Origin of the sequence: Allonocardiopsis opalescens, assembly GCF_003002095.1 — a bacterium.
GTDB classification, from domain to species: domain Bacteria; phylum Actinomycetota; class Actinomycetes; order Streptosporangiales; family Streptosporangiaceae; genus Allonocardiopsis; species Allonocardiopsis opalescens.
Genome location: NZ_PVZC01000008.1, coordinates 56,749 through 172,091 on the forward strand (window position 1 = coordinate 56,749; position 115,343 = coordinate 172,091).

Consider the following 115,343-nt stretch of genomic DNA (forward strand, 5'->3'; position numbering starts at 1 on the left):
CGCGGCGCGCTCGGGCATGCGGCCGTGCGCGTATCGGATTGCGGTCCGCCGAAACGGGATGCCCTACTGCGCGCTGGTCATCCGGTACACGTCGTAGACGCCGTCGACCGAGCGGACCGCCTTCAGTACGTGGCCCAGGTGCGCGGGGTCGGCCATCTCGAAGGTGAACTTGCTGATCGCCACCCGGTCGCGGCCGGTGGTGACCGAGGCGGACAGTATGTTGACGTGCTGGTCGGACAGGATGCGGGTGATGTCGGACAGCAGCCGGGTGCGGTCCAGTGCCTCCACCTGGATGGCCACCAGGAACATGGAGTCCTCGGTCGGCGACCAGTCGACCGGCACCATCCGCTCGCGGTCCAGGGTCTTGGCGTTCACGCAGTCGGCGCGGTGCACCGACACGCCGTTGCCCCGGGTGACGAAGCCGACGATGGGGTCGCCCGGCACCGGAGTGCAGCACTTCGACAGCCGCACCCACACCGAGGGGTCGCCCTCGACCACCACACCGGGGTTGCCGCCGGGGCGCTGCCGCCGCGAGCGGGTGGGCAGCGCCGTCTCGGCGATGTCCTCCTCGGCGCTGTCGATGCCGCCGAGGGAGTCCAGCAGCTTCTGCACGACGGTCTGCGCGGTGACGCTGCCCTCGCCGACGGCGGCGTACAGGGCGGTGACGTCTGCGTAGCGCATGTCGCGGGCCAGCGCCATCAGCGCCTCGCCGCTGAGCAGCCGCTGCAGCGGGAGGTCCTGCTTGCGCATGGCGCGCACCAGCGCCTCGCGGCCCTTCTCGGTGTTCTGCTCCCGGCGCTCCTTGCTGAACCACTGCCGGATCTTGTTGCGGGCCCGCGCGCTCTTGACGAAGTCCAGCCAGTCGCGGTTCGGGCCGGCGTCCGGCGACTTGTTGGTGAAGATCTCCACCGTCTCGCCGTTGTCCAGCTCGCTGTCCAGCGGCACCAGCCGGCCGTTGACCCGCGCGCCGACGGTGGTGTTGCCGATGTCGGTGTGCACGGCGTAGGCGAAGTCGATCGGGGTGGCGCCCTGCGGCAGCGCGATCACGTCGCCGCCCGGGGTGAAGACGAAGACCTCGGAGACCGACAGGTCGAAGCGCAGGGACTCCAGGAACTCGCCGGGGTCGGTGGTCTCCTGCTGCCAGTCGATGAGCTGGCGCAGCCAGGCCATGTCGCCGCCGCCCTTGCTCTTCTTGCCGCCGCCGGCCGCGCCCTGGACCTCCTCCTTGTACTTCCAGTGCGCGGCGATGCCGTACTCGGCGCGGCGGTGCATGGCGCGGGTGCGGATCTGCAGCTCGACCGGCTTGCCCTCGGGGCCGATCACGGTGGTGTGCAGGGACTGGTACATGTTGAACTTGGGCATCGCGATGTAGTCCTTGAACCGGCCGGGGACCGGGTTCCACCGCGCGTGGATGGTGCCGAGGGCGGCGTAGCAGTCGCGCACGCTGTCGACCAGGACCCGGATGCCGACCAGGTCGTAGATGTCGTCGAAGCCCACGTTGCGGGCGATCATCTTCTGGTAGATCGAGTAGTAGTGCTTCGGCCGGCCGCGCACGGTCGCCTTGATCTTGGCCTCGCGCAGGTCGCCGGAGACGTTCTCGATGACCTCCTGCAGGTAGAGGTCGCGCCGCGGCGCCCGCTCGGAGACCAGCCGGGCGATCTCGTCGAAGCGCTTGGGGTACATCGTGGCGAACGAGAGGTCTTCCAGCTCCCACTTGATGGTGTTCATGCCCAGGCGGTGCGCGAGCGGGGCGTAGATCTCCAGGGTCTCGCGGGCCTTCTTCTCCCGCTTGGCCTGCGGGAGGTAGCGCAGGGTGCGCATGTTGTGCAGCCGGTCCGCGAGCTTGATCACCAGCACTTTGATGTCGCGCGACATCGCGACGACCATCTTGCGGACGGTCTCGGCCTGGGTGGCCTCGCCGTACTTGACCTTGTCGAGCTTGGTGACGCCGTCGACCAGCCCGGCGATCTCCTCGCCGAAGTCCTCGCTCAGCTGCTCCAGGGTGTACTCGGTGTCCTCGACCGTGTCGTGCAGCAGCGCGGCGGCGAGCGTGGGCTCCTGCATGCCCAGCTCGGCCAGGATGGTGGCGACGGCGAGCGGGTGGGTGATGTAGGGGTCGCCGCTCTTGCGCTTCTGCTCGCGGTGGAAGTGGGCGGCCACGTCGTAGGCGCGCTCGATGAGCCGCACGTCGGCCTTGGGGTGCGTCGCGCGGACGGTCTTGATGAGAGGTTCGAGTACTGGATTCATGGTCACGCCCCGTTGGGCGCCGAGCCGGGCGAGCCGGCGGCGGACACGGATGGTGGAGGGCGGGGCTGCGGGCGGGAGTGCCCTGGGGGCCGCCGCCGGCGGCGGGCCGGGAGGAGCCGCCCGCTCGGCGCCGTCGGCGGGCGGCGGGCCCGGCGGCGGCGCGGATCTGGCGGCCCGCTCCGCACCCGCCTCGCCGTCGGGCGCCGCGGGCGCGGGAGCGCCTTCGGCGGAACCGGGGGCAGGCCGGGCGTCGGAGGCGCTCGGCGCCGGATGCTCCGGCTGCCGCGCGACGGCTCCTGGCAGACCTACCTCGCTCCGCACGGAGGCGATCACCACCCATCTACATCGCAAGATCCAGTTTAGCGCCGTGGCGGCGCGTAGCACCGGAGGTTAACGAACGGCCGGTGGGCGGTGGGGCGGCGCCCCTCTTACTTAACCCGAGCGTGACCGGCCCGAAACGCACCGTCGGCCGCTCAGCCCACCGTGAGCAGAGCGCGGGTCTCGACGCCGCCCAGCGCGTCGAGGCGCTCGCGCCCGTGCAGGAAGGCCAGTTCGAGCAGGACCGACACGCCGACCACGGTGGCGCCGGCCCGGCGCACCAGCTCCACGGCGGCCCGCGCGGTGCCGCCGGTGGCCAGCACGTCGTCCACGATGAGCACGCGCTCGCCCGGCGTGAAGGCGTCGGCGTGCACCTCGATGGTGGCGCTGCCGTACTCCAGGTCGTAGGAGGCGGCGATGACCTGCGACGGGAGCTTGCCCGCCTTGCGCACCGGCACGAAGCCGGCGCCCGCGCGGTCGGCCACCGGCGCGCCGAGGATGAAGCCGCGGGCCTCGATCCCGGCCACCTTGTCGACGGCGCCGGCACCGTACTGGGCGACCACCGCGCCGACCACCTGCCCGAAGGCCCCGGCGTCGGCCAGCAGCGGGGTGATGTCCTTGAACACCACCCCGGGCTGCGGGTAGTCGGGCACGTCGCGGACGCGTGCGGCGATCAGCGCGCCGAGGTCGGCGGCGCGGTCTACGGTCATGCTGCTTCCCGCCCTGTCGTGGCCGCCGCCCCGCCCGGACCGGGGTCCGGGCGGGGCGGCGGGGTGCGCGCTACTTCTTGTCGGAGTCGCGGCCGTCGGGCTCGCCGCCGGAGCCGGTGGTCTCGCCGTCGGCGCGGTCGGTGGTGTCGGTGTCGTCGTCCTCGTCGGCGAAGTCCTCCGGGCTGAGGTGGTCGGCGCTGAGCCCCTCGGGCTCGCTCACCACCTGGGCGATGGACTGCTTGACGAACTCCGCCTCGACGCCGGGGGCGATCTCCAGCACGATGCGGTCGTCGGTGATCGCGGCGACGGTGGCGAACATGCCCGCGGTGGTCATCACCGTGGAGCCCGGCACCAGGCTGTTCTGCATCTTCGCGGTCTCCTGCATCCGCTTGCGCTGCGGGCGGATGAAGACGAAGTAGAAGAACGCGAAGATCGCCGCGATCATCAGGATGTTGATCAGCAAGGCGTTCCCGCCGGCGCCGCCCTGCGGCTGCGCGAGTGCTGTGAGATCGCTGTGGCCCTGCACGTGGGCGTCCCTTCCTAGTGGGTCAGAGAGTATTCGGGTGCCGGTCCCTGCCGCGCCGTACGGTGTCGGGCCGCCGTCCGCGCCGCGCGGACGCGGGACGGGGCGCCTCCGCCGTCTCCGGCGGCGGTGCGGGCCGCAGGGTGTGCACACGGTGTATTCAGCTGTGCCGGACGCCGGTCCTGACCGGGCCGGTCTGGCCCATCAGCCTATTCGCCCAGCGAGGCGCGGCGACCACCCCCGGCACGGGCCGCGGTGCGGACCTCGCCGGTGCGCGGCCGCCCGGCCGGGGCCCGGCCGTCGCGGTGCGGCGGGGGCGCGCACGGGCGGGTGCGAGTGCGGCACCTGCTGCGTCACGGTGTGCCCGGCTCGTCGTCGCCGTCGTCGAGGCGGCCGCCCTGCCCGATGTCGGCCTCGTCGAAGAGGGTGGCGGCGCCCGCGAAGGCGGCGTCCGGTGGCGGAGTGAGACCAAGATGTGACCATGCGGCAGGTGTGGCGACCCGGCCGCGGGGAGTGCGGGCCAGCAGTCCGGCGCGCACCAGGAAGGGCTCGGCCATCACCTCGACCGTCTCCGACTCCTCCCCCACCGCGACCGCGAGGGTGGACAGCCCGACGGGGCCGCCGCCGAAGCGCTTGAGCAGCGCGCCGAGCACGGCCCGGTCCAGCCGGTCCAGGCCCTCGTCGTCCACCTCGTACAGCCGCAGCGCGGCGCGTGCGGTGGCGCGGTCGAGGCGGCCGTCGGCGCGCACCTCGGCGTAGTCGCGGACCCGGCGCAGCAGCCGGTTGGCGATCCGGGGGGTGCCGCGGGAGCGGCGGGCGATCTCCTGCCCGGCATCGGGCTCCAGCACCACGCCGAGTAGACCGGCGGAGCGGTGCAGGATGCGTTCGAGGTCGGCGGGCTCGTAGAAGTCCATGTGCGCGACGAAGCCGAAGCGGTCGCGCAGCGGCGCGGGCAGCATGCCGGCCCGGGTGGTCGCGCCGACCAGGGTGAAGGGGGCGACGTCCAGCGGGATGGCGGTGGCGCCCGGCCCCTTGCCGACCACGACGTCGACCCGGAAGTCCTCCATCGCGACGTAGAGCATCTCCTCGGCCGGGCGGGCCATCCGGTGGATCTCGTCCAGGAACAGCACCTCGCCCTCGCTGAGGGTGGACAGCACGGCGGCGAGGTCGCCGGCGCGCTCGATGGCGGGGCCGCTGGTGATGCGCAGCGGCGCGCCCAGCTCGGCCGAGATGATCATGGCGAGGGTGGTCTTGCCCAGGCCGGGCGGGCCCGACAGCAGTACGTGGTCCGGGGCCCGGCCGCGCCGCAGCGCGCCGTGCAGCACCAGCGACAGCTGCTCGCGCACGCGGGGCTGGCCGATGAAGTCGTCCAGCCGCTTGGGGCGCAGCGCCCCCTCGACCGCGCGGTCGTCGGCGTCGGCGGCGGCCGCCACCAGTTCGCGGTCGGGGGCGCCGTAGGGGCCGGCGTCCAGGGCGTCGTCGGTGCTCACGCGCGGCTCAGCCTGCGCAGCGCGGACTTGAGCAGGACGGCGAGGTCGGGCTCCGGCCCGGCTTCGGGCGCGACGGCGGCGACGGCGGACTCGGCGTCCTTGGCCGACCAGCCGAGGTTGACCAGCGCGGCGCGCAGCTGCGGCCGCCAGTCGCGCTCGGCCGCGCCGGGCTCGGCGCCGGTGCCCGGGCCGTCGGGGTCCTCGCCCAGCGGGACGCCGAGGCGGTCCTTGAGTTCGAGCACCAGGCGCTGGGCGCCCTTGCGGCCGATCCCGGGCACGCGGGTGAGCGCGGTGATGTCGTCGGCGGCGACGGCGCGGCGCAGCGCGTCGGGGGTGTGCACGGCGAGCATGGCCAGCGCCAGCTTGGGGCCGATGCCGCTGGCGGTCTGCAGCAGCTCGAAGACGTCGCGCTCGTCGTCGTCGGCGAAGCCGAAGAGGGTCAGCGACTCCTCCCGCACCACCAGCGAGGTCGGCACGTGGGCGTCCTCGCCGACCCGCAGCCGGGCCAGGGTGGCGGGGGTGCAGTGCAGCGCCATGCCCACACCGCCGACCTCCAGCACGGCGGAGTCCACGCTGCGGGCGGCCACCCGCCCGCTGATGAACGAGATCATCCGGGGCTCCTCACTCGGGGCGGCGCGCAGGGGTGCGCGCGGCGGTCTGGGCGGCTGCGGCGCGAGCGATCCTGGCCATCGCGCCGCCGCGCCAGACATGGCAGATGGCCAGCGCGAGCGCGTCGGCCGCGTCGGCGGGCTTCGGCGCCGCGCTGAGCCGCAGGATGCGGGTGACCATCGCGGTGACCTGTGCCTTGTCGGCCCGCCCGCTGCCGGTGATGGCGGCCTTGACCTCGCTGGGGGTGTGCAGCGCGACGGGCAGCCGCAGCCGCGCCGCGGCGGTGATCGCGATCCCGCTGGCCTGGGCGGTGCCCATCACGGTGCGCAGATTGGCCTGGGCGAACACCCGCTCGACGGCGACCGCGTCGGGCCGGTGCTCGGCCAGCCAGCCCTCGATCCCCTCGGCGATCCCCAGCAGCCGCTCCGGCAGCTCCGCCGCGGCCGGCGTGCGGATCACCCCGACCGCGACCAGCGACAGCGGCGCCCCGGGCGCCCCGTCGACCACCCCGACCCCGCACCGGGTCAGCCCGGGATCGACGCCCAGCACCCGCACGCGCTCACCTCGGTTCGTCAGCCCCGCGAACATCCGTTCGGTCCGAGGTTAGCGACTCCCACCGACGAACACCGCCCGACACCGCCGATCCCGCCGGCGCCGCCGGGCCGCGGCGCCCTGCGGTCGCCGTTCCGGGAACCGGCTTGCCACCGAGGAGGCGGGCGGCGGAGGATCGCGCCATGGTGTCGTCCGCCATTCGCCTGTTCGTCGCGCTGCTCCGGCACAGCGGCGCGTCCCGCACGATCCTGCACGACGTCGCACGCGAGATCTTCCCGTGGATCCGCTTCCTGCCGCCCGCCGACGCCGAGGCCTTCCTCGCCGAGCTGGCCGATGTCCTGCGCGCCGCACAGGACATCGACAACCCCGGTCCCGCCATGCAGTGCGTCGTGGAGTGGCGGCACACCGCAGAGGCCCATGCCGCACCGGATGTCCGCGAGGTCCTGGTCCGCGGCGAGTACGACGACCTCGGCCCCGTCCCACCGCCCGCGGCGGAGCGGTGAGCCCGAAACGGGGCGGTTGCGTGGTTCCGCCGGCGGCCGCGTGTGGTTCTTCGTCGACCCGGACGAGCATGTCGTCTGGGTCGAGTACGCGAGCCCGCGCCGTCCCAGGGCGACCGACTGACGCGGTGCCTCACAGCTCGCGGCTCCAGTTCTGGCCGGTGAGGTCGTGGCCGAAGCTGCGGTGCGGGGCCTGGTCGGTGAGGGTGAAGCCGGCGCGCTGGTAGATGCGGCGGGCGGCGGCCAGGACGTCGTTGGTCCACAGGGTCATCCGGCGGTAGCCGGCGGCGCGGGCGAAGGCGATGCACTCGTCGACCAGGCGGCCGCCGATGCCGAGGCCGCGGGCGGCGGGCTCGACCAGCAGGAGGCGCAGGCGGGCGGTCTCGTCGTCGTCGCGGACGCAGAAGACGCAGCCGACCCTGGCGCCGCCGACCTCGGCGATCCAGACGGCCTCGCGGGCGGGGTCGGGCCCGGCCGCGTAGTCGGCGACGATCTTGGCGACCAGGGCCTCGTAGCTCGCGTCCCAGCCGTACTCCTGGGCGTAGAGGGCGGCATTGCGCGACACGACCCAGCCGAGGTCGCCCGGGCGCGGCGGGCGCAGCACCACGACTGGGGCGGAGCGGCGGTCGCCCAGCAGGCGGCGGACGGTCGACATGGCGTCCAGCAGGCGGTCGCGCTCGTCGTCGGAGAGCGCGGACAGCAGGCCGAGGACGTCGGCCGAGGAGCGGTCGTCCAGCTCCTTCTGCACGGCGCGGCCCTTCTGGGTGAGCTGGACGGTGCGGCGGCGGCCGTCGCCGTCGGAGCGCTCGCGCACGATGAGTCCGGCGGAGGAGAGCCGGACCAGGATCCGGCTCAGGTAGCCGGCGTCCAGGCCCAGGGCGGCGCGCAGCCCGCCGACCTCGACCGGGGATCCGTCCGCGGGGTTGGCCAGCTCCCACAGCACCCGCGACTCCGTCAGCGAGTAGGGCGAGCCGAGCAGGCCCTGGTCGAGCAGGCCGATCACCCGGGTGTAGAAGCGGTTGAAGGCGCGGACCTCCGCGACCGACTCGTCCGACATGACCAGCCTCTCTGCCGAAGTCAGTTATTTCTTTGACTCAGGCAATGATATGGGTACGGCTCCGCCGCGGTCCACCGGTTCACCGGCACCGCTCCCCCGTCCGGACGCACCGCCGCGGCGAGCCGGACCGGACCCGCCCGCACGCCCGCGGCCGGGACGGCGGCGAACGCCCGGGCCGGAAAGCGCCCGGCGGCGCGCCGATCGCGGGGATCGGGGCGCCGCCGGGCGGAGTCCGTGCGGATCAGCGGCTCAGCCGATGCGCTCCAGGATGTCGTCGGAGATGTCGGCGTTGGTGTAGACGTTCTGCACGTCGTCGGAGTCCTCGAGCACGTCGACCAGGCGCATGACCTTCTTGGCGGTCTCCTCGTCCAGCGGGATCTCCACACTGGGCAGGAAGCTGGTCTCGGCCGACTCGTAGTCGATGCCGCTGTCCTGCAGCGCCGTGCGCACCGCGACCAGGTCGCCAGCCTCGGAGACGACCTCGAAGGCCTCGCCGAGGTCGTTGACGTCCTCGGCCCCGGCGTCCAGCACCGCGAGGGTGAGGTCGTCCTCGGTGACGCCGCCCTCCTTGGGCACGATCACGACGCCCTTCCGGTTGAACTGGTACGACACGGAGTTGGGGTCGGCCAGCGAGCCGCCGTTGCGGGTGAGCGCGGTGCGGACCTCGGAGGCGGCCCGGTTGCGGTTGTCGGTCAGGCACTCGATGTAGACGGCCACCCCGCCGGGGGCGTAGCCCTCGTACCAGATGGTCTGCCACTCGGCGCCGCCGGCCTCCTCACCGGCCCCGCGCTTGCGGGCGCGCTCGATGTTGTCGAGCGGCACGGAGTTCTTCCTGGCCTTCTGGACGGCGTCATAGAGGGTGGGGTTGCCGTCGATGTCGCCCCCGCCGGTGCGCGCGGCCACCTCGATGTTCTTGATCAGCTTGGCGAACAACTTGCCGCGCTTGGCGTCGACCACGGCCTTCTTGTGCTTGGTTGTCGCCCACTTTGAATGGCCGCTCATGCCTGTCCTTTCACGATCTTCACAAACAGTTCGTGGATGCGCGTGTCACCGGTCAGCTCCGGGTGGAACGACGTGGCCAGCAGCTGGTCCTGGCGGACGGCGACGATCCGGGCGGGGCCGCCCCCGGCGCCGGCGATCCGGCCCAGCACCCGCGCGCGCCCGCCCACCGACTCCACCCACGGGGCCCGGATGAAGACCGCCGTCAGCGGCTCGCCCGGGACGCCGTCGATCTCCACCGGCGCCTCGAAGGAGTCGATCTGGCGGCCGAAGGCGTTCCGGCGTACCACCATATCGAGACCGCCGATGGTCTCCTGACCGTCGGCGCCGTCGAGGATGCCGTCGGCCAGCATGATCATGCCCGCGCAGGAGCCGTACACGGGCAGGCCGCCGCCGACCCGCTTGCGCAGCGGTTCGAGCAGGTCGAAGGAGCGCGCCAGCCGCCACATGGTGGTGGACTCCCCGCCGGGCACGACCAGCCCGTCGAGGCGGTCCAGCTCCTGCGGGCGGCGGACGGCGACGGCGTGCGCGCCGACCGCCTCCAGCATGCGGACGTGCTCGCGCACGTCGCCCTGGAGGGCGAGTACTCCGATGGTCGGGGCACCGGCGCGGTGTGCGGGGTCCGGAGGGATGGACAAGGGCGGAACCTCACTGCGGCACGTGCGGTCCCGCCGGGCGACGGGGCCGCGCGGCGGGTCCGCGATACGTCGTGTTCTCTCCTTAGCAGCCTAGATGCCCACCGGGGGCGGTCGCGCCGGTCACCTGCGCCCCAGCCGGTAGCGGCGCACCACGCCCAGCGCCGCGAGCGCCAGCAGCGGCAGCGGGAGCACGCCCAGGCCCGGGAGCAGGGCGTTGAGCAGCCGGCGGGGCGAGGCCCACATCGGCAGGGCGCCGACGCCGAACAGGTCCACCACGACGTAGCAGGCGGCCGCGGCCAGCACGGCGAGCAGCAGCCACCCGCGCCGGGGGTCGGGCGGGGCGGACGGCCGGACGGCCGGGCGGCGGCGCTGGGTGACCCAGTCGGGCTGGCGGCGGCTCACGGACACGACGATACGCCGCCCGGCCGCCGAACGCCCGGACCCCCGCCCGCATCCGCTGTGCGCCGCGGCCTCAGCGGGCCGGCACGTCCAGGGCGCGGGTCCACAGCGCTGCCACCGCCGCCAGGCAGGCGGCCGCGCTCCGCCCGGGCGGCGGGTCGACCACGGCGCCGTGGATCTGCGCCTCCACCCCCTGCACCGCCAGCAGCGCGGCCAGTTCGGGGTCGTCACCGCCCCGGCCGAGCCGGCGCAGCTCGGCGGCCAGCCCGGCGGCGGCCCGCCGCTCGATCGCGCGCAGCCGCGCCACCAGCTCCGGCACCCGGGGCGCCTGGTCGAACAGCAGCCGGTGCAGCCGCGGGCGCCCGGTGTGCAGCTCGGCCACCGCGCCGACGAGGCCGGACACCAGCCCGGGCAGGTCCGGCCGCTCCCGCGCGCAGGCGTCGAGGGCCTGGTCGAGCACCTGGACCGCCTCGGCCAGGTGCTCCTCGGCCAGCGCGGTCAGCAGCGCGTCCTTGTTCGGGAAGTACTGGTACAGCGAGCCGATCGACACCCCGGCCCGCTCCGCGACCCGGTTGGTGGTGGTCGCGGTGTAGCCGTGCCGGCCGAAGAGCTGAGCCGCCGCCTCCAGGATCGCGGCCACCGTCTCCTTGGACCGCTGCTGGCGCGGCCGTTTGCGGGGTGTGCTCACGCCGCCTCCAATGCGAGTACCGAAAACTGAGGATAGCTCGCATTATGGAGGGGCGGATGCCGCTTCCGGCACCGGCCTACCCTCCCTCCCCGAACGGAGTCCGCTCCCCCCATGCCGCCCGACCTGCTCGCCTACGCCGCCCGGATCCTGCCCGGACTGCTCCTGATCGCCTGGTGCTTCGCACTGGCCCGCCGCGGCGGCGACCCGCTGCCGAGGATCGCGGTGCTGCTGCTCGGCTTCGTGCTGCTGCGGGACGCGATGACGCCGACCGGCCTGTGGCGGCTGGGCAGCGTCGACGGGGTGCTGGTCTGGCTGCGCTTCACCGAGAACGCGCTCACCCTGGTGCTGCTCGGACTCGGCACGTTGGCGGCGACGGGCGCGCTGCTGCGCTTCGACCCCGAGCTGCGCGCCCTGGTGCGCTGGGGGCGCGCCGACGCCGCGGCCGTCGCGCTCGGGCTCGGCGGCGGGCTGGCCGCGGCCGCCCCCGTCCTGGCGCTGAACCTGCTGTGGCCGGTGCACGAGCGCGGCGGCGCGGTGGCGCTCGGCCTGCTGCCCGTACTGGCCTTCTTCTCGCTCTCCGGCAACCTGGCCGAGGAGGTGCTGTTCCGCGGCTTCCTGCAGGGGCGGATGGAACCGGCGCTCGGCCCGGCCCGCGCGGCGCTAGGCTCGGCCGTGCTCTTCGCCGCCTGCCACGTGTTCCTGGCGTCGACGGTCACCGGCGCGGGCTGGCCGCTGCTGGCCTTCACCCTCTACGAGGGCCTGATCTGCGCCGCCCTGCGGATGCGCCGCGGCGTGCTGCCCGCCGCCCTCGCGCACGGCACGGCGATCTTCCTGCTCGGCGCCGGACTGCCGTAGGGGCCGCGACGGCGGCGGGGGAGGTGCCCGGTGGCACCTCCCCCGCCGCGCGGCCGCCGCGGCTACCAGCCGCGCCCGGCGTAGCGCTCCTGCTCGGGCAGCTGGTCGATGTTGATGCCGACCATGGCCTCGCCGAGGCCGCGCGAAACCTTGGCGATCACGTCGGGGTCGTCGTGGAAGGTGGTGGCCTTGACGATGGCCTCGGCCCGCTTGGCGGGGTCGCCGGACTTGAAGATGCCCGAGCCGACGAACACGCCCTCGGCGCCCAGCTGCATCATCATCGCGGCGTCGGCCGGAGTGGCGATACCGCCCGCGGTGAACAGCACCACCGGCAGCTTGCCCAGCTCGGCGACCTCCTTGACCAGCTCGTACGGCGCCCGCAGCTCCTTGGCCGCGACGAACAGCTCGGCGGCGTCCAGGGTGGTGAGCCGCTTGATGTCGGCCCGGATCTGGCGCATGTGCCGGGTGGCCTCGACCACATTGCCGGTGCCGGCCTCGCCCTTGGACCGGATCATCGCGGCGCCCTCGGCGACGCGGCGCAGCGCCTCGCCCAAGTTGGTGGCGCCGCACACGAAGGGCACCGTGAACGCCCACTTGTCGATGTGGTGCGCCTCGTCGGCCGGGGTCAGCACCTCGGACTCGTCGACGTAGTCGACACCGAGCGCCTGCAGCACCTGGGCCTCGACGAAGTGGCCGATGCGGGCCTTGGCCATGACCGGGATGGACACCGCGTTGACGATGCCGTCGATCATGTCGGGGTCCGACATCCGGGCGACGCCGCCGTCCCTGCGGATGTCGGCCGGCACCCGCTCCAGCGCCATCACGGCCACGGCGCCGGCGTCCTCGGCGATCCTGGCCTGCTCGGGCGTGACGACGTCCATGATCACGCCGCCCTTGAGCTGCTCGGCCATACCGCGCTTCACGCGGCCGGTCCCCACCGCGCCGGACTCGGGGGTGGTCTCGGAGTTGCTGGACGACACGGGCACTACCTCACTGCCGGGAAAGGGACGACCTGGACGGACTCATCACGAGCCCGCCGTTCCAGTCTAATCACCGCCTGATCAACCCGATCCAGCCCGGTACACCCATGCGGCCGAGCCTCATCCGGCCGGGTCGGGCGTGTCGTGCACCCGCCGTTCCCGCAGGTCGGTCAGGTAGCGCGCGGCGGTCACGAAGACATGGTTTCGTGTTCTCACACCCGCTCACGCCGCCATCTTCGGCGGTTCGTCGTCGATCTCGAAGAAGTCGGGGAGTTCGGCGCGGCCGGAGAGACGCAGCAGGCGGACCAGGCGCTTGCGGCGGGCGAGGCGGGTCAGGGCGACGGCGTCGTTGTAGAAGCGGCGGGCGAGGTAGACCTGCTTGGCGGCCATGCGCAGCTCGGTGTACAGCTCGGGGCCGCCGGGGCGGCCGGTCAGCTCCTGGTGGAAGCCGTCCTGCTCGACGACGGCGCGCAGGACACCCGACAGGTGGCTCTCGGCGAGTTCGCGGGCGTCGGGCTCGTCGGCGCGGCGGGCGTCCTGGGCGGCCTCGGCCAGCAGGACGGCCGTGGCCGGGTCGAGCCGGCCCGACGAGGCCAGTTCCAGGACGACGGCGCTGCGCCGGACCAGGGCGGCGTCCAGGGCGGCGCGGGCGGTCTCGACCCTGGTGTGCAGTCGGTCCAGCCGGCCGGCCCGCCAGGAGATGTAGAAGGCGAACAGGCCGAGGACCGAGACGACGATCGCGAGGTCGCCGAGGAGTGCGTGGAAGACCTCCATCGGTCAGCGCCGGTTCAGCCGAGCCCGGGCGGGCTGGCGGGGGCGAGTCTGCCCGGCTCGCTCGGGCGCGCGGCCGGGAGCACGGTCTGGTAGACGGCGGCCACGTCGGCGGCGACGGTGGTCCAGTCGTAGGCCCGCACCGCCGCCCGCGCCCCGGCCGACAGCCGCTCGCGCAGCGCCGGCTCGTCCAGCATCCGCTCGGCGCCGCGCACCAGCGCGTCGGGGTCGCCGACCCGGAACAGCTCGCCGGCCTCGCCGTCGCGCAGCACGCTGCGGAAGGCGGCGATGTCGCTGGCCAGGATGGCGGCGCCGGCCGCCATCGCCTCGGTCAGCACCATGCCGAAGCTCTCCCCGCCCAGGTTCGGCGCGCAGAACACGTCGACGGAGTGGTAGGCGCGCACCTTGTCGGCCTCGCTGACCTTGCCCAGCACGGTGATGCGCTCGCGCAGCCCCTTGTCGACCTTGGCGAGCACGTCGGAGGGGCCGGGGCCGACCAGCAGCAGCCGCAGCCCGGGCCGGCGCCGCGCCAGGGTGCCGAAGGCGCGCAGCAGCACCGGCAGGCCCTTGCGCTGCTCGTCCATCCGGCCCAGGAAGCCGATCACCCCGCCGCGCTCCGCGCCGCCGAGCCGGCCGTCCAGCCGCCCGGGCCAGCCGGGCAGCGGCTCGCTCTGGGCGTACTTGGCCACCGGCACGCCGTTGGGGATCAGCACGGCGTCGCCGCCCAGGTGCTCCACCAGGGTGGTCCTGGCCGCCTCCGACACCGCGATGCGGCCGCTGATCTTCTCCAGCGCGGTCTGCAGGGCGGCGGCCGAGGCCGACATGGCCCGCGAGCGGGGGTTGGCGGTGTGGAAGGTGGCGACCAGCGGCGCGTCAGCGGCCCAGCAGGCCAGCAGCGACAGGCTCGGGGCGGCCGGTTCGTGCACGTGCACGATGTCGAAGGCGCCCTCGCGCAGCCACCGGCGCACCCGTGCGGCGGCCAGGAAGCCGAAGGCGAGCCGGGCCACCGAGCCGTTGTAGGGCACCGGGATGGCCTTGCCGCCGGAGACGGCGTAGGGCGGCAGCGGCGCCTCGTCGTCGGAGGGCGTGATCACCGAGACGTCGTGGCCGAGGCCGATGAGCGCCTCGGCCAGCTCGGCGACGTGCAGCTGCACACCGCCGGGCACCTCCCAGGTGTAGGGGCAGACCAGCCCGACCCGCACGTGACTCTCCTATCTCGGCTAACCCGTCGACCGGTCCGGCCGCGCGGCGCGCCGCGCCCGCCGGGGGTCGAGGTCGGCGCTGAACACGCGCTGCAGCATGTGCCAGTCCTGCGGATGGGCCGCGATGTCGGACTCGAAGGCGCGGGCGAGCGCCTGGGTCATCGCGGTGGTCCGGTGCCGGTCGTCTCCCTCGTCGGGCACCTCGATCTCGTCGTGGATCCTGATTCCCCAGCCCTTCCCGGTGAACCAGAGGCCCACCGGCAGCAGCGCGGCGCCGGTGCGCAGGGCGAGCGTGGCGGGTCCGGCCGGCATCCTGGCCGGCTCGCCGAAGAGGGTGACCTCCACCCCGCTGGAGCTGAGGTCGCGGTCGGCCAGCAGGCAGACGAGGCCGCCCGCCTTGAGCCGGTCGACCAGCACGGGCAGCGGCGGCGGGCCGCCGCGCAGCGCCAGCACCTCCATGCCCAGCGCGGTGCGGAAGGCGACGAAGCGCTCGAAGACCGACTCGGGCCGCAGCCGCTCGGCCACGGTGGTGAGCCGGTACCCGCGGCCGACGATCCAGGCGCCGGCCTGGTCCCAGTTGCCGCTGTGCGGCAGGGCCGCCACCACGCCGCGGCCCGACTCCAGCGCGGCGAACAGGGTGTCGGCGCCGTGGATCTCGGTGCGCTCGGCCAGCCGGCGCGGCCCGATGCTCGGCAACCGGAAGATCTCGTACCAGTACCGCAGGTAGGAGCGCATCCCGGACCGGGAGAGCGCCCGCAGGTCGGCCTCGCTCGGCCCGGGTCCGACGACCCGGCGCAGATTGGCCTCCAGCCGCCGCACCCCGCGCCCCTCGCGCCGCCAGACCGCGTCGGCGATCCAGGTGAACAGCCGGCGCCCCCAGCGCTCGGGCAGCCACCGGATCAGCCCCCAGCCGATCAGGTAGCCGACGGCGATCACGCGTGCCCTCAATCGTGCTCCCCGCAGTGTCGGTACGTCCGCCACGTCCTCATGCCGCCGCGCCGCGCGCCCTCAGGTGCCGCCCACGGTCTCGGCGGCGTGGGTCTGCCGGTAGACGGCCGCGACGCGCTGGACGACCGTGACCACGCTGAGCACGGCCAGCACGCCGAGGCCGCCCCACATCAGGTACGGCACCCCCGCGCCGGTCAGCCCGATGGTGACGAGCAGGATCACCAGCCGCTCGGTGCGCTCGGCGATCCCCACGTCGCAGCGCAGCCCCAGCCCCTCGGCGCGCGCCTTGACGTAGGAGACCAGCAGGCCGGCGACCAGGCACAGCAGGGCCAGGCCGACCAGCGGCGCCCCGCCGTCGACGCGCAGCAGGTACAGGATCAGGCCGCAGAAGATGGCGGCGTCGCTGACGCGGTCGAAGCTGGAGTCCAGGAAGGCTCCCCAGCGGCTCGAACCGCCGGTGGCGCGCGCCACCGCGCCGTCGAGCATGTCGGCCAGCACGAAGACGGTGACGACGACGGTGCCGGCGAACAGCTGCCCGCGCGGGTAGAAGTACAGCGCCGACGCCGCGACCCCCGCGGTGCCGACCATGGTGACCAGGTTCGGAGTGATCCCGAGCCGGGCCATTCCGCGTCCGACGGGGTCCAGGACGCGGGCGAAGACGGGCCGCAGTTGACTGAGCATGGTGACTCCGATCGTACGGCCCAGCGGCCCGCCGCGTACCGTCCTCGCCGTCGCGGGGGCGCGAAGTGACCGAACCGACCGTGGCGGGGGCGCTCGGCCTCCGGTGCCCCGTCGGGACGGGTCCGCGGCCCCTGGCACCGCCGTAACCTGGCCGATCACGGAAGTTCCCGCCCCGGAAACCCGGGCTCGACCCCCTTGTGATATGCGGCTGAGCGCGTCACGGTAGAGCCACCCCTCGGCGCGCGGGGCCGAGGGACGGCCGGGCGCGCGGCCCGGCCGAGCACCCACCCGACCGGGAGGCGATGACCGTGGCCGACAAGTCAGCCAAATCGAGCCCGTCCGGAGCCGCCGGAGGCGTACCGGCGGTCGACCGGCCCACCGACATCCGCAATGTGGTGCTGGTCGGCCATTCCGGCTCAGGCAAGACGACACTGCTGGAGTCCATGCTGCTGGCGGGCGGCGCCATCACCCGGGCCGGCCGGGTGGAGGACGGCACCACCGTGAGCGACCACGACGACGCCGAGGCGCGCCAGTGCCGCTCGGTGAACCTCGCGGTCGCCCCGCTGATGCTGGGCGGTGTCAAGGTCAACCTGCTGGACACCCCCGGGTACGCCGACTACGTCGGCGACCTGCGGGCCGGGCTGCGCGCCGCCGACGCGGCGCTGTTCGTCATCTCGGCCGTCGACGGGATCGACGGCCCCACCAAGATCCTGTGGGAGGAGTGCGCCGCCGTCGGCATGCCGCGCGCGGTGGTGATCAACAAGATCGACCACCAGCGCGCCGACTTCTTCCAGCTGCTGGCCGAGTGCCAGGACGCCTTCGGCGAGGGCGTCATGCCCGTGTACTACCCGGTGGGCGGCGGCGAGGAGCCGCTGCGCGGCCTGGTCGGCCTGCTGTCGGGGCGGCTGTTGGACTACTCCTCGGGCGAGCGGGTGGAGGCCGACCCCGGCGAGGAACTGCTCGACCGCCTCACCGACCTGCGCAACGCGCTGATCGAGGGCGTCATCACCGAGAGCGAGGACGAGGCGCTGATGGAGCGCTACGTCGAGGGCGGCGAGATCGACGCCGCCGCGCTCATCCCCGACCTGCACCAGGCGGTCGCTCGCGGCGGCTTCTACCCGGTGCTGGCGGTCTCGGCCACCCGCGGCGTCGGCGTCGCCGAGCTGCTGGAGGCGCTGCCGCAGGCCTGCCCGGCGCCGACCGAGCGGCCGCTGCCGCCGGTCACCCGCCTGGACGGCGAGCCGGTGGCCGGCCTGGGCTGCGATCCCGACGGGCCGCTGCTGGCCGAGGTGGTGAAGACCACCACCGACCCCTACGTCGGCCGGATCAGCCTGGTGCGGGTCTTCTCCGGCACCCTGCGCCCCGACTCCACCGTGCACGTCAGCGGGCACGGCCCGGCCGAGCGCGGCCGCGGCGAACACGATGTGGACGAGCGGATCGGCGCCCTGTCGGTGCCGCTGGGCAAGCAGATGCGGCCGGTGCCGCGGGTGGTGGCCGGCGATGTGTGCGCGGTCGCCAAGCTCTCGCGCGCCGAGACCGGCGACACCCTGTCCGACCGCGAGGCGCCGCTGCTGATGCCGGCCTGGACCTTCCCCGAGCCGCTGCTGCCGGTGGCGCTGCGCGCCGCGGTCAAGGCCGACGAGGACAAGCTGGCGCAGGCGCTGGCCCGGGTGTCGTCGGAGGACGTGACGCTGCGGCTGGAGGTGAACGCCGAGACCCGCCAGCTGGTGCTGTGGTGCATGGGCGAGGCGCACCTGGAGGTCATCGTGGACCGGCTGGCCGACCGCTACGGCGTGCGGGTGGAGACCAGCGCGGTCCGGGTGCCGCTGCGCGAGACCTTCACCTCGCCGGCGCACGGCATGGGCCGCAACGTCAAGCAGACGGGCGGCCACGGCGAGTACGGGGTGTGCCGGATCGAGGTGGAGCCGCTGCCCTCGGGCGCCGGCCTGGAGTTCGTCGACAAGATCGTCGGAGGCGTGGTGCCGCGCCAGTTCATCCCGTCGGTGGAGAAGGGCGTGCGGGCGCAGATGGAGCAGGGCCTGGAGTCGGGCTACCCCTGCGTGGACATCCGCGTGACGCTCTACGACGGCAAGGCGCATGCGGTGGACTCCTCCGACATGGCCTTCCAGAAGGCGGGCCGGCTCGCGCTCAAGGACGCCGCCGAGCACGCCCAGATGGCCATGCTGGAGCCGGTGGACGAGGTGGAGGTGCTGGTCGCCGACGAGTACGTGGGCGCGGTCATGTCCGACCTGTCGGCCCGCCGGGGCCGGGTGCTGGGCACCGAGAACCTGGCCGGGGGGCGCACCCTGGTGCGGGCGGAGGTGCCGCAGCTGGAGATGGTGCGCTACGCCGTGGAACTGCGCTCGCTCGCCCACGGCACCGGCGCGTTCAGCCGCGGCTACCTGCGCCACGAGCCGCTGCCCGCGCACGTCGCGGCGCGGCTGCCCGCCGCGGGCTGACGGCCGGGGCGGGCGCGCGGGCCTGCGGGCCCGGCGCGCCCGCCGCCGCGGCCGGGCTCACTCCGCCGGACGGACTTCGTCCAGGGTGATCTCGCCGTCCTTGTTGTCGTCGGACGCCACCGCGTCGGGGCGGCCGTCGCCGTTGACGTCGATCTCCACCTCGACGGTGCCGTCCTCGCGGGTGCGGCCCTTGGCGGTGACGGTCTCCTCGACGCCGTCGGCGTCGAGGTCCATCGAGGTGGTGATGCTGCCGTCGGGGTTGCGGCGGTACTCGGGCTCGGGAGTCTGCTCGGCCATGGGATGGGTCCCCTTCCGGGACGTGTCGAACGGTCCGCCGCGCAGCTGCCGCGCGGCGGTGGGGCGCCCGGGGGCGCCCGGCGCACCGCCGGGAGCGGCGGGCGCGGCGTGCCCGGCCGTGTCGCGGCCGGACCCGCACCAGTATGGACCAGCCTCGGCGCACGGCGGGGCGCGGCGAGGGCTCCGGTGGCCGGACCCGGCGTCCAGGGCGCGAGATCTACGTTTTCGTGACATCGTGGTCGGCCGCACGTACCCGGCGGCGCCCGTCCACTGGTCTAGGCTCGCCGCATCCGCGTCCGAGAGGAAAACTGGAGTCCCGCATGTCCCCACCGGCCCCGTCCCCCTCCGCTGACGATACCGGCGCCGCCCCGGCGCCCCCGGAGACCGGAGCCGCGGCCGCGACGGCCGAGCCGCGGGGGCTGAGCCGCACCGGCCGGGCGCTGCGCCTGGTGGCGTGCACGGTCTGCCTCGCACTGCTGACCTTCGGCACCTTCTTCTGGGACGACTTCCACTTCCCGTTCGGGCCGTTCCGGATGTACTCCACCCGCAACGACCCCAACGGCACCATCCAGGTGGCGATCCTGCAGGGCCGCACCGAGAGCCAGGACTGGCACGACCTGCCGTTCCACCCCGACATCACCGGGGTGAACCGGGCCGAGGTGGAGGGGCAGATCCCGCTGTTCGAGGCCGATCCCGACCGGCTGAGCGTGATTGCCGACGCGATGGCCGCCCAGCAGCCGCACCTGGAGCCGCTCACCGGCGTCCGGCTGATCAACCGGTACCACCTGCTCGAGGAGCGGCGGCTCAACGGCCACCGCGACGACCTGATCGCCGTCTGGGAGGCGCCGTGAAGATGCTGAGGGCCGCCGCCGACTGGTGGTTCACCCCGATGCCCGACGCCCGGGTGCGGGTGTTCCGGGTCGTCATCTACCTGTTCGTCGTCTACGACGTGCTCTTCATCCACAACATCGCCGCCAACCACGCGCACACCGGCGAGCTGTACCGGCCGCTGGAGATCGCCGAGCTGCTCTCGCTGCCGCAGCCCACCCCCGTGCTGATCACGGCGGTGCAGTGGACGCTGATCGCGAGCTGCCTGCTGTCGGCGGCCGGGTGGTTCCCGCGGGTGTCGGGGACCATCGCCTTCCTGGCCTACTTCGAGTGGTGCATCATGTCGTTCTCCTACGGCAAGGTGGACCACGACCGCATCGCGCTGCTGGTGGCGCTGGCGGTGCTGCCGACCGTGGGCCGGGCGCTGGCCGCCGACCGCACGCTGTCGGCGGCGGCCGGGTGGGCGCTACGCTGCGTGCAGGTGGCCGTCATCGCCACCTACTTCCTGTCGGCCTTCGCCAAGTTCCGCTTCGGCGGCTTCGACTGGGCCAACGGCGCCACCCTGGTGCGCGCGGTGTTCCGGCGCAGCACGGTCTTCTCCGAGTGGATGCTGGACGTGCCGTGGGTGCTGCACGCCGGCCAGTGGGCCATCCTGCTGATGGAGCTGTCGGCGCCGGTGATCTTCCTGGTGGCGCTGCGCTGGCGGTACGCGATGGTCGGCATGTTCGTCGCCTTCCACATCGCCACCTACATGGTGATCACGATCGTGTTCCTGCCGCACACCATCTGCCTGGTGCTGGCCTTCCTGCCCACCGAGAAACTGGTGTGGTGGGCGCGGGACCGCTTCGCGGCGCTGCGCGGCGGCCGGACCGGCACGGCACCGCCGCCGGGCGGCGCGGCGGCCGGCGCGGCACCGTCCGCGTCCCCGTCGGCACCGGCGGCGGCCGCCCCGGCCGAGGGCGGCTGACCCGCTTCTCGGAGGCGGGCGGCGCGGCTCAGCTCGCGCCGCCCGCCCCGGGCCGCAGGTGGGCGGGCATGGCGCAGGCGGCCGTGCCGCCCGGCAGGCGGTGGCGGTTCACCGCGACCAGCTGGTAGAGCCGCTGCATCAGCGGGCGCAGCGGCGCCGCCCGCAGCAGCGAGCCCAGCGGCCACCAGTACGGGCGGGCGGAGCTGAGCAGCACCGCGCCGACGGCGTCGGAGCCGCCCTCGACCCGGCCGTCCTTTCGCACCCACAGCACCTCGTACTCGGCCCGCTCGGCGGTGGTGCCGAGCGCGGCGAGGTCGGCGAACTGCCAGGCGACGATGTCGGCGTCGGCCTTGACGTACCGCTCCGCGAAGGCCACGCACCGGGTGCAGATGGCGCAGTCGCCGTCGTAGACGAGCACGGGGCGGGTGCGGGCGGCCATGGCGGGCTCCTCGGGCGGTTCGTCGGCGTCGTGTCGGTCGCGGCGGGCGCGCGCTCGGCGCGGCCCCCGGTGGATCCACGCTACCGCCGGCGGCGGTGCGCCGGGACGCCGCCCGCCCGGCACGCCGGGCCGGGCGCCGCCTAGTCCTCGCCGAGTTCCGCGGGCGGCCAGGGGTCGATCCTGCCGACCGGGTCGCCGCAGCCGTTGTAGACGGTGCCGTCAGGGCCGATCCGCTGCTCCTGGGTGCACAGCTCGGGCCGGTCGGGGGCGACGGTGGGCCGCTCGCAGCCCTCGTAGGGGTCGGTGATCTGGCCGGACTCCGGGATGCCGCCGCGCGGGCAGGCGGACGGCCGGGACTCGGGCACCGGGAAGCCGTTCTCGGGCGGGCAGCCGCCGCCGGAGTCCGGGCCGTCGCCGCGGGCGCAGTCCACCGTCTCGGGGCCGAGCCCGCCGGGGCCGCCGAAGAGCTGCTGCAGGCCGGAGCCGACCGACGGGCCCAGCTGGCCGAGCCCGGCGATGAGCGCCGCCGCGATCAGCCCGGCCAGGACGATCAGGCCGCCGTACTGCACCGCCGCGCTGCCCCGGTCGGACGCCGCGCGAAGCCGTGATCCGCCGCCCATGACCTGCTCCGTCCGCCTCGACCGCTCCTGGGCTCCAGGGTGACCGACGGCACAGCGGGTGCCTAGAGCCCAGGGGCCCGGGCCCACGGGCCCACTGGGCCGGGCGGGCGGTTCAGGACGGGGCGGGCCAGTGCTCGGCGAGCAGGGCGCGGGTGTCGCGCAGCAGCTGCGGCAGCACCTTGGTGCGGCCGACGACGGGCATGAAGTTGGTGTCGCCGCCCCAGCGCGGCACGACGTGCTGGTGCAGGTGGGCCGCGATGCCCGCCCCCGCGACGGCGCCGAGGTTCATGCCGACGTTGAAGCCGTGCGCGTCGGAGGCCGAGCGCAGCGCCGCGATGGCCTGCTGGGTCAGCGCGGCGATCTCGGCGGTCTCGGCCGCGTCCAGCTCGGTGTAGTCGGCGACGTGGCGGTACGGGACCGCCATCAGGTGGCCGCTGTTGTAGGGGTACAGGTTGAGCACGGCGTAGGCGGCCGCACCGCGCCGCACGATGAGGCCGTCCTCGTCGCCGAGCAGCGGGATGCGGCAGAACGGGCAGCCGTCGCCCGCGCCGTTGCCGGTGGGCTTGCCCTCCCCCTTGATGTACGCCATCCGGTGCGGGGTCCACATCCGCTGGAACCCGTCGGGCTCCCCCACGCCGTCCTGGGCCTGCCGCTCGGTCATGCCAGCAGCATACGGCCGGGCGCGGCGGGGGCCGGGCCCGCGCCCGGGGCGGGCGGCGCGGCGGTCACGGCTGGTCCAGGCCGAGCAGACCGCGCAGGTGGCGGGTGGGCGGGGAGCCGTGCGCCAGCATCGCGTCGTGGATCTCGCGCTGCGCCGCCGAGGGGCGGGCCGCGCGCAGCTCGGCGGCGATGCCGCGCACCTCGCGGTGGCCGACGTAGTAGGTGGCCAGCTGGGCGCTGGTGAGCAGCGCGCGCCGCCACTTGCCCACCGCCGCCGCCTCCTCCTGGTGACCGCGCTGGATCATCAGCTCCATGGCCTCGGCCTCGGTGAGCTCGAAGCAGTGCACCCGCACGTCCAGGATGGCGTTGATGGTGCTGCGCAGCAGCATCTTCAGCCGCATCAGCCGGAAGGCCAGCGCGGTGCGGCGGTCCTCGCACCAGCCGTGCCGGTCGACCAGTTCCTCGGCGTACACCGCCCAGCCCTCCACGAAGGCGCCGTTGCGCAGCGCGGCCCGCACGGGGGTGGCGCCGCGGTAGCGGGCGGCGTGGCCGAGCTGCACGGCGTGGCCGGGCATGGCCTCGTGCACCATCGTGTCGCGCAGCAGGTGGCCGTTGTACTCGCGGTAGTAGGAGGCGGCGCGCTCGGCCGGCCAGTCGTCGGGCGGCGGGGCGACGGCGACCAGCATCGGCACCCGGCCGCCGCCGGGCGGGGCGGACTCCAGCGGCCCGGGCGGGTCGCAGTAGGCGGTCGCGACGCCCCGGTGCGCCTCGGGCATCGGCCCGACCGCGATCTCCTGCTCGTCGGGGATGGTGACCAGGTCCAGCTCGGTGATCCTGCGGGTGGCGTCCGCCAGCGCCTCCCGGCACAGCGGGAGCACGGTGTCGGCGCCGCTGGGCGCGTCGGCGGCCAGGCCGTCGAGCACCCCGCGCACCTCGTCGGGGGCGAGGCGGCGCCCGGCGTACTCGGCGGCGGCCTCGGTCAGCTCCTCCTCGACGGCGATCAGGTCGCTCTCGGCCCGGGTGAGCAGCGCGTCCGGGGACAGCTCGGAGTCCAGCGTGTACCACAGCTGGGCGGCGTAGTCGCGGGTGCCGAGGCGGGAGTCGCCCGCCGCCTGCTCGACCTGCCCCTCCAGCCAGCGCAGGTGCTCGTCGAGGGCGTCGGCGGCGGTGGCGCGGGCCGCCTCGGTCTCGGCGCGCAGCCGGGGCTCCCGCTCGACCAGCGCGTCCAGCTCGGCGCCGAGCATCGCCAGGGTGCCGCGCACCCGGGTGATCGCGGTCTCCACGTGCACCCGCGGCATGCCGTGCAGGGTGGCACGTGCGGTGGCCAGCGCGCCGGGGACGGCACGGAACCGCTCGGCCAGCGCCACCAGCCGGTCGGCGGGCGGCAGCGCGTCCCGCACGATCAGCCCGTACAGCGCGTCGCCGGGCAGGTGGGCCAGCGGGTCCCACTCGTGCGGCCGCAGCTCGGTGAGCCGCCACAGGTCGGCGGCGACGCGCGAGCGCAGGATGTCCAGGTCGACCCGGTCGGGCGCGCTGAGGACCGCGTCGTCGATCTCGTCCAGCGCGCCGAGCGCGTCGACCAGGACGTGCGCGCGCTCGGCGGTGCCGTCGGGCGAGAAGTCGGCGAGCCGGTCGTCGAAGCGGTGGTCCCCCAGCGAGGTCGCCCAGGCGGGGTCGGCGCGCATCAGCTCGCCGAGCACCTGCCCCGCCACCTGGCGGAACCGGGCCACCATGGCCGCGTGCTCACCGCCGGACGAGGGATCGGCATGGGGCTCCGGGGTGTCGGTCATCGCCGCACGCCCCGCCCGCTCGGCCTGCCGGTCCGGCGGTTCAGACTCATCGCTGCTCCCTCGCTCCCACGGTGGCGCCGCTGCGCCGCGCCGCTCCCCCAAGGCTCCGTACCCTACTCAGCCCACCGCCAATGCGCTCGGCGCGGACGCGCCGGAAGGAGCCGGAACTAGGAGGCGGCCTTCGCCGCGGCGAGGAATTCCCGGTACTCGTCGGCCCATTCCGCGCCCCGCTGCTCGGCGGGCAGCGCATCCAGGCCGTTGGCGAGGTGGTCGGCGGCGGTCGCGTGGTCCCCGAGCTCGTGGTGGACGACTCCGATGTTGAGGCGGAAGAAGGCCGGGGTGTACCAGTAGGCGGGCGGTGGCGGGGTGCCCGCGCCTTCGATCAGCTTCGCGGCGGTGTCCAGCAGGCGGCGGGCTTCGTCGTCGGCGCCGAGGGCGGCGTAGCCTTTGGCGGCTTGCAGCGTGTCGAAGACCTTCAGGGCCGGGTGGGCACCCGGCGTGGCGAGGGCCGCGTGCGACGCGCGCACGACGGCGCGGTGCCGTCCCTGCTTGCGCGCCACGTAGCCCCGGAAGCCGGCCGCCAGCTCCGCGACGGTTCCGTCTCCGACCTCGTCGGCGAGTTTCTCGGCCTGCCTGAACAGGTGCACGGCCGCCGCGTCGCGGCGCAGGGCGGCGTGCAGCCAGCCGGTCCACACGGTCCACTCCGCGACCACCCGGGCCAGCGGATCGCGGTGCGGTCCGCTGGCCTCGCGCATCAGGGCCGCGATGGCGTCCAGCTGCGCGGTCATCGGACCGACCACGGCGGCCGGTCCGACCGCGTCCTCCAGGCGGCGCTGAGCGGCCAGTACGGCGGCCAGCGCCTCAACGGCGGCGCCGTCGAGGCGCACGGGGCGCTCGATCACCGAGGCCAAGCGCTCGGATCGCTCATCATCCGGGCCGGACGGATCGTTGCGGGACTCCCGACTCTCAGGGATACCGGCGGTACGTTCGGGGACCGGATCCACGAACCTCGCGAAGCGCGCCTTGACCTCGTCACTCGATGACGAAAGGGACGAATCCAGAGCCTGCTGATTCACCGGCCGCGGTCGGACGCCCGCTCCGGCCTTTTCCCACTTCGAGACCATGCGCTCGCCGACCCCGAGATGAGCGGCGAAGTCGCGGATACTCATACGTTTCGCTTCTCGCAGCGCACGCACTTCGCGCCCGGACCAGACCTGGACATTCGCTGTCATTTCTGATTCCTGGTGGTCTCGGCTGGCCGACCCGTCCGATCATATTCGCTTGGCGGGAATCTCTTCATGTTCTCGCGACTCGTGGAACGGGGCGGCCGGGATGACCATTCCCATATCGCCTTGCGCGCCTGCCTCGGACTCGGACGGCAGGGTGCGCCCCACGCCGAGATCGCGCTTGTCGGTGGCGCGCGGCCCGGAGGACAGCAGGGTCACGGGGGCACCGACGACCTCGGCCACCGCTTCGGGCCAGTCGGCGGGAGCCGGAGCGATCACCGGTTCGGCGCGCAGCAGCCGCTCGGTGAGGCGGGCCTGGGCGGCGAGGTCGCCGGGCGGGCCCGGCTCCAGTGCCGCGACGAGTTCGCCGTCGATCCGGTAGGCGGTGCACAGGCCCATCCCGGGCGCGCGGGCGGGCGCGTCGAGGTGGGTGAGCGCCACCTCGTCCACGCCACCCGTGGCCGCGGTCGCGTAGGCGTGCGCGACGGCGTCGAAGTGGCCGACGCGGAAGGCGCCCTGCCAGCGGCCGGGACCGTTGTGGGCCTCGGGCAGGGCGGCGGTGAGGGCGGCGTCCTCGGTGACCAGCGGGCCCGGGCCGTGCCGGGTGGTGGTGGTCCGCAGCACGCCCAGCCGCAGCGGCGGGGTGCCGTCGCCCGCCTCGGCCAGCAGTTCCAGCGCGTTGTGCGCTGTGGTGGTGGACCAGGTGGTGTACGGGTGGAAGCCCCGCCACTCGTCCAGCAGCACGCCCTGGGCGCCCTCGAAGACCACCGGCCCGGCCGCCAGCAGCGCGGGCAGGTGGTCCTCGCCGACCAGGGCGACGGACTCGGCGAAGGCGGTGAAGGCGGCCGCGCAGTCCTCCACCGGCGGCGCGTCCAGCGGACCGAGTTCGTCAGTGAGCCGGTCGCGCAGCGCCGCCAGCTTCCGCCGCAGGGTGCGCGGCGCGGCGCAGTCGCCCGCGGTCGGCGCCTCGTCGGGCTCGGCCAGCGCGTAGCGGGCCGTCTCGCCGATCCCCATGCCGCACGAGCCGTGCCGTTCGGTGCCGCGCGCCGTCTCGCGGGCCCGGTTGGCGGCCCGGTGGTAGGGCGTGGTGAGCAGCGCGCGGCGGTCGACGGTGAGCCGGTCCAGCGCGTCGGGCACTCCGATCTCGGCGAGGTGGTCGGCCTCGGCGGCCAGGGCCAGCGGGTCGACCAGGGTGAACCGGGACAGGTGGGTCAGCACGCCGGGGACGAAGGTGCCCGCGCCGAGCTGGGCGAAGGTGTGGTGCCGTCCGTCGGGGGCGACCACGTTGTGCGCGGCCTGGGCACCGCCGTTGAAGCGCACCACGGCCTCAGCGCGGTGTCCGCGGCACAGCCAGTCCACCACGGTGCCCTTGCCGCAGTCGCCGAAGCCCAGGTCGACCACGACCGTGTGCCGGAAGCGCCCGCCACCCGTCACAGCCGGGTCACCCCGCTGGCGCCGCCCTCGCCCTTGGGCAGCGGGGAGACGGCGACGGTGCCCCGGCTGGCGGCCAGCGGCGCCAGCGCCCGCGAGACCGAGGGCCCCGAGGCCGAGCCGACGTCCTTGAGGTGGCCGAGCCCGGTCTCCAGGTCGATGGCCTCCTCGGCCAGGCCGACGGTCAGCGCGATGGTCTCGCAGACGGCGTCCAGGTCGTCCAGACTGATCACGTTCTGGTTGAACAGCTCCCGCCAGGCCGACAGGATCCCGTCGTCGCCCGCGTAGCTGGCGCCCTCGGGCAGGATGTAGAAGACCTCGTAGCGGCGCTTGAGCTCGGCGACGACGTCGGCCAGCGGGATGTTCTCGGCCAGGTCGTCGCCGATCACCTTGCGCACCTCGCGCGCCTTGACCGCGCCGTAGGGCATCTCGTCGCCGATGATGAACAGGTAGCCGCGCCGCCCGCGCCTGTCCAGGCAGTCCAGCCGGGTGTGCCGCGCCATGAAGTACATGGCCAGCTCGTAGGACTCGGTGCGCTGCCCGCCGCCCCCGCCCTCCAGCAGGATGCGGCCCAGGTCCTCGTCCATCCGGTTGTCGGACTCGAACTGCCCCACCTGCAGCGGCACCCGGTCGCAGGTGGCGTCGCCGATCGCGCCGAACATGACCTGGGGGTGCTCGACGTAGCCCTTGCGCATCAGCAGCCCGAACAGCTCGGGCAGCTTGGCCTGCAGCTTGCGCGGCACGGCGCGCATCGAGCCGGTCACGTCGAACAGCACCGCGATCGCCAGCGAGGTGGGGTGCTCGTCGGAGTCGCAGCTCTCGCGGACGCCGACGCCGTACGGATCCAGGCGTTCGTGCACCTTCCACGCGCTGCGCGGCGCCGACTTCGTCACCCGGTCGCTGTAGTCGAAGGCGCTGGCGCCCGTGCGGGCGCGGTAGCTGTCGGCGGCGGCGTAGACATCGGTGGACCAGTGTCCGCTTCCCATGTCGGTTCTCCTTTTTATGGTGTTCCGGTCGTTTCGGTGCGGTTCTCGGGCACGGCTCCGCCCCGGCGCGGCCGGACGGCGGGTCCGGTCCGCGTCGGCGGGAGGCGCGGGGTCAGGGCAGGGCGAACGGGCGGAAGACCCGCGGCCCGTAGAGGCGGTCGAGCAGGTCGTCGAACTCGGCCAGCAGCCGCCAGGCGTCCTTGGGCCGCCGCTCGGCGGCCGGCAGGGAGCAGCCGCGGGCGAAGGCCCGCATCTCAGGCGGTATGCGCTCGCCGATCAGCTCGACCATGCACCGGGTGGCCAGCGCGATGTCCGTGGCGGGCACGGCCGGGCGCCGCTCGGCCACCTCGGGCGGGTACCAGTCGGCGTAGCGGCTGACGATCGCGGTGATCCGCCCGGTGCGGACGACCGCGTAGCACCAGTCGACCAGCGCCAGGCCGTGGTCGTCGGGGTGGATCAGGACGTGCTCGGGCAGTACGGCGCCGTGGATGACGCCGGCCCGGTGCGCCCAGCCGATGCCCACCAGCAGCCGCCGCCACATCCAGGCCGCGTCCCTGGGGTCGACACCGCCGGGGAAGGCGTCGCGCACCTCGGCCAGGGAGCGGAAGCCGTCGAGCCGCTGCAGGACGTTGGCGCGGCGCTCGGTGCCGTCGTCGCCGTCGCGGTGCCGGAAGGTCTCCACCAGCCTGGGCGCGTAGGGGCGGAACCGGGGGTCACCGCCGGTGTGCAGCAGGGTCAGCGCCTCGGCCTCGGTGGCCATCAGGTCGTTGCAGTCGGCGCCGCGCGGCAGCTTGAGCAGCAGCCGCTCATCGTCGCCGGCGCGGCGGGCCGGGAAGAGGTCGGCCATCTCGCCGCTCGCCTCGGGCCGCGCCTCGACGCGGTACTCGCCGCGGGCGGTGCGCAGGGTGAACTCCTCATCGGTGCCGACGGCCGCGGCCAGGCAGTGCTCGGCCCAGCGGGCGGCCAGCCGGGTGAACGCCTCGGTGGCCTCGGCGCGCCGCCCGGGCGGCGCCTGGTCGGGGTGGACGGCGCGGGCCAGCTCGCGGTAGCGCGCCCGGGCCCGCTCGCGGTGGGCGGGGCCCGGCGGGCCGAACAGCTCGCGGGCCGAAGCCGCCCTCAGCACGGTGCGCACGGCCGCGTCGAAGGGCTCCGCGGCGCCGGACGGTTCCGCGGTCACTGCTCCGCCCCCTCGCCGGCCGGGCGCAGCAGCGCGGGGTGCAGCAGCCGGGCGTCGCCGGCCCGGTAGAGCTGGGCCCGGCGGCCGCCGCGCGGGCCGCCCCGCTCGGTGACCTGGCCGGTCTCGACCACGAAGCCGGGCACGGACAGCACCTTGCGGTGGAAGTTGCCGGGGTGCACCCGGCGGCCCCACACCGCCTCGTACACCGCGCGCAGCTCGGCGATGGTGAACTCCGGGCCGAGGAAGGCGGTGGCCAGCGGGGTGTACTCCAGTTTCGCCCGGGCCCGCTCCAGGCCGTCGGCCAGGATGCGGGCGTGGTCGAAGGCCAGCGGCCGGCCGCGCCGGGCGCCCGCGCCCGCCGCGGCGTCGGCGGTGGCGAGGTTCAGCTCGGCCACCGGCGTCCAGGCGGCGTCGGCCGCGTCGCCGCCCGACACGGGGTCGGGCGGGTCGACCACCAGGGCGAGGTAGGCGACGGTGATGACGCGCATCCGGGGGTCGCGGGTGGGATCGCCGTAGGTGGCCAGCTGCTCCAGGTGGGAGTCGGCGAGGATGCCGGTCTCCTCGGTGAGCTCGCGCATGGCCGCCTCGTCCAGGTCCTCCTCGACCAGGTGGCCCGACGCCGTCTTGTCGGTGCGCACGAAGCCGCCGGGCAGCGCCCAGAAGCCGGCGAAGGGCGGCATGGCCCGGCGGATCAGCAGCACGCTCAGCGCGCCGCCGCGCAGGGTCAGTGCCACGGTGTCCACCGTGACGGCGACCGGATGGTAGTCCTCCGGGCGGTAGGCGGCGAGGAACTCGCGCTCCTCGTCGGGGCCGGTGATCGACATGGCCTGAACCGTTCCGTAGTTCTCACTGTCAGAAATACTCTAACTGAGAACAACGCCGGGCGCGAGGGGGCGAGGGCTCGGAGGTCTGGCCTGATCCGGCCAAGCGGACGGGGCGGGCGCGTCCCGTGCGGAACGCGCCCGCCCCGCGGGCGGATTCGGCCGGCTCAGACCTGGCGGCGCTCCGCCACGGCGGCGACGATCTCGGCCACCGCCAGGTCCAGCGGCACGCCGTTGCGCTGCTGTCCGTCGCGGTAGCGGAAGGAGACCGCGTCCTTGGCGACGTCGTCGTCGCCGGCCAGCAGCATGTAGGGCACCTTCTGCTGCTGGGCGGTGCGGATCTTCTTCTGCATGCGGTCGTCGGAGGTGTTGATCTCGAAGCGGACGCCGTGCTCGCGCAGCTTGACCGCCAGCTTCCCCAGGTGCGGGACGTGGTGGTCGGCGATGGGGATGCCGACCGCCTGCACCGGCGCCAGCCACGGCGGCAGCGCCCCGGCGTAGTGCTCCAGCAGGATCGCGAAGAAGCGCTCGATCGAGCCGAACAGCGCCCGGTGGATCATGTACGGACGGCGCCGCGAGCCGTCGGCGGCCTGGTACTCGATGCCGAAGCGGCCCGGCTCCTGGAGGTCGACCTGGAGGGTGGACAGCTGCCAGCGGCGGCCGATGGCGTCCCTGATGTGGACGTCGATCTTGGGCGCGTAGAAGGCGCCCTCCCCTTCGGCCACCACGTAGGACAGCCCCGACTCGCGCAGCGCGTGCTCCAGCGCCGCCTCGGCCTCGGCCCACTCCGCCGCGTCGCCCACCGACTTCTCCGGCCGAGTGGCCAACTCCGCCTCGAACTCGGTGAGCCCGAAGTCGCGCAGCAGGTCGACGACGAAGGTGAGCAGGCTGGTCAGCTCGGCCGCCAGCTGCTCGGGGGTGCAGAAGATGTGGGAGTCGTCCTGGGTGAAGCCGCGCGCCCGGCTGAGGCCGTGCAGCACCCCGGACTTCTCGAAGCGGTACACCGAGCCGAACTCGAAGAGCCGCAGCGGCAGCTCACGGTAGGACCGGCCCCGGGCCTTGTAGATCATGATGTGGCCGGGGCAGTTCATCGGCTTCGGGTAGTAGGTGGCGCCCTCCATCTCCATCGGCGGGTACATGCCGTCGGAGTACCAGTCGAGGTGGCCGGAGATCTCGAACAGGGTGGACTTCACGATGTGCGGAGTGACCACGAACTCGTAGCCCGCGCGCTCGTGGCGCTGCCGGGAGTACTCCTCCATCACCCGCCGGATCAGGCCGCCCTTGGGGTGCCAGACCGACAGCCCGCCGCCCATCTCGGTGGGGAAGGAGAAGAGGTCGAGTTCGGCGCCGAGCTTGCGGTGGTCGCGCCGCTCGGCCTCGGCGAGCATCGCCAGGTAGGCGTCCTGCCGCTCGCGGCTCTCCCAGGCGGTGCCGTAGATCCGCTGCAGCTGCGGGTTGCGCTCGCTCCCCCGCCAGTACGCGCCGCCGGTGCGCATCAGCTTGAACGCCGGGATGACCCGGGTGGTCGGCAGGTGCGGGCCGCGGCACAGGTCGGTCCAGCGCCGCTCCCCCGACTTGGCGTCGAGGTTGTCGTACATGGTGAGCTGCCCGGCGCCCACCTCGACCTCGGCGCCGTCGTCGGCGCCGGCCGAGGAGCCCTTGAGCCCGATCAGCTCCAGCTTGTAGGGCTCGTGCGCCAGCTCCGCGCGGGCGTCATCGTCGCCGATCTCGCGGCGCGCGAAGCGCTGCCCCTGCTTGACGATCTCGCGCATCCGCTTCTCGACGCGCTTGAGGTCGTCGGGGGTGAAGGGCTCCTCGACGTCGAAGTCGTAGTAGAAGCCGTTCTCCACCGGCGGGCCGATGCCCAGCTTGGCCTCGGGGAACAGCTCCTGCACCGCCTGGGCCATGACGTGCGCGCAGGAGTGGCGCAGGATGGCGCGGCCGTCGTCGGAGCCGATCTCGACCGGCTCGATCTCGTCGCCGTCGGCCACCGGGCGGTCGAGGTCGCGCAGCTCGCCGTTGACGCGGGCCGCGATGACGGTTCGCCCGTCGGCGTCCAGGGCCTGGCCGGTGGTCGTGCCCGCCGCCACCACACGCTCGGAACCGGCGAGGGTAATGCGCAGCATGGACACGGCAGACACGGTTGCTCCCTGGTGAAGACGGGTGTGGCCGGGTGCCCGGACGGGCGCCCGCCCCCGATGCTATCGCCGTACGGCCCGCACCCGGCGCGATTACCCGGCCCGCCCGCCGGAGGGGGGCGGGAGCGCGGGACGGGGGTCACCAGGGGTGCCGCCTGGGGGCGGCGGTCGAGGGCGGCGCGCGGTGCGCACCCGCTCCGGCGGCCGCGCGCACCGCACCGCCGCGGGAGCGCGGGGCTACGGGCGGCGGAGGAAGGCGCCGATCTCGGCGTCGATGTCCACGTGGGCGGACTCGCGGCCGGCGGGCACGATCTCGTAGGTGCGGTGCAGGAACTCGGCGAGCGGCGAGATGGGGGCGTCGAACTCGGCCTGCCCGAACGGGGACGACAGCGCGATGTTCACGATGCGCTCGCCGTCGTCCGTGGACGGCCACACCTGCACATCGCCCTCGCCGACCCGGCGCACGATGCCGACGGTGAGCAACTCGCGGGCGAAGATCCACTCGACCGGCTCGTCATCGCCGACGTGGAACGCCATCTGGATGGCGTAGGGGTCCTCGGCCGTGTAGTGGAGCCGGGCCACCAGCGGAACCGCGGCACGGTCCGGAACAACCAGCCGCAGGCCCAGCTCGGCCGAGGCGGTCGTGCTGCTACTGTTCATCGTCGCCAAACCTCAAGTAGTCGGGTCCCGCCCAGGGGCAGGCGGGGCAGCTTGCACTGTCACCTGCTCCCGACGACGGGGACCAGCTTCCATGACGCTCAACCGCGAAAAGTCTCCGCGAGATTCCGCGAGGCGGCCGCACGCCACCCCCTCCGCAGGCATCAGACCATCCTGACCTGCGGAAACACGAAGCGTCATGATCTTGGATGTGTGCGGGGTCACTCCCCTGGGTGACGGCCATAACCGCAGGTCACAGCGGCTACAGAACCGACCACACGCGAGGGTACTGCCTCCCCGCCACCCTCCAACGCACGGCACCGCCCGAACCATCCCGCCGCGGCCCGCAATCCATGCGCGACCACCCCGCGCGATGCGCTAACCTTTTCCCATCAGGCCCTCCGGGGCCGAGGGCGATTGGCGCAGTGGTAGCGCGCTTCGTTCACACCGAAGAGGTCACTGGTTCGAACCCAGTATCGCCCACTCGACTCTGGCGACCCGTGCTCGCAAGCCGTTGGCTTGCTCGCCGGGTCGTCTCGTTGTTTTTCCCGGGGGCATGGCCCCCGGAGCCCCCGCACCAGGGGGCTTTGCCCCCTGGACCCCCTCACCCCCACATCGTTGAGGTCTCACCATTGCGATGTGGGGTTCCTTGGATCTGGTGGGCGGGCGGCCGTCGTTCGCCCTGTGGGGCTGCGCCCCTCGCCCCCGGAACGGGCTGGTTGAGGTCCCACCTTTGCGATGTGAGGTTCCTTGGATCTAGTGGGCGGACGGCCGTCGTTCGCCCTGTGGGGCTGCGCCCCTCGCCCCCGGAACGGGCTGGTTGAGGTCTCACCATTGCGATGTGGGGTTCCTTGGATCTGGTGGGCGGACGGCCGTCGTTCGCGCTGTGGGGCTGGGCCCCTCGCCCCGGAACGGGCTGATGGCCCGCATCAGCGGTACTGGTCTTCGGAAGGGCCGGGGCGGACGGGTTGTTCGGTGTGAGCGAAGTGGTCGGCCGAGTGCCGGACGTGGCAGTCCGTGACGGGTTTGCGGCGACGGAGCGGATCGGGGTGGCCACGGACGGACAAATGCGGGCTGAACGGGCGTGATGATCTGGCAGACGGTTCCGGTGTGTGAGTAGTGTGACGGAATGCCCGTTCTGGTGTGTCCGAAGGTCTCGATGCGCCGTGGGCGTGGGCGTTCCCGCTCGTCCGACTCACGCTGAGGAAGTCTCCGGCCGCCATGAAGACCCGCCGACGCCGCTCCATCAGGTCGCGACTGATCGCGCTCGTCCTGGTCCCCAGCACGGCGCTGGTGCTGCTGTGGTCCTTCGTGATGGGCACCAGCCTGAACACGGCGCTGAACCTGCTCGCGATGGACGCCCTGGTGAGCCAGGCGACGGTGCCCGCGCAGGACGTCATGAGCCAGCTCCAGCTGGAGCGGGCCACCACCGCCCGGTACTTCGGCGCCCGCGCCGCCGGGCACGACCCCGCCGAGGACGCCATGCTGGCGACCCGCGCGGCCACCGACGACGCCATCGAGATCTGGCGGCAGGCGTACGCCTCCGTCGACTTCGACCGGGCCCCCGAGCACTTCGAGCGCCGGATGCGCGACTTCGACACCGCGCTCGACGGGCTCGACCAACACCGCGAGGCGCTGGACACGGGCTCGCCCACCCGCGTCCAGACGATGGGCTACTTCAACGAGATCGGCGAGCGGGTGCTGCGCATCCTGGACGCCCAGACCGCGCTGCCCGACCCCGACATGGCCTACCAGGCCGGCAACCTGGTCACCCTGGTGCGGGCCCGCGAGCTGATCGACCAGGAGGGCGCCCTGCTGGCGTGGGTCTTCGCCTCGGGGCGGCTGACCACCGAGGACCACGCCGAGTTCTCCCGGCTGGTCGGCGCGCAGCGCTACGTGTACTCGCGGATCACCTCCGAGCTGCCCGAGACGCAGTACCAGGAGTACGTCGCGGTCACCGAGACCGACGCCTTCCGCACCATCCGGGAGCTGGAGAACGAGATCATCGGCTCCCGGGCCGGCGATGCCCTGCCCGTCGCCTCGATGACCTGGGACACCTCCCGGGAGGCGCTGGACGCGCAGCTGCGCGCGCTCGAGGACAGCTGGCTGGAGGTCATCTCGGGCACCTCGCTGCGCTACGCCGGCAGCCTGATCCAGCAGATCGCGCTGGGCACCGCCGCCGGCCTGCTGCTGGTCGGCGGCTCGATCGTCTTCTCCACCCGGGTCACCCGCCGGCTGATCGGCCGGCTCAGCGGCCTGCGCGAGGCGACGCTGCGGCTGGCCGAGGAGCGGCTGCCCTCGGTGGTGGCGCGGCTGCGGCGCGGCGAGGACATCGACGTGGACGCCGAGGCGCCCGAACTGCCGCACGACGACGACGAGATCGGCGCGGTGGCGGGCGCCTTCAACGCGGCGCAGCGCACCGCCGTCGAGGCCGCCGTCGACCAGGCCCGGCTGCGCGAGTCCGTGCGCAGCGTCTTCCTGAACCTGGCGCACCGCACCCAGGCGCTGGTGCACCGGCAGCTGAAGCTGCTGGACGGCATGCAGCGCCGCGAGCGCTCCCCCGACGAGCTGGAGGAGCTGTTCCAGGTCGACCACCTCGCCACCCGGATGCGCAGGAACGCCGAGAACCTGATCGTGCTGGGCGGCGCGCTGCCCGGCCGCCGCTGGCGCAGCCCGATCGCGCTGCGCGACGTCAGCCGCGCCGCCGCCACCGAGATCGAGTCCTACGCGCGGGTGTCGCTGCTGCCGATGCCGCAGGTGGCGCTGATCGGCCCGGCCGTCGCCGACTCCATCCACCTGCTCGCCGAGCTGCTGGAGAACGCCACCGCCTTCTCCCCGCCGCACACCCCGGTGCAGGTGCGCGGCGAGTCCGTCGCCGAGGGCTTCGCGCTGGCCATCGAGGACCGCGGCATCGGCATGGACGACGACAAGCTCGCCGCCGCCAACGAGCTGCTGACCCGCCCGCCCGAGTTCGACGTGATCGGGGTGACCGAGGAGTCGCGGCTCGGCCTGTTCGTGGTGGCCATGCTGGCGCACCGCCACGGCATCGCGGTCACGCTGAACCGCTCGCCCTACGGCGGCACCCAGGCGACGGTGCTGTTCCCCTCCGAGCTGCTGACCGAGCCCGCCGAGGGCCCGGGCGGCACCGGCCCGCTGCCGACGCGCCGCCGCCGCGCCGCCGGCGGCGCCCCCTCCGACGGCTCCAATGTCGCGGTGCTGCCCAGCCGGCGCCCCGCGTCCGCGCCGCGCCCGGCCCGCCCGGCGCCGCAGGAAGGCGCCGCCGGCTCCGGCGCGGCCCCCGACTCCGAGTACCGGGGGCTGCCGCGCCGGCGGCGCCAGAACGGCCTCGCGCCGCGGCCGGGCGCCCGGCACCGCGCCCCCGAGGGGGGCGACGCCCCGGCGCCGAGCGCTCCCGAGCGCTCCCCCGAGGAGATGCGGCGCAGATTGTCGGCCTACCAGCGCGGTACGCTGCGTGGTCGCGAGGAGGAGCCGGGCTCCGCCCCTCCTCCCGGCCCCGGTGCGGAGAGCGGCCGCGTCCCCGACACGAACGACACGTGAGAGTGGAAGGTGTGTTAATGGACCGAACCGCGCAGGGCTCGCACCGCAACGAGCTCGGCTGGCTGCTGGACGACCTGGTCACCCGGGTCGCCAACACCCGCTTCGCCATCGTCCTGTCCAATGACGGCCTGCTGCTGGGCACCTCCAAGGAGCTGCCGCGCGACGACGCCGAGCACCTCGCCGCCGTCGCGTCCGGCTTCCAGAGCCTGGCCAAGGGGGCGAGCCGGCACTTCGACGCGGGCGGGGTGCGGCAGACCATCGTGGAGATGGACGGCGCCTACCTCTTCGTCACGGCCGCCGGCGACGGCGCCTGCCTGGCCGTGCTCGGCGACGCCGATTCCGACGTGGGCATGGTGGCCTACGAGATGAACATGCTGGTGAAGAGGGTCGGTCAGCTGCTGGCCACCGCCCCTCGGCAGCCGGCGGGGGCGTTCGGGGACCAGGGGTCCGCGGACTGACCTGGGGAGGGTGACATGTCGTCGTCCGACAACGTCTGGTTCGATGACGAAGCCGGCCCGCTGATCCGGCCGTACGCGATGACGCGCGGGCGGACCCAGCCGACCCGGGACGACTTCGACGTGGTCTCGATCGTGGTGCGCGTCGGCGGCGCCCGGCAGGACGCTCCGCTGGACCCCGAGCACCAGGCGGTGCTCGACATGTGCGCCTCGCCGCTGTCGGTCGCCGAGATCGCCTCGCACCTGGACTACCCGATCGGGGTGGTCAAGGTGCTGCTCGGCGACCTGCTCGACCAGGGCCTGATCGTGTCGCGGACCCCGGCGGCGCGCGCCAACCGCCCCAGTATGAACGTGCTCAGCGCGGTGCTGGACGGCATCCGTGCACTCTGAGCCGACGCGCGCCGACGACACGCTGCCCGAGGCGCTGAAGATCCTGGTATCCGGCGGCTTCGGGGTGGGCAAGACGACCTTCGTCGGCGCGGTGAGCGAGATCGCGCCGCTGCGCACGGAGGAGAACCTCACCGCCGAGAGCATCGGCGTGGACGACCTCGGCGGGGTCGACGGCAAGAGCACCACCACCGTGGCGATGGACTTCGGCCGGATCACCGTCAGCCCGCGGCTGCGGGTCTACCTGTTCGGCACGCCCGGCCAGCACCGCTTCTGGTTCATGTGGGAGGAACTGGCGCTGGGCGCGCTCGGCGCGGTGGTGCTCGCCGACACCCGCAGGCTGGCCGACTGCTTCCACGCGATCGACTTCTTCGAGCAGCGCGGACTGCCTTTCGTGGTGGCGGTGAACCGCTTCGAGGGCGCTCCCGTGCACCCGCTGGCCGATGTTGCGGTGGCGCTGGACCTGGCGCCCTCGGTGCCGGTGATCGCCTGCGACGCCCGCGAGCGCGCCTCGGTCAAGGAGGTGCTGTCGGCGCTGCTGCTGCACGTGATGGCCGCCGACGGCGGCGCGGCGCCCGAGCGCCACCCGCAGCCGCAGCCCGGCTGAGCCGCCGCTGATCAGGGGTCGCGCAGGTCCGCGGAGTGCTTGGCGAAGGACTCCATCACCGCCTGGGTGACGCTGCCCGGCGCCGGCCGCAGCGCCGCGCCGTCGACCGAGCGCACCGGCTGGACGTCGCGGACGGTGGAGGTGAGGAAGACCTCGGAGGCGGTGGTCAGCACCTCCGGCTCCAGGTCGGCCTCCTCGCCGCCGAACCACTCCAGCACCAGTTCGCGGGTGATCCCGGCCAGGCAGCCCGAGGACAGCGGCGGGGTGAGCAGCCGGCCGTCCAGCACCGCGAAGACGTTGCTGCCGGTGCCCTCGCAGAGCCGGCCCGCGGTGTTGGCGAAGACCGCCTCGTTCGCGCCGCGTTCCTTGGCGTAGGCCAGGGCGCGGACGTTCTCGGCGTAGGAGGTGGTCTTCAGTCCGGTCAGCGCGCCGCGCTCATTGCGGGTCCACGGCACCACCGCGACGTCGGCGTAGGACTGCCAGGGCCCGGCGTCGGCCGCGGCGACGACGAAGGTGGGCTCGCCGGGGGTGCGCTCGGAGCCCAGCGGCGCCAGGCCCGCGGTGACGGTGATGCGGACGCGGGCGCGCTCCAGCGGCGGGCCGGCGTCGAGCACGGCGTGCACGCCGCGCCGGATGTCGTCGAGGTCGGGGCTGCCCAGGCCCAGCCCCTCGGCCGAGCGGGCGAGCCGGCGCAGGTGGCGGCTGAGCGCGAAGGGGCTGCCGTGGTCGGCCTTCACCGTCTCGAAGACGCCGTCGCCGACGGTGAGGCCGTGGTCGAAGACCGAGACGCGCGCCTGCGCCTCCTCGACCAGCCGCCCCGCGCCGCCGCCGGCGCCGCCTCCACCGACCCAGATCATCGCGCTCTCCCGTTCCTCGGCCGCACACCGCGGCGACCCGCTGCGACCTGGGCCGCGGCACGGGCGCCGCCCGTCGTCCCCACGGTAGCGCCGCGCGGGGCGCGGTTGGTAACACCGCGGGAATCCGCTACAGTTCAGGGACAGCGCAGCCGGGCGCACCGCCCGAGGCGCCGCGCGGACGTGGCTCAGTTGGTAGAGCATCACCTTGCCAAGGTGAGGGTCGCGGGTTCGAATCCCGTCGTCCGCTCCGATACGGCCGGGAGGCATCCCGGCCGTTTCCGTGTCCTGGTCCGCCGTACCGGTCCCGTCACCGCGCGCATCCGTCGAACCACCGGTTTCCGCGCGCACGCCTGCCGCATTTCGTAACCCGCCGGTAACATACTGTCGTGCTTCACAGCCGCACCGCCGCCCCGGCCGTCCGCCTGCGGGGCCGGGCCGGCGAGCAGCGCGCGCTCGCGGCCCTGCTCGCCGAGGCGGAGGCCGGACGCGGTGCGGCCCTGCTGCTGACCGGCGGCCCTGGGCTGGGCCGGTCCGCGCTGCTCGACGACGCCTGCGCGGCGGCCGGCCCGCTGCTGGTGCTGCGGGCCTGCGGGGTCGCGCCCGAGTCCGGACTGGCCTTCGCCGGCCTGCAGCGGCTGCTGCGCCCGGTGCGCGACAGCCTGGCCGGCCTCGGCGCGGCGCAGGCCGCGGTGCTGCGCCGGGCGCTGGAGACGGGCCGGGTGGCCGAGAGCGACCGCTTCCTGCTGTGCGCCGGCTTCCTGGACCTGCTCGGCCTGCTCGGCGCGGCGCGCCCGCTGCTGTGCGCCGTGGACGACGCGCACCTGCTGGACGGGCGCTCGCTCGACGTGCTGGCCTTCGCCGCCCGCAGGACCGCGGGCCTGCCGGTGGCGATGCTGTTCACCGCCCGCGACGGCCGGCCCGAACCGGTGGTGCCCGGGGTCGCCGCGCTGCGGCTGCCCCCGCTCACCGACGACGCCGTGCGCGAGCTGCTGGCCGACGCCGCGCCGGGACCGGTGGCGCCCCGGGTGGCCGACCGGCTGGTCCGCGCCGCCTGCGGCAACCCGCTCGCGGCGCGCGGCTTCGCCGCGTCGCTCGGCCCCGAGCGGCTGTCGGGCGCGGCGCCGCTGCCCGAGCCGCCGCGGCTGGACGACGGCCTGCGCGAGGCCCACGCCGCGCCGGTGCGCGCGCTGCCGGCGCTCACCCGCGACCTGCTGCTGCTGGCGGCGGCCGACCCCCGCGCCGGGGTGGACGCGCTGGTGCGGGCCGCCGGGCCGCCGGCCGTCTCGGTGAGCGCCTTCGAACCGGCCGAGGAGGCCGGCCTGGTCCGCATCGACGGCGACCGGCTGCGCTTCCGCGAACCGCTGCTGCGCACCGCCGTCTACCAGGACGCCTCGGCCGCCCGGCGCCGGGCGGCGCACCGGGCGCTGGCCGGGGTGGTGGACGCCGCCCAGCACCCCGCCAGGTACGTCCGGCACCGCGCCGCCGGAGCGCGCGGCCCCGACCGCGCGCTGGCGGCGGAGCTGGCGGCCGTCGCGGCGGCGGTCCGCAGGACCGAGGGCCACGCGGCCGCGTCCAAGGCGCTGGAGCGGGCCGCGGGCCTGACCCCGCACCCGCAGCGGCGGGCCTGCCGGCTGGCCACCGCCTCGCACGACGCCTGGCTGGCCGGACTCACCGACCGGGCCGAGGAGCTGCTGGCCCGGGCGCGCGCCCTGGCCCCCGCCGGGCGGGCCGCGGGGGTGGTCGAGCTGCTGCACGGCCACGCCGCGCTGCGGGCCGGGAACGCGCTGGACGCCGCGGACGCGCTGCTGGCCGCGGCCGCGCTGCTGGTCGACCACGACAGGCCGCTGGCCGTCCGGGCGCTGCTGCGCGCGGCCGACGCCGCCTCCTACGCCGGCGACGCGGACCGCCAGGACACCGCGGCCAGGCTGCTGGCGCCGCTGGCCCGCCCCGACGACGACCCCGCGCTCCGGCTGGGCTGCGCCTACCTGGCCGGCTACGCCGCCTCCTCGCGCGGCGACTACCCCGCCTCCGTCGGCCCGCTGCGGCGGGTGCTCGCCCTGGCCGAGGAGGTGGAGGACCCGCCCGAGCTGATCTGGGCCTGCATCGCCGCGCTGCGGCTCGGCGACGCCCCGCGCGCCCACGCCCTGGCCCGCCGGGCGGTGGCGGTGGCCCGGCGCCGCGAGGCGGCCGCGGCGGTCCCCCAGGCGCTGGAGTTCCTGGTCTGGGCGGAGTTCTGGACCGGCCGCTTCCCCTCGGCCGTGGAGAGCAGCCGGCTCGGCCTGCGGCTGGCGAGCGAGACCGGGCAGCCCACCTGCGCCACGCACCACCTGGCCTGGCTGGCGCTGACCGCCGCGGTCCAGGGCGACGCCGAGGGCTGCCGCGCCCTGGCCAGGGCCGCCGCCGAGCAGGCGCGCGAGCACAGCCTGGGGCTGCCCGCGGCGCTGGGCTCGTGGGCGATGGCGCTGCTCGACCTCGCCGCGGGCGACGCGGCCGCGAGCTTCTTCCGGCTGCGCGCCCTGGTGCGCGCGGGCCCCGGCCACGGCCACGCCACCATGCGGCTGCTGACCGGGCCCTACTTCGTGGAGGCGGCGGTGCGCACCGGCGAGACCGCCCGCGCCCGGGCCGCGCTCGACGGCTACCTGCGCTGGGCCGACGCCACCGGCAGCACGGCCGCGCGGGCGCTGGCCGCACGCGGGCGCGCCCTGCTGGCGGCCGGCGCCGAGGCGGAGGAGCTGTTCGAGGAGGCGCTGCGGCTGCACCGCAGCAGCGGGCACGACGGCGTGGAGGAGGCCAGGACCCGGCTGCTGTACGGGGCGGCGCTGCGCCGCAGCCGGCTGCCGGCGCGGGCCCGCGAGCACCTGCGCGACGCGGTGGCGGCATTCGAACGCTCCGGCGCCCGGCTGTGGCTGGCGCAGGCGCGCGCCGAGCTGCGCGCCATCGGCGATCTGGACCACCGGGCCGAGCGGCCCGCCGCCGACGGGCTCACCCCGCAGCAGCGCCAGATCGCGCTGCTGGTGGCCCGCGGCGCCACCAACCGCGAGGTGGCCGCGCACATGTTCCTCAGCCCGCGCACGGTCGAGTACCACCTGCGGGCCGTCTTCCGGAAGCTCAACATCAGGTCGCGGGTGGAGCTGGCCCGCCTGTTCCACTGATTCCGCCGACCCGCGGCGGCGATTCCGCGTTTCTTTCCGGATCGGCACATTCGCCGTTCCCGCCTCGCACCGGCCCGCGCGTGAGGCGGTGGCGGCGATGGCCGTCCCGACCTCCCGTTCGGCAGGGCGACGGCGGCCGGGCGTCCGGTCCGTGCGCCCGCCGCCGCCCTCCACGGGAGCGGTCCCACACGCCTCCGTAGCCGCTGAGCAGGCCGTTCATCAAGACTGGTGGTCCTACGGATGCGCGGCCGGCGAATCGACTCGATAGTTGCCAGCAACGGAAACAGAGCGGCTGCCCGAACAGCCCCGCGACGCACCGTCCCCCATGGCGCACGCGGACCCACCGGTTCCCGCCTCCGCTCACTCCCCCGCCGGTGCTCCGGTCCGCGCCGTCCGTTCCCCCGGGCGCGGCCGGTGCGCCACCTTCCGACAGGAGTACGCCTTCCATGCGATCACCTCTGCGCACCTCCGCCGCGCCGCCCTCCCCCCGCCGCACCCGCCGGGCCGGCCGGCTGCTGCTCACGCTGGCGCTCGTCGCCGCCGGACTGGCCGCCGCCGGTCCGGCGCAGGCCGACGAGAACCCCTACGAGCGCGGGCCGAACCCCACCGAGTCCAGTGTCGAGGCCGTGCGCGGCCCCTTCGCCACGGCGAGCACCTCGGTGTCGTCCCTGGTGGCGGGCTTCGGCGGCGGCACGATCCACTACCCGACCAGCACCGCCGAGGGCACCTTCGGCGCGGTCGCGCTGGCCCCCGGCTACACCGCCAGCTCGACCTCCTACTCCTGGTTCGGGCCGCGGCTTGCCTCGCAGGGCTTCGTGGTGTTCCTGATCGACACCGACTCCCGCTTCGACCAGCCCGGCAGCCGGGGCGACCAGCTGCTCAACGCGCTGGACTACCTGGTCGAGGACAGCTCGGTGCGCAACCGGATCGACCCGGACCGGCTGGCCGTGATGGGGCACTCGATGGGCGGCGGCGGCTCGCTGTCGGCCGCGGAGGAGCGCCCCGAGCTGCAGGCCGCCATCCCGATGACCCCCTGGCACATCAGCGAGGACTGGTCGGACGTGAGCGTGCCGACCCTGATCATCGGCGCGGAGGACGACACCGTCGCCTCCGTCGGCTCGCACGCCATCCCGTTCTACGAGAGCCTGCCGGGCTCGCTGGACCGGGCCTACATGGAGCTGGCGGACGCGAGCCACTTCGTCCCCAACAGCGCCGACACCAATATCGCCCGCTACACGATCAGCTGGCTGAAGCGCTTCGTCGACAACGACACCCGCTACGAGCAGTTCCTGTGCCCGCCGCCGGACACCGGGCTGTTCAGCGACTTCTCCGACTACCGCGACAGCTGCCCGCACAGCGGCTGAGCCCGGCCCGCAGGCCGCCCGGCCCTCCCCCTGCGGAGGGCCGGGCGGCCTGCGGCGTGCGCGGGCGCCCGGGGCGGGCGCTCAGCCGGACGGGACCGCCTCCAGGATCGCCACGGCCACACCGGGCTGGTCGAAGACCACGAACAGGTCGCGGCGCCCGGTCGCGGCCTCCCCCAGCGGGCAGCCGTACTCCGCGAAGGCGAAGCGGTCCGGCTCGGGCGGCAGGGCGAGGGCGCCGACCAGCGGGCCGTCCAGGGGGTCGTCCAGGCGCAGGCTGAGGGTGCCGCCCGAGGCGGCGTTGGCCGACACGCGGACGGCGGCCGGGCCCGATCCGGCGGGTGGGAAGGCGACGTCGCGGAAGGCGATCCAGGAGTCGGCCTCCGCCGAGCGGACCGCCTCGCCGCGCTCGGGCGCGGCCGGGCAGGGCGTGACGCCGTGGTAGTCGTCGTGGTCGGCGGCGCTCCAAGGGCCGGCGCCGATCGAGCGCGGCGGGATGGTCTCGCCGGGTACGTCGAGGGGGGCGCGCAGCCGGATGTCCTTGGCGGAGCGGCCGAGCTGGATCTTGCGCGGGGCGTCCTCGACCACGAAGCGGTTCCTGGTGACGTCCCAGACGGCGAGGTCGGCCAGGTCGAAGGCGATCGTGACGGTGCGGCTCTCGCCGGGCGCCAGCTCGACCCGGGCGAAGCCGCGCAGCTGGCGCAGCGGCTGCTTGACGCGGGAGCGGCGCTGCTGGGTGTAGCACTGCACCACCTCCGAGCCGGGCCGGTCGCCGGTGTTGGTGACGACGGCGCGGGCCAGCACCCGCCCGCCGACCACGGCGACCTGGAGCCCGCTGTAGTCGAAGTCGGTGTAGCTCAGGCCGTGGCCGAAGGGGTAGAGCGGGTTGCCCCGGTAGTACAGGTAGGTGGCGTCGCTGGCGATGATGTCGTAGTCGAACAGGTCGGGCAGTTCGGCGGCGGAGCGGTACCAGGTCTGGGTGAGCCGCCCGGCCGGCTCGGCGTCGCCGAAGAGCACGTCGGCGAGCGCGTTGCCGTACTCCTGGCCGCCGTGCGCCGACCACACCACGGCGGGCAGCGTCTCGTCGGCCCAGGTGGCCGAGAAGGGGTAGCCGCTGCTGAGCACCAGCACGGTCTTCGGGTTCGCCGCGTGCACCGCCCGCAGCACGCGCTCCTGGGCGGCGGGGAGGTCCAGGTCGGCGCGGTCCTCGGTCTCCCTGCCGTTGACGAGCGGGTGGTCGCCGGCGACCACCACGGCGACCTCGGCGGTCGCGGCGAGCGCCGCCGCCGCCCTGGCGCCGTCGGTCAGGGTCTCCACGGTGAGCACCGCGGCGGCGTCGGCGTCGCCGGTGAGCACGAGGGTGCCGCCGGGGGCGGCGGTGACGTACTGGCCGGTGGCGATGTGCCGCAGCACGACGGCGCCGCCGGGGCGCTCCTGGAAGCGGAAGGTCTGGCGCACCTCCCAGCCGGCCGGGCCCGGCTGGTCGTTGACCAGCACGCCGTCCTCGCCGGCCGAGAGGTAGCGGCCGTTGGCCGCCGCGCGCAGCGCCTTGGCGCCGCCGCCCCAGTCGAAGACGTCGAAGGCGCAGGAGTCGCGGTCGGCGCCCGCCACGACCCGCAGCGGGCCGCCGGCCGGGTCGGCGTCGGCGGTGACCCGGCCCGAGCCGGTGCGCAGCACGACGCGGTCGACGCCCTCGTGGAAGACGGTCTCGACCCGGGCGGCGATGCCGTCGCGTGCGGTGACGGAGTAGGGCAGGGTGCCGCTGTACCAGTCCTCCATCAGCGCGTCGCCGAGCTGGCCGATGACCGCGACGCGGCGGGGGCGGGCCAGCGGCAGCAGGCCGTCGTTCTTGAGCAGCACGATGGAGCGGGTGGCCGCGGTCCTGGCCAGGGCCTGGTGCGCGGGGCTGTTCACGACGTCGCCGTCCTGCGCTCGGGAGCCGTCGGCGTCCTCGGGGTCGAACTCGCCCAGCCGGAACCGGATCGAGAGCGCGTGCCGGGCGGCGGCGTCGATGTCGCCGGGCGCGAGCAGGCCGCGGCGCAGCGCCTCGCGGATGTGGCCGAGGGTAGCCTCGGGTCGGTCGGCGTCCTGGGTGAAGCTGTCCAGGCCGGCCTTGATCGCGTGCGCGTAGGCGGTGGGCGGGTCGGGGTGGAAGCCCTGGAGGGCGGTGAGGTTGCCCGGGGCGAAGGCGTCGCTGACCACCAGGATGTCGTCGGGGGCGGCGGCGCGCAGCACTTCGGCGATGAGCGGGCTCAGGTGCGCAGGGCGGCCGTTGACCAGGTTGTAGGAGGGCATCACCGCGACCGCCGCGCCCGCGCGCAGCGCGGGCAGGAAGGCGGGCAGCTCGTACTCGTGCAGCACCCTCGGCGGCAGGTTGCTGGAGGTGGTGCAGCGGTCGGTCTCGTTGTTGTAGGCCAGGAAGTGCTTGAGGGTCGGCGCGGTGCGCAGCCGCGGGCCCGGGCCGGCCAGCCCGCGTGCGTAGGCGGCGCCGAGCAGCCCGGTGAGCCAGGGGTCCTCGGCGTAGCCCTCCTCGTTTCGGCCCCACCGGGGGTCGCGCAGCGGGTTGACCACCGGCGCCCACACGTTGCGGCCCGCGGCGGCGGGGTCCTTGCGGTGGTAGGCGAGCACCTCCTCGGCCGTTGCGGCGCCGACCGCGCGTACCAGCGCGGGGTCCCAGGTGCTGCCCAGCCCGACCGCCTGCGGGAACACGGTGGCGGGGCCGAGCCAGGCCAGTCCGTGCAGCGCCTCGGTGCCGGTGCGGAAGGCGCCCAGGCCGAGCCGCTCGACCGGCGCCTGGTGCTGATGCAGCAGGCCGATCCGCTCGTCGGGGGTCAGCCGCCGGAGCAGGTCCTCGACGCGGTCGGCCACGGGGAGTTCGGGGTCGCGGTAGGTGCCGGTCACGGGTTCGGTCATCGGTCCATCCCGTCTGTCGGGCGCGCCGCGCCGGCGGGGGGACCGGCACGACCGGGTGCGGCTGATCATCGAAGCGCTTCGACACCGCCCCTCACGAGACTGCCCAGCCGACGCCCGGCGGTCAATAGCGGCGGCGGAGTTTGTGTCGTGGCCGGTCGCCCGGACCCGCCGTGCGGCCGGATGTCAAAGCGGCCGTCCACAGACCCGCGGCCGGGCCCGGCCTGTCCACAACCCACCGGTAGCGCCTCCCGAACCGCCCGCGAAACCGGAAGACTGGTGCCAAGGGGTGCCCCCCAGGGCGGGCGGGGGAAGGGATTCCGGGGGCGGGGCGACGGGACGGACGGCACCGGACCGGCCGGCCGGGCGGCCGTTCGGGGGCGGGACAGGCGCCGGAGTGTCCGGACGCCCGCTCAGTCGAAGGGCAGCCGCCCCGCGTCCACCGCCTCCAGGACGCGGGCCGCGCCGCCCAGCGCGGCGGCGTCGCGCTGGAGGGTGGACGCGACCACCTGGCAGCCCCCGCCGCCCGGCACGGCGGCGCGCTCCTGGAGCTCCTTGTCGACGGCGGGCAGCAGCCAGGGCGCGAGCGCCGCGTAGTGGCCGCCGAGCACGACGGTGCGCGGATTGAGCAGGTTGACCAGCACGGCCACGCCCGCGCCGAGGTCGCGGCCGGCCGCCTCCAGCGCGGCCAGCACCTGCCGGTCGCCGGCCCGGGCGCGGGCCACCACCTCGTCCACCTCAGGCTCCAGGTCGGAGAAGGGCACCGTGCCGTCGCGGGCGTCGGGCTCGTCGCCGTTGGCCGACGCCCGCCGCACGACCGCGCCGATCCCGGCCAGCGCCTCCAGGCAGCCCCGCCGCCCGCAGCGGCACAGCGGTCCCGCCGGGTCGATCTGGATGTGGGCGGCCTCGCCGCCGTAGCCCGCGCTGCCGCGCCGCAGCCGCCCGTCCACGATCATGCCGGCACCCAGCCCGGCCTCGCCGGTGAGGTAGACCAGGTCGCTGACCCCGGCGTGCGGGCCGAAGCGGTGCTCGGCCAGGGCGGCCAGGTTCGCGTCATTGCCCACGTCGACCAGGAAGCCGGGCTCGCGCAGCGCGCGGGTGAGGTCCCCGACCACGTCGACGTCCCGCCAGCCCAGGCCGGGCGCGTCACTGACCCTGCCGTGCGGGTCGACCAGGCCGGGGACGGCGACGGAGAGCCCGAGCACCTGCCGCCCGTCGCGCTCGGTGCGCGCGATCACCCGCCGCGCCAGCGCGGCCACCGCGGTGACCGACCGGGGGCCGCGCTCGGTGGCGCCGGGGAACGACCGCCGCCACGACAGCACCGGCTGCCCGGCGAGGTCGACGGCGACGGCGGTGAGGTGGTCGACGTTCACCTCGATGCCGATCGCGGCGTAGGAGGCGCCGTCGAGGGTGAGCATCATGGCGGGGCGGCCGACGCGGTTGCCGGTCATGCCGATCTCGCGCAGCAGCCGCCGTTCGAGCAGCTCGGAGACGAGGCTGGACACGGTGGTCTTGTTCAGCCCGGTCGCGGCGGCGATGTCGGCGCGCGAGCAGGGCGCCTGCTCGCGCACGCAGCGCAGCACCACGGCGCGGTTGGTCGCCCGGACGTGCGCGAGCTCCGCGCGGCGCGGATCGCTGGGCGTCGTGATCACGTTCGGTCGACTTCCCTTCGCCCGGCGGGGTCCCGCCGTCTCGGCTCCGGCGGCCGGCGGCGCGCCCCGGCCCCGGGCGGATCGCCACCCGGCCGACGTCTTGTGTGCCAGGTCACCGTCGAGTAATTTGTTGGGCTACTCAACGAACTAATTCTAGCGCGCACCTCCATCTGGACGAAGCCATATTTCCCGGCCGGTGCACCGGCTCCCCCGACCCCTCCGCTCCCAAGACGCCGCCCTCCGGGGCCCGCGCGGACCCGCTCCCCGCCGGGCCCTCCCGACGCACGCCCACCCTCCGCCCAAGCCGCCGCCGGGCCCCGGTCCGGCGCGCCCTGCCCGAGGAAGAATCCGCCATGTCCGCCATGCCTCCGCGCCACCGCGCGCCGTCAACCTCCACCAAGCCCTGGGCGACCCGCCGCCGCTTCCTCGGCGTGCTCGGCTTCGGCGCCGCGGCGGCCGCCTCCGGCGGCCTGCTCTCGGCGTGCGCGCCGAGCGGTCCGCGCCCCGGCTCCGGCGGCGCCTCGGCGGCGGCGGTCGACAGCCTCGACGCGCTCTGCCCCACCTACACCCCCTACGAGGCGCTGCCGCCGGACATCCCCGGACAGCACGGCGCGCCCAGCGGATTCACCTCCTACCCCACCGAATTGGTCCAGGCCGTGGCCGAAACCCCGGGCCGGGGCGGCCACTACCGCTTCATGGCGCCGCTGTGGGCGCCGATCCCGCCGGGGCTGGGCGACAACTCCTTCTACGACGCGGTCAACGGCCGGCTGGGCGCCACCGTCGAGTTCAGCTTCCAGGACGGCAACACCATCACCGACCGGCTGAACGTGCTGATCGCCTCCCGCGAGGTCTCCGACATCACGATGGTCCCCGACTGGGCCATCAACCTGATCCCGAACTTCGCCGAGGCCGCCGGCGAGCTGTTCGAGGACCTGACGCCGTACCTGGCCGGCGACGAGGTGGCGCCGTACCCGATGCTGGCCTCGCTGCCCACCCCGGCGTGGCGGTGGGGCATCTTCAACCAGCGGCTGCAGGGCGTGCCGTGGCCCTCCGACCCCTACAACGAGTGGATGTTCTACCGGCAGGACGTCTTCGAGGCCAACGGCTGGCCGATGCCGGCGAACGCGGCCGAGCTGATGGAGCTGGGCCGCGAGATCAACGACCCCGACAACAACCGCTGGGCCTTTGGCGACATGTGGCGCACGGTGCGCCAGGTCTTCCGCACCCCGCGCGACTGGCGCTACGAGAACGGCGAGCTGATCCACCGCTACGAGACCGAGGAGCTGGCCGCCGCGGTGGAGTTCATGCGGGAGGTGTACGACGCCGACCTGATCCACCCCGACGTGATCAGCAGCCGCGGCGCGGGCGTCAAGGAGCTGTTCAACTCCGGCGAGATCCTCGTCTACCAGGACGGCTTCGGCGGCTGGACCGAGGCGTACCGGGGCGTGCTGGCGCAGAACCCGGACTTCCGGATGAACCTGCTGCCCGCCTTCGCCCACGACGGCGGCACGCCGTCGCTGCATCCCAACGACCCCTCGGGCCAGTGCGTCCTGCTGCGCCGCGGCATGGAGCCCGACCAGATCCGCGAGGTGCTCGGCCTGATCAACTACTGCACCGCGCCCTTCGGCACCCGCGAGTACATGATGTACCGCTACGGCGTGGAGGGCGAGCACTACGAGCTGGACGGCAACGGCGCCCCGCAGCGCACCGAGCTGGGCCAGCGCGAGTACTCCGACGGCTACCTGTTCCTCAGCGGACGCAACAACGTCATCGCCGAGAGCGAGTACCCCGGCTATGTGGAGTCCTATACCTCCTGGTACAACGACGCCGCCCAGTACCGCGCGGCCGACCCCTTCGAGGGCATCAGGATCCAGCGCCCGTCCGCCTACTCCGCCATCGAGCAGCCGACCGAGGACAAGATCACCGACATCATCCGCGGCCGCCGCCCGGTCTCCGACATCACGCAGGTGGTGGACGAGTGGCGCCGCGACGGCGGCGAGGAGGCGCGCGAGTTCTACCACGGCGTGCTGCAGGAGAACGGCCGTGACTGAGCGCGTCGCCGCCCCGCCGGCCGTGCGCGCCGACGGCGCGCCGCCCGGCGGGCGCGGCCCGCGCCGCCCCCCTCCGTCGCGGCGCGACCGCCGCCGGGCGCGGCGCGACGGCGCGGCCCCGCGGCCGCCGCTGCGGGCGCGGCTGGCCCGCGACTGGCAGCTGCTGCTGATGACGGTGCCCGCGATCGGGCTGCTGGCCGTGTTCCACTACGTGCCGACGCTGGGCAACGTGATCGCGTTCCAGGACTACTCGCCCTTCGACGGCTTCCTGGGCAGCCCGTTCATCGGCTTCGACAACTTTTACTGGCTCTTCACCGACGTGTCCTTCTGGCAGGCGGTGCGCAACACGCTCGCCATCACCGGCTTCCAGCTGCTCTTCTTCTTCCCGGTGCCGATCCTGCTGGCCATCCTGCTCGACAGCGTGATGTCGCCCCGGCTGCGGCTGTTCGTGCAGAGCGTCGTCTACCTGCCGCACTTCTTCTCGTGGGTGCTGGTCATCACCCTGTTCCAGCAGATCCTCGGCGGCGCCGGCCTGATCTCGCAGACCCTGCGCCAGAACGGCTACGAGGGCGTGGACCTGATGACCAACCCCGACGCCTTCCTGCTGCTGGTCACCGGCCAGATGATCTGGAAGGACGCGGGCTGGGGGACGATCATCTTCCTGGCCGCGCTGGCCGCCATCAACCCCAACCTCTACGAGGCGGCGGCCGTCGACGGGGCCGGGCGCTGGCGCCGGATCTGGCACATCACCCTGCCGGGCCTGCGCCCCGTCATCGTCCTGCTGCTGATCCTGCGGCTGGGCGACGCGCTCAACGTCGGCTTCGAGCAGTTCTTCCTGCAGCGCGACGCGGTCGGCCGCGAGGTCGCCGAAGTGCTGGACACCTTCGTGTACTGGCGCACGCTCGTGACCGGCGAGTGGAGCTACGGGGCCGCGGCCGGCCTGGTCAAGGGCGTGGTCGGGCTGGTCCTCATCCTGGTGGCCAACAAGGTGGCCCACCGCCTCGGCGAACAGGGAATCTACCGACGATCATGACTACCGCATCCAAGCGCCCCGCCTGGCAGGAGCCGCCCACCCCGGTGGGCCTGGCCGCCAAGGGCCTCGTGCTCACCGCCATCGTCGCGGTGGTCACGGTCCCGCTCTACGTCGTCGTGCTGACCAGCCTGTCGCCCGCCGAGGCGGTGAACCGGGCGGGCGGCCTGGTGACGGTGCCCGACGGCATCTCCTTCGCCGCCTACCAGGAACTGTTCGCCGGCGGGGTGGTCACCCGCTCCGTGCTGGTCAGCCTCGGCGTCACCCTCACCGGCACCGCGCTGAGCCTGGCGGTGACGATCCTGGCCGCCTACGGGCTGTCGCGGCCCGGTTCGCTGCTGCACCGGCCGCTGCTGTTCCTGATCCTGCTGACCTTCCTGTTCGGCCCGGGCATCATCCCCAGCTACCTGCTGGTCAGCTCGCTCGGGCTCATCGACAGCTACTGGTCGCTGATCCTGCCCACCGCGATCAACGCCTTCAACCTGGTGGTGATGCGCGCCTTCTTCATGGGCATCCCGGGCGAGGTGTCCGACAGCGCCCGCATCGACGGCGCCAACGACTGGCAGATCCTCACCCGCATCGTGCTGCCGATGTCCAAGGGGGTGACCGCGGTCGTCGGCCTGTTCTACGCCGTGGGCTACTGGAACGCCTTCTTCAACGCGATCCTCTACCTCAACGACAACACGATGTGGCCGCTCCAGCTGATCCTGCGCCAGTACGTGCAGCAGGGCCAGACGCTCAGCGTGGGCTCGCTGGCCGACCCCTCCCAGACCAGCGCGCTGCCGCCGAACCTGGCCATCCAGATGGCGATCGTGGTGGTGGCGCTGGTCCCGGTGGTGCTGGTGTACCCGCTGGTGCAGCGGCACTTCACCAAGGGCGTGGTGATTGGGGCGGTGAAGGGCTGAGGCGGGCGCGCGTCACCGCCCGCCGACGGCCCCGTGGTGGCCGGTGACGCGGAGCAGGTCGAGCTTGCCGGCGTCCTCGGTGTGCGGGCGGGCGGTGTAGACGATGATCCGGAGATCGGAGTCCAGGGTGGCCAGCACATCGCAGTCCAGGGTGACCAGGCCGACCGCCGGGCTGTGGATCGTCTTGCGTTCGGGCGAACGGGGCGGCACCGCGAAGTCGTCCCACCGCTCGGCGAAGGCCGGGCTGGTCGCGCGCAGCTCGGCCACCAGTGCTGCGAGCCCGCGGTCGTCCGGATAGGACGCCATCGCGCCGCGCAGGTCGCCGACGAGGCCCCGGCCGAAGCGGTCGTGCTCCTCCGCGGTGTACACGACCGGGTTCGCCAGGCCGGTGAAGTGGCGCCACACCAGGTTGCGCGCGCGTGGGGACGCCGCCTCGGCGACGCCGAGCAGGGCGGTCCACAGCGGGTTGGCGTGGATGAGGTCCCAGCTCGCGGTGAAGACCGCGACCGGGGTGTCGGTGAGCCGGTCGACGATGCGGGCGGTGCCCGGGCCGATGTGCCGGGGCACCACGCCCGCGGCGGGCGGCTGGGCCCCGGCGGCGCGGTAGAGCAGGTCGCGTTCGCCGGTCGACAGGCGCAGCGCGCGGGCGAGTGCGGCCAGCACCTGCGCGGACGGGTTGCGCGCCCGCCCCTGCTCCAGCCGGACCAGGTAGTCGACGGAGATCTGGGCGATGGCGGACAGCTCCTCGCGGCGCAGTCCGGCGGTGCGGCGCACGCCGACATCGGGCAGCCCGACGTCGGCCGGGCGCACCCGCTCGCGCCACGAGCGCAGGGCCCTGGCCAGTTCACCGGTGCTCATGCCACCAGGGTGCCACCCCCGCACGCGAACAGGGTGGTACAGCCGATACCTGGGACGGCGGTCCGGCATGCCGGACGGTGGGGGGCATGCCAACACAGACCTGCACGTCCCAGCCGCCGGGGCGGGTGCCGGCGTCCTCGGCGCACCGCGCGCACCGGCCGGGCCAAGGAGCGGACCGATGAGCCGCCTCGCCGTCGTCACGGGCGCCAGCGGCGGGATCGGGGAGCAGATCGCGGCCGGTATCGCCCGCACCGGCGCGGCGGTCGTCCTCGTCGCCCGCGATCCCGCCCGGCTGGACCTGGCGCGGCGGCGCATCCGCGGCGCCGTCCCGGGAGCCGAGCTGGAGACCGAGCCGGCCGATCTGTCGGACCTGGCCGAGGTGCGGGCGCTCGCGGACCGACTCGGCGCGCGGAGGCCGTCGATCGTGGTGAGCAATGCCGCGGTCATCGCGCCGATCGACGACCGCACCCCCGAGGGCCTCCACCGGTCGCTGGTGACCAACCACCTCGCCCCCTACCTGCTGCTGCGCAGCCTCGCGGAGCGTCCGGCGGCCGGGCCGCGCCGCTTCGTCGTCGTGGGCGGCTCCCCGAGCGGGCTCGCCCGCACCCCGGTCGACCTCGACGACCTCAACCTGGAGAGCGGGCGCGGCCTGGGCTGGCCGCCCAGCTTCCGCCCGTTCGTCGCCTACGCGCGCACCAAGAACATGAACGCGATGTTCGTGTACGCGCTGGCCTCCCGGCTCGCCGGCACCGGCACGACCGTGAACGGCGCGCACCCGGGCATCATCAAGGGCGGCCGCCTCGACCGCTACGACCGCGGCGCGCTGAAGCTGTTCGGAACGGTGTGCTCGGTGTTCGCGGGCGATACCGCCACCGGCGCCGACACCCCGCTGTGGCTGGCCACGGCCGAGGAGGCCGAGGGCGTGACGGGGAAGTTCTTCGTCAAGCGCCAGGCCGCCGAGACCGCACCGCACACCACCGACCCCGAGCGCCTGGACCGCCTGTGGCGCGAGAGCGCCCGCCTCGTCGGGCTGCCCGCCGACGCGGGGCGGGAGCCGTCCGCCTCGGACACCGGCGCGGACCGGACGTCCCCGCCGCGGCCGGAGCGGGGACGTCCGTCGTGAGTGGCGAGGGAGGCGGCGCGCCGGTCGGGCGCGCCGCCTCCCTCGCATCATGGCGGGGTGGCCGCCTGGCCGGCGCGGCTCACGAGGTGCAGGCCGCGCCGTTGAGGGTGAAGGCCGACGGGACGCTCGCCGCTCCGGTGCGGCTGCCGAGGAAGCCGAAGGAGACCGTGTCCCCCGGTGCCACGGTGGCGTTCCAGGAGGCGTTGGTGACGGTGACGTCCGCGCCCGCCTGGGTGTGGGTGGCGCCCCAGATCTGGGTGATGCGCTCCCCGGCCGTGAAGCGCCAGGCCAGCGACCAGCCCGACAGCGGTGCGCTGCCGGTGTTGGTCAGCTCGACCGCGCCCTGGAAGCCGCCGCTCCACTGGTTGGTGACGGTGTAGTCGACGGAGCAGGAGCCGCCCGGGCCGGTGGTGGGTCCGCCGGTGGGCTCGCCCGTGGGATCGCCGCCGCCGGGGCCGTCGGCCAGGTCGCCGACGATGACGCCCCGCCCGTTGGTGCCGACGTAGACGCGGCCGTAGACGCGGGGGTCGCCGGTGATGGCCGCGCCGGTCCAGGCCCACTGGTTGTCGTCGTCGTTGATCCGCACCCAGCTGGCGCCCGCGTCGTCGGAGCGGAAGATGCCGCGCACGCCGCCGATCTGGGCGCTGGTGTACAGGGCCGGGTGGTCGGCGCCGGGCGCGGGCGCGCCGAAGCCGATGGTGTCGGCCTCCTGGACGCCGCTCACCCGGGTGAAGGAGGCGCCGGCGTCGGTGGAGCGCCACAGCCCGTAGGTGCCGCCCTCCTCGCCGCCGGCCAGCCAGACCTCGCCCTCACCGCCGGGCACGGCCTTGAACCGGACGTTGCCGCTGGACGGCAGGCCGGTGGCGGCGGTGGCGGTGAAGCTCGCGCCGCCGTCGGTGCTCACGTAGAAGCGGCCCGCGGCGTACCCGTAGAACACGTTCGGGTCGACCCGGTCGGACTCCACGGTGGCGCCGGCCGGGATGCCCTGGGCGGGCGTCCACGATCCGCCGAAGTCCGACGAGTGGTGCACGCCGGCGCCCTGGGGGCTCCAGACGATGTCGGTGCCGTCGGCGGCGAGCGCCACGGTGCCGCCGCCGGTGACGCCCGCGGGCTCGGCGCCGGCGTACCAGTTGGCGCCGTTGTCGTTGGACAGGCCGATGTTGGCGACACCGTCGGCGTTGCCGACGCGCACCACCCGGTTCGGGTCGAGTTCGGCGTAGTCGAGGCTGGTGGTGGAGGTGTGGACGGGCGAGGTGAACATCATGCCCGGCACGGTGTCCAGGTCGGTGTGGCGGAAGCCGCCGATGTCGCCGAGGCCGCTGAGCAGCGGGGCGCCCGAGGGCGGGCTGGCCAGGTCGAGCACGGCGGTCTCCTCCAGGCCGCGCGCCATCACCTCGATGTCGATCTGGCCGCCGGAGTCCCAGGTAGTGAGGTTCTCGGTGCCGTAGATGGTGGCGCCGGTGCCGTACATCATCCGGTCGGAGTCGAAGGGGTCGATCTCCAGGGCCTCGGTCATCCAGCCGAGCTTGGGGGTGGTCTCGGGCGGGGCCGGGTTGGCGCCGAAGGTCAGCCACGGGGCGGCGGAGATGTCCATCTGGTAGCGGAAGGACCGGTTGGGATAGCTGGTGTAGTCCCAGGCGCGGGTCCAGGTGGCGCCCGCGTCGGTGCTGCGGAAGATTATGATGTCGGGCCACCACGAGATCTGGGTGGCCACCATGAGCGTGTCGGGGTCCTGCCGGTCGATGGTCAGGCCGCTGTAGCCGAAGTGGTTGTCGGGGCTGTCGGAGGGCACCGGGCTGATCCTGGTCCACTCCCCCGAGGCGGTGTCGAGCCGCCACACGTCGCCGTGGCCGCCGTCGTAGGGGCCGCCGGTGTCGCTGGTGGCGATGTAGAGGCGGCCGTTCTCGTGGTCGAGCACGCCCTTGTGGGCGATGAAGCCGGTGGGCTGGCCGGGCACCCGCTCCCAGCTGGCGCCGCCGTCGGTGCTGCGGTAGACCGTGTTCTGCAGGTCGGCGACGCCGACGTAGATGTCCTGGCTGGCCTGGCCGCCGCTGCCGCTGGTGGGGTCGAAGGTCACCCAGACGACGCCCTGGATGTCGGAGGAGTAGCCGGAGGTGTCGTTCGGGTCGGCCACGTAGTCGCCGGGGTTGGGGAAGGCGGTCACCTCCGACCAGGTGGCGCCGTAGTCGGTGCTGCGCCACAGCCCTTCGCCGCTGGGAGCGCCGAAGTAGACGATGCGGTTGTCGTTGGGGTCCACGGCCAGGCGCTCGCCCATGCCGCGTCCCGGCATGTTGCCGCCGACCTTGAACGGCAGCTCGGTGACGTCCCAGGTCTCGCCGCGGTCGTCGGAGCGCAGGATGGCGCCGTTGCCGGGGTCCCAGTCGTTGGTGTAGTTGCCGACGGCGGCGTAGACGCGGTCGGGGTCGCGGGCGTCGGTGGCGATGCTGGCCACCCCGCTCCAGCCCCAGTCGTCCCAGCCCACCCAGTCCAGCAGCGGGATCCAGGTCTCGGTGCCGGGCTCCCAGCGGTAGGCGCCGCCGATGTCGGTGCGGGCGTAGGCGAGGCCGGGCTCGCTCTGGTTGAAGACGATGCCGGGGACGAAGCCTCCGCCGACGACCTGGGCGTTGCGCCACTCGTAATCGCCGGTCGCGGCGGTGGCCGAGGCGGCCTGCGGCAGGGCGAACAGGCCGAGCGCGCCGAGAGCGGTGGCGAGGACGGCGACGCAGGCGGTCAGGCGGGCGCGCACCGAGCGGGTCCGGGACGGTGGGACCCGGTCGGGCGGTTCGGGGGGCGGGGTCGTGCGGGGTCTGAGTGCCATCGGGCTTCCTCTGCTCGGGCTGCCCGCACCGGGGCCCTGGGGGAGGCCGGGTGCGGTCCGGGGCGGCAGGGCGGGCGCCGTGCCGGGACGGGCCGTCGGGGACGCGGCGGCCGCCCGCGCGGCGCTGGTGGCGCGGCGCGCGGCGGCTCGGGCGGGATCGGCCCGTACCGCGGTCCCGGACAGCTGGCAATTAGTCTGGTCTCCCAACCAATCCGCGTCAACGGGCGCACCGGAGCGGCGAGGTACCCGAACCCCGGACCCGTATCCGCGGGAGGGGTGACGTCCGACTCGGCCACCGTTTCCACCTGCGTGGACGGCCGTACGAAGCGACGGTCCGGACAGGGTCGGAGCGTGGCGGCGCCTCGGACCGCTCTCGACAGAAGCCGGTGGGGTGGCCGCATAATTAGGCTTCCTTATGTCCAAACCAGGGAGCGCCCGCATGCCCGCTACGCCCGTCCCCCTCCCAGCCGCCGGGCTCTGGTACGGCGGCGACTACAACCCCGAGCAGTGGCCCGAGAGCGTCTGGCAGGAGGACGTGCGGCTGATGCGCCGCGCCGGAGTGAACCTGGCGACCGTGGGCGTCTTCTCGTGGTCGTGGCTGGAGCCGGAGGAGGGCCGCTACACCTTCGGCTGGCTGGACCGGGTGCTCGACCTGCTGGCGGACCACGGGATCGGCGCGGCGCTGGCCACCCCGACGGCCTCGCCGCCGCCCTGGTTCGGCCTGGCGCACCCCGACGCGCTGCCGGTGACCGCCGAGGGCGTGCGGCTCTCCCACGGCAGCCGCGACACCTACTGCGTGTGCGCGCCGTCGTACCTGGCGGCGAGCACCCGGATCGCCGCCGCGCTCGCCGACCGCTACCGCGGCCACCCGGCGCTCGCGCTGTGGCATGTCCACAACGAGTACGGCACCTGGTGCCACTGCGAGCACGTCGCGGCCGCCTTCCGCGACTGGCTGGCCCGCCGCCACGGCGGCCTGGACGCCCTCAACGACGCCTGGACCACGGCCTTCTGGAGCCAGCGCTACGCCTCCTGGGAGGAGGTGCTGCCGCCGCGCGCCACCCAGTACCGGCCCAATCCGGCGCAGGCGCTGGACTTCCGGCGGTTCCTGTCCGACGCGATGCTGGCGCACTTCACCGCGCAGCGCGACGTCCTGCGCGAGCGCGCCCCGGGCGTGCCGGTGACCACGAACCTCGCCTACGGCGACTGGGTGCCGGTGGACCCGTGGCGCTGGGCCGAGGAGGTGGACCTGGTCGCCGTCGACCACTATCCGGACCGGCCGGGCTCCGCCGCCGCCGAGCAGACGGCCTTCGCCGCCGATCTGGCCAGGTCCTGGGCCGGATCCAGGCCGTGGCTGCTGATGGAGCAGGCGGCCGGGGTGGTGTACGCGGGCGGGCGGACCCTGGCCAAGCGGCCGGGCGAGCTGCTGCGGCACGGCGCGGGCCATGTGGCGCGCGGCTCGGTGGGCGCGATGTTCTTCCAGTGGCGGGCCTCGGCGGGGGGCGCCGAGCAGTGGCACGGCGGGATGGTGCCGCACGCGGGCCCGGCCTCGCGGGTCTACGGCGAGGTGTGCGGGCTGGGCGGGCTGCTGTCGCGGCTGGGCGAGGCGCGCGAGGCGCGGGTGGTGGCGCCGGTCGCGGTGCTGTGGGACCCCGAGTGCTGGTGGGCGCTGGGCGCCCCGCACCTGCCCGCGCCCGACCTGGACTACCTGGAGGCCGTCGCCCAGGTGCACCGGGTGCTGTGGCGGGCGGGGTGGACGGCGGACTTCGTCGCGCCCGGGGCCAGGCTGGCGGGCTACCGGGCCGTGGTGGCGCCCGCGCTGTACCTGGCGTCGGACCGGGCGGCCGAGGCCCTGGCGGCGTACGTCGAGGGCGGCGGCCGGCTGCTGGCCACCTTCCTGAGCGGGGTGGCCGACGAGCACGGGCGGGTGCGGACCGGCGGGTACCCCGGCGCGCTGCGCGGGCTGCTCGGCGTGCGCGTCACCGAGTTCCTGCCGCTGGAGCCGGACGAGCGGGTGGCGGTCTTCGCCGAGGGGGCCGCCGGGCCGGACGGTGCGGAGCCGTCGCGCTACGGGGCCGGGCGGCTGTGGAGCGAGGACGTGGCGGTGACCGGGGCGCGCGCGGTGGCGCGCTACGCCTCGGGGGTGCTGGCCGACCGGCCCGCGATCACCCGCAAGGAGCACGGGGCGGGCACGGCCTGGTACCTGTCCACCCGGCTCGGCGACGAGGGCCTGTCCCGGCTGCTGGCCGAGGTGCTGGGCGCGTCCGGTGCGCAGGGCGCGCCGCCGGGGGTGGAGGTGGTGCGCCGCGAGCCCGCGGACGGCGGCCCGGCGTGGCTCTTCGTGCTCAACCACACCGAACTGGCGCACGATCTGCCGCTGCGGCGGCTGGGCGCGGCGGCGGGCGCGGTGGACGCCGTGTCGGGGGCGCGCTACCCGCCGGAGGGCGGGCCGGTGCGGATCGCGCCGGGCGGCGTGCTCGTGCTCCGCGCACGCGTCGACGCGGAGGGGTCTTGCCATCCGGAGGCCGGGAAGCCTACTGTCGGTGCGTCGAAGCGCTTCGACAGCGGCGCTCCGGCGGGCTCGCACCGCCCTGGACGGAAGTAGGCCGATGGCGACCATCGCGGACGTGGCACGGCACGCCGGCGTGTCGATCAGCACCGTCTCCTACGTGCTCTCCGGCAAGCGCGCCATCTCGGCCGAGACCGACGCGCGGGTGCGGCGCAGCATCAGGGAGCTGGGCTACCGGCCGCACGCGGGCGCCCGCTCGCTGGCCGGGAGCAGGACGAACGTGCTCGCGCTGGTGGTGCCGCTGCGCTCGGACATGAACCTGCCGGTGCTGATGCGCTTCGTCACCACGATCGTGCTGTCGGCCCGCGAGCACGACCACGACGTGCTGCTGCTCACCCAGGACGAGGGCGTCGACGGCCTGCTGCGGGTGGCGGAGTCGGCGATGGCCGACGCCTTCATCGTGATGGACGTCGAGGCCGACGACCCGCGCCCCGCCGTGCTGACCGGCCTGGCGCAGCCCAGCGTCCTGATCGGCGTGCCCGACGACCCGTCCGGGCTGCCCTGCGTGGACCTGGACTTCGCCGCCGCCGGCGCCGCCTGCCTGGAGCACCTGGCCGGCCTCGGGCACCGCTGCGTCGGCTTCCTCGGCCCGCCCGAGCAGGTGTACCTGCGCGGCACCAGCTTCGCCCGGCGCACTCTGGAGGGCTTCCGCGGCGCCGCCGACGCGCACGGCGTGCGCACGGCCGAGGAGCCGTGCACGCCGACCTTCGGCGGGGTGCGCGCGGCGCTGGCCGCGCTGCGGGAGCGCCGACCCGGGCTCAGCGCCGTCGTCGTGCACAACGAGGACGCGCTGCCCGTGCTCCAGGAGGTGCTGCACGCCGAGGGCGCGGGGGTGCCCGGCGACCTGTCGCTGGTGGCGATCGGCCCCGACGAGTCCGCCGAAGGGCTCCCCGTGCCGATGACCGTCGTGGCGATGCCCGCCGAGCAGATCGCCAAGGACGCCGTGCGCACCGTGATGCGCCGCCTGGACGGCGCCGAGGACCACACCGTGCGCCTGCTCCCCCCTCAACTCCAGCTCCGCGCCAGCACCGCCCCGCCCCCGAACGCCCCCTGACGCCGTCGCCCGCCCGAGTCCCCGCCCGCCCGACCGCCCCCGTCCGGCCCTACCCGCCCTGGCCCCGACTCCGCTGGCCCCGATTCCGCCGCCCGGACTCCGCCGCACGACTGCCCTCGCCCCGATCGCGCTCACCCCGACTCCGCTCACCAGACCCCCCTCCCCCGCCCTCCCAAGGGGGCACAGCCCCTGCCACCAGTCTTCCGGCGCGGACCGCCCGGATGCCAGACCTACCCGCCGGTTGTGGACGACTTCGCCGGCCACCGCCGACCTGTGGACAGCGGAACGCGGCCGGAGCGGCCGACCGCCATCCTGGAACGCGTCCGCCCGTCCCCGCCCAGAAAGGCACGGACCCATGAGCCCCTTCCGAGTCGACGGCGACACCCTCCTGTGGCGGTCCGGGCACGAACTGCTCCGGATCAGGCCCTGGGGGCCCGGCTCGCTCCGCGTGCAGTCCGGCCTGCACGCCCTCCGCGACGACCTCCCCGGCGCGCTCCTCGACGCCCCCGCCCCCGCCCCGGCGCAGGCCGTCGTGGAACCCGGCGGCGCGCGCATCACCAACGGCCTGCTGACGGCCGCGGTCAGCGAGGCCGGACTGGTCAGCTTCTCCCGCACCGACGACGGCACCGAACTCCTCGCCGAGCAGCCCGCCCACTTCTGGTGGCCGGGTCCGCGCCACTTCCTGTCCGCCGGCAACGGCTACCAGCGGCTCGAGCAGCGCTTCCGCGCCTACCCGGGCGAGCGCCTGTACGGCCTGGGCCAGCGCATGCACGGCCGCTTCGACCAGAAGGGCATGGTGCTCGAACTGGAGCAGCGCAACGGCGAGATCACCATCCCGTTCGCCCTGTCCAGCCGCGGCTACGGCCTGCTGTGGAACAGCCCCGCGGTCGGCCGCGTCGAGCTGGCCGAGAACGGCACCCGCTGGGTCGCCGACGGCGCCCGCCAGATCGACTACTGGATCACCGCCGACCCCGACCCCGCCGCCATCGTGTCCCGCTACGCCGAGGCCACCGGCCGCCCGCCGATGCTGCCGGAGTGGGCCACGGGCTTCTGGCAGAGCAAGCTGCGCTACCGCACCCAGGACGAACTCCTCGCCGTCGCCCGCGAGCACCGCGAGCGCGGCCTGCCGCTGTCGGTCATCGTCGCCGACTTCTTCCACTGGACCCGCCTGGGCGACTGGCGCTTCGACCCGGCCGAGTGGCCCGACCCCGCCGCCATGGTCCGCGAGCTGGACGAGATGGGCGTCCGGCTCATGGTCTCGATCTGGCCCAGCGTCAACCCCACCAGCGAGAACCACCCCGCCATGGCCGAACGCGGCCTGCTCGTCGGCACGGAGAGCGGTGTGGAGTTCCACGCCGGGTGGGTCGACAAGGGCAATGACGCCGAGATCCCGGTCGCCTTCTACGACGCCACCTCGCCCGAGGCCCGCCGCTTCGTCTGGGAGACCGTCCGCCGCAACTACTACGACCTCGGCATCCGGGTGTGGTGGCTCGACGCCTGCGAACCCGAGATCCGCCCTGGCCACCCCGCCAACCTGCGCTTCCACACCGGCCCCGGCCTGGAGGTCTTCAACAGCTACCCCGCCGAGCACGCACGCGGCTTCTACGAGGGCATGCGCGAGGCCGGCGAGGACGAGATCGTGCTGCTGTGCCGGTCGGCCTGGGCGGGCAGCCAGCGCTGGGGCGCCGCCGTCTGGTCCGGCGACATCCCGGCCACCTTCGAGTCGCTGGCCGCCCAGGTGCCCGCCGGCCTGAACATGGCCGTGTCGGGAATCCCGTGGTGGACCACCGACATCGGCGGCTTCCACGGCGGCGACCCCGACGACCCCCTCTACCGCGAACTGATCGTGCGCTGGTTCCAGTTCGCCGCCTTCTGCCCGCTGTTCCGGCTGCACGGCAACCGCGACCCCCGCACCCCGCTGGGCGCCGCCATGACCGGCGGCCCCAACGAGGTCTGGTCCTACGGCGCCGACGCCTACGCCCTGATCACCGACATCCTGCACCTGCGCGAACGGCTCCGCCCCTACCTGGCCGAGCAGATGCGCACCGCCCACGAACGGGGCCTGCCGCCGATGCGCCCGCTCTTCCTGGAGTTCCCCGACGACCCCAGATCGTGGGAGGTCGAGGACCAGTTCCTGCTCGGCCCCGACCTCCTGGTCGCGCCGGTCACCTCCCCCGGCGCCACCGAGCGCACCGTCTACCTGCCGAAGGGCTCCACCTGGACCGACGCCTGGACCGGGACCGAACTCGAACCCGGCGCCGAGCACCAGGTCGCCGCCCCGCTGTCGCGCATCCCCGTCTTCCTGCGCGACGGCGCCCGCGTCCCGATCGCGCAGTGAGCGGGCCGTGTCAGCGCCGCCACGCCTCCTCGGTCGCGAACAGGTAGTTGCGGTAGCGCGGGCTGCTGCCGTCCACCGCGTCCACCGGCCGCCACTCCCGGCGGCGCCAGGCGTACATGCGGTAGCCGCGCTCGGCCAGCGCGGCCACGATCGCGGCGCAGTCGGTGCCGTACTTCGCCAGGTGCCGGTCCTCGATCTCCATCAGCAGCGAGGGCCGGTGCTCGGCCAGCACCCGCTCGGCGCCGGCCAGCACGGCGGGTTCGAAGCCCTCCACGTCCACCTTCATGAAGTCCACCCGGCCGATCCCGTGGTCGGCGCAGAACCCGTCCACGGTCCGCACCCGGGTGCGCAGGGCCCGGCTGGTGCGGGTCGCGGCGTACTCGGGCGGCGCACTCCCCTCGGCCACCCCCTCGCGCAGGTGCGCCCAGCCGTGGATGGGCAGCCCGAAGCGGATCGGCAGCGTCAGTTCGGCGGTGCCCTCCCGCCGGCCGAGCGCCGCGTTGAACACCCGCACATTGCCCGCGCCGGTGGCGCGGTGCCCGGCGGCCAGGATCCGGAACGGGTTCGGCAGCGGCTCGAAGCCGTACACCCGCCCCGCCGGCCCCACCAGCGCGGCCAGCGGATAGGTGTACATCCCGTACGCGGCCCCGATGTCGAAGCACACATCGCCGGCCCGCACGATCCGGTCCAGCCCCAGGATCTCCGGTTCGCTCAGCGCCAGCGCGGCGCAGCCGCGCAGCACCCCCGCCAGCGCCCCGGTTCGGTGCCGCCCGCGTCCGCCCGACGGCGGCGCGGCGGTCGGGCGGTCTGCGGTGGGTGCGATCGGGCCGGCGGCCATGGCTCCTCCTCGGCGGAGCCCCCGGCCCCGCCTGTCGACGTCTGCCCGAGCACGCTAGGAAGCGGAAGGGTCCGCCCGAATCCCCGCACGGAGCACATTGCGCCCTGGCTCCCCGGAGCCAGCCGGGGCCCCGGCCTCCCTCCCGGGGATGAGCCGCACCGCCGACCGGGGATTCGGTCGACCGCACCGGACGGCACCGGTCGGGCGACCTGTCCGCCGGTTCGAGCCGACCGGGCACGGACTCGGACACCGTCTGAGACGTCCGGAGCCCTGGGGCGCCGTGCGCGACCGGCGTGCGCGGCCGGAACCCGGGAACAGGGAGGAGCCTCCGCCTGGGCGCCCGGTGCCGCGACCATGGCCGCGCGTCCGCCGCGCTCATGGTCGCGACCCCACCCGTTCAGGGCTGCGCGGCCTGCCGCAGCGCTGCGAGGGGCACCGGACACCGAGCCGACCTCGGACGGACAGTCGTCCGCCGCAGACCGCGCCCGCGGTCGCCGACCGGCCGCCAAGGCGCAGAGCACTCGCGGCACCGCGCTTTCGGCCGTCCGGGATAGCGACGGGCTCCGCAACGGCACCAGGTGTTCACGGCACCAGCCCCCTCGCCGTCCAAGCGGGCGGCCCGGGCGCCCGCCGCCTCAGCCTCCGGTGTGGCCGGGGACGACCAGGCCGCTCTCGTAGGCGAAGACCACGGCCTGTGCGCGGTCGCGCAGGCCGAGTTTGCTGAACAGGCGGCCGACGTGCGACTTCACCGTCTCCTCCGCCACCACCAGCCGGGCGGCGATCTCCGTGTTGGACAGCCCGGCCGCGATGAGGGTCAGCACCTCGGTCTCGCGGGCGGTCAGCGCCGCGAGCCGCGGCGAGCGGGCGCTCTCGGTCCGGGGGCGCGCGGCGAAGCTCTCGATCAGCCGCCGGGTGACGGAGGGGGCCAGCAGCGCCTCGCCGCCCGCGACCACGCGCACCGCGCTGATCAGGTCGGCGGGCGGGGCGTCCTTCAGCAGGAAGCCGCTCGCGCCGGCCCGCAGCGCGCTGAACACGTAGTCGTCCACGTCGAAGGTGGTCAGCACCACCACCCGGGGCACCCGGTCGCCCGGCGCGCGCGGCGCCAGGATCTCGCGGGCGGCGGTGAGGCCGTCCATATTGGGCATCCGGATGTCCATCAGCACCACGTCGGGCCGCAGCCTGCGCACCGCCTCGACCGCCGCGGCACCGTCGACGGCGTCGCCCACGACCTCGATATCGGGCTGCGCCGCGAGCAGCGCCGCGAACCCGGCCCGCACCATGGCCTGATCGTCGGCGATCAGCACCGAGATCGTCACCCGCCGCCCCCTTCTCCCGCGCCGCGCCAGCGCGCGGCCTGCGTACCGGCACCGCTCCCGTCCGGCGCGCCGCCGTCCGCCGCGGCGGCGCCCCCGCCGACGCGGCTTCCGCCGGCGTCGCCGTCCCGCACCAGCGGGATGATAGCGGTGACCAGGAAGCCGCCGTCGTCCGTCGGCCCCGCGGCCAGCTCGCCGCCCAGCATGGCCGCCCGCTCCCGCATCCCGAGCAGGCCGTGCCCGGGCCCGCGCTCGCGTCCGTCCAGCACCGCGGCCGGATCGGGGGCCGCGGCCGGAGCGGCGGGCGGCGGGCCGTTGCGGACGCGCACGCCCAGCCGGGGCGGGTCGCCGTGCGCGTCCACGCTGACCTCGGCGGACGCGCCGGGGGCATGGCGGACCGTGTTGCTCAGCGACTCCTGGACGATCCGGTAGACGGACAGCGCCACCGAGGCGGACACGCGCTCGGGCGGGGCGTCCACGGTGAGGCGGGTCGGGCTGCCGGCCCGGCGGGCCGACTCGGCCAGCCGGCCGAGGTCGGCCAGGCCGGGCTGGGGTGCCGTCTCGGCCGCGCCCTCGGCGGTGCGCAGCACGCTGAGGAGCTGGCGCATCTCGCGCAGCGACTCGCGTGCGGCCGCGCCGATGGCGGCGAACTCCGCCGCCGTCGGCTCCGACACGCCGCCCTCGATGCGGTAGGGCGCGCTGCTGGCCTGGACCGCGATGACGGACATGTGGTGGGCGACCACGTCGTGCAGCTCACGGGCGATCCGGGCCCGCTCCTCCAGCAGTTCGCGCCTGCCCCGCTCCTCGGCGACCCGCTGCCGCTCGGCGGCCACCCGCAGCGTGGCGTCGCGCCGCGTCCGCCTGGTGCGGCCGACCAGCGCCGCCATCACCAGCATCGCCGACCAGGTGCCCGCCGACCAGACGGCGAGCACGGCGTCGGCGGCGAGGTAGGGCGCGTGCGCCCACCCGGCCAGCAGCCCCGTGCACACCGCGAGGACGCCGGCCCGCGACGGCGCCGACAGCACCGCCACGTACAGCACCAGCACCGGAACGGGCGCGATGTCGAGCATCCACGGGATCACCGGCATCCGGGTGCCGAGGTAGGTCAGCGGCGGCAGGGCCACCAGCCACGCCAGGGTCAGCCACCAGGCCGCCATCGGCCGGCGCGCGCACAGCCACAGCGGGAAGGACACCAGCGCGGCCACCACCGGTGCCAGCAGGCCGTAGCCGCCCACACCGGCCAGGATCAGCGTGTTCAGCACCAGCAGCACCACGGCCGTGATCCGCAGCGGCCGCGCCGCCACCATCGGCGTGGCCGCGCCCCCCGGCGGCGACTCCGCCGCCGAGGGCACCCGCGCCGCGTTCGCCGCCCGCACCTCGGCGAGCAGCCCCGCCACCGGCTCCCACCGCACGCTCACCACCACCCCCGGCCGTCGGCCGCCAGCCTACGGGGCCGGATCGGTACGGCCCGCGCACGAGCCGCGGCCGCCCTCCGGCCCGCCTCTGCGTCGCCGCGCACGGCCGGTCCGGCACCGGCCGTACCGAGCGCCGGCACCGACCCGGCGCCCTCCACGGCTCCGGCCGCCGGTGCGGCACCCGTCCGACCGCCGGGCGGCGTCTCGCCGCACGAGCGCGGCTCCGCCGCTCGACCCGCGCGATCCAGGAGAACGGCTCCAACGGCGTCGGTGCCGAACGCGTCGTCCGGCCCCCTGACCGCCGCGCCATATCTGTGTGCCCTGCCCTTCGGGGTCATAGCGGCCACCGCCGCGGAGGGCGACGATGCGCGAAACAGCGCTCCCACGGCTTCGCGCACCCGGTCGCCGGCAGCTGGGCCCAGTGCGCGGGAGGGCAGGACCGATGGCGCACAACACCGCGTGTGCGAACGCCCGGCGGCATGCGTGCCGATGCGTCGGTTGCGGCGGCGCCCAGCACGGCTGGCCGGGGCGGCTCGCCGCCGCCGGGGACGCCGCCGCGCGGGCCCGTCTCCGCGCAGCGGCCGACCGCGCCTGGGCGCAGGCCGCGGGCACACGGTCCACCCGGCCGACGAAGCCGATGAGGGAGGCGGCGATGGACTGCGTGGCGGCCGACGCGGTCGACTGGCTCGCCGCCCGTCCCGAATCCGCTCGGCTCCTCGCGGCGATCGGCACCGGACTCACCGATGACGTCCTCGCCCGTCTGGACTCGAACGGGGAAACGACCCAGCACACGCAGGAGACCCGCCGCCCTGAGGGAGCCGCCGCGAGTCCCGTCGAGGACGGCGGCGGGTCGGCGGACACGGCGGAGCGCGTCTCAAGCGCCGGACTGAGGGAGATCATCGTCCGCCGGCGCCATCACTTCTGGTGCGATCTGCTGCTCGCGTTCGCCACCGCACTCGAATCCGCCGACGCGCGGCTCGACCGGGTACCGGACTCCGTCTCCTCGGCCCTGCTCGGCGACCGGGACACGGCGGACGCCCAGCCCTTGAGCTCGGTCCTCGCGGACGCCGCCGTGCGTTCGGTGGTGCACCTGGCCTGGCGGCTGCTCGGCCGCCTGCTCGATCCGGTCCAGGCCGACGGCCTGCCCCTGGTGCTCCGGGTCCTGGCCGCGCTGATCTGTCCGACGCCCGAGGAGCATCCCGGGCTCGTCCGCGGCTGCCTCGGCCCCTTGGCGGACGAGGTGGTCGGGCAGGAGACGCGCGAGCGGCTGCTCGCCTCGTTTCCGGCGGAGCGCTTCGCCTCCTTCCTCGCCGCCTGACACGGAGCCGCCGGCCCGTCCGGTGCCGCCGCGGTCCGGGTGATCTCGCCCGGCCGCCGCCGTGACGGCGGCCCGGTGGCGGGGTAGTGGCCGCGCGATCCGGGCCCGTGTGTGCGGGACGGAGTGGACCTGGGGCCGCGTGGTCGCGGCCGAGAAGGAGGAGACGTGTCTGTGATCCCGTCCGAGCGAGAGGACATCCTGCACAAGCTCGCGTTCGCGCACATCGCGACGATCGGGCCGAACGGCGAGCCGCAGTCGAGTCCGGTGTGGTTCGAGTGGGACGGCACCTTCGTGAAGTTCAGTCAGACCTCGACAAGGCAGAAGTTCCGGAACCTCGAACGGGACCCCCGGATCGCGCTGTCGGTGCACGACCCGGACAATCCGTATCGGTATCTGGAGATCCGGGGCCGGGTGGAGCGCTTCGACCGCGACCACGGCGACGCGTTCATCAACGCGATGGCCAAGAAGTACCTGGGCGAGGACGTGTACCCGTGGGCGCAGCCCGGCGACGAGCGGCACGTGGTGGTGGTGCGGCCGGAGCACACGACGCAGCAGTGAACAGGGCACCGGGCGGTCCGCCGGCTCGGCCGCGGACCGCCCGGTGTGCCCGGGCGCACAAGGGAACGATATTGCGTTATCGATTGAAAACACTAATATTGCCCGATAACGACGTGGCGCGGCGGGCCGGTCCTGTCCGCGCTTCGCCGTGTTCGGGGCCGGCTCGGGGCGAGCACAGGGGGACGGGGAGCCATGGGTGTGCACGCGGCGGCGGGCGGAGCCGTGTCCGCTGAGCCTCCGGAGGGCGCCGACTCCCCCGCCCGCGGCCGCCGGCGCTTCTCCGACGTGGTGGCGGCGGAGATCCTGGACGCGGCGCTGGCCGAGTTCGCCGCGCACGGCTTCGAGGGTGCGTCCACCCGCGCGATCGCGCAGCGGGCCGGTGCGCACCAGCCGCAGATCAACTACTACTTCTCCACCAAGGAAGCGCTCTGGCGCGCCGCGATGGACCGGCTCTTCGCGGAGCTCGGCGAGGTCCTCGACGGGCTGGACATCGCGGGCGACCCGCAGGCGCACGCCGTCACGGCGCTGCGCAGGTTCGCGCGCTTCGCCGCCAGGCGCCCGGAGCTGCACCAGATCATGTCGCTGGAGTCCACCTCCGACTCCGCGCGACTGCGCTGGCTGACCGAGCGCCACGTCCGGCCGCTCTACGACCTCTTCGTGCACGCCTGGACCCGGATGCGCGCGGCCGGGGTCACCGTCGACCTGGATCCCCCGCGCGCCTTCCACCTGCTCGTCGCCTTCGGCGCCGTCCCGTTCGCGCAGGCGCCGTGGCTGCGAATGGTGACCGGTGTCGAGCCCTCGCGCCAGGAGTGGGCCGACGAGCACGCCGACCGCCTGATCGCCCTGCTGCTGCCCGGGCTCGCCTGATCCCGTGAGCCAGCGCCCCGCCCCCCGGCCGGCCCGCCTCCTCGGGCCCGCCACCCGACCCGACCCGAGGTAACTCCTTCGATGGCTGCACTCCTGTACCGGCTGGGCCGCTTCTCCTACCGGCGCCGCTGGATCGTGCTCGGCGCCTGGATGGCGACGCTGGTGGTGCTCGGCCTGGCCGCGCTGGCCTTCCGCGGCCCCACCGAGGACTCCTTCACCATCCCCGGCACCGAGTCCCAGCGCACGCTGGACATGCTGGACCAGCGCTTCCCCGAGCGCAGCGGCGGCAGCGCCCGCGCGGTCTTCCAGGTGCCCGCCGGCGCCGACGTCACCGACGAGCGCTACCAGGAGGCCATCGCCGCGTCGGTGGCCGAGATGGAGGACGTCGACGGCGTCGAGTCGGCCATGGACCCCTTCGGCCTGGTGGAGACGGCGCGGCAGACCTATGACGAGGAGATCGACGCCGCCATCGCCGACGCGCAGGCCCAGGCCCGCGAGACGGCGCGCGACATGGTGCGCGAGGCCGCCCGCGAGCAGGCGTCCGCGCAGATCCCGGAGGGCACCCCCGACCGCGAGCAGCTGCTGGAGTTCGCCGAGTCGCAGGCCCTCCAGCAGGCCGGAGCCGACGCCGAGAGGCAGGCCGAGGAGGAGGCCGAGCGCCAGGTGCTGGAGCGGGCGCCCGCCTTCGATGAGGACGAGGTACTCGACCAGATCCCGCTGCTGTCCGACGACCGCACGGTGGCGCTGGTGCAGGTGCAGTTCTCCGACCCCGAGGGCTCGGTGCCCCCGGAGGTGGTGCACGCGCTGCTGGAGACCGGCGACGCCGCCCGCGACGCCGGCATGGTCGTGGAGTTCAGCGGCCAGTCGATCATCTCCGCCGACGCCACCGCCATCCACGGCGGCGAGGCGCTGGGCCTCGCGGTCGCGCTGGTCGTGCTGATCGTGAACTTCGGGGTGCTGATCGCGGCCGGGCTGCCGATCCTGGTGGCGCTGGTGGGTGTGGGGGTCGGCATGGCGCTGCTGTTCGCGGCGTCCAGCCTGATCGAGCTGTCGAGCACCGCGCCGATCCTGGCGGTGATGCTCGGTCTGGCCGTCGGCATCGACTACGCCCTGTTCGTGCTCTCCCGGCACCGTCAGCAGCTGCTGGACGGCATGGACCCCGAGGAGTCGACGGCCCGCAGTATCGCGACGGCGGGCAGTGCGGTGGTCTTCGCCGGGGTCACGGTGATGATCGCGCTGCTCGGCCTCACCCTGGTGGGCATCCCCTTCCTCGGCATCATGGGCGTGGCCGCGTCGGTCACCGTGCTGGTGTCGGTGCTGGTCGCCATCACCCTGCTCCCGGCGCTGCTCGGCTTCGCCGGGACGCGCATCGGCGCGCTGCGGGTGCCGGTGCTGGCCAGGCGGGCGGAGGCGGCGGTGCGCAGCGCGGACACGCTGGGCGCCCGCTGGGTGCGGGCGGTCATCCGCTTCCCGCTGGTGACGGTGCTCGCGGTGCTGGTCGTGCTCGGCGCCGCCATCATCCCCGTCATGGACATGCGGCTCGGCCTGCCCAACGAGGAGTCCAGCCCGGCCGAGTCCACCCAGCACCGCGCCTACGACATCGTCACCGAGGGCTTCGGCGCCGGCTTCAACGCGCCGCTGCTGGTGGTCGCCGACCTCACCCGCTCGCACGAGCCGCAGGAGGCGGCCGAGGAGACCATCGAGCGGCTGGACGCGCTCGACGGCGTGGCCGACGTCCAGGGCCCCGAGTACAACACGCCCGAGAACGCCGCGATGATCACCGTCATCCCCGAGCACGGGCCGTCGGATCTGGCCACCGAGGACCTGCTGCACGACATCCGCGCGATGGCCGACGAGCTGCGGGCCGACACCGACGTGGCGATCTCGGTGGCCGGGTCCACGGCCATCGCCATCGACGTGTCCGAACGGCTGGGCGAGGCGCTGCCGGTCTTCCTCGGTGTGGTGGTCGGGCTCGCGCTCATCCTGATGATGATCGTCTTCCGCTCGATCGTGGTACCGATCAAGGCGGCGGTGGGCTTCGTGCTCAGCGCCGGTGCCGCGCTCGGCCTGACCGTGCTGGTGTTCCAGTGGGGCGTCGGCGCCGAACTGCTCGGGGTGACCAGCACGCCCACGCTGCTGGCCTTCATGCCCTCACTGCTGATCGGCACCCTGTTCGGCCTGGCGATGGACTACGAGGTCTTCCTGGTGTCGCGGATGCGCGAGGAGTTCGTGCACGGCGCCGACGCCCGCGGCGCGATCGTCACCGGCTTCCGCCAGGGCTCCCGCGTCGTGACGGTGGCCGCCGTTATCATGATCTCGGTCTTCGCCGCCTTCGTCTTCGGCGACAACACCACCATCCAGCCGATCGCCTTCGCCCTCGCCGTCGGCGTCTTCCTGGACGCCTTCCTGGTCAGAATGGTGCTGGTCCCCGCCGTGATGGCCGTGTTCGGCCGCAGCACCTGGTGGCTCCCGCGCTGGCTGGACCGCCTGCTGCCCAATGTCGACATCGAGGGCGAGAACCTGCGCCCCGAGACCGCACCCCGGCACGCCACCCGCGAACCGGAACCGGCCGCCCGGAGCTGACCGTTTCGACATCCCCCGCCCGCCCAGGGGGGCGACCCCATAACCCGATTCTTCCGCCGTGAGGCGCCTGCCGCCAGGCGCTACCGGCGGGTTGTGGAAAGTCGCCCCCGCGGGCGCGGACTGTGGACGGCGGCTTGCGCCGAGGATCCGGTCCGTGCTGGGTGCCGCCCCCGCCGCCGGACCGCCGCTCCCCTGCGGCGGCGGTCCGGCGGCGAGGGCTGAGGCTCAGCCTCCGGTGGAGAGTTCCAGGATGCTCCACGACACCGGCGGGACGACCACGGTCACCCGGCCGTCCTCGGTGTGGACCTCGGTGTTGGGGCGGGGCGCGACGCGGTCGGGCCGCTCGGCGGTGTTGGCGGCATAGGGGTCGGGGTCGGACAGGGTGCGGCAGCGGGCCGGGCCGGTGGGGGCCAGGGCGCGGGCGTCGATCTCTACGGTGGCCGGGGTGTCGGTGGAGCGGTTGACCAGGAAGACGGCGGCGCGGCCGTGCTCGGCGTCGTGGGTGGCCACCGCGTCGACCAGCGGGACGGTGCCGTGGCGCCCGGTGGCGGCCGAGGGCGACACCGGGACGGTGCGCAGCACCTGGCCGGTGGCGGCGCGGGCGGTCTCGGCGAAGGGGTGGAAGATCGTCTGCCGCCAGGCGGGGCCGCCCGGCTCGGTCATGATCGGGGCGATCACGTTGACGAGCTGCGCCTGGCAGGCGGCGGTCACCCGGTCGCTGTGGCGCAGCAGCGAGATGAGCAGGCTGCCGACCACCACGGCGTCGGCCGCGTGGTAGTGGTCCTCCAGCTGGCGCGGCGCCACCGGCCAGTCGCTCGGCGGGCCCTGGTCGTGCCAGCGCGACTGGTACCAGACGTTCCACTCGTCGAAGGACAGCTGGATCCTCTTCGGGCTGCGCAGCCGCGCGCCGACGGCGTCGGCGGTGGCGACCACCGCCTCGATGAAGGCGTCCATGTCGGCGGCCGAGGCCAGGAAGCTCGCCAGGTCGCCGTCGTGCTCCTGGTAGTAGGCGTGCAGCGAGATGTAGTCGACGACCTCGTAGGTCTCCTCCAGCACCGCCGCCTCCCAGGCGCCGAAGGTCGGCATGCTCAGGTGCGAGCTGCCGCAGGCGACCAGCTCCAGGTCCGGCTGGGCCATCCGCATGGCGCGGGCGGTCTCCGCCGCCAGCCGCCCGTACTCGCGCGCGGTCTTGTGGCCCACCTGCCAGGGCCCGTCCATCTCGTTGCCCAGGCACCACATCCGGATGCCGTGCGGCTCCGGCGAGCCGTTGGCGATCCGCTGGTCCGACAGGCTGGTGCCGGACGGGTGGTTGGCGTACTCCAGCACGTCCAGCGCCTCCAGCACGCCGCGGGTGCCCAGGTTCACCGCCATCATCGGCTCCACGCCCGCCTTGCGGGCCCAGCGGACGAACTCGTCCAGGCCGACCTCGTTGGTCTCGGTGACGTGCCAGGCCAGGTCGCGCCGGACCGGCCTGCGCTCGCGCGGGCCCACGCCGTCCTCCCAGCGGTAGCCCGACACGAAGTTGCCGCCCGGGTAGCGCACGGTCGACACCCCCAGCTCCCGGGTCAGCTCCAGCACGTCGCGGCGGAAGCCGTCCTCGTCGGCGGTCGGGTGGCCCGGCTCGTAGATGCCGGTGTAGACGCAGCGGCCCAGGTGCTCCACGAACGAGCCGAAGGTGCGCCGCTGGACCGGGCCTACGCGCAGCGCCGGGTCGAGGGTGATCGTCGCCTTGTGCACGGTTGTCTGCTCTCCCTTTCTCGGGGTCGGGTCATCGCCGCGGCGCGGCGAGCGGTTGCGGAGGCGGTGGGGGTGTCACTTCAGCCCGGCATCGGTGACGCCGCGCACGACCTGGCGCTGGAACAGCATGAAGACGATGATCAGCGGCAGCGCGCCGAGCAGGGCGGCGGCCATGTTCTGCGCGTAGAGGATGCCGTAGGAGCTCTGCACCGTGCCCAGCCCCACCGGCACCGTCATCAGCGCCGGGTCGGTGGTCGCCACGAAGGGCCACAGGAAGTTGTTCCACGACTGCACGAAGGTGTAGATGCCGACGGCGGCCAGCACGGGCGCCGACATCGGCAGCATCACGCTCCACAGCACCCGCAGGTGCCCGGCGCCGTCGACGCGGGCGGCCTCGACGTAGTCGCGCGGGATGCCGTCGAAGAAGCGCTTGAGGATGAAGAGCATGACCGGCGCGGCCACCTGGGGCAGTGCCACGCCCCAGTAGGTGTCCACCAGCCCGATCGCGGTCATCTGGTCGAACAGCGGCACGATCAGCACCTGCGGCGGCACCATGATCCCGGCCAGCAGCACGCCGAAGACCCACCGGTCGCCCGGGAAACGGGTGCGGGAGAAGCCGTAGGCGGCCAGGGTGCACACGGCCAGGGTCAGCGCGGTGACCAGCACCGATACCACGGTGCTGTTGAGGGTCCAGCGGAGCAGGTCGCCCCGGGCCAGCACACTGCGGTACGCCTCGAAGGTCGGCTCCAGCGGCAGCCAGTTGATCGGCACGGCCGTGGTCTCGGCCTCGGGCTTGAAGGACGTGCTCAGCGCCCACAGCAGCGGGATCAGCCAGGTGACGGCCAGGAACAGCCCGGCGACGGTCACGGCGGCGCCCCCGAGGGTGATCCTGGGGCGGCGGGCCCGGCGGCGCGCGGCGGCCGGTGCGGCGGCGACGGCGGTCATCGGCTCTCCTCCTTCCGGACGAACAGCCGGAACTGGGCGATGGAGACGATCACGATCACCGCGAAGAACATGTAGGACACGGCGGACGCGTAGCCGATCCGCATGCTGGGGAACCCGCTCTCGAAGATGTACTGGATGATCGGGCGGGCCGCGTAGTCGGGGCCGCCGGTGCCGTCGGTCATCAGGTAGACCTGGTCGAAGATCTTCAGCGACGCGACCAGCTGGAGCATCACCACCAGCGCGGTGGTGCGGCCCAGCAGCGGCAGGGTGATGCTCACCAGCCGCCGCCAAGGGCCCGCGCCGTCCAGCGCCGCCGCCTCGTACACGTGCGCCGGGATGCCCTGCAGGGCGGCCAGGTACAGCAGGTAGTTGAAGCCCACCGTCCACCAGACGGTGGTGATGACGACGGACAGCAGCACCATGTCCGCGTCCGACAGCCAGCCCACCTCGGCCAGCCCCAGCGCGGTCAGGCCGCTGTTGACCAGGCCGAATCCGGGCTGGTACATCCACTCCCAGACCAGCGCCACCACCGCCACCGGGATGAGGAAGGGCGCGAAGAACGAGAAGCGCAGGAACCAGCCGACCCGGCGGGCCCGGTCGGTGAGCAGCGCCATGCCGAGGCCGATCGCGACCAGCGGCGGGGTGCTCAGCGCGGTGAACACCAGGGTGTTCCACAGCGACGACCACACCGCAGGGTCGGCCACCAGCTCCGCCCAGTTGTCCAGGCCGACGAAGGAGGTCGCGTCGCGGCCGAGGCTGCGGTCGGTGAAGCCGGTGAGCAGGCCCGACACCATCGGCCAGAGCAGGAAGAGGGCATAGAGGGCGGCGAAGGGCAGAACGAACCACAGGCCGGCCCAGGAGGTCCGGCGGCGGTTCGGGCTTCGGTCCCGGGCCGCGCCCGCGGCGGGCGGTACGGCCGCGGCCGGCGTGACGCCGGCGTGCGTGGTCATTCGGACTCCTTGGGGACGGCGCCGGTCACACGGGAGAGGGGGTGTCGACGAGCTGCTGGGCGGCCTGCCTGAAGCGGGCCAGCGCCTGCTCGGGGGTGGTGGCGCCGCTGAACACGCCGCTGAAGATGGAGGCGGCGTCGTTCTGGAGCGGGGCGGCGGAGCCGCTGAACCAGGCGTCGGGGTCGAACTGCGCGTCGCGCACGGCGTCGCGGTAGTCCGACTGGGGGCGCAGGTCCAGGTAGGCGGGGTCCTCGGTGACCGGCAGGTAGGCGGGCACGTGCCCGCCCCCGGCCCAGGTGATGCTGTGCTGGAGCATCCAGGCGGCGTACTCCACGGCGGCACGCACGGCGGCGTCGTCGGGGGTGCGGCGGTGCGGGAGCACGAAGGCGTGCGAGTCGCCGCGGGTCAGCGGCTCGCCGAAGATGCCCTGGAGCGGCCGCATCCCGAAGTCCAGTCCGGCCGTCTCGAAGGTCGCGACCTCCCAGTTGCCCTGGATGCACAGGCCGGCGACCTCGTTGGTGAAGTTCGCGGCGGTGGCCGGGCCGTTGGAGTCGGTCGGCGCCAGCCCCTCCTCGGCCAGCCGGCGCAGGAAGTCCAGCACCTCGAGCGCGCGGTCGTCGTCCATCGTGACCTGGCCGCCGTCGAAGCTCATGTCCCCGCCGGCCTGCCGGTACAGCGACCAGAACAGGTTCCAGGCGCCGTAGGTGTCCAGGCTGACGCCGACCTGCCCGGTCACGTCCCGCACCGCGCGCAGCATCTCGGTGAAGTCCTCGGTGCCGGTCGTCTCGATCAGCCGGCCGTCGGAGTCGAGCACGCCGGCCTGCTCGCAGATCGTCCGGTTGTAGTAGGTGACGATGAGGTGGGTGTCCAGCGGGATGGCGTACAGCCGCCCGTCCACCAGGCAGTTGTTCCAGATGTTGGGCAGCACGGTCTGCTCGGTGACGCCGTACTCGGCGAGCAGGTCGGTGGGGACCGGGTCGATCAGCCGGTCGATGCCCAGGCCGCGCAGCCGCGACAGGTGGATCGTGGCGATGTCGCAGGCCCGGCCGCCGGCCGCGCCCATCAGGAACTTGGTGTAGTACGGGATGCCCCACAGGTAGGTGGTGGGGCGCAGCTCGATCTCGGGGTGCTCGCGGCGGTACAGGTCGTGCATCTCCACCATGCGGGCGCCGTCGCCGCCGGTGAACAGGTTCCACTGGCGCAGCGCGCGGCGGCCCGACGCGGCGTCGGCCACCGAGCCGCAGCCCGCCAGGCCCAGGCCGGCCGCCGCCAGCGAGCCGGCCAGCAGCGTCCGCCTGCTCAAGGGGTAAGGCCCCGGTCTGCGGGGCGGGCCGGTGGTGTCGTGCATGGAGGTCTCCTCGGCGGGGCGGGCGGGTCGGGTCGAGGGTTTCGTGCGGCGGCGCAGCCGATTGTTAGCGCTAACAACTCGCGGCCGCGCCGAGCGCCCGGATCCGTACGGGTGCGGCGGGCTCAGCCGTCCGGCGCGGGGGTGGTGCGCGCGGCGGCACGGGCGGGGCGCGGGCGCCGCCGGCCCCGCCCGGGGGTTCCGGAACGGGCCCGGCCACGGCCCTGCTTGCGATGGCAGCGGTTCATGCCAGGCGACTCCCGCGGAGCACGGATGGTGACAGGGGTCTCATTGTGAGCGCTAACATTCGGCAGCGTCAAGAGTTGAAGTGATCTGGACCACCGCAGATCATCCGGAACCGCCGCACCCGCCCCCGGACGCGGCGAGGCCGCCGGCCCGTGCGGTCCGGCGGCCTCGCTCTCGGCCCGGGACGCCGCCTCCCGGGCCGTATCCCCTACCTGCGGTCGCGGAAGGCGTCCTTCAGCTTCTCCCCGGACTGCTTGAGGTCGGCCGTGGCCTGGTCGCGCTCGCCCTCGGCGCGCAGGCGCTCGTCACCGGTCGCCTTGCCCACGGCCTCCTTGGCCTTGCCCTTGGCCTGGGTCACCTTGTTGGCGGCCTTGTTCTCCTTCGCCATAGCGTCCAACCCCTTCGTCGTCGTCGCGGCGGTCGCTCATGTCCGTCTGTCGGCAGCGCGGCTACCCCTGCGCCGTGGGAACATTCACGCCGCCGGGCGCCGCGCCGGCGCTCTGCGCGGCCCGTCCCAGGTCAGCCCGGCGGCGGCACCGTCCGAACCCGGCCGCGATCAAGCGAACGCGGCGCGGCGGACCGCCCGCCGTGCCAGGATCGACCCGTGTCGTTCTACGCCGATTTGCACATCCACTCCAAGTACTCACGGGCCTGCAGCAGGGACTGCGACCTGGAGCACCTGTCCTGGTGGGCCGGGCGCAAGGGCGTCGCGGTCGTCGGCACGGGCGACTTCACCCACCCTGTGTGGGGTGCGGAGCTGCGCGAGAAGCTGGTGCCCGCCGAGCCCGGCCTGTTCCGGCTGCGGCCCGAGGCCGAGCGCGAGATCGCGCGCACCCTGCCCGCGGCCTGCCGCACACCGGTGCGCTTCATGCTCTCGGTGGAGATCTCCACCATCTACAAGCGCGGCGACCGCACCCGCAAGGTCCACCACCTGCTGTACGCGCCCACGATGGACGCGGCCGAGCACATCACCCGCGCCCTGGGCCGGATCGGCAACATCGCCTCCGACGGCCGCCCGATCCTCGGCCTGGACTCCCGCGACCTGCTGGAGATCACCCTGGAGAGCGACCCCGGCTCCTACCTGGTGCCGGCGCACATCTGGACGCCGTGGTTCTCTGCGCTGGGCTCCAAGTCGGGCTTCGACGCGATCGCCGACTGCTACGCCGACCTCGCCGACCGCGTCTTCGCGGTCGAGACCGGCCTGTCCAGCGACCCGGAGATGAACTGGACCGTCTCCTCACTGGACGGCTACACCCTGGTCAGCAACTCCGACGCGCACTCCCCGCCGATGCTGGCCCGCGAGGCGTCGGCCTTCGACACCGGCTTCGACTACTACGAGATGCGCCGCGCGCTGGAGACCGGCGAGGGCTACGCCGGATCGGTCGAGTTCTTCCCCGAGGAGGGCAAGTACCACCTCGACGGCCACCGCAAGTGCGATGTGCGGCTGGACCCCGACGAGACCCGCGCCCTGGGCGGGCGCTGCCCGCAGTGCGGGCGGCCGCTCACGGTGGGCGTGCTCAGCCGGGTGGTCGAGCTGGCCGACCGCGAACCGGGCCGCCGCCCGCCGGGGCGGGCCGGCTTCCGCAGCTTCGTGCCGCTGCCGGAGATCATGGGCGAGATCCTGGGCGTGGGCCCCAAGAGCAAGAAGGTGCTGGGCGCGGTGGCCGAGCTGGTCGCCAAGCTCGGCCCCGAGCTGGCGATCCTGGGCTCGGTGCCGGTCGACGACGTGCGCGCGGCAGGCGGCGAGCTGCTGGGCGAGGCCATCGCCCGGCTGCGCCGCGGCGAGGTGGTCCGCGACTCCGGCTACGACGGCGAGTACGGCGTGATCCGGCTGTTCCAGCCCGAGGAGCTGCGCACTCCGGCCTCGGCGCCCACCCTCTTCGACACCGAGGAGGTCGCGCCCGCTCGTCCGGCCAAGGCGTCCGGCCGCGGCCGGCCCGAGCGGCGGGCCGCCGCCCCGCCCGCCGACGACGACCTCTTCGGCGGCGCCGCCGAGGCCGGGCCCGATGCAGAGCCCGAACTGTTCCCGCTCGCCGACGCCCCCGCCGCGCCCTCGCGGTCCATCCTGGAGGGGCTGGACGCCGAGCAGCGCGCCGCCGCCGCGCACCCGGGCGGACCGCTGCTGATCGTGGCCGGGCCGGGCACCGGCAAGACCCGCACGCTGACCCACCGGATCGCGCACCTGGTCACCGAGCGCGGCGTCCCGGCCGAGCACTGCCTGGCGATCACCTTCACCAACCGGGCCCGCGAGGAGCTGGCCGAGCGGCTGGCCGCGCTGGCGCCCGCGCAGGCGCCCGCCGTCACCGTCGCCACCTTCCACGGCCTGGGCGCCCGGATCCTGCGGGAGCGCCACGGCGCGGCCGGGCTGCCGGCCGACTGGCGGATCGCCGACGACGCCGAGCGGCTGGCCGCGGCGGCCGAGACGGCGGGCACCGAGCGGCTGGGCCGCAGGCTGCTGGCCGACGCCGACCGGCCCGAGCCCGACCCCGACGCCGCCGAGGCGGCCGAGCGCTACCGCAAGGCGCTGCGCGCCCGGGGCCTGGTCGACTTCGCCGACCTGCTGCGGCTGCCGGTGCGGCTGCTGGCCGACGACCCCGCGCTGCTCGCGCACTACCGCGAGCGCTGGCGCTGGATCAGCGTGGACGAGTACCAGGACGTGGACGAGCAGCAGTACACCCTGCTGTGCCTGCTGGCCGGGGCCGACGGCAACATCACCGCCATCGGCGACCCCGACCAGGCCATCTACCGCTTCCGGGGCGCCGACGTCGGCTACTTCCTGCGCTTCGGCACCGACTTCTCCGGCGCCGCCTCCGTCCAGCTCGGCCGCAACTACCGGTCCAGCGCCACCATCGTGGACGCCGCCGTCGCCGCCGTCGCGCCGAGTTCGCTGGTGCCCGACCGCACCCTGCGCGCCGTCGGCTCCTTCTCCGACCCGGCCAGGATCGGGGTGCACGCCGCCGCCGGGCCCGAGGCCGAGGCGGAGTTCGTGGCGCGCACCGTCGACCGGCTGCTCGGCGGCATCTCGCACCACTCCCTGGACAGCGGACGGGTCGCCCACGACGGCGCCGACGGGCTCGGCTTCGCCGACATCGCGGTGCTGTACCGCACCGACGGCCAGGCCGGCGCGCTGATGACGGCCTTCAACAGGGCCGGCATCCCGTTCCAGAAGCGCTCGCACGACCGGCTGCTCGCCCGCCCCGGCATGCGGCTGCTCGCCGACGAGCTGCCGCACCAGCCCGCCGGGCCGCTGCCGGAGCGGCTGCGGCTGGCCGCCGCGGCCGTCTGCGACCGGCTCGGCGACCGCGCCGACCAGGCGACGGACGTGCGCACCGCCGCCGAGCTGCTGCGCCCGCTCGCCGAGTCCCACGGCGAGGACCTGCCCGCGCTGCTGGCCGCCCTCGCGGTCGGCGCCGAGGTCGACGCGCTCGACCCGCGCGCCGACCGGGTCGCCCTGCTCACCCTGCACGCCAGCAAGGGCCTGGAGTACCCGGTGGTCTTCCTGGTCGGCTGCGAGGACGGCCTGCTCCCGCACCGGCTCCCCGGCGCCGGGCCCGACCCGGCGGCCGAGGCCGAGGAGCGGCGGCTGTTCTTCGTCGGCATGACCCGCGCCAAGGAGCGGCTGTACCTGTCGCACGCCCGCGAGCGCGCCCGGCACGGCGCTACCGCCCGCCCGGCCCGCCCCTCGCCCTTCCTGGCCGACGTACCGGCCGCGCTCACCATGCCCGTCGACGCCGAGACCGCCACCCGCCGCCGGCCCAAGGACCGCCAACTGCGGCTCATGTGAGCGCTCCGCCGCGCCGCCCGCGGCCGGGCGGCAGGCCCGGGCGCGGTTCAGTCCCGCCAGGCGCCCGCGGCCTGTGCGGCGGCCGCGTAGTCGGCGAAGTCGCGGGCGGGGCGGCCGAGGGCCCGGCGGACTCCCTCGGTGGGTGCCGCCTCCAGGCCGCGCCGGATCGACCCGATGGCGGCGGCCCAGGCGGTCGCCTCCTCGGGTGGCACGCCCTGCGCGGCCGCCGCCGCGACGAAGTCCTCGGCGGCCACCGGGACGTAGCGGGCGCGCGGGCCGCCGGCGCGGGCGATCTCGGCGAGCGCGCCGTCGACGGTGAGCGGGCGCGGGCCGGACAGTTCGTAGACGCGGCCGCCGTGGCCCTCGCCGGTGAGCGCCGCCACCGCCACGTCGGCGATGTCCCGGGCGTCGATCCAGGCGGCGGCGCCGTCGCCGGCGGGCAGCGCCAGTTCGCCGCCGAGCACGCCGGGGCGGAACAGGCCCTCGCTGAAGTTGTCCGCGAACCAGCCGGGGCGCAGGATCGTCCAGTCGAGGCCGGATTCGCGCACCGCCTGCTCGCCGTCGCGGTGGGTGCGCGCGACCGGGTCGTCGTCGGCGAAGTAGCCGGGCGTGGCCACCCCGCGGGCCGACAGCAGCACCAGGCGCCGCACCCCGGCCCGCACCGCTCGTTCCACGAAGGGGCGGGTGGTCGGCGCGCCGTCCAGCGGCACGATGTAGACGGCGTCCGCGCCGTCCAGCGCGGCGTCCCAGCCGCCCGGGTCGGCCCAGTCGAAGCGCGTGTCACCGGACCGCGATGCCGCGCGCACCGGTACGCCGAGCGCCCGGAGTCCGTCCACCACCCGCCGTCCGGTCTTGCCGGTGCCCCCGGTGACCAGGGTCCTTGTCTTCTCCATGGCGTCAAGCCTGCCCGCGGGCGGCACGGCGGGCCATCGGCGAGCGTCCGCCCCGCATGGGCGTTCGTCCGCGCCGGGGCCTATCCCAGGGTCTTGGCGACCCACTCCGCCACGGCGTCGGCCGTGTGCTCGGGCGGGGCGGTGGTGGTGTCGAGCAGGGCGACCGGCGGGTCCATGGTGGCGGCACCGCCGCGGACCCATTCGTTGAAGTCGACCGTCTCGGCGATGCGCTCCTCGTTCCACTCCCGCCAGGCCGGGCGGGCGCGCAGCCGGGCGGCCAGCACCTCGGGCTCGCTGACCAGCGCCAGGTAGTGGATGCGGTCGAAGAGGACGCGTTCGGGCAGCCGCTCGAACTCGGGCGGCATGACGGTGCCGCACAGGACGGCCGGGCGGCCGCTCTGGTGGACCATGGCGGCCAGCCGCAGCCAGGTGCCGCGGAAGGCGCGGTAGTCGTCGGCGGGATCGCGCAGGCCGTCGACCCACAGCAGGTCCTGTTCGAGCACCACGCAGCGGTCGCGCAGCCGCTCCAGCAGCAGGGCGGCGACGGTGGACTTGCCGGTGCCGCTCGGGCCGGTGACGCACAGCAGCGGCAGCCGCAGGAAGGGCTGGCGGTGGCCGCAGTGCGGGCAGGCGAGCACTGGCGCGTCCGGAACGACGACGGGCTCGTCGTTCCGGACGCCGCAGGCCGCGCAGATCAGCAGATTCACGGGGAACTGTCGGTCTGGTCGGGGTCTAGGCGGTACGCATCGGTACTGGGCACGCTAGTCGAACAGGTCCTCAAGGAAGCTCTTGCGGCGCCGACGCTGGCCGCCGTAGGGCGGGGGCGAGTCGGAGTAGCCGCCATGGCCTCCATGGTAGGGGGACGGGGAGTCGGGGCGGCCCCGGTAGGGCGGCGGGGAGTCCCCGTATCCGCCCCCGTGGGGCATGCCGCCACCGTAGTGGCGCTGCTCCGCGGAGATGATCTGCTCGAGCTCTCCTCGGTCGAGGAAGATGCCGCGGCACCCCTCGCACTGCTCGATCCGCAGACCCTGCCGGTTGATGGTCCTCATCGGGCTCTGACACTTTGGACAAATCACGGGAACAGCTTAGTGAACCGGCGCCCGGGCCCGCTGCGGTGTCGGTGATCTCGGCTCGGTCCGCGGCCGCGTTTCCCGGCCGGGGCGACCCCGGCCCGTTCCGGCCGGGGCGATAGGGTCGCCGTCCGGGAAGCAGCACGGATTCATCCTCTTCTTCCGTGCACACCGGTTGTGGACCGGAGGAATTCCAGCGAAACTGCCTTTCGAGTGCGATGTTTCCAGGCGACGGATGGCAGGAGGCCAGGACGGGATGACCGGCGGCGACGGCAGCGACGAACTCGAACGCCACTTCCTCGACGCCGCCGCCCGGCTGGCCCCGCCGCAGCCGCCCCCGCCGCGCGAGCCGGCGGCCGAGGGCCTGGCCGGCCCGGACCTGCTCGCCCTCTTCGACGCCCAGGCCGCCAGCCGCCACCTCGACTACGCCGCCCGCAGGCTCCAGCGGCGCGGCGCGGGCTTCTACACCATCGGCTCGGCCGGGCACGAGAGCAACGCCGCCGTGGCGGCGGCCTGCCGGCCCACCGACCCGGCGCTGCTGCACTACCGCTCCGGCGCCTTCTACCTGCGCCGAGCCGCCCAGGTGCCCGGCCACGACGGCGTGCGCGACGTGCTGCTCGGCCTGGCCGCCGCCGCGGCCGAGCCGATCTCCGGCGGCCGGCACAAGGTCTTCGGCCACGCCGATCTCGCCGTCATCCCGCAGACCTCCACCATCGCCTCCCACCTGCCGCGCGCCGTCGGCGTCGCCTTCGCGATCGGGCGGGCCAGGAAGCTCGGCGTCGCCTCGCCCTGGCCGGCGGACGCGATCGCGGTCTGCGGCTTCGGCGACGCCTCGGCCAACCACTCCACCGCCGCCGGCGCGATCAATACCGCGCGGCTGTGCGCCTACCAGGGGCTGCCGCTGCCGCTGCTGCTGGTCTGCGAGGACAACGGCCTGGGCATCAGCGTGCGCACCCCGGCGGGCTGGATCGCCGCCGCGCACGGTGAGCGCTCCTCCCCCGCCTACTTCACCGCCGAGGGCTCCGACACCGCCGCCGCCCTGCGCGCCGCGCGGGCGGCGGCCGACTGGGTCCGCGAGCGGCGCGCGCCCGCCTTCCTGCACCTGCGCACGGTCCGCTTCCTCGGCCACGCCGGCTCCGACGCCGAGCTGTCCTACCGCACCCCGGCCGAGATCGCCGCCGACTTCGCCCGCGATCCGCTGCTGGGCACCGCCCGGCTGCTGGTCGCCCACGGCCTGCTCGGCCCGGCCGAGGTGGTCGAGCGGTACCGCGCGGCGGGCGAGCGCGTCTGGGCCGCCGAGCAGGAGGTGGCCGGGGCGCCCCGGCTGCGCTCGGCCGCGCAGGTGATGGCGCCGATCGCGCCGCGCCGCCCGGCGGCGGTGGCCGCCGCGGCGGCCCGCGCGCCCGGGCCAAAGGCGCGGCGGGCCGCCTTCGGCGGCCGCCTGCCGGAGGCCGAAGGGCCGCTCACCCTCGCCCAGGGCGTCAACCGCACCCTCGCCGACCTCTTCGCCGCCCGCCCGGAGCTGCTGCTCTTCGGCGAGGACGTCGCCGCCAAGGGCGGGGTGTACGGGGTGACGCGCGGCCTGGCCCGCGCCTTCGGCGCGGCCCGGGTCTTCGACAGCCCGCTGGACGAGCAGTCCGTCCTGGGCCTGGCGCTGGGGGCGGGGGTGTCGGGGCTGCTGCCGGTGCCCGAGATCCAGTACCTGGCCTACCTGCACAACGCCGCCGACCAGCTGCGCGGCGAGGCGGCCACCCTCTCCTTCTTCTCCCAGGGGCAGTACCGCAACCCGATGGTGCTGCGGATCGCCGGCTACGGCTACCAGCGCGGCTTCGGCGGCCACTTCCACAATGACAACGCCGTGGCCGCGCTGCGCGACATCCCGGGCGTGGTGATCGCCTCGCCGAGCCGGTCCGCCGACGCCGCCGCGATGCTGCGCACCTGCGTGGCGGCGGCCGCCGTCGACGGCACGGTCAGCGTCTTCCTGGAGCCGATCGCGCTCTACCACACCCGCGACCTGCACACCGAGGGCGACGGCGGCTGGACCGACCCCTACCGCGCCCCCGGGGAATGGGCCGAGGCCCACGTCCCGATCGGCCGCGCCCGCGGCTACGACCCGCACCCCGAGGCGGCGGAGCGGCCCGGCATCACCCTGGTGTCCTTCGCCAACGGGGTGCCGATGAGCCTGCGCACCGCCCGTACGCTGGCTGCTTCGGGCGTGCGGGCCCAGGTGCTGGACCTGCGCTGGCTGGCGCCGCTGCCCGTCGACGACCTGCTGCGCGCCGCCGAGGCCACCGGCCGGGTACTGGTGGTGGACGAGACCCGCCGCACCGGCGGCGTCTCGGAGGGGGTGCTGGCCGCGCTTGCCGACGCCGGGTACACCGGACGGGCGGCGCGGGTGTGCAGCGCCGACAGCTTCATCCCGCTGGGCGACGCCGCCTACCACGTCCTGCTGTCGGAGCGGACCGTCGAGGAGGCGGCCCGCCGCCTCCTCGACGCCGCACCCGCCCCCGCCGCGCACCGCGCGGCCCGATGACCCAAGGAGACCTTCCGTGGCGAACACCGCCGACACACCCGGCAGGGCCGGCACCGCGAGCCCGCTCGAACTGCTGGCCGTCGACCACCTGCTCACCGACGAGGAGCGCGAGATCCAGGCGACCGTGCGCCGCTTCGTGGACGAGCGCATCCGCCCCGGGGTGGCCGGCTGGTTCGAGGCCGGCACCTTCCCGCGCGAGCTGGCCGAGGAGTTCGGCTCGCTCGGCCTGCTCGGCATGCACCTGGAGGGCTACGGCTGCGCCGGGGTCGGCGCGGTCGCCTACGGCCTGGCCTGCATGGAACTGGAGGCCGGCGACTCCGGCGCCCGCAGCTTCGCCTCTGTGCAGGGCTCCCTGGCCATGTACGCGATCTGGCGCTGGGGCTCGGAGGAGCAGAAGAACCGCTGGCTGCCGGGCATGGCGGCGGGCGAGCTGATCGGCTGCTTCGGCCTGACCGAGCCCGACTTCGGCTCCAACCCGGCCGGGATGCGCACCCGCGCCCGCCGCGACGGCGACGGCTGGGTGCTGGACGGCACCAAGATGTGGATCACCAACGGCTCCATCGCCGACCTGGCCGTCGTCTGGGCCCGCACCGACGACGGCGTGCGCGGCTTCGTGGTGCCCACCGACGCGCCCGGCTTCTCCGCCCCCAAGATCGACCGCAAGCTCTCGCTGCGCGCCTCGGTCACCTCCGAGCTGGTGCTGGAGTCGGTGCGGGTGGGCGAGGACGCGCTGCTGCCGGAGGCGCGCGGCCTGCGCGGCCCGCTGTCGTGCCTGAACCAGGCGCGCTTCGGCATCGTCTTCGGCGCGCTGGGCGCGGCGCGCGACTGCCTGGAGACTGCGATCCGCTACGCCGCCGACCGCGAGGTCTTCGACCGGCCGCTCGCGTCCTTCCAGCTCACCCAGGCCAAGCTCGCCGACATGGCGCTGGAGTTGCAGAAGGGCTTCCTGCTCGCCATGCACCTGGGCCGGCTGAAGGAGGCCGGGCGGCTGGACCCGCGCCAGGTCAGCCTGGGCAAGCTGAACAACGTGCGCGAGGCCATCGTCATCGCCCGGGAGTGCCGCACCATCCTGGGCGCCAACGGCGTCACCCTGGAGTACCCGGTGCTGCGGCACGCCAACAACCTGGAGTCCGTGCTCACCTACGAGGGCACCTCCGAGGTGCACAGCCTGGTCATCGGGCAGGCGCTCACCGGGCACGCCGCCTTCGCCTGACCGCGGCGCGCCCGGGGTGTGTCGAAGCGCTTCGACGACCCGCGGGCGCGCCGTCCTCTGATCTGCCACCGGAGGGGTCAGCGGTAGGTGATGTCGCTCTCTGAGTAGCGGCAGTGCTGCCCGTCGGGGCCCTCGCCGGACTCCTCGGGCTCGTCGCCCTCGTCATTGCCGATGTAGCGCTGGCAGATGGTGATGTCGCGCTCGTCGTCGCCGTTGATGGTGATGTTGCGGAAGGTCGCCGTGTCGCCGTAGTTCTCGTTGATGCCGGCCAGCCGGTCGCCGGGCGCCGTCAGCGTCACCCCGTCGAAGACCACGTGCCGCTGGTGCTGGGTGCCGCAGTTGCCGCACGAGCGGTAGAGGGCGCCGAAGTCGGTCGCGCTGAAGTTCGTGACGGTCAGCGTGCCGGGGCCGTTGTGCTGGAAGATTTTGTCGTCGGCCCGGGCGGCGCTGCCGCCCTGCACGGTGAAGGTGGCCGAGGAGCCGTTGGCCCGGAAGGTGGCGGCGTCCTCGCCCACGTCCTGCCAGACCACATCGCGCAGCGTGCAACTGCCGTAGCAGTGCACGCCGTCGGCTCCGGGGTGGCCGATGACGACATTGGTCAGGGTGGCCCCGGCCTCCAGCCGGAAGATGGGGTCCTGGCCCTCGTTCTGGCCGCCGTCGCCGAGGTCGCCGGTGCCGTAGTAGCGGTCGCCGCGGCCGTCGTAGACCTCGCCCGCCCCGACCAGGATCGTCTCGGGGACCGGTATGTCGGCCGCCGCGGCCGCCGGCGCCGCCAGGACGGCGAAGGCCGCCGCCAGCGCGAGTCCGGCCGCGGCGGCGAGGCGCCCGGCCGGTCCGCGGCTCCGCGACCGCCGCGATTCGCTTGGTTCCATCACAATTCCTCCATTCCTCGAAATTCGAGCGAATTCAGGATGTCATCGGAACTTAACGATCTGTCACGGCGGCGTCAATGGTCGAAATGCCAGGTCAGCGGGGGACGGGAATTGCTTTGCGACATGCGGAACCCGCCCCGCGGCGCTATGCCGCGGGGCGGTTTCCGCCCCCGATTCCCGCCCGGTGGCCCGCGCGTGGCGCGGCCGCCGGGCCGGCCTCAGCCGGTGGCGCAGACGGCGCCGTTGAGGGTGAACTCCTGCGGCGCCGGGTTGCTGCCGGTGTGGGTGCCGTTGAAGCCGAGCTGCACCGACTGCCCCGGGGCGATGGTGGCGTTCCAGGCGGCCGGACTGACGGTGACCTGGTCGCCCTGGGTGGTGTAGCTGCCGTTCCAGCCGCTGGACACCCGCTGGCCGGCGGTGAAGCGCCAGCCCAGCTGCCAGCCGCTCACCGGCTCGGTGCCGGTGTTGGTGAGCAGGACCTGGGCGCTGAAGCCGGTGCCCCACTGGCTGGTCACCCGGTAGCCGACGGTGCAGTCGCCGGTGGCGGCCGGGCCCTCGAAGGTGACGGCGTGCAGCTGGCCGGGCAGGTCGGTGATCACGTACAGCTCGCCGTCGGCGCCCTCGCCGAAGGTGGTCACCTGGATGGGCAGCTCGCCGATGGAGGCGCTCTCGTAGCCGCCGGCGCCCGGCCGCACCGCCCAGGACTGCCCCGAGCAGTAGTCTCCGGTGATGTAGGTGCCGCCCGCGATGTCGGCGTACCGCTCGCCCCGGTACACCTGGCCGCCGATGACGGCGCAGTTGCCCTCGGTGGTGCGGTACCAGAACGACGGCTCGGTGTACTCGGCGCCGTCGGTGCAGCGCTCCGGCAGGAAGACCTCAGGGCCCTCCATGCACGACCAGCCGTAGTTGAGGCCGCCCTCGTTGCCGGGGTTGTGGTTCACCTCCTCGTAGCCGCCCTGGCCCACGTCGGCGATCCACAGCGAGCCGTCGTCGTCGAAGGAGAACCGCCAGGCGTTGCGCAGGCCGTACGCCCAGATCTCGGGCCGGGCCCCCGCCGTGCCGACGAAGGGGTTGTCGGCCGGGACGCAGTAGGGCTGGGCGCCGCAGGAGCGGCTGACGTCGAGCCGCAGGATCTTGCCGAGCAGGGTGCCGAGGTCCTGGCCGGCGGCGAAGGGGTCGCCGGACCCGCCGCCGTCGCCGATGCTCCAGTACAGGTTGCCGTCAGGCCCGAAGGCTATCTGGCCGCCGTTGTGGTTGGAGAACTCGGCGTGCTCCTGGCTGAGCAGGATCTGCTCGCCGCCGGCCGGGATGGTGGTCTGGCCGGGGCTGCTCATCGGGAAGCGCGACAGGGTCACGGCGCCGTCGGGCAGCGCGGTGTACACGACGTAGAGCGCGGGATCACTGGCGAAGTCGGGCGGGGTGGCGATGCCGATCAGGCCGCGCTCGTTGCCGGACTCGTCCACCCGGTCGGTGATGTTCAGCAGCGGGGCGGACACCCCGGTGTCGGGATGGTAGGCGACGACGCTGCCGGCCTTCTGGGTGATGAACAGCCGTCCGCTGCCGTCGTCGGGAGCCGCCATGGCGGACGGGCGGCGCAGCCCGGAGGCCAGCAGTTCCGCGCCGATCGTGATCTCGTCCACGGGCGCGGCGGCGGGGGCGGCGCCGTCCGGGGGCGAAGAGGCGGCCGGGGCGCCGAGGGCGGGACCGGCCAGGGTGAGGGTGCCGAGCAGTGCGGTCGCGGCGGCGACCGACGCGGCCCAGCGGCGGACAGGGGATAGCGACATGGCGTCTCCACAGACGGGTGCGTGCATCGTGGACGGACGGACATAACACCACGCGCACCGGGCCGTGCCCGGTCCGCGCTCCCCTTTTAGCCGCCGCCATAGTAGATCGCGCGATCCCTTGCGCGGAAGGCGTCGCGGCCGCCCGCCTCGCGGCTCAGCCGCGCGACTCGTGCACCAGGATGGCCACCTGCACCCGGTTCGCGCAGCCCAGCTTGGCGAGGATGCGCGATACGTAGGTCTTCACCGTCGGCACGCTCATGTGCAGCCCGGCGGCGATCTCGGCGTTGGAGCCGCCCTCGCCGACGGCCACCGCCACCTCGCGCTCGCGCGCGGTGAGGCCGTCCAGCGCCGAGCGGGCCGCCTCGGTGCGCCGCCGCCGCTCCTCGGCCGGGTCGCGCCGCACCACGTGGTCGACCAGCCGCGCCACGGCCGAGGGCGACAGCACCGTCTCCCCGGCCGCCACCCGGCGGACCGCGTCCAGGATGTCGCGGGGGCGGGTGTCCTTGAGCAGGAAGCTGTTGGCGCCCACCCGCAGCGCGCGCAGCACGTGCGCGTCGGTGTCGAAGGTGGTCAGCACGATGACCGGCACGGTGCTACCGGAGCCGCGCAGCGCCTCGGTGGCGGCCAGCCCGTCCATCCGCGGCATCCGGATGTCCATCAGCACCACGTCGGGCCGCAGCCGGCGCGCCTGCGCCACGGCCTGCTCGCCGTCGGCGGCCTCGCCGGCCAGCTCCAGGCCGGGGTCGGCGCCGAGCAGGGTGGACAGCCCGGCGCGCACCAGGGCGTCGTCGTCCACCACCAGGACACGGATCACGTCGTCGGCCACGGCAACCACACTTCCAGATGGAACTCCACCGCGCCGTCCTCGCCGCGGCGCGCCCCGCTGTCCAGCCGCCCGCCGGCCAGCCGGACCCGCTCGGACAGGCCCAGCAGGCCCGAGCGGGATCCGGGCACGGCCGAGGGGGTCCACACGCTCGGCAGCCGGTTGCGCAGCCAGACGTGCAGCTCGCCGCCGCCGTCGGGGGCGGCCGTCCGCTCCAGCCGGACCCGCACCTGCGCCCCCGGCGCGTGCTTGCGGACGTTGGTCAGGCCCTCCTGCACCACCCGGTAGGCGGTGCGGCCCGCCGAGTCCGGCGGCGGCGGGCCGCCGGGCGCCAGGTCCTCCAGCTCGACGGGGGTGCCGGCCGAGCGCGCCTCCGCCACCAGCTCGCCCAGCCCGGCCAGGCCGGGCTGGGGGCGCAGGCCGTCGGCGTCCTCGGCGCGCAGCACGCCCAGGATCTCCCGCAGGTCGTCCAGGGCGCTGTGCGCGGTGTCCCTGATCGTGCCGGCCATCCGGACGACCTCGTCGGGCGGCAGGTCGGGGCGGATCTCCAGCGCGCCCGCGTGCAGGCTCACCAGCGAGATGCGGTGCGCCAGCACGTCGTGCATCTCCCCGGCGATGCGCTCGCGCTCCTCGGCGCGCAGCCGCTCGGCCCGGGCGGCGTCCTCGGCCTCGGCGCTCTCGGCGCGACGCCGCAGCTCCTCGACCAGCTCCCTGCGGGCCCGAACCCGCATGCCCCAGGCCAGCACCAGCGCCGTGATGACGAGGTTGGCCAGGTGCACCGCCGCGAACGGGAACTCCGGATCGGGCCGCCACAGTGTGAACGGCACCGCCGCGACCAGCCCCACCCCGGCCAGGGCGAGCGCCGTCCGCCCGGACCGCCGCGCCGCCGTGTTGAACAGCGCGACGTAGTAGGCGCCGCCGGTGAAGTCGGTAACGGCCACCGTGAGCACCAGCGCGGCGGCCACCCGGACGGGGTGGCGCCGCCGCCACCGCAGCGCCACCATGGCGGCGAGGGTCAGCGCCGACGACATGAGTACGAACCAGGGCGTCGCCCGCCCCTGTTCCAGCAGGCCCATCAGCGCCAGCAGCGCCACCACGCCCGTCAGCAGCCGCACCGCGAGGCCGGCGAGGACGTCCCGCGCCGTCGTGCGGCGCACCCGCGCGCTCATGAGCGGACCAGCGGCCGCCAGTACTGGTTGGTGCCGTCCTCGCGCACCACGAACCCGGCCTTCTGCACCTCTTCGCGCAGCTCGGCCACGTCGGACGCCGACTTCTTGGCCAGCGCCGCCTCGCGGGCGACCAGCACCGCGTTCACCGCGGGCGGCAGGTCGGGCAGGTCGCGCACCCAGCGCCGGTACAGCTCGCCGTAGGGGTCGCGGTCGGTCCACGGGTAGCCCCGCGAGCTGAACGCGGCCGCGATCGCGTCCGGCCGGCCCTCCAGCTTCTCCCGGACGATCTGCCGGGACTCCCGGTCGAGCGCGACCAGCACCTTGCCGTCCAGGAAGACGGCGTCCACCTCGGCGCGCGGGACGGTGCGGGTCTTGCCGTCGCGGTCCAGCCGCATCTCATCGGGGGTGAGGGTCACCCTCAGCATCTCGACGTAGGCGACCCAGGCGAAGCCGAGGCCCAGGATCAGGCCCGCCCCGGTCGTCACCAGGGTGACCCAGTAGCCGTCGAGCTGCGCGAACAGCCGCAGCGGCCCCTCGAAGGGCGTCCACGGCAGGGTGGTGGCCCAGCGGGCGATCGCGGGCAGGAAGTAGCCGAGCGCGATCCCGGCCAGCGGCGCGCCGCCGAAGATCACCAGCCGGTCCAGCGGTCCGAAGCCCAGGACGACGGGGCGGTCCGCCCGCGCTCCGTTCGGGTCGCCGTGGGGTCCGTTGAGGGACATCGTTCCTGCTCCGCTCCTTGCCGGGTGCCGCTGACACTCCTGAACCTACGGCGCGGCGCCGGCCGGCGGCAGTCGCCGTTGGTCCCCGCTCCGGCCGCGGAGGGTCAACTTAAGTCGGACCCCGCCGTCGTCCTCAGCGGCGCGGCAGCGCGGCGGCGGCCTCGCCCAGCGCCGCCGCGGCCGCGTCCAGCTGCGCGTCCGACAGGTAGGGCGCGGGGCCCAGCCGCAGGTAGGGGCCGCGGCTGTCGGCCAGTACGCCGCGCTCGGCCAGCCCGGCGCACAGCAGCGCGGCCTGCGGGGAGCGCAGCGCCAGGAAGCCGCCGAGGCGGTCCAGCGGCACGGGTTCGCGCCGCACGGCGGCGGCGGGCAGGTCCAGGGCGTCGACGGCGGCGGCGAGCCGGCCGAGCTGGTGCCGGTAGACCTCGCGCAGGAAGGCGGGGGTGAGCCCCTGGGCGTCGAAGAAGTCCAGCACGGCCGAGGCGCGGTAGTGGCTGACCGGGTCGTAGGTGGAGCCGGCGAAGCGGTCGGCGCCGGGGGCGTAGCCGACCGCGTGCGCGCCGGGGCCGCTCCGGGCGCCCGGCAGCTCGGTGAACTCCGCGAACCAGCCGGTGACGACGGGCCGGGCCGCCGCGGCGTGGCCGGGCAGCCGCAGGAAGCAGTTGCCCTCCCCCAGCTGGAGGTACTTGTAGCCGCCGCCCAGCACCCAGGCGTCGCGCAGGCCCAGCGCCGGCACCGGGAAGGGCACCGGGCCCAGCGCGTGGTAGGCGTCCACGAGCAGCTCGGCGCCGTGCCGCGCGCACGGCCCCGCCAGCTCGCCCAGCGCGGGCACGATCTCGGCGGTCTCGAACAGCACCGCGGACACGCACACGGCGGCGGTGCGGTCGTCGACGGCGGCGGCCAGCCGCTCGGCCAGGCCGTCCACCGGGCGGGCCGGGACCCGCACCACCTGCACGCCCTCTTCCGCGAGCCGGTCGAACTGGCGGCGCAGCGAGTGGAACTCGCCGTCGGTGGTGACCAGGCGGGGGCGGCGGCGCAGGTCGAGCGCTGACAGGAAGCGGACCAGCAGGTCGTGCGCGCTGGCGCCGAGCGCGATGTCGGCGCCGGGCTCGTGCAGCAGGGTGCGGAAGCCGGCCCTGACCCGGTCGGCGCGGGCGAAGGCGCGCGGCCACTTGCCGTCGACGGCCTCGGCCGCGTCGGCGAAGGCGGCGGCCAGCCCGTCCATGGCGGCGTCGGGCCAGCACTGGTGGGAGTGGCCGGTGAGCGGCAGCCGCTCGGCGACGCGGAACCGGGAGTAGTGCGGCGCGAGCGAGTTCGGCGCGGCCCGCAGCGATTCGAGGGTGTGCGGGGCCTGCGGGATGCGCGGGGTGCTGGTCAGCGTGCCCTCCGGATGCCGGATACGGCCCGCAGGATAGCGGCGGCGCGGGCCGGCGCGCGCGGGTGCGGGCGGTGTGTCGCCGCCCGGATGCCCGGTGCGCCCGCCCTCCCGGGCCCCGCCTCACTATCCTCGTCCCTGGGCGGCGGTCCCCCGCTCGACGGCTGCGACAACGGAAGGCGTGCGGCATGAGCCACCTGCACCCCCGGCCCGGTCCCGGTGACATCCGGCCCGGCCGCCGCTGGTTCTGGATCGGCGGGCTGGTCATCGTGGCCGGGATCGTCATCGGGATCGCCGGCTTCGTCGTCGGCCTGGTCGCGCTGGTCGGCGGCCCCGATCCGGTCGCGCGCTTCTCCTCCGGCGAGCCGGCGAGCTTCACGGCCGAGGAGGCCGACACCGACGCCCGTGTCTGGGCGCTGTACGCCGACACCGAGTTCAGCGGGTCGGAGATCCGCGAGAGCTGCACCGTCAACGGCCCCGACCCGGAGGCCGCCTTCGTGCCGGCGCCCTACGAGAGCACCAGCACCGTGGACGGCGAGACCGTCCACCTGGTCTCCGCCATCGAGATCGCCCAGCCCGGCGAGTACACGGTCGAGTGCCAGACCGACCCGGGCGCCGCCTTCCTGGTCGGCCAGGCCGCCTCGGGTAGCTCCTTCGTGACGGGGCTGCTCGGCTCGCTCGCGTCCTTCTTCCTCATCCCGCTGGCGGGCATCGCGATCGGGATCGTGATCATCGTGGTCACCGCGGTCAAGCGCGGCAAGAGCCGCCGGCAGGCCGCGCACGGTGTGCCGCCGCACGGCCCGCACCCCGGGCCGGGGCCCTACCCGCCCGGGCCGCGCTAGGTCCGGCTACAGCCGGGAGCGCACCGCCCACAGGTCGGGGAAGGCCGGGGTGAACAGGGTGGAGCGCAGGTAGCCGGCCCCGGCGGAGCCGCCGGTGCCCGGCTTGGCGCCGATGGTGCGCTCGACCATCTTGACGTGGCGGTAGCGCCACTCCTGCACGCCCTCGTCCAGGTCGACCAGCCGCTCGGCCACCTGGGCGGGGCCGCCGTCGTCGCGGTAGACGTCGAGCAGCACGTCCTGGAGCTTCTCGGAGGGCTCCAGCGCTTCGCGCACATCGCGTTCGAGCAGTTCGGCGGGGACCGGGTAACGGTGGTCGGCCAGGTAGCGCAGGTAGGAGTCGAACAGGGAGGGCCGCTCCATGGCGGCGGCCAGCCGCTCCCGGGCGGCGCCGCCGGCCGGGTAGTGCGCCACCACCCGGCGGTCGCGGCGGCCGAGCACCGCCTCCAGCTCGCGAAACTGGGCGGACTGGAAGCCGCTGGCCGCGTCCAGCCGGGCGCGGAAGCCGGCGAACTGGCGCGGGGTCATGGTCTCCAGCACGTCGATCTGCGCCACCACGACCTTGAAGATGGTGAGCACCCGGTTGAGGCTGTGCAGGGTGTGCGGGGTGTCGCCGGCTTCCAGCCGCTCCTGGAGCCGGGCCAGCTCGTGCAGCTGCTGCTTGAACCACAGCTCGTAGACCTGGTGGATCACGATGAACAGCAGTTCGTCGTGCTCGTCGGAGCGCGGCCGCTGCACGCTCAGCAGCTCGTCCAGCGCCAGGTACGAGCCGTAGGTCAGCACCGGGTCGCCGCCGGGCCCCGCCGGCTCCCGCCCGTCCGCCTCTGCCTCCGCCATGCGGCGCATCCTACTCCGCGGCCCGCTCCGCCCCCGGTCGCGGCGCCCCCGGCGCGGCGGCGCGGACGGCGCCCGCGGCCGCCGATTACCGAGAACCGACCGGCCGAAGCCGCGGCCCGTCTACCGGTCACCGGACCGCCCTGACAGCCGAAAGTTTCGATCTTCCACGCCTCTTCGCAGCTCTAACCCCTGTTACACATCTGCGACATGGCGATACATTGACGAAATGAGAGCTGAGTCATAGCTTCTACGAACCGAAACTATTCGAAACTTTCTAGTCCTTCGGCCGGTATGCGCTGGACGAATTCCGGAAGGAAAGGAAAGGAAGCGGATGCGCAGCTCCCCCCGACGGCCCGTACTGGGCGCGCTGGCCGTCGTCTCCATGCTCGGACTGGTCGCGGCGTGCGGCTCCGGCGGTGCCAGCAGCGAGATCCAGCTGTGGGGCCTCCAGGACGACCTGCTGAACGAGTCCACCGAGCAGATCGTCGCGAGCTACAACGAGAACGCCGAGACGCCGGTCAACTACAGCTACTACGTGAACGACCCCTACAAGGAGCGGCTGCAGGTCGCCCTCGGCTCCCCCCAGGGCCCCGACGTCTGGCTCAACTGGGGCGGCGGCAACCTCTCCCAGTTCGTGGAGGCCGGCCAGGTAACCGACCTGACCCCCATGCTCGAACAGGAGCCGGAGCTGCGCGACGCCTTCCTGCCGAGCGTGATGGAGGTCGGCACCGTCGACGGCAGCGTGTACGCGCTGCCGATGGTCGGCACCCAGCCGGTGCTGCTCTACTTCAACCAGGAGGTCTTCGACGAGGCCGGCGTCGAGCCGCCGCAGACCTACGACGACCTGCTCGAACTGGTCGACGTGTTCACCGAGCGCGACATCACCCCCATCGTGCTCCCCGGCCAGCAGGCCTGGACCGAGATGTTCTGGCTCGCGTACCTGACCGAGCGGATCGGCGGACCCGACGTCTTCCAGGCCGTCATCGACGGCGAGGAGGGCGCCTGGCGCGACCCGGCGATGATCGAGGCGATGGAGCGCTGCCAGGAGCTGGTGGAGGCCGGCGCCTTCGGCACCTCCTACGCGTCGGTCACCTACGACGGCGGCGCCGCCACCGAGCTGCTGACCAGCGGCGAGGCCGCGATGTTCCTGATGGGCACCTGGGAGTACGGCTCGCAGCTGGCCAGTGCGCCTGAGTTCGTGGAGTCCAGCCTGGGCTGGACCACCTTCCCGATGGTCGAGGACGGCGAGGGGGATCCCCAGGCGCTGGTGGGCAACCCGAGCAACTACTTCTCCATCACCGCCAACTCCGAGCACGTCGACGCCTCCTTCGAGTTCCTCGCCGAGACGCTGACCAGCGACGCCTACCTGGACTCGCTGCTCGAACTCGGCCAGGTGCCGCCGGTGGTCGGCATCGAGGACCGGCTGGCCGCCTCGCCCGGCGCCGACCACGCCACCTGGGTGTACGACCTGGTGGACAACGCCTCCTCCTACACGCAGGTGTGGGACCAGGCCATGACGCCGGCCCAGGCCGAGGTGCTGCTCACCAACATCCAGCGCCTGTTCCTCAACGAGATCACGCCCGATGAGTTCGCGGCGGCCATGGAGCAGGCATCGTGATCGGTTCCACCCTGGAGCGCCGGCCGGCGCGGCGCGCGGACTCCTCCGCGCCGCGCCGGCCCGGCCGCGCCGGACGCACGGACCGGCCGGGGATCCTGTGGGCCGCCCCCGCCCTGCTCTTCTTCGGAGTGTTCGCGCTCTTCCCGATCGTGCTGGTCGCCTGGCTCAGCCTGACGGAGTGGAGCGGCCTGGGCGACCCCGTCTTCGTCGGCCTGGACAACTGGCTCGCGCTGCCGCAGGACCCCGAGGCGCCCGGCGCCGTGTGGTCGACGGTGCGGCTCACCGTGCTGTGCTGGGCGGTGCAGACGCCGCTGGCCCTGCTGCTGGGCGTGTGGGCGGCCGGGCAGCAGCGCAACCGGGCCGTGCTCAGCGCGCTGTTCTTCCTGCCGCTGCTGCTGTCGACGGCCGCCATCGCGCTGCTCGGCCACTCCATGTTCGACCCGAACTTCGGCCTCGCCGAGGTGGTCGGGCCGCTCGTCGGTGTGCCCGACGGGAACTTCCTCGGCAATTCAGACCTGGCGCTGTACATGGTGATCGGCGTGCTGACCTGGCAGTTCGTGCCCTTCCACGCGCTGATCTACCAGGCGGCGGCCCGGCAGATCCCCAGGATGCTCTACGAGGCGGCGGCGATCGACGGAGCGGGCCGGTTCCGCCGGTTCCTCTCGATCACCCTGCCGCAGCTGCGGCACACCATCGTCGCCTCCTCGGTGCTGATCCTGGTCGGCTCGCTGACCTACTTCGAGACGGTGCTGCTGCTGACCGGCGGCGGCCCGGGCACCGCGAGCAGAGTGCTGCCGCTGCACATGTACATCCAGGGCTTCCGCGCCTTCGAGATGGGCGACGCCAGCGTGCTGGCCGTGCTGCTGGTCGCCGTGGGCACCCTGCTGTCGGTGCTGGTGGTGCGGGTCACCGGCTACTCCAGGATGACGAGCGAGAGGGAGGGGCTGTGAGTGCGGCGAGCAGGACGCGGCACCGCCGCACCGACCGGGGCGCGGTCCTCGGGCTGCCCCGGCGGACGCCGACGTCCAAGAGCCCGAACATCCTGGCCGGCCTCGGCTCGGTGATATGGCTGGCGCTGGTCGCCGTGCCGCTGTACTACCTGGTCCTCACCAGCCTGCGCGGCGAGGACAACTACCTGTCGCAGGGGGCGCTGGCCTGGAGCGGCCTCACCCTGGGCAACTACGGCGACGCGCTGCGGCTGGGCTTCCTCGGCTACGCGCTGAACAGCATCGTGGTGACCGGGGCGACGATCCTGCTGGTGCTCGGGCTGGCGCTGCCGGCCGCCTACGCCATCGTGCGGGGTGAGAGCCGGGCGGTGCGGATCGCCTTCCAGGTGATCCTGCTGGGCCTGGCCATCCCGGCGCAGGCGGTGATCGTGCCCGTCTACCTGATCATCACCAGGCTGAACCTGTACGACTCGCTGGTCGCGATCATCCTGCCGACGGCGGCCTTCTCGCTGCCGATCGCGATCATCGTGCTCACCTCGACCCTGCGGGACGTGCCCAAGGAGCTGTACGAGTCGATGACGGTCGACGGCGCGGGCACCGCCACGATCTTCGCCCGGCTGGTGCTGCCGCTGGCCCGACCCGGCGTGATCACGGTGGGCATCTTCGCCGGGATCGGCGCCTGGAACGGCTTCCTGTTCCCGCTGGTGCTCACCCAGTCCGAGGAGCTGAGGGTGCTGCCGCTGGGGCTGTCGACCTTCCAGAGCCAGTACACCACCAATGTGCCGGGGCTGATGGCCGCGGTGGTGCTGTCGGCGCTGCCGATCTTCGCGCTCTACCTGTTCGGCCGCCGCCAGCTGCTCAGCGGCCTCACCGCGGGCTTCGGCAAGTGACCGGGTCCCCGGGGCCGGCCTGCAGCGGCCCCGGGGACACCGCCGGGAGCCGCGCGGCCGCGCGGCTCCCGTCCCCCGCGTCCTCAGCCGGAGCGGACGGTGCCGGCTCCGCCGGCCCCCTCGTCGGCCCCGCCCAGCTCGCGGCGCTCCAGCGGCGCGGTGGCCGGGCCCTGGAGCACGGAGCCGTCCACCCCGAAGCGCGAGCCGTGGCAGGGGCAGTCCCAGCTGGGCTCGGCGTCGTCGAAGCGGACCAGGCAGCCCAGGTGCGTGCAGACCGCCGAGACGGCGTGCAGGGCGCCCGAGGGGTCCCGGTACACCGCGCAGCGCTCGCCGTCGACGCGGGTGAGGGCGCCCTGGCCGGGCCCGATGTCGGCGACCGAGTCCACGTGCGTGAACGGCAAGCGGTCGCCGACCAGGTGCCTGGCCACCTCCGCGTTGGACCGCACGAAGGCGCCGGCCTCGGCCAGCGGGTGCAGCCGCCGCGGGTCGTACAGCCCGGCCCACTCCGGCGGCCGCCCCTCGATCAGCGCCGTGATCAGCAGCCCGGACAGCACGCCGCTGCTCATCCCCCAGGCGCCGAAGCCGGTCGCCACGTAGGTGTGCTCCGCCCCGGCGTGGAAGGGCCCGATGTAGGGGACGCCGTCGGTGGTGTGGTTGTCCTGGGCGGCCCAGCGGTAGTCGATCCGCTCCACCCCGAAGCGCTCGGCGGTCCAGCGCGACAGCTCGCCGAAGTGCTCGGCGACGTCGACCGTGCCGGGCCGGAAGGTCTCACCGGTGACGATGAGCAGCCGCCGGCCGTCCCCGTACGGGGCGGTGCGCACCGAGCGGGTGTTGTGCTCGGGGGTGATGTACATGCCGCCGGGGTCGCGGTCGGCCGGGATGGGGGCGGCGACGACGAGTTCGCGCCGCGGCTCCAGCCGGGAGAACAGCATCGCGCGGTCGAAGACCGGGTAGTGCGTCGCGATCACCACCTCGTCGGCGGTGACGGTGCGCCCGGTCTCGGTGCGCAGCCGGCACGGAGCGCCCTCGTGCAGCTCGGTGACGCGGGTGCGCTCGTAGACCCGGCCGCCGCGGCGGCGCAGGTCCTCGGTGAGCGCGAGCGCGTACCTGCGCGGGTGGAACTGGAGCTGGTCGGGGACGATCGCGGTCCCGGCCACCGGGAAGGGCAGGCCGGAGCCGCCGCTGAGCCCGGCGGTCAGCCCGGCGTTCATCGCCGCCTCGGCCTCCTCGGCGATCTCGGCCACCCGCTCGGGCGACTCCGCGAAGCAGACGGCGGGCCGGTGCTCCAGTTCGCAGTCGATGCCCAGCCGCTCGGTGAGCTCGGCGACGCGGCGCACCGCCTCCTGCTGGGAGGCGGCGTAGTGGCGGGCGGCCTCGGCGCCCAGCGAGCGCGTCAGCCGGGCGTAGACGAGGCCGTGCTGGGCGGTGACCTTGGCGGTGGTGAAGCCGGTGACGCCGGCCGCGACCCGGTCGGCCTCCAGCACGACGACGGAGCGGCCCGAGGCGGCCAGCTCCCAGGCGGCGCTGAGGCCGGCGATCCCGGCGCCGACCACGGCGACGTCGGCGCGCGTGTCGGTGTCCAGGGCGGGGTACGCGGTGGCGGGGGTGGAGGACATCCAGTAGGAGTCGGTACGGACGCGAGGCGCGGTCATGGCCGCGCTCTTACCCGCCCTCCCGGAGTTCTCACGCCGCCCGCCCCGGGGCGGGCCGTCGGCCGCCGCACGGCTGCTCGATAATTTCGGATTGATTCACGGCATAACTTTCGGTACTTTCGATGAAACCACCCGGCGAGAGCGGATGGGCACCCCAAGGGGAGACAAGGGGCGAGAAGCCCCGTCACCCTGGAGAAGTCGCCCCGGCGGCCGCCCGGTACGCTGGATCGAAAGTTTCGATCAGCCCGGATTTCCACGGGAGGACGAGTGGCGGAGCGAGCGCGCGCGACGATCGCGACCATCGCGCGGGAGGCGGGCGTCTCCGTGCCCACCGTCTCCAAGGTCCTCAACAACCGGGGCGACGTCGCCCCGCAGACCCGGCGCCGCGTCGAGGACCTGCTGGTCAAGCACCGCTACCGGCGGCGCACCGCAACCCGCACCACCCGTACCGGCCTGATCGACCTCGTCTTCGTCGACCTGCACGGGCAGTGGTCGGCCGAGGTGCTGCGCGGGGTCGAGGAGGCGACGCAGCGGGCCGACGTCGGCGTGGTGGTGTCGGCGGTGAAGGGTCAGGAGGCCCGGCCGCACGGCCACTGGCTGCGCCGCATCATGGCGCGCGGCTCCGACGGCCTGCTGCTGGTGCTCTCCGACCTCTCCCCCGACCAGCGCAGCCAGCTCGCCGACGTCGGCATGCCGGTGGTGCTGGTCGACCCGGTGGGCGTGCCCGACGCCGAGATCGCCTCGGTGGGCGCCACCAACTGGCGCGGCGGCATGGCCGCCACCCAGCACCTGATCGAACTGGGCCACAGCCGCATCGCCGTGATCGGCGGCCCGCCCGCCTACCTGTGCAGCCGGGCCCGGCTCGACGGCTACCGCTCCGCGCTGGAGCGCGCCGGGCTCACCGTCCCGGCCGAGTACGTGCGCCAGGGCGACTTCCTGTCGGCCAGCGGCCACCGCGAGACCATGGCCCTGCTGGACCTGGACGAACCGCCCACCGCCATCTTCGCCTGCGCCGACCAGATGGCCATGGGCGTCTACGAGGCGCTGTTCGACCGGGGGCTGCGCGTCCCGCAGGACGTCAGCGTGGTCGGCTTCGACGACCTCGCCCAGACCCGCTGGGCGGTGCCCCCGCTCACCACGGTCCGCCAGCCGCTGACCGAGATGGCCGCCGTCGCCACCCGGATGCTGCTGCAGCTGGTCGCCGGGGAGGAGCTGGACAGCACCCGGCTGGAGCTGACCACCGACCTGGTGCGGCGCAGCAGCACCGCGCCGCCCGGCGCCGCCGCGCCGCCGGAGCCCGCGGCCGGCGAGGCGGCCGAGGAGCCCGGCGCCCCCGTCGGCGCCTGAGCACGGATCCGCCCGCGGGCCCGCGTCCGGGCCCCGCCGCCCGGGAAAGCGCTTCCCACAGCCGTCCGCTAGGGTGGGCCGGACCCGTGCCGCCCGACGGAAAGCGAGCCCGCCCGTGCCGCCGTCCTCCGCGCCGCAGTCCGACCGCCCCGGCTGGCCGCTGGACACCCCCGGCATCGCCTACGGCGGCGACTACAACCCCGAGCAGTGGCCCGAGGAGCTGTGGGCGGAGGACGTGGCGCTGATGCGCCGGGCCGGGGTGAACCTGGTCAGCGTCGGCATCTTCGCCTGGGCCGTGCTGGAGCCCGAGCCGGGCCGCTACGACTTCGGCTGGCTGGACCGGGTGCTCGACCTGCTGCACGGCGGCGGCGTGCGGGTGGCGCTGGCCACCGCCACCGCCTCTCCCCCGCCCTGGCTCAGCCGCGCCCACCCCGAGACCCTGCCGGTGCGCGCCGACGGCACCCGGCTGTGGCCGGGCGCCCGGCAGGCGTACTGCCCCAGCTCCCCCGTGTACCGCGAGTACGCCGCCCGGATCACCGAGCGGATCGCCGAGCGCTACCGCGAGCACCCCGCGCTGGCGCTGTGGCACGTGGACAACGAACTGGGCTGCCACAACGCGCACTGCTACTGCGACGTGAGCGCCGCGGCCTTCCGGGTCTGGCTGGAGCGCCGCTACCGCGACGTCGACGCGCTCAACGACGCCTGGGGCACCCGCTTCTGGTCGCAGCGCTACGGCTCCTTCGAGCAGGTGCTGCCGCCGCGCGCCGCGCCGACCTTCACCAACCCCGGGCAGCAGCTGGACTTCCGCCGCTTCTGCTCCGACGAGGCACTGGACAACTACCGGCGGCTGCGAGCCGTGCTGGCCCGCACCGCCCCGCACGTCCCGGCCACCACCAACTTCATGGTGGCCCGCAACGTCAAGGACCTGGACTACTGGTCGTGGGCGGCCGACATGGACGTGATCGCCAACGACCACTACCTGAGCGCCGCCGACCCCCACGGCCACGTCGAACTCGCCTTCAGCGCCGACCTCACCCGGGGCCTGGCCGGCGGGCGCCCCTGGATGCTGATGGAGCACTCCGTCGGCGCGGTGAACTGGCAGCCGCGCAACCGGGCCAAGGGGCCCGGCGAGGCGCGCCGCAACAGCCTGGCCCACCTGGCCAGGGGCGCCGACGCGGTCATGTTCTTCCAGTGGCGCGCCTCGGCCGCCGGGGCGGAGAAGTACCACTCCGCGCTGGTCCCGCACGCCGGCACCGACTCGCGGACCTGGCGGGAGGCCGAGGCGCTGGGCGCGGACCTGGGCCGGCTGGCCGAGACGGCCGGCTCCCGGGTGCGGGCCGAGGTCGCGATGGTCTTCGACTGGCAGTCGTGGTGGGCGGCCGAACTGGACGCGCACCCCTCGGCCGACCTCGCCTACCTCGACCGCGCGCACGCCCACTACCGGGCGCTGTGGGAGCGCGGCGTCACCGTCGACATGGTGCCGCCCGACGCCGATCTGTCCGGGTACCGGCTGGTGCTGGTCTGCACCCTGTACTCGGTCACCGACGCCGCCGCCGGCCGGCTGCGCGACTTCGTCGCGGGCGGCGGCACCGCGCTGGTCACCTACTTCAGCGGCATCGTCGACGAGCACGACCGGGTGCGGCTCGGCGGCTACCCGGGCGCCTACCGCGAGCTGCTGGGGGTGTCGGCCGACGAGTTCGGCCCGCTGCTGGCCGGCGAGGCGGTGCGGCTGGACGACGGCGGCACCGCGACGCTGTGGACCGAGTCGCTGCGGCTGCGCGGCGCCGAGGCCGTGGTCGGCTACGCCGAGGGGCCGCTGGCCGGGGCGCCCGCCGTGACCCGGCACCGCTTCAGCGCCGGCACCGCCTGGTACGCGGCCACCCGGCTGGACGACGCGGGCACGGGCCGGCTGACCGAGCGGCTGCTCGCCGAGTCCGGCGCCCGCCCGGCCGCGGCCACCCGGCCGGGCGTGGAGGTGGTGCGCCGCACCGGGGAGGCGGCGTCGTACCTGTTCGTCATCAACCACACCGGCGCCGCGGCCGAGGTGCCGGCCGAGGGCACCGAGCTGCTGACCGGCGCGCCGGTGACCGGCGCCGTGGCCGTGCCCGCGGGCGGCGCCGCCGTGGTGCGCGAGCCGGGCTGAGGCGGGCCCTCAGCCGACGGCGGCCCGGCGCTCGACCGCGACGGCCGCCAGTAGCAGGCAGCCCGCCATCGGTACCGCGAGCGGCCACAGCGCCCAGGTGGCCGCGCCGGCGGCGGCCAGCGCGGCCGCGAGCAGCAGGGTGCCGGGCAGGTCCGTGCGGGCGCCGCGCACGGCGGCGGCGCGCACCAGCTCCCACCAGCGGGCGCCCGGCCGCCAGGCCGCCGCGGCCCGCAGCGCCGTGACGGCGGCGAAGGCGGCCGCGGCCGCGCACACCGCGAGCACGTAGCGGCCGCCGGGCAGACCGGCGCGGACGGCGGCCAGGTCGGCGAGGAGCACCGCGGCGATCACCGCGCCCGCCGCCGACACCGGGAGCGAGCCGGGCCAGGCCGCCCGGAAGCGGCCCCAGAAGGCCCGCGTCCCGGTGCCGCCCTCCTGCTCGACCTGGGCCCGCACGTGCGCGCAGCCCGCGGCCAGCGCGGGCAGCAGCGTCACGGCGGGCAGCGCCGCGAGGACCACCAGCACCCCGGCGAACAGGCACTCCCCGAACAGGGCGAAGCCCCGCCCGCGCACCGCGGGCCTAGCCCTTCAGCCCGGTGCTGGACACGCCCTGCACGATGAGGCGCTGGAAGGCGAGGAAGAACAGCACGACGGGCAGCAGCGCGAGCACCGACATCGCGATCATCGTCCCGTAGTCGGAGTTGCTCTGCTGGTCGACGAACATCCGCAGCGCCAACGGCAGCGGGTAGTTCTCCGGCGAGTTCAGGAAGATCAGCGGCCCGAAGAAGTCGTTCCAGCTCCAGATGAAGGTGAAGATCGCCGCGGTGGTGAGCGCCGGGCGCGACAGCGGCAGGATCACGTGCCAGAAGATCCCCCAGTAGCCGCAGCCGTCGATGCGGGCGGCTTGGTCCAGCTCGCGGGGCAGCCCGCGCATGAACTGCACCATCAGGAAGACGAAGAAGGCCTCGGTCGCCAGGAACTTGCCCAGCAGCAGCGGCACGTAGGTGTCGATCAGCTCCAGCCGCTGGAAGAGGATGTACTGCGGGATGATCACCACGTGGAAGGGCAGCAGCAGGGTGGAGATCATCAGGCTGAACAGCAGGCCCCGGCCGGGGAAGCGCAGCCGGGCGAAGGCGTAGGCCACCAGCGCCGAGGAGGCGACGGTGCCGACCACGGAGCCGAGCGCCAGGATCAGCGAGTTGCCGAAGAACACGCTGGTCGGGACGCCCGCGACGCCCTCCATCGCCCGCTGGTAGTTGTCGGCCACCGGCCGCGCGGGGAACAGCTCAGGGCTGCCGACGATGTCGTCGGGCTTGACCGAGGCGCCCAGCAGCCAGGCCAGCGGGTACAGCAGCACCGCGAGCAGCGCCAGCGCGGCCAGGTGCCAGACCGCGGCGCGCAGCGCCTCGCGGACCCGCCGGGCCGGGCCGGCGGCGCGGGCCGTCCGTGCGGTGGCGCTCACCGGCCGTCCTCCCCCGCGTAGTAGACCCAGGCGCGCGAGAGCCGAAACAGCAGCAGCGTCACCAGCCCCACGCCGGCCACCAGCATCCAGGCCATCGCCGAGGCGTAGCCCATCCGGAAGTCGGTGAAGCCCTGGAAGTACAGGTAGAGCGTGTAGAAGAGGGTGGAGTCGGCCGGGCCGCCGGTCGCGTTGCTCACCACGTAGGAGGCGGTGAAGACCTGGAAGGCGTTGACGGTCTCCAGCAGCAGGTTGAAGAAGATCACCGGGGAGATCATCGGCACGGTCACCGACCAGAACTTCCGCCAGCGGCCGGCGCCGTCCACGTCGGCCGCCTCGTACAGCTCCTGCGGCACCTCCTTGAGGCCGGCCAGGAAGATGACCATGGGCGCGCCGAACTGCCAGATCGCCAGCACCACCAGCACCAGCAGCGCGTAGTCGGGATTGCCCACCCAGCCGCCCAGCTCGATGCCGACGGACGACAGGGTCCGGTCGACGGCGCCGTCCTGCATGAACAGCGCCCGCCACACCAGTGCGAGGCTGACGCTGGCGCCCAGCAGCGAGGGCGCGTAGAAGGCGGAGCGGTAGAAGCCCTCGCCCCGGCGCCGCCGGGCCAGCAGCATCGCCACGGCCAGCGCCAGCGCCAGCTTGGCCGGGACCGACAGCAGCACGTAGACGAGCGTGACCCGCACCGAGCCGCGCCAGCGCTCGTCGGCGAACATCGCCGCGTAGTTGTCCAGCCCGACCCACTCCGGCTGGTCGAAGAGGTTGTAGTCGGTGAAGGACAGGTAGAGCGAGGCGAGCATCGGGCCCAGGGTCAGCAGCACGATGCCGAGGATCCACGGCGACAGGAACAGGTACCCGGCCGCGCCCTCCCGGCCCGCCCGGGCCGGGCGCGCTCGGCGGCGGGCGGGCCGGTCCGGGGACGCCTTGGCCGGGGGGCGCTCGGCCACGGGTGCGGCCGAGCGCCCCCCGGTCTCAGGAGCCAAGGGTCTGCTCGGCGTAGGCGATGAACTCCTGCGCGGCCTCCTCAGGGGTGGCCTCGCCGAGGCCGACGGTCTCGCCGAGCCGGATGAACTCGCCCTCCAGCGAGCCGGCACCGGCCGGCGGCGCGGGCGGGGGCACGGTGAGCTGGTCGAAGATGGCGTCCTCGTAGTCGAGGATGGCCTGGTCGACCTCGTTGTACTCGGCGCCCTCGCGCTGGGCGGTGTTGGCCGGGATGCCGCGGCTGCCGCCGAAGATCTGCGCCACCTCGGGGCTGTTGGTCATGAAGTCGATCAGCATGGCCGCCTCGGCCGGGTGCTCGGTGCGGCTGAAGGCGGCGTACATCATGGAGGGCTTCAGGTACTGGCCGAGGTTGTCGGGGTCGGAGGTGGGGACCGGGGCGAGCGCCAGCTCCCGGTCCGTCTCACCGGTGAAGCGCGCCAGCTGGTTGTCCCAGTTGAACTCCGACGCCGACAGGCCCGCCCCGATCGTGGCCAGCGGCTGCACCTCCACCGCCTCGGAGGTGGGCACGATCGCGCCGCTGTCGCGCAGCGGCTGCATGTGCGACCAGAACTCCGCCAGCCGGGCGGCGTCGACGCCGAGCCCGCCGTCCTCGGTGAACAGCTCGCCGCCCTCCTGGCGGAGCTGGAGCTCCAGCACCCAGATCAGAGTGCCGTAGTCGTGGCCGCCGTAGATCTCGCCGGAGGACTCCGAGACCTGCTCGATGGCGGCGTCGTAGTCGTCCCAGGTCCACCCGTCCTCGGGCACCTCGACGCCGGCCGCCTCGAACTCCTCGGGGATGTAGACCATGGTGAAGGTGTTGCCGCCGATGGGCACGGCGTAGCGGGCGCCGTCAACGGTGCCGACGTCGGCGAAGGCGTCGAGCGTGCCGCTGACGTCGAGGTTCTCGCCGACCTGCTCGTTGAGGTCGAGCAGCAGGCCCCGGTCGGCGTACTCGCGCAGGTACATGTAGTCCATGTGCATGACGTCGGGCAGGCCGCCGCCGGCGGCGTCGGTGTTCAGCCGCTGCCAGTAGGCGTCCCACTCCTGGAAGGTGGGGGTGACCGAGATGTTGGGGTGCTGCTCCTCGAACAGGTCGATGGCCTGCTGGGTCAGCTCCGCGCGGTCGGCGTTCCCCCACCAGGCGTAGCGCAGTTCGACCGTGCCGTCGTCGGCGCCGCCGCCGCACCCGGCCGCCACCAGGGCCAGCACGGCCGCCGCGGCCGCCACCCGGCGTCCCCGGCCTCGTGTACCCACCATCTCGCGTGCCTCCAGCGCGTCCGAGCCGGTCGGGCACGGTCCGGAAAGCGTTTGCCCGACGTCAGGTGGCTCGTACGTTAGAGGCAGGTTACGAGCAGAGTCAACAGTTCCGATCAGCACCGCTCACCTCTGATCAGATCGATACCGATTCGGGTCCATACCGGTCTGGTATTGACCCGATCCGCCCTGCTCCCAGGGCGATCACGTCCGGCGGACTCCGGGCCCGGACCGGCCTGAGCTGGGCCGACGCGGCCGCGTGATCGCAGTTGATCCGCCCGGCGGTTGTGTTTCCGTTCCGTTGCGGACATCATGACGCCGGAAAGGGCTTTCCCGAACCGCTTCGGGACCCGCTGAGGAGGTCGACCGTGCCGTCCCCCAACCGCTCCCGCCCGTCTCCGCGCCGCGCCCGCCGACTGTTCGCCTTGGTCACGGCGCTCGCCGTGTCGGCGCCGCTCACCGCTGCCGCCGCCGAGGACGCCCCCGCGCCCGAGCCCCCGCCGGTCATCGAGCCGGTCCTGGCGGGCGAGATCGACATCAGCGCCGCCGGCGGCGGCGCCCGCATGCTGTTCGGCGACGTCAGCGGCGACGGCCGGCTCGACATCGTGATGATGCAGCCGGCCTACTCCGAGGACGACCGCTACATCGGCGCCCAGGTGCAGGCGCTGACCGCCTACGAGCTCACCGGCGAGCCGCTCTGGCAGGTCGGCACGCCCGACCCCCGGGTGACCAACAACGGCTCCGACATCCCGGCCCAGATCTACGACATCGACGGCGACGGCGACAACGAGGTGCTGGCCGTGGTCGAGGACCGGTTCACCGTCTTCGACGGCGCGACCGGCGAGTTCGTCCGCGACTTCGCGCTGCCGCACCCCGAGGCGCACGACGCGATCGCGATCGCCAACTTCCGCGGCCTGGAGCGGCCGAGCGACATCCTGCTGAAGGACCGCTACAACCAGGTCTGGGCGCTGGACTCCTACGGCGAGGTGCTCTGGACGCACCGGGGCAACCCCGGGCACTACCCGTGGCCCTACGACTTCGACGACGACGGCGACCAGGAGCTGATGGCCGGATACGAGTTCCTGGAGTCCGACGGCACCCTGCGCTGGACCGCCGACATGGCCGACCACGCCGACACGATGTGGATGGGCGACGTCGACGGGGACGGCGCCCCCGACATCACCCTGGGCGGCGCCGAGACGGTCGTGCACGACAGCTCCGGCCGCGAGATCTGGCGCAACAACGAGACCGTGGAGTCGCAGAACATCATCCTCGGCGACTTCCGCACCGACCTCGACGGACTGGAGGCGCTCGGCCTGGACCGGATCGACCGGACCGAGAACGGCTACGACGGCCTGTTCCTGATCGACTCGCAGGGATCGATGATCTTCCAGGAGGAGCGCGAGACGCGCGGCTGCTGGGGCTCCATCCCCGACAAGATCCACAACTGGGACGGCCGGCACTCCGACCTGATTATGGTCTGGAACCGGGGCTGCGGCGAGGCCACCACCATCAGCGACGGCCACGGCAACGTGGTGACGACCTTCCCGGTCGACGGCCGGCTGATGCACGCGGACCTGTGCGGCGACGACCGCGAGGAGGTGGTCGACTACGTGATGGGCGACACCGCCTACATCTACACCAACGGCGGCTGCGACCTGGACTCCCACATCACCGGCGAGCCCCAGCCCCAGCTGAAGCAGCGCTACAACTTCACCCGCTACTCGGCGGGCGAGCAGCCCGTCGACCACGCCGCCGGGCACCCCGCGCGCTCCTCCAGCGGCCGGGGCGCCGACCGCGCCCTCGACGGCTCGGCCGCCAGCGGCTGGCGCCCGTCCGCCCTGGACCACCGGCCGTGGTGGCGGGTCGACCTGGAGCGGCAGCGCGAGATCACCCAGCTGGAGCTCGAACTCCCCGGCGCCACCGGCCCGGCCTGGGCCCGCCCCGGCTACCGCGTCGAGGTGTCGGCCGACGGCCGCGACTGGACGCAGATCGCCTCCGGCGAACTCGCCCGCCGCCCGCGGACCGCCCACCACGACGTCGTCGGGCTCGGCCGCCATGTCCGCGTCGGCTTCACCGGCCACTGGCCCTTCACCGCCCGATCCGCCGGCCTCGACGAGGTCCGGATCCTGGGCAACCGCTGAACCCCGCGCCCCCGTGCCGGGCCTCCCCCACCGGCCCGCACGGGGGCGCGGCGCGTCCGGGCCCGGCGGCCCGCGTCGCGGGGCGCACCGGCGGCGACTACGCTGCGGACGTGGTGAGAGAGCTGATCGGCGCGGGCGCCCCCGCGCGGCGCGCGTTCCGGCGGCACCCCGCGCCGGACGGGCGCCGGTGAGCGCCCCGGGCGCGCGGCCCCCGGCCGGCGAGGCGGCCGGCGCGGTCCCCGACCTGCTGGTGGAAGGGCTGCGCTACCGCTATCCCGACGGCGTCGAGGCGCTGCGCGGGGTCGACCTGGTGGTGCGGCCGGGCGAGCGGGTGGCGCTGCTCGGGCCCAACGGCGCCGGGAAGACCACCCTGGTGCTGCACCTCAACGGGATCCTGGGCGGTGCGGACGTCGGCGGGTCCGAGGGCTCGGTGGCCGTGGGCGGGCTGCCGGTGCGCGCGGAGAACCTGCCGGAGATCCGGGGGCGGGTGGGCATCGTCTTCCAGGACCCCGACGACCAGCTCTTCATGCCGACGGTGCGCCAGGACGTCGCCTTCGGCCCGGCCAACCAGGGGCTGCGCGGCGCGGAGCTGGCCGGGCGGGTGCGCACCGCCCTGGAGCAGGTCGGGCTGGCCGAGCTCGCCGAGCGCCCGCCGCACCACCTCAGCTACGGCCAGCGCCGCCGCGCCGCGCTGGCCACCGTGCTCGCCATGCGCCCGCGCGTGCTGGTGCTGGACGAGCCCTCGGCCAATCTCGACCCCGCGTCGCGCCGCGAGTTCGCCGAGGTGCTGCGCTCGCTGGACACCACCCTGGTGATGGTCACCCACGACCTGCCCTACGCGCTGGAGCTGTGCCCCCGGTCCGCGATCCTGGCCGACGGCGTCATCGCCGCCGACGGGCCCACTCCCGCGCTGCTCGCCGACGACGCCCTGCTCCGCCGCTACCGCCTCGAACTCCCCTACGGCTTCTCGGTGCCGGCCGCCGGACCGGGCGCCTAGGCCCCGCCGCTTCCCCGCGGCGGCCGTGGTGGGCGGGCCGGCGGCACCGCCCGGCGCCGCGGACGGAGGACCGTCCGCCCCCACGGTGCATGCCCCGCTGACCGGAAAGCGCTTACCCCCAAACCGTTGATTCGCCCCGCGGCCCGTGGTACGGTGCGCCCATAAAAACGTTTTTATATATATCGCGACCAACCGGGACCCTGAATCGAACCGAGGAGGTCGACCTCTAGAGCATTAGCGAAACCTTCCTTTCTAATTTCTACCCACCAATGTCCGCGCTCGGCGCGGAAGTTTGGTCCATGCGTACCTTAAGGGGGTGGTACGCAGTTCCGTGCGATCCACCATGGAGCACATTTCATGACCCCATCACGCGTTCTTCCAGGTCATCCCCTACGTCCCACTATCCTCAAGGGCTCGGCCGCGCTAGCCGCCCTCGCCCTGGCCGCCGTCGGACTCAGCGTTTCCGCGAGTGCCGCGAACGGCGAAGACTCCCTTCCACAGCCCGCCGCCCCCGTCGAGCAGAACCTCGACCGCGGTTTGATCAGTATTCGCACCGAGAACGGCGATGGCAACTTCGTCAGCTGGCGCCGCCTCGCCAACGACTCGCCCGAATTGGCCTTCAATGTGTACCGCGACGGCGAGCAGGTGAACGACGCACCGCTCACCGGCGCCACCTCGTTCCTGGACGAGGGCGCCCCCGAGGGCGCCGAGTACAGCCTCACTCCGGTCCTGGACGGCGCCGAGCGGCGCACCATGGCGGCCGAGGAGGCGGTCGCCTTCGAGGAGACCCTGGACGTGCCGCTCCAGGTCCCCGCAGGCGGCAGCGGCTACAGCTACGAGGCCAACGACGCCAGCGTCGGCGACCTCGACGGCGACGGCGCCTACGAGATCGTGCTGAAGTGGCAGCCGACCAACGCTCGCGACAACTCCCAGTCGGGCACCACCGGCAACACGATCATCGACGCCTACGAGCTGAACGGCACCCGCCTGTGGCGCATCGACCTGGGCCGCAACATCCGCTCCGGTGCGCACTACACCCAGTTCATCGTCTACGACCTCGACGGCGACGGCGCCGCCGAGGTGGCGATGAAGACCGCCGACGGCACCAGGGACGGCCGCGGCACCGTCATCGGCAACGCGAGCGCCGACCACCGCAACTCCGACGGCTACGTGCTGTCGGGGCCGGAGTTCCTGACCGTCTTCGACGGCCGGACCGGCGCCGCGCGCACCACCGTGGACTACGTCCCGCCGCGCGGCGACACCTGCTCGTGGGGCGACTGCTACGGCAACCGCGTCGACCGCTTCCTGGCCGGCGTGGCCTACCTGGACGGCTCGCGGCCCAGCCTGATCATGGCCCGCGGCTACTACACCCGCTCGGTGATCGTGGCCTACGACTTCAGGAACGGCCAGCTCAGCCGGCGGTGGACCTTCGACAGCAACAGCTCCACCAACGGTTCCGCCTGGGCGGGCCAGGGCTTCCACAGCCTCAGCATCGCCGACCTCGACGGCGACGGCCGCGACGAGGTCGCCTACGGCGCGATGGCCGTGGACGACAACGGCAGCGGGCTGTGGAACACCCGCTACGGCCACGGCGACGCCGGGCACGTCGGCGACTTCGTCCCCTCCCGGCCCGGCCTGGAGGTCTTCGGCGTCGCCGAGAACAGCACCGCGCCCAGCTCGTGGCTGGTGGAGGCCGAGAGCGGGGACACGATCTGGCGCACCTCCCCGGCGGGCGACAACGGCCGCGGGGTGGCCGCCGACATCTGGTCGGGCAGCCCGGGCGCCGAGTACTGGTCCTCGCGCGGCGGCAGCGGCATTCGCAACGCGGCGGGGCAGATCGTCGGGCGGCAGCCGTCGTCCATCAACTTCGTGGTCTGGTGGGACGGCGACCCGCAGCGCGAACTGCTCGACCAGACCCGTATCGACGAGTACGGCCCCAATGGCGACACCCGCCTGCTGACCGGGTCCGGGGTGGCGGCCAACAACGGCACCAAGGCGACGCCCGCGCTCAGCGCCGACATCCTCGGCGACTGGCGCGAGGAGGTCATCTGGCGGACCAGCGACAACCGGGCGCTGCGGATCTACTCCACCACGATCCCGACGAACATCTCGGTTCCGGCGCTGATGCAGGACCGCCAGTACCGCACCGCCATCGCCTGGCAGAACGTCGCCTACAACCAGCCGCCGCACCCGAGCTTCGACCTCGCCACCGAGGCGGTGTCGGGCGGCGGTCCCGGCGAGCCGACGGGCGGGCCCACCGAGGACCCGGGCGGTGCGGGCTGCGAGGTCGGCTACCGGGTGACCAACTCCTGGGGCGCCGGCTTCACCGCCGAGGTGACCGTCACCAACCGCTCCGACAGCGCCTACACCGACTGGGAGCTGAGCGCGGCCCTGCCGTCGGGCGTGCGGGTGGTGAACGGCTGGAACGCCGAGGTGACGCAGAGCGGTTCGGCCCTGACGGCCCGCGCGCCGTCATGGGCGACCCGGCTGGAGCCGGGCGCGTCGGTCTCCTTCGGCTTCCAGGCCGACGGCGCTTCGAGTCCGGCGCCGTCCGCCTTCGCCCTCAACGGGGCGGAGTGCTCGGCCTGAGCCGCTGACCCGCGGCGGGCGGACCGCACAGGGCGTCCGCCCGCCGCCGCGAACGCGGGGCCCGCGCCCCGCCCGGCCACCGGTCCCGGCCCGGAGTGGGGAACGGCCGCGACCAGGTGGCCGCGCGGCGCCGGGGGCGATAAGGGCACCGATCACCCCCGGCGCCACCGCGGCGCGCCTCGCGCGGCATGCCAGGATCCATGGCATGCCCCAGATTCCCGAGGACCGCACGCTGCCCGCCGATCCGGCTCCCGCGAACGACTACGACGGCTTCGCCGAGGCGTACACGGCCCTCAACGAGAGCGGCGTCCAGAACGCCTACTACGAGCGGCCCGCGCTCCTGGAGCTCGCCGGAGACGTGGCCGGCCGGCGCATCCTGGACGCCGGCTGCGGCTCCGGCCCCCTGTTCGCCGCGCTGCGCGACCGGGGCGCCGCCGTGACCGGCGTCGACGTGAGCGCCGGAATGCTGGAGCTGGCCCGGCGCAGGCTCGGTGCCGGCGCGGACCTGCGGCTCGCCGACCTGGCGCACCCGCTGCCCCTCCCCGACGGCTCGTTCGACGACGTCGTCGCCTCGCTGGTCCTGCACTACCTGCGCGACTGGGGGCCGACGCTCACCGAGCTGCGGCGGGTGCTGAGGCCCGGCGGCCGGCTCATCGCCTCGGTCGACCACCCCTTCGCGGTCCACGCCGTCCAGCGCGCGGCCGGGCACCGGAGGAACTACTTCGAGACCTACATCTGGACCGATGAGTGGGACCTGGGCGGCCGGACCGCCCGGATGCGCTTCTGGAACCGGCCGCTGCACGCGATGACCGACGCCTTCACCGCGGCCGGTTTCCAGATCTCCGCCATCGCCGAGCCGCAGCCCCTCCCGGCCGCCCGGGAGCTGTTCCCCGACGAGTACCGGGTGCTCACCACCAGCCCGAGCTTCCTGTTCTTCGTGCTGAGGGTCGGCTGACCGGCGCGGCGGGGCGCCTGCCCGCGGGCGCCCGATACCGCGCTGAGGGCCGGTGCGCGCGCCGGCCGGGGTGCTCCGACGTTCAGCAGGCGCGCTCGTACTCGACCTGGTCGACGGGCCTGCCGTCGCCGTAGTCGAAGCCGCGCACGGCGCCGGTCTCGGTGAAGCCGCACTTGGTGTAGAAGCGGCGGGCCTGCGGTGTGTCGCGCAGCGTCCACAGGTGCACCCGCGGACTCCCGTCGTCGTGCGCCCGGCGCAGCGTCCCGGTCATCAGGGCGGCGGCGATCCCGCCGCCCCAGCCGTCGGGGTGGCAGTAGAAGGAGAGGATCTCCACCAGCCCCGGCCGGGTCGGCGAGGGACCCTGGAGCGACACCGCCATGGGGCGCCCGTCGACCGCCGCGAGCAGGATCGTCCCGGTCCCCTCGGCGATCCGCCCGTGCCAGCGGGTGCGCCTGCTCGCGACCGCCCGCGCCGTGAACTCCGGCTCGAAGAAGGCGGCGTGGGACGCCTCCCAGGCCGCGGCGTGGATCTCCCCGAGCGCGTCGCCGTCCTCGGGACGGGCGCGGCGGACCTCGATCATGCCGCCACCCTACCGGCGGGGTTCGGGCCGCATCGGATGCCCGTGGAGGTGCCAACGCACCACCGCACACGCATCGTCAACCCCGCCGTCCACAGCCCGGCCCGCCGCTGCCCGTCGTCCACAGGCGGCCGCCTCCGCCTCGCCGGGCGCATCCCGGCGCGAGAGGATGGTGTTGGGGTCGTCCCCCCGGGCGGGAGGGGGATGGCGGTGAGAGGCATGAGTGCGTGCCTCTGCCGGTCCGCGTGTCTTCGGGCGGTCGGCCGGGGCGTGGCCGCCACGTGGTGCGCGGCCGCCGTGCGGCCGCCCGCGTTCACCACAGTTCGCGGAAGATCCGGATCCACTGGTCGGGTGTGACGAAGGCGACCACGGTGTCGCGGGGCACTCCGGCCGCGCGCAGGGCGGCCGCCACCCGGCGGGCCGGGAACTCGCGGCTCAGCGAGGCGTGCAGGCTGCCGCCGACGCCGCCGAAGCCCAGGGCGGCCAGGTCGCGGAAGTCGTCGATCCGGTCGGGCGGCAGCAGCGGGCGGCGGCGCCGCTCCAGCCGCATCGTCGCCGAGTCCACACTGGGCACCGGCCGGAAGCGCTCGCGGGAGATCCGGGAGCCCATCCGCCACTCGTACTCGGGCCAGCTCTCCACCGTGACCAGGCTCCACCGGCCGTAGTCGCCGGTGCGCTTCCTGGCGTACTCCAGCTGGGTGATCAGGGTGGCGGCGCGGAAGTGCGCGGCCTCCAGGCACCAGCGGATGATCTTCGAGGTGATGCCGTAGGGGATGTTGGCGACCACCGAGAAGGGCTCGGACGGCGGGTCGGCGCGCAGGAAGTCGCCCTGGACGACGGCGACGTTCGGCACGCCGTCCAGCCGCCGCCGCAGCCCGCGCGCCAGCCGCCCGTCGATCTCGTAGGCGGTCACCTCACGGCAGACCGCGGCCAGCGCCCGGGTGATGTGCCCCTCACCCGCGCCGACCTCCAGCACGAGGTCGCCGGGCCCGGGGTCGGCGAAGGCGACCAGGTCGGCGACGGCCTGCCGGTCGTGCAGGAAGTTCTGGCCGTAAACCTTGCGCTTGTGCCCGGCCGGCGCCCGGCGCCCGGCGCCCGGCCGGGCCGCGCCGCCGCTCCTGAACCCGGCGGACCCGCCGCCGTGTCGGTTCGGGCTGCTCAAGAGGTCTCCCTTTCGCTGGGACGCGCCGTGGCGCCGCCGCTCCGCTCCGCACGCGGGCGCACGGACCGAGGCTATCCCAGCCGGCCGGGCGCCCACGGCGGCTCCGGGCACCCGGCCGCCGCACACGCGTGCCGCCGCCTCCCGCGACTCGGTGCGCACGTCGGCCTCCCGCGACCGGCGCCGCCACAGGCCCACCCGCGATGCTCTAGGATCGCCCCATGGGTTTCGGCATCATCTATCTGTGATCCGGCGCAGCG

The 115,343-nt window shown here is 74.4% G+C and carries 93 protein-coding genes and 2 tRNA genes; 37 read left to right on the forward strand and 58 right to left on the reverse strand.

Going from position 1 to position 115,343, the window contains the following annotated elements; all coding sequences use genetic code 11:
- Window positions 1–63: 63 nt before the first annotated feature.
- The 6 genes from CLV72_RS24035 to ruvC form a co-directional block, all read right to left on the reverse strand.
- On the reverse strand, window positions 64–2,577 hold the full coding sequence (locus CLV72_RS24035; protein WP_425428121.1) for a RelA/SpoT family protein: 2,514 nt from the start codon (window positions 2,575–2,577) through the stop codon (window positions 64–66).
- 143 nt (window positions 2,578–2,720) lie between these two features.
- Entirely contained in the window at window positions 2,721–3,275 is a 555-nt protein-coding gene (locus CLV72_RS24040; protein ID WP_106250632.1) for an adenine phosphoribosyltransferase, read from the reverse strand.
- Window positions 3,276–3,345: 70 nt separating this feature from the next.
- Window positions 3,346–3,801: a preprotein translocase subunit YajC gene (gene yajC, locus CLV72_RS24045; RefSeq protein WP_245930411.1), complete on the reverse strand. Its 456-nt coding sequence runs from the start codon at window positions 3,799–3,801 to the stop codon at window positions 3,346–3,348.
- Window positions 3,802–4,151: 350 nt separating this feature from the next.
- Window positions 4,152–5,270 (reverse strand): Holliday junction branch migration DNA helicase RuvB, encoded by a 1,119-nt coding sequence (gene ruvB / locus CLV72_RS24050; RefSeq protein WP_106251308.1) that lies wholly within the window; start codon window positions 5,268–5,270, stop codon window positions 4,152–4,154.
- 14 nt (window positions 5,271–5,284) lie between these two features.
- The gene (ruvA, locus tag CLV72_RS24055) at window positions 5,285–5,899 is read right to left on the reverse strand and encodes a Holliday junction branch migration protein RuvA (RefSeq protein ID WP_106250634.1); all 615 of its coding nucleotides are present in this window, start codon (window positions 5,897–5,899) and stop codon (window positions 5,285–5,287) included.
- Between the two features lie 10 nt (window positions 5,900–5,909).
- Window positions 5,910–6,452: a crossover junction endodeoxyribonuclease RuvC gene (gene ruvC / locus CLV72_RS24060; RefSeq protein ID WP_106250637.1), complete on the reverse strand. Its 543-nt coding sequence runs from the start codon at window positions 6,450–6,452 to the stop codon at window positions 5,910–5,912.
- A 179-nt stretch (window positions 6,453–6,631) separates the two neighbouring features.
- Here ruvC and CLV72_RS24065 point away from each other — a divergent pair, with 179 nt between their 5' ends.
- Window positions 6,632–6,952, forward strand: coding sequence for a DUF6247 family protein (locus CLV72_RS24065; protein ID WP_106250639.1), 321 nt, complete (start codon window positions 6,632–6,634; stop codon window positions 6,950–6,952).
- Between the two features lie 130 nt (window positions 6,953–7,082).
- Here CLV72_RS24065 and CLV72_RS24070 read toward each other — a convergent pair whose 3' ends face one another.
- The 5 genes from CLV72_RS24070 to CLV72_RS24095 form a co-directional block, all read right to left on the reverse strand.
- Entirely contained in the window at window positions 7,083–8,006 is a 924-nt protein-coding gene (locus CLV72_RS24070; RefSeq protein ID WP_106250641.1) for a bifunctional helix-turn-helix transcriptional regulator/GNAT family N-acetyltransferase, read from the reverse strand.
- Between the two features lie 249 nt (window positions 8,007–8,255).
- On the reverse strand, window positions 8,256–9,008 hold the full coding sequence (locus CLV72_RS24080; protein ID WP_106250647.1) for a YebC/PmpR family DNA-binding transcriptional regulator: 753 nt from the start codon (window positions 9,006–9,008) through the stop codon (window positions 8,256–8,258).
- Window positions 9,005–9,643, reverse strand: coding sequence for a pyridoxal 5'-phosphate synthase glutaminase subunit PdxT (gene pdxT / locus CLV72_RS24085; protein ID WP_281262434.1), 639 nt, complete (start codon window positions 9,641–9,643; stop codon window positions 9,005–9,007). The genes CLV72_RS24080 and pdxT overlap by 4 nt, the downstream gene beginning before the upstream one ends.
- Window positions 9,644–9,763: 120 nt before the next feature.
- On the reverse strand, window positions 9,764–10,045 hold the full coding sequence (locus tag CLV72_RS24090) for a hypothetical protein (protein WP_146159545.1): 282 nt from the start codon (window positions 10,043–10,045) through the stop codon (window positions 9,764–9,766).
- A 70-nt stretch (window positions 10,046–10,115) separates the two neighbouring features.
- The gene (locus CLV72_RS24095; RefSeq protein ID WP_245930412.1) at window positions 10,116–10,730 is read right to left on the reverse strand and encodes a TetR/AcrR family transcriptional regulator; all 615 of its coding nucleotides are present in this window, start codon (window positions 10,728–10,730) and stop codon (window positions 10,116–10,118) included.
- 111 nt (window positions 10,731–10,841) lie between these two features.
- On the opposite strand from CLV72_RS24095, the gene CLV72_RS24100 reads away from it, so the two are divergent.
- Window positions 10,842–11,585: a CPBP family intramembrane glutamic endopeptidase gene (locus tag CLV72_RS24100; protein ID WP_106250655.1), complete on the forward strand. Its 744-nt coding sequence runs from the start codon at window positions 10,842–10,844 to the stop codon at window positions 11,583–11,585.
- A 62-nt stretch (window positions 11,586–11,647) separates the two neighbouring features.
- Here CLV72_RS24100 and pdxS read toward each other — a convergent pair whose 3' ends face one another.
- From pdxS to pgsA, 5 genes are all read right to left on the reverse strand, one after another.
- On the reverse strand, window positions 11,648–12,571 hold the full coding sequence (pdxS, locus tag CLV72_RS24105) for a pyridoxal 5'-phosphate synthase lyase subunit PdxS (protein ID WP_211303085.1): 924 nt from the start codon (window positions 12,569–12,571) through the stop codon (window positions 11,648–11,650).
- Window positions 12,572–12,787: 216 nt separating this feature from the next.
- Window positions 12,788–13,339 carry a LemA family protein gene (locus CLV72_RS24110; RefSeq protein WP_106250661.1) on the reverse strand — a complete coding sequence of 184 codons (552 nt, stop codon included), beginning with the start codon at window positions 13,337–13,339 and terminating at the stop codon, window positions 12,788–12,790.
- A 14-nt stretch (window positions 13,340–13,353) separates the two neighbouring features.
- Window positions 13,354–14,538, reverse strand: coding sequence for a glycosyltransferase family 4 protein (locus CLV72_RS24115; RefSeq protein WP_106250663.1), 1,185 nt, complete (start codon window positions 14,536–14,538; stop codon window positions 13,354–13,356).
- Window positions 14,539–14,556: 18 nt separating this feature from the next.
- A complete protein-coding gene (locus CLV72_RS24120; RefSeq protein WP_106250666.1) occupies window positions 14,557–15,486 on the reverse strand; it encodes a phosphatidylinositol mannoside acyltransferase in 930 nt (309 codons plus the stop codon).
- A gap of 60 nt (window positions 15,487–15,546) precedes the next feature.
- Window positions 15,547–16,167, reverse strand: coding sequence for a phosphatidylinositol phosphate synthase (gene pgsA, locus CLV72_RS24125; protein WP_106250668.1), 621 nt, complete (start codon window positions 16,165–16,167; stop codon window positions 15,547–15,549).
- Between the two features lie 308 nt (window positions 16,168–16,475).
- Here pgsA and CLV72_RS24130 point away from each other — a divergent pair, with 308 nt between their 5' ends.
- Window positions 16,476–18,626 (forward strand): elongation factor G-like protein EF-G2, encoded by a 2,151-nt coding sequence (locus CLV72_RS24130; RefSeq protein WP_106251310.1) that lies wholly within the window; start codon window positions 16,476–16,478, stop codon window positions 18,624–18,626.
- A gap of 57 nt (window positions 18,627–18,683) precedes the next feature.
- Here the strand turns inward: CLV72_RS24130 and CLV72_RS24135 are convergent, their stop codons facing one another.
- Window positions 18,684–18,923 (reverse strand): hypothetical protein, encoded by a 240-nt coding sequence (locus CLV72_RS24135; RefSeq protein WP_106250671.1) that lies wholly within the window; start codon window positions 18,921–18,923, stop codon window positions 18,684–18,686.
- 320 nt (window positions 18,924–19,243) lie between these two features.
- On the opposite strand from CLV72_RS24135, the gene CLV72_RS24140 reads away from it, so the two are divergent.
- Window positions 19,244–19,774, forward strand: coding sequence for a hypothetical protein (locus tag CLV72_RS24140; RefSeq protein ID WP_106250673.1), 531 nt, complete (start codon window positions 19,244–19,246; stop codon window positions 19,772–19,774).
- Complete coding sequence (locus tag CLV72_RS24145; RefSeq protein WP_106250675.1) at window positions 19,771–20,718, forward strand: MFS transporter permease; 948 nt, start codon at window positions 19,771–19,773, stop codon at window positions 20,716–20,718. The genes CLV72_RS24140 and CLV72_RS24145 overlap by 4 nt, the downstream gene beginning before the upstream one ends.
- Window positions 20,719–20,746: 28 nt before the next feature.
- Here the strand turns inward: CLV72_RS24145 and CLV72_RS24150 are convergent, their stop codons facing one another.
- The 11 genes from CLV72_RS24150 to CLV72_RS24200 form a co-directional block, all read right to left on the reverse strand.
- Complete coding sequence (locus tag CLV72_RS24150; RefSeq protein WP_106250677.1) at window positions 20,747–21,157, reverse strand: thiol-disulfide oxidoreductase DCC family protein; 411 nt, start codon at window positions 21,155–21,157, stop codon at window positions 20,747–20,749.
- Window positions 21,158–21,297: 140 nt separating this feature from the next.
- Window positions 21,298–21,777, reverse strand: coding sequence for a hypothetical protein (locus tag CLV72_RS24155; RefSeq protein WP_106250679.1), 480 nt, complete (start codon window positions 21,775–21,777; stop codon window positions 21,298–21,300).
- A gap of 112 nt (window positions 21,778–21,889) precedes the next feature.
- Window positions 21,890–22,438 (reverse strand): HIT family protein, encoded by a 549-nt coding sequence (locus CLV72_RS24160; RefSeq protein WP_106250681.1) that lies wholly within the window; start codon window positions 22,436–22,438, stop codon window positions 21,890–21,892.
- Window positions 22,439–22,502: 64 nt separating this feature from the next.
- The gene (locus CLV72_RS24165; RefSeq protein ID WP_425428115.1) at window positions 22,503–24,227 is read right to left on the reverse strand and encodes a DUF885 domain-containing protein; all 1,725 of its coding nucleotides are present in this window, start codon (window positions 24,225–24,227) and stop codon (window positions 22,503–22,505) included.
- A gap of 167 nt (window positions 24,228–24,394) precedes the next feature.
- Window positions 24,395–25,459 carry a helix-turn-helix domain-containing protein gene (locus tag CLV72_RS32375; protein ID WP_211303087.1) on the reverse strand — a complete coding sequence of 355 codons (1,065 nt, stop codon included), beginning with the start codon at window positions 25,457–25,459 and terminating at the stop codon, window positions 24,395–24,397.
- 39 nt (window positions 25,460–25,498) lie between these two features.
- The gene (locus tag CLV72_RS24175) at window positions 25,499–26,887 is read right to left on the reverse strand and encodes an adenylosuccinate synthetase (RefSeq protein WP_211303088.1); all 1,389 of its coding nucleotides are present in this window, start codon (window positions 26,885–26,887) and stop codon (window positions 25,499–25,501) included.
- A complete protein-coding gene (locus CLV72_RS24180; protein ID WP_106250685.1) occupies window positions 26,884–27,870 on the reverse strand; it encodes a hypothetical protein in 987 nt (328 codons plus the stop codon). Before CLV72_RS24180 ends, CLV72_RS24175 begins: the two co-directional genes overlap by 4 nt.
- A 112-nt stretch (window positions 27,871–27,982) precedes the next feature.
- Window positions 27,983–29,047, reverse strand: a complete 1,065-nt coding sequence (locus CLV72_RS24185; RefSeq protein ID WP_106250688.1) for a protein kinase family protein — start codon at window positions 29,045–29,047, stop codon at window positions 27,983–27,985.
- The gene (locus CLV72_RS24190; RefSeq protein ID WP_106250690.1) at window positions 29,044–29,871 is read right to left on the reverse strand and encodes an NUDIX hydrolase; all 828 of its coding nucleotides are present in this window, start codon (window positions 29,869–29,871) and stop codon (window positions 29,044–29,046) included. The genes CLV72_RS24185 and CLV72_RS24190 overlap by 4 nt, the downstream gene beginning before the upstream one ends.
- A 164-nt stretch (window positions 29,872–30,035) precedes the next feature.
- Window positions 30,036–32,009, reverse strand: a complete 1,974-nt coding sequence (thrS, locus tag CLV72_RS24195) for a threonine--tRNA ligase (protein WP_106250693.1) — start codon at window positions 32,007–32,009, stop codon at window positions 30,036–30,038.
- A gap of 234 nt (window positions 32,010–32,243) precedes the next feature.
- On the reverse strand, window positions 32,244–32,666 hold the full coding sequence (locus CLV72_RS24200) for an SsgA family sporulation/cell division regulator (protein ID WP_106250695.1): 423 nt from the start codon (window positions 32,664–32,666) through the stop codon (window positions 32,244–32,246).
- A gap of 408 nt (window positions 32,667–33,074) precedes the next feature.
- Between CLV72_RS24200 and CLV72_RS24205 the strand changes: the two genes are divergently transcribed.
- From CLV72_RS24205 to CLV72_RS24225, 5 genes are all read left to right on the forward strand, one after another.
- Window positions 33,075–33,146 (forward strand) — tRNA-Val (locus CLV72_RS24205).
- 738 nt (window positions 33,147–33,884) lie between these two features.
- Window positions 33,885–36,221, forward strand: coding sequence for a sensor histidine kinase (locus CLV72_RS24210; protein ID WP_106250697.1), 2,337 nt, complete (start codon window positions 33,885–33,887; stop codon window positions 36,219–36,221).
- A gap of 17 nt (window positions 36,222–36,238) precedes the next feature.
- Window positions 36,239–36,679, forward strand: coding sequence for a roadblock/LC7 domain-containing protein (locus CLV72_RS24215; RefSeq protein ID WP_106250699.1), 441 nt, complete (start codon window positions 36,239–36,241; stop codon window positions 36,677–36,679).
- A 15-nt stretch (window positions 36,680–36,694) separates the two neighbouring features.
- Entirely contained in the window at window positions 36,695–37,066 is a 372-nt protein-coding gene (locus CLV72_RS24220) for a DUF742 domain-containing protein (RefSeq protein ID WP_106250701.1), read from the forward strand.
- Window positions 37,056–37,670, forward strand: coding sequence for a GTP-binding protein (locus CLV72_RS24225; RefSeq protein ID WP_106250703.1), 615 nt, complete (start codon window positions 37,056–37,058; stop codon window positions 37,668–37,670). Before CLV72_RS24220 ends, CLV72_RS24225 begins: the two co-directional genes overlap by 11 nt.
- A gap of 11 nt (window positions 37,671–37,681) precedes the next feature.
- Here the strand turns inward: CLV72_RS24225 and CLV72_RS24230 are convergent, their stop codons facing one another.
- Window positions 37,682–38,527 carry an aminotransferase class IV gene (locus CLV72_RS24230; RefSeq protein WP_170141094.1) on the reverse strand — a complete coding sequence of 282 codons (846 nt, stop codon included), beginning with the start codon at window positions 38,525–38,527 and terminating at the stop codon, window positions 37,682–37,684.
- A 174-nt stretch (window positions 38,528–38,701) separates the two neighbouring features.
- Between CLV72_RS24230 and CLV72_RS24235 the strand changes: the two genes are divergently transcribed.
- From CLV72_RS24235 to CLV72_RS24245, 3 genes are all read left to right on the forward strand, one after another.
- A tRNA-Gly gene (locus tag CLV72_RS24235) sits at window positions 38,702–38,774 on the forward strand.
- Between the two features lie 139 nt (window positions 38,775–38,913).
- A complete protein-coding gene (locus CLV72_RS24240) occupies window positions 38,914–41,679 on the forward strand; it encodes a helix-turn-helix transcriptional regulator (RefSeq protein ID WP_106250708.1) in 2,766 nt (921 codons plus the stop codon).
- Between the two features lie 446 nt (window positions 41,680–42,125).
- Complete coding sequence (locus CLV72_RS24245) at window positions 42,126–43,043, forward strand: poly(ethylene terephthalate) hydrolase family protein (RefSeq protein WP_106250710.1); 918 nt, start codon at window positions 42,126–42,128, stop codon at window positions 43,041–43,043.
- A gap of 81 nt (window positions 43,044–43,124) precedes the next feature.
- Here CLV72_RS24245 and CLV72_RS24250 read toward each other — a convergent pair whose 3' ends face one another.
- Complete coding sequence (locus CLV72_RS24250) at window positions 43,125–45,953, reverse strand: glycoside hydrolase family 3 protein (protein WP_106250712.1); 2,829 nt, start codon at window positions 45,951–45,953, stop codon at window positions 43,125–43,127.
- Between the two features lie 410 nt (window positions 45,954–46,363).
- On the reverse strand, window positions 46,364–47,602 hold the full coding sequence (locus CLV72_RS24255) for an ROK family protein (RefSeq protein ID WP_106250714.1): 1,239 nt from the start codon (window positions 47,600–47,602) through the stop codon (window positions 46,364–46,366).
- Between the two features lie 353 nt (window positions 47,603–47,955).
- On the opposite strand from CLV72_RS24255, the gene CLV72_RS24260 reads away from it, so the two are divergent.
- Genes CLV72_RS24260 through CLV72_RS24270 form a run of 3 tightly spaced genes read left to right on the forward strand, consistent with a single transcriptional unit; the run spans window position 47,956 to window position 51,588 of the window.
- Window positions 47,956–49,653, forward strand: coding sequence for an extracellular solute-binding protein (locus tag CLV72_RS24260; RefSeq protein ID WP_245930413.1), 1,698 nt, complete (start codon window positions 47,956–47,958; stop codon window positions 49,651–49,653).
- On the forward strand, window positions 49,646–50,686 hold the full coding sequence (locus CLV72_RS24265) for an ABC transporter permease (RefSeq protein ID WP_106250716.1): 1,041 nt from the start codon (window positions 49,646–49,648) through the stop codon (window positions 50,684–50,686). The genes CLV72_RS24260 and CLV72_RS24265 overlap by 8 nt, the downstream gene beginning before the upstream one ends.
- Window positions 50,683–51,588 (forward strand): carbohydrate ABC transporter permease, encoded by a 906-nt coding sequence (locus CLV72_RS24270; RefSeq protein WP_106250719.1) that lies wholly within the window; start codon window positions 50,683–50,685, stop codon window positions 51,586–51,588. Before CLV72_RS24265 ends, CLV72_RS24270 begins: the two co-directional genes overlap by 4 nt.
- A gap of 12 nt (window positions 51,589–51,600) precedes the next feature.
- Here the strand turns inward: CLV72_RS24270 and CLV72_RS24275 are convergent, their stop codons facing one another.
- Complete coding sequence (locus CLV72_RS24275) at window positions 51,601–52,446, reverse strand: MmyB family transcriptional regulator (RefSeq protein WP_106250721.1); 846 nt, start codon at window positions 52,444–52,446, stop codon at window positions 51,601–51,603.
- Window positions 52,447–52,624: 178 nt separating this feature from the next.
- Between CLV72_RS24275 and CLV72_RS24280 the strand changes: the two genes are divergently transcribed.
- Window positions 52,625–53,569: an SDR family NAD(P)-dependent oxidoreductase gene (locus tag CLV72_RS24280; protein ID WP_106250723.1), complete on the forward strand. Its 945-nt coding sequence runs from the start codon at window positions 52,625–52,627 to the stop codon at window positions 53,567–53,569.
- Window positions 53,570–53,648: 79 nt separating this feature from the next.
- Here the strand turns inward: CLV72_RS24280 and CLV72_RS24285 are convergent, their stop codons facing one another.
- The gene (locus CLV72_RS24285; protein WP_106250726.1) at window positions 53,649–56,387 is read right to left on the reverse strand and encodes a cellulose binding domain-containing protein; all 2,739 of its coding nucleotides are present in this window, start codon (window positions 56,385–56,387) and stop codon (window positions 53,649–53,651) included.
- Window positions 56,388–56,826: 439 nt separating this feature from the next.
- Here CLV72_RS24285 and CLV72_RS24290 point away from each other — a divergent pair, with 439 nt between their 5' ends.
- The 3 genes from CLV72_RS24290 to CLV72_RS24300 all read left to right on the forward strand — a co-directional run bounded on the left by CLV72_RS24290 (window position 56,827) and on the right by CLV72_RS24300 (window position 62,345).
- Window positions 56,827–58,989, forward strand: a complete 2,163-nt coding sequence (locus CLV72_RS24290) for a beta-galactosidase (protein ID WP_106250728.1) — start codon at window positions 56,827–56,829, stop codon at window positions 58,987–58,989.
- A gap of 4 nt (window positions 58,990–58,993) precedes the next feature.
- Complete coding sequence (locus CLV72_RS24295; protein WP_106250731.1) at window positions 58,994–60,007, forward strand: LacI family DNA-binding transcriptional regulator; 1,014 nt, start codon at window positions 58,994–58,996, stop codon at window positions 60,005–60,007.
- Between the two features lie 355 nt (window positions 60,008–60,362).
- Window positions 60,363–62,345, forward strand: coding sequence for a glycoside hydrolase family 31 protein (locus tag CLV72_RS24300; protein WP_106250733.1), 1,983 nt, complete (start codon window positions 60,363–60,365; stop codon window positions 62,343–62,345).
- 10 nt (window positions 62,346–62,355) lie between these two features.
- On the opposite strand, the gene CLV72_RS24305 is transcribed toward CLV72_RS24300, so the two are convergent.
- The 3 genes from CLV72_RS24305 to CLV72_RS24315 all read right to left on the reverse strand — a co-directional run bounded on the left by CLV72_RS24305 (window position 62,356) and on the right by CLV72_RS24315 (window position 65,914).
- Window positions 62,356–63,183 carry an FkbM family methyltransferase gene (locus CLV72_RS24305; RefSeq protein ID WP_211303089.1) on the reverse strand — a complete coding sequence of 276 codons (828 nt, stop codon included), beginning with the start codon at window positions 63,181–63,183 and terminating at the stop codon, window positions 62,356–62,358.
- Between the two features lie 635 nt (window positions 63,184–63,818).
- Window positions 63,819–64,499 (reverse strand): response regulator, encoded by a 681-nt coding sequence (locus CLV72_RS24310; RefSeq protein WP_106250736.1) that lies wholly within the window; start codon window positions 64,497–64,499, stop codon window positions 63,819–63,821.
- Window positions 64,496–65,914, reverse strand: coding sequence for a sensor histidine kinase (locus tag CLV72_RS24315; protein ID WP_146159546.1), 1,419 nt, complete (start codon window positions 65,912–65,914; stop codon window positions 64,496–64,498). Before CLV72_RS24315 ends, CLV72_RS24310 begins: the two co-directional genes overlap by 4 nt.
- 649 nt (window positions 65,915–66,563) lie before the next feature.
- Here CLV72_RS24315 and CLV72_RS24320 point away from each other — a divergent pair.
- The 4 genes from CLV72_RS24320 to CLV72_RS24335 all read left to right on the forward strand — a co-directional run bounded on the left by CLV72_RS24320 (window position 66,564) and on the right by CLV72_RS24335 (window position 71,237).
- Window positions 66,564–67,229, forward strand: coding sequence for a hypothetical protein (locus CLV72_RS24320; protein WP_146159547.1), 666 nt, complete (start codon window positions 66,564–66,566; stop codon window positions 67,227–67,229).
- Between the two features lie 165 nt (window positions 67,230–67,394).
- A complete protein-coding gene (locus CLV72_RS24325; RefSeq protein WP_106250745.1) occupies window positions 67,395–67,787 on the forward strand; it encodes a PPOX class F420-dependent oxidoreductase in 393 nt (130 codons plus the stop codon).
- Between the two features lie 222 nt (window positions 67,788–68,009).
- Window positions 68,010–68,654: a TetR/AcrR family transcriptional regulator gene (locus CLV72_RS24330; protein ID WP_211303090.1), complete on the forward strand. Its 645-nt coding sequence runs from the start codon at window positions 68,010–68,012 to the stop codon at window positions 68,652–68,654.
- Between the two features lie 81 nt (window positions 68,655–68,735).
- The gene (locus CLV72_RS24335) at window positions 68,736–71,237 is read left to right on the forward strand and encodes an MMPL family transporter (RefSeq protein WP_106250748.1); all 2,502 of its coding nucleotides are present in this window, start codon (window positions 68,736–68,738) and stop codon (window positions 71,235–71,237) included.
- A gap of 225 nt (window positions 71,238–71,462) precedes the next feature.
- Here the strand turns inward: CLV72_RS24335 and arfA are convergent, their stop codons facing one another.
- From arfA to CLV72_RS24360, 5 genes are all read right to left on the reverse strand, one after another.
- Window positions 71,463–72,974 (reverse strand): arabinosylfuranosidase ArfA, encoded by a 1,512-nt coding sequence (gene arfA, locus CLV72_RS24340; RefSeq protein WP_106250751.1) that lies wholly within the window; start codon window positions 72,972–72,974, stop codon window positions 71,463–71,465.
- A 75-nt stretch (window positions 72,975–73,049) separates the two neighbouring features.
- Window positions 73,050–73,919 carry a carbohydrate ABC transporter permease gene (locus CLV72_RS24345; protein WP_106250754.1) on the reverse strand — a complete coding sequence of 290 codons (870 nt, stop codon included), beginning with the start codon at window positions 73,917–73,919 and terminating at the stop codon, window positions 73,050–73,052.
- A complete protein-coding gene (locus CLV72_RS24350; RefSeq protein ID WP_106250757.1) occupies window positions 73,916–74,869 on the reverse strand; it encodes a carbohydrate ABC transporter permease in 954 nt (317 codons plus the stop codon). The genes CLV72_RS24345 and CLV72_RS24350 overlap by 4 nt, the downstream gene beginning before the upstream one ends.
- A gap of 25 nt (window positions 74,870–74,894) precedes the next feature.
- Window positions 74,895–76,217, reverse strand: coding sequence for an extracellular solute-binding protein (locus tag CLV72_RS24355; RefSeq protein WP_106250760.1), 1,323 nt, complete (start codon window positions 76,215–76,217; stop codon window positions 74,895–74,897).
- A 451-nt stretch (window positions 76,218–76,668) separates the two neighbouring features.
- Window positions 76,669–76,848 carry a CsbD family protein gene (locus tag CLV72_RS24360; protein ID WP_106250762.1) on the reverse strand — a complete coding sequence of 60 codons (180 nt, stop codon included), beginning with the start codon at window positions 76,846–76,848 and terminating at the stop codon, window positions 76,669–76,671.
- Between the two features lie 216 nt (window positions 76,849–77,064).
- Here CLV72_RS24360 and CLV72_RS24365 point away from each other — a divergent pair, with 216 nt between their 5' ends.
- Window positions 77,065–80,244, forward strand: a complete 3,180-nt coding sequence (locus CLV72_RS24365) for a UvrD-helicase domain-containing protein (RefSeq protein ID WP_106250765.1) — start codon at window positions 77,065–77,067, stop codon at window positions 80,242–80,244.
- A gap of 47 nt (window positions 80,245–80,291) precedes the next feature.
- Here the strand turns inward: CLV72_RS24365 and CLV72_RS24370 are convergent, their stop codons facing one another.
- The 3 genes from CLV72_RS24370 to CLV72_RS24380 form a co-directional block, all read right to left on the reverse strand.
- Window positions 80,292–81,137, reverse strand: coding sequence for an NAD(P)H-binding protein (locus tag CLV72_RS24370; protein ID WP_106250767.1), 846 nt, complete (start codon window positions 81,135–81,137; stop codon window positions 80,292–80,294).
- An 80-nt stretch (window positions 81,138–81,217) separates the two neighbouring features.
- Window positions 81,218–81,844 carry an AAA family ATPase gene (locus CLV72_RS24375; protein ID WP_106250769.1) on the reverse strand — a complete coding sequence of 209 codons (627 nt, stop codon included), beginning with the start codon at window positions 81,842–81,844 and terminating at the stop codon, window positions 81,218–81,220.
- A 54-nt stretch (window positions 81,845–81,898) separates the two neighbouring features.
- A complete protein-coding gene (locus tag CLV72_RS24380; protein ID WP_106250771.1) occupies window positions 81,899–82,213 on the reverse strand; it encodes a TFIIB-type zinc ribbon-containing protein in 315 nt (104 codons plus the stop codon).
- Window positions 82,214–82,442: 229 nt separating this feature from the next.
- On the opposite strand from CLV72_RS24380, the gene CLV72_RS24385 reads away from it, so the two are divergent.
- On the forward strand, window positions 82,443–84,740 hold the full coding sequence (locus CLV72_RS24385; protein ID WP_245930415.1) for a thiamine pyrophosphate-dependent enzyme: 2,298 nt from the start codon (window positions 82,443–82,445) through the stop codon (window positions 84,738–84,740).
- Between the two features lie 16 nt (window positions 84,741–84,756).
- The gene (locus CLV72_RS24390; protein WP_106250776.1) at window positions 84,757–85,953 is read left to right on the forward strand and encodes an acyl-CoA dehydrogenase family protein; all 1,197 of its coding nucleotides are present in this window, start codon (window positions 84,757–84,759) and stop codon (window positions 85,951–85,953) included.
- Between the two features lie 77 nt (window positions 85,954–86,030).
- Here CLV72_RS24390 and CLV72_RS24395 read toward each other — a convergent pair whose 3' ends face one another.
- The 6 genes from CLV72_RS24395 to CLV72_RS24420 form a co-directional block, all read right to left on the reverse strand.
- Complete coding sequence (locus tag CLV72_RS24395; RefSeq protein WP_106250778.1) at window positions 86,031–86,825, reverse strand: pectate lyase; 795 nt, start codon at window positions 86,823–86,825, stop codon at window positions 86,031–86,033.
- A 218-nt stretch (window positions 86,826–87,043) separates the two neighbouring features.
- Window positions 87,044–88,609 (reverse strand): PQQ-dependent sugar dehydrogenase, encoded by a 1,566-nt coding sequence (locus CLV72_RS24400; RefSeq protein WP_106250781.1) that lies wholly within the window; start codon window positions 88,607–88,609, stop codon window positions 87,044–87,046.
- A gap of 154 nt (window positions 88,610–88,763) precedes the next feature.
- Window positions 88,764–89,444, reverse strand: a complete 681-nt coding sequence (locus tag CLV72_RS24405) for a response regulator (RefSeq protein WP_106250783.1) — start codon at window positions 89,442–89,444, stop codon at window positions 88,764–88,766.
- On the reverse strand, window positions 89,420–90,601 hold the full coding sequence (locus CLV72_RS24410) for a sensor histidine kinase (protein ID WP_106250785.1): 1,182 nt from the start codon (window positions 90,599–90,601) through the stop codon (window positions 89,420–89,422). Before CLV72_RS24410 ends, CLV72_RS24405 begins: the two co-directional genes overlap by 25 nt.
- The gene (locus tag CLV72_RS24415; protein ID WP_211303091.1) at window positions 90,598–91,320 is read right to left on the reverse strand and encodes a YqeB family protein; all 723 of its coding nucleotides are present in this window, start codon (window positions 91,318–91,320) and stop codon (window positions 90,598–90,600) included. Before CLV72_RS24415 ends, CLV72_RS24410 begins: the two co-directional genes overlap by 4 nt.
- A gap of 133 nt (window positions 91,321–91,453) precedes the next feature.
- Complete coding sequence (locus CLV72_RS24420; RefSeq protein WP_211303092.1) at window positions 91,454–92,542, reverse strand: kynureninase/PvdN C-terminal domain-containing protein; 1,089 nt, start codon at window positions 92,540–92,542, stop codon at window positions 91,454–91,456.
- 338 nt (window positions 92,543–92,880) lie between these two features.
- Between CLV72_RS24420 and CLV72_RS24425 the strand changes: the two genes are divergently transcribed.
- The gene (locus tag CLV72_RS24425) at window positions 92,881–93,534 is read left to right on the forward strand and encodes a hypothetical protein (protein WP_106250789.1); all 654 of its coding nucleotides are present in this window, start codon (window positions 92,881–92,883) and stop codon (window positions 93,532–93,534) included.
- Between the two features lie 6 nt (window positions 93,535–93,540).
- On the opposite strand, the gene CLV72_RS24430 is transcribed toward CLV72_RS24425, so the two are convergent.
- Window positions 93,541–94,368, reverse strand: a complete 828-nt coding sequence (locus tag CLV72_RS24430) for a tryptophan 2,3-dioxygenase (protein WP_106251317.1) — start codon at window positions 94,366–94,368, stop codon at window positions 93,541–93,543.
- Window positions 94,369–94,699: 331 nt separating this feature from the next.
- Here CLV72_RS24430 and CLV72_RS24435 point away from each other — a divergent pair, with 331 nt between their 5' ends.
- The 3 genes from CLV72_RS24435 (at window position 94,700) to CLV72_RS24445 (ending at window position 97,823) form a co-directional block, all read left to right on the forward strand.
- Window positions 94,700–95,986, forward strand: a complete 1,287-nt coding sequence (locus tag CLV72_RS24435; RefSeq protein ID WP_106250791.1) for an ABC transporter substrate-binding protein — start codon at window positions 94,700–94,702, stop codon at window positions 95,984–95,986.
- A gap of 92 nt (window positions 95,987–96,078) precedes the next feature.
- Complete coding sequence (locus tag CLV72_RS24440; RefSeq protein ID WP_245930443.1) at window positions 96,079–96,936, forward strand: carbohydrate ABC transporter permease; 858 nt, start codon at window positions 96,079–96,081, stop codon at window positions 96,934–96,936.
- The gene (locus tag CLV72_RS24445) at window positions 96,933–97,823 is read left to right on the forward strand and encodes a carbohydrate ABC transporter permease (protein ID WP_106250794.1); all 891 of its coding nucleotides are present in this window, start codon (window positions 96,933–96,935) and stop codon (window positions 97,821–97,823) included. Before CLV72_RS24440 ends, CLV72_RS24445 begins: the two co-directional genes overlap by 4 nt.
- Window positions 97,824–97,906: 83 nt before the next feature.
- On the opposite strand, the gene CLV72_RS24450 is transcribed toward CLV72_RS24445, so the two are convergent.
- On the reverse strand, window positions 97,907–99,475 hold the full coding sequence (locus CLV72_RS24450) for an FAD-dependent oxidoreductase (protein ID WP_106250797.1): 1,569 nt from the start codon (window positions 99,473–99,475) through the stop codon (window positions 97,907–97,909).
- Window positions 99,476–99,742: 267 nt separating this feature from the next.
- Between CLV72_RS24450 and CLV72_RS24455 the strand changes: the two genes are divergently transcribed.
- Both CLV72_RS24455 and CLV72_RS24460 read left to right on the forward strand, forming a co-directional pair.
- Window positions 99,743–100,822: a LacI family DNA-binding transcriptional regulator gene (locus tag CLV72_RS24455; RefSeq protein WP_106250800.1), complete on the forward strand. Its 1,080-nt coding sequence runs from the start codon at window positions 99,743–99,745 to the stop codon at window positions 100,820–100,822.
- A 115-nt stretch (window positions 100,823–100,937) separates the two neighbouring features.
- Window positions 100,938–102,965, forward strand: coding sequence for a beta-galactosidase (locus tag CLV72_RS24460; protein WP_106250802.1), 2,028 nt, complete (start codon window positions 100,938–100,940; stop codon window positions 102,963–102,965).
- 9 nt (window positions 102,966–102,974) lie between these two features.
- Here the strand turns inward: CLV72_RS24460 and CLV72_RS24465 are convergent, their stop codons facing one another.
- Genes CLV72_RS24465 through CLV72_RS24480 form a run of 4 tightly spaced genes read right to left on the reverse strand, consistent with a single transcriptional unit; the run spans window position 102,975 to window position 106,665 of the window.
- Complete coding sequence (locus tag CLV72_RS24465; RefSeq protein ID WP_106250804.1) at window positions 102,975–103,535, reverse strand: DUF624 domain-containing protein; 561 nt, start codon at window positions 103,533–103,535, stop codon at window positions 102,975–102,977.
- Window positions 103,536–103,542: 7 nt separating this feature from the next.
- The gene (locus CLV72_RS24470; RefSeq protein ID WP_211303093.1) at window positions 103,543–104,424 is read right to left on the reverse strand and encodes a carbohydrate ABC transporter permease; all 882 of its coding nucleotides are present in this window, start codon (window positions 104,422–104,424) and stop codon (window positions 103,543–103,545) included.
- A complete protein-coding gene (locus CLV72_RS24475; protein WP_106250806.1) occupies window positions 104,421–105,374 on the reverse strand; it encodes a carbohydrate ABC transporter permease in 954 nt (317 codons plus the stop codon). The genes CLV72_RS24470 and CLV72_RS24475 overlap by 4 nt, the downstream gene beginning before the upstream one ends.
- 25 nt (window positions 105,375–105,399) lie before the next feature.
- Window positions 105,400–106,665 (reverse strand): ABC transporter substrate-binding protein, encoded by a 1,266-nt coding sequence (locus tag CLV72_RS24480; protein WP_106250808.1) that lies wholly within the window; start codon window positions 106,663–106,665, stop codon window positions 105,400–105,402.
- Window positions 106,666–107,030: 365 nt separating this feature from the next.
- On the opposite strand from CLV72_RS24480, the gene CLV72_RS24485 reads away from it, so the two are divergent.
- The 4 genes from CLV72_RS24485 (at window position 107,031) to CLV72_RS24500 (ending at window position 113,347) form a co-directional block, all read left to right on the forward strand.
- Window positions 107,031–108,806, forward strand: a complete 1,776-nt coding sequence (locus CLV72_RS24485; protein ID WP_146159548.1) for a discoidin domain-containing protein — start codon at window positions 107,031–107,033, stop codon at window positions 108,804–108,806.
- A gap of 187 nt (window positions 108,807–108,993) precedes the next feature.
- The gene (locus CLV72_RS24490; protein WP_245930416.1) at window positions 108,994–109,803 is read left to right on the forward strand and encodes an energy-coupling factor ABC transporter ATP-binding protein; all 810 of its coding nucleotides are present in this window, start codon (window positions 108,994–108,996) and stop codon (window positions 109,801–109,803) included.
- 357 nt (window positions 109,804–110,160) lie between these two features.
- Window positions 110,161–112,392 (forward strand): rhamnogalacturonan lyase family protein, encoded by a 2,232-nt coding sequence (locus CLV72_RS24495; RefSeq protein ID WP_170141095.1) that lies wholly within the window; start codon window positions 110,161–110,163, stop codon window positions 112,390–112,392.
- Between the two features lie 205 nt (window positions 112,393–112,597).
- Entirely contained in the window at window positions 112,598–113,347 is a 750-nt protein-coding gene (locus CLV72_RS24500; protein WP_106250812.1) for a class I SAM-dependent methyltransferase, read from the forward strand.
- Between the two features lie 82 nt (window positions 113,348–113,429).
- Here CLV72_RS24500 and CLV72_RS24505 read toward each other — a convergent pair whose 3' ends face one another.
- Together CLV72_RS24505 and erm are read right to left on the reverse strand one after the other, a co-directional pair.
- Window positions 113,430–113,927, reverse strand: coding sequence for a GNAT family N-acetyltransferase (locus tag CLV72_RS24505; RefSeq protein WP_106250815.1), 498 nt, complete (start codon window positions 113,925–113,927; stop codon window positions 113,430–113,432).
- A 310-nt stretch (window positions 113,928–114,237) separates the two neighbouring features.
- On the reverse strand, window positions 114,238–114,963 hold the full coding sequence (erm, locus tag CLV72_RS24510; protein WP_425428122.1) for an ErmE/ErmH/ErmO/ErmR family 23S rRNA (adenine(2058)-N(6))-methyltransferase: 726 nt from the start codon (window positions 114,961–114,963) through the stop codon (window positions 114,238–114,240).
- Window positions 114,964–115,343: the final 380 nt, after the last annotated feature.

Excerpts from the sequence above, each read along its gene's own strand:
- CLV72_RS24040 (WP_106250632.1), bottom strand. The coding sequence starts at position 3,275 with ATGACCGTAGACCGCGCCGCCGACCTCGGCGCGCTGATCGCCGCACGC.
- ruvA (WP_106250634.1), bottom strand. The coding sequence starts at position 5,899 with ATGATCTCGTTCATCAGCGGGCGGGTGGCCGCCCGCAGCGTGGACTCC.
- CLV72_RS24065 (WP_106250639.1), top strand. The coding sequence starts at position 6,632 with ATGGTGTCGTCCGCCATTCGCCTGTTCGTCGCGCTGCTCCGGCACAGC.
- CLV72_RS24070 (WP_106250641.1), bottom strand. The coding sequence starts at position 8,006 with ATGTCGGACGAGTCGGTCGCGGAGGTCCGCGCCTTCAACCGCTTCTAC.
- CLV72_RS24080 (WP_106250647.1), bottom strand. The coding sequence starts at position 9,008 with ATGAGCGGCCATTCAAAGTGGGCGACAACCAAGCACAAGAAGGCCGTG.
- CLV72_RS24100 (WP_106250655.1), top strand. The coding sequence starts at position 10,842 with ATGCCGCCCGACCTGCTCGCCTACGCCGCCCGGATCCTGCCCGGACTG.
- CLV72_RS24110 (WP_106250661.1), bottom strand. The coding sequence starts at position 13,339 with ATGGAGGTCTTCCACGCACTCCTCGGCGACCTCGCGATCGTCGTCTCG.
- pgsA (WP_106250668.1), bottom strand. The coding sequence starts at position 16,167 with ATGCTCAGTCAACTGCGGCCCGTCTTCGCCCGCGTCCTGGACCCCGTC.
- CLV72_RS24135 (WP_106250671.1), bottom strand. The coding sequence starts at position 18,923 with ATGGCCGAGCAGACTCCCGAGCCCGAGTACCGCCGCAACCCCGACGGC.
- CLV72_RS24140 (WP_106250673.1), top strand. The coding sequence starts at position 19,244 with ATGTCCCCACCGGCCCCGTCCCCCTCCGCTGACGATACCGGCGCCGCC.
- CLV72_RS24150 (WP_106250677.1), bottom strand. The coding sequence starts at position 21,157 with ATGGCCGCCCGCACCCGCCCCGTGCTCGTCTACGACGGCGACTGCGCC.
- CLV72_RS24155 (WP_106250679.1), bottom strand. The coding sequence starts at position 21,777 with ATGGGCGGCGGATCACGGCTTCGCGCGGCGTCCGACCGGGGCAGCGCG.
- CLV72_RS24160 (WP_106250681.1), bottom strand. The coding sequence starts at position 22,438 with ATGACCGAGCGGCAGGCCCAGGACGGCGTGGGGGAGCCCGACGGGTTC.
- CLV72_RS24165 (WP_425428115.1), bottom strand. The coding sequence starts at position 24,227 with ATGACCGACACCCCGGAGCCCCATGCCGATCCCTCGTCCGGCGGTGAG.
- CLV72_RS32375 (WP_211303087.1), bottom strand. The coding sequence starts at position 25,459 with ATGACAGCGAATGTCCAGGTCTGGTCCGGGCGCGAAGTGCGTGCGCTG.
- CLV72_RS24180 (WP_106250685.1), bottom strand. The coding sequence starts at position 27,870 with ATGGGAAGCGGACACTGGTCCACCGATGTCTACGCCGCCGCCGACAGC.
- CLV72_RS24190 (WP_106250690.1), bottom strand. The coding sequence starts at position 29,871 with ATGTCGATCACCGGCCCCGACGAGGAGCGCGAGTTCCTCGCCGCCTAC.
- CLV72_RS24200 (WP_106250695.1), bottom strand. The coding sequence starts at position 32,666 with ATGAACAGTAGCAGCACGACCGCCTCGGCCGAGCTGGGCCTGCGGCTG.
- CLV72_RS24210 (WP_106250697.1), top strand. The coding sequence starts at position 33,885 with ATGAAGACCCGCCGACGCCGCTCCATCAGGTCGCGACTGATCGCGCTC.
- CLV72_RS24215 (WP_106250699.1), top strand. The coding sequence starts at position 36,239 with ATGGACCGAACCGCGCAGGGCTCGCACCGCAACGAGCTCGGCTGGCTG.
- CLV72_RS24220 (WP_106250701.1), top strand. The coding sequence starts at position 36,695 with ATGTCGTCGTCCGACAACGTCTGGTTCGATGACGAAGCCGGCCCGCTG.
- CLV72_RS24230 (WP_170141094.1), bottom strand. The coding sequence starts at position 38,527 with ATGATCTGGGTCGGTGGAGGCGGCGCCGGCGGCGGCGCGGGGCGGCTG.
- CLV72_RS24245 (WP_106250710.1), top strand. The coding sequence starts at position 42,126 with ATGCGATCACCTCTGCGCACCTCCGCCGCGCCGCCCTCCCCCCGCCGC.
- CLV72_RS24250 (WP_106250712.1), bottom strand. The coding sequence starts at position 45,953 with ATGACCGAACCCGTGACCGGCACCTACCGCGACCCCGAACTCCCCGTG.
- CLV72_RS24260 (WP_245930413.1), top strand. The coding sequence starts at position 47,956 with ATGTCCGCCATGCCTCCGCGCCACCGCGCGCCGTCAACCTCCACCAAG.
- CLV72_RS24270 (WP_106250719.1), top strand. The coding sequence starts at position 50,683 with ATGACTACCGCATCCAAGCGCCCCGCCTGGCAGGAGCCGCCCACCCCG.
- CLV72_RS24275 (WP_106250721.1), bottom strand. The coding sequence starts at position 52,446 with ATGAGCACCGGTGAACTGGCCAGGGCCCTGCGCTCGTGGCGCGAGCGG.
- CLV72_RS24280 (WP_106250723.1), top strand. The coding sequence starts at position 52,625 with ATGAGCCGCCTCGCCGTCGTCACGGGCGCCAGCGGCGGGATCGGGGAG.
- CLV72_RS24285 (WP_106250726.1), bottom strand. The coding sequence starts at position 56,387 with ATGGCACTCAGACCCCGCACGACCCCGCCCCCCGAACCGCCCGACCGG.
- CLV72_RS24290 (WP_106250728.1), top strand. The coding sequence starts at position 56,827 with ATGCCCGCTACGCCCGTCCCCCTCCCAGCCGCCGGGCTCTGGTACGGC.
- CLV72_RS24295 (WP_106250731.1), top strand. The coding sequence starts at position 58,994 with ATGGCGACCATCGCGGACGTGGCACGGCACGCCGGCGTGTCGATCAGC.
- CLV72_RS24300 (WP_106250733.1), top strand. The coding sequence starts at position 60,363 with ATGAGCCCCTTCCGAGTCGACGGCGACACCCTCCTGTGGCGGTCCGGG.
- CLV72_RS24305 (WP_211303089.1), bottom strand. The coding sequence starts at position 63,183 with ATGGCCGCCGGCCCGATCGCACCCACCGCAGACCGCCCGACCGCCGCG.
- CLV72_RS24320 (WP_146159547.1), top strand. The coding sequence starts at position 66,564 with ATGGACTGCGTGGCGGCCGACGCGGTCGACTGGCTCGCCGCCCGTCCC.
- CLV72_RS24335 (WP_106250748.1), top strand. The coding sequence starts at position 68,736 with ATGGCTGCACTCCTGTACCGGCTGGGCCGCTTCTCCTACCGGCGCCGC.
- CLV72_RS24345 (WP_106250754.1), bottom strand. The coding sequence starts at position 73,919 with ATGACCGCCGTCGCCGCCGCACCGGCCGCCGCGCGCCGCCGGGCCCGC.
- CLV72_RS24350 (WP_106250757.1), bottom strand. The coding sequence starts at position 74,869 with ATGACCACGCACGCCGGCGTCACGCCGGCCGCGGCCGTACCGCCCGCC.
- CLV72_RS24355 (WP_106250760.1), bottom strand. The coding sequence starts at position 76,217 with ATGCACGACACCACCGGCCCGCCCCGCAGACCGGGGCCTTACCCCTTG.
- CLV72_RS24360 (WP_106250762.1), bottom strand. The coding sequence starts at position 76,848 with ATGGCGAAGGAGAACAAGGCCGCCAACAAGGTGACCCAGGCCAAGGGC.
- CLV72_RS24370 (WP_106250767.1), bottom strand. The coding sequence starts at position 81,137 with ATGGAGAAGACAAGGACCCTGGTCACCGGGGGCACCGGCAAGACCGGA.
- CLV72_RS24385 (WP_245930415.1), top strand. The coding sequence starts at position 82,443 with ATGGCAGGAGGCCAGGACGGGATGACCGGCGGCGACGGCAGCGACGAA.
- CLV72_RS24395 (WP_106250778.1), bottom strand. The coding sequence starts at position 86,825 with ATGGAACCAAGCGAATCGCGGCGGTCGCGGAGCCGCGGACCGGCCGGG.
- CLV72_RS24400 (WP_106250781.1), bottom strand. The coding sequence starts at position 88,609 with ATGTCGCTATCCCCTGTCCGCCGCTGGGCCGCGTCGGTCGCCGCCGCG.
- CLV72_RS24410 (WP_106250785.1), bottom strand. The coding sequence starts at position 90,601 with ATGAGCGCGCGGGTGCGCCGCACGACGGCGCGGGACGTCCTCGCCGGC.
- CLV72_RS24415 (WP_211303091.1), bottom strand. The coding sequence starts at position 91,320 with ATGTCCCTCAACGGACCCCACGGCGACCCGAACGGAGCGCGGGCGGAC.
- CLV72_RS24420 (WP_211303092.1), bottom strand. The coding sequence starts at position 92,542 with ATGGACGGGCTGGCCGCCGCCTTCGCCGACGCGGCCGAGGCCGTCGAC.
- CLV72_RS24425 (WP_106250789.1), top strand. The coding sequence starts at position 92,881 with ATGAGCCACCTGCACCCCCGGCCCGGTCCCGGTGACATCCGGCCCGGC.
- CLV72_RS24430 (WP_106251317.1), bottom strand. The coding sequence starts at position 94,368 with ATGGCGGAGGCAGAGGCGGACGGGCGGGAGCCGGCGGGGCCCGGCGGC.
- CLV72_RS24435 (WP_106250791.1), top strand. The coding sequence starts at position 94,700 with ATGCGCAGCTCCCCCCGACGGCCCGTACTGGGCGCGCTGGCCGTCGTC.
- CLV72_RS24450 (WP_106250797.1), bottom strand. The coding sequence starts at position 99,475 with ATGACCGCGCCTCGCGTCCGTACCGACTCCTACTGGATGTCCTCCACC.
- CLV72_RS24480 (WP_106250808.1), bottom strand. The coding sequence starts at position 106,665 with ATGGTGGGTACACGAGGCCGGGGACGCCGGGTGGCGGCCGCGGCGGCC.
- CLV72_RS24495 (WP_170141095.1), top strand. The coding sequence starts at position 110,161 with ATGACCCCATCACGCGTTCTTCCAGGTCATCCCCTACGTCCCACTATC.
- CLV72_RS24500 (WP_106250812.1), top strand. The coding sequence starts at position 112,598 with ATGCCCCAGATTCCCGAGGACCGCACGCTGCCCGCCGATCCGGCTCCC.
- CLV72_RS24505 (WP_106250815.1), bottom strand. The coding sequence starts at position 113,927 with ATGATCGAGGTCCGCCGCGCCCGTCCCGAGGACGGCGACGCGCTCGGG.